Consider the following 114,406-nt stretch of genomic DNA (forward strand, 5'->3'; position numbering starts at 1 on the left):
CGCGGTCTCCATGACCTGGGACCCATCGGCCTCCCGCCCGCAACCATCATGCCACAAACACAACACACAGGGACCCAGTTTTCGGGATCGCGGCCTGACGCCGGCTGAGCTTTTTTCAAGCTTGCGTTCTTTCTTGTCGCAATCGGCTTTCAAGCGCTGGACAGGCGGAAATCTCATGCTATAACCCACCCGCTTTCCCGGGGTTGCCAAGCCCTTGCAAAGTGGGGAACCGGCTCAAACCGGGTTCCACAACAGGCCCAGATAGCTCAGCTGGTAGAGCAGCGGATTGAAAATCCGCGTGTCCGTGGTTCGAATCCGCGTCTGGGCACCATTTTCCTTTCCCATAGCTTCTCACAGTGTCCCACTGGTCAAATAAATCAATGAGTTAGCCAACTCTGGCTGCTCATGGCTACCCACCGCATACCGTTGCAACGCATCAGTTTGTGGGTAACGATCCCGGCATTACCCATAGCCCGGGAGGTCCGTTACCCATGTCGCTCTCCAACTTCGCCTGCAAGGCCGCCAAGCCTAAAGACAAGCCGTATCGCCTTGCTGACGGCGACGGGCTCTATCTCCTTGTCCAAAAAAGCGGCTCTAAGCTCTGGCAATTGCGGTATCGCTACCTGGAGAAGGAAAACATCCTCTCCTTTGGAAAATACCCGCTTGTGTCCCTTCTCGACGCGAGAGAGAAGCGGGACAACGCCAAGAGATTGCTAATCGGCGGCATCAATCCCTCCACCAAACGCAAAGAGGAGAAGATCGCAGCCATCACGGAAGCACGCACCACCTTCGGCCTGATCGCCGAGGAATACGTCAAGCGAATGGAGGAACGGGACGCCGCGGTGGCCACCGTCACCAAAACGAAGTGGCTCCTCGAAGACCTGGCCAGCCCGATCGCCAAGCGTCCTATCAAAGAGATCACTCCGGCCGAAATTCTACAACTCCTCCAGAAGATCGAAAAGAGTGGCCGACGAGAGACGGCGCGGCGTTTGCGCGGCGTGATCGGCAGCGTCTTCCGGCTGGCCATTGTCACCCTACGGGCCGAGACTAACCCAACCCTGCCCCTCCAGGGCGCTCTCCAGCCACCGAAAGTCATTGGTCGCGCCGCTATCGTCGATGAAAAGAAATTCGGCCAGCTCCTCGTGACGATCGATGAGTATGACGGCTGGCCGACCCTTAAAGCCGCTCTCCAGTTCCTCGCCCTCACCTGCGTCCGTCCCGGTGAAGTACGGGGAGCTACCCGCGACGAGTTCGACCGAAAGAAAGCCCTCTGGCGCATTCCGGCCGAGCGCATGAAGATGCGCGCTCCGCACGATGTCCCGCTATCCAAGCAGGCGCTCCGGGTCCTGGAAGAGGTCTGGCCGCTTTCCGAGCACGGCGGCTTGGTCTTCCCTTCGATCCGCTCAACCAAGCGACCGCTTTCCGAGAACGCCATGAATGCCGCGCTACGGCGCATGGGCTACGGCAAGGACGAAGTGACCGCCCACGGCTTCCGGGTGACCGCCAGCACCATCCTCAACGCCCGCCACCACGACCCAGACGTAATTGAGGCGGTGCTGGCGCATCAGGACAAGAACACCATCCAGCGAACCTACAACCGTGCCACCTATTGGGAGCAGCGGGTGAAGCTGATGCAGGAGTGGGGAGATTTGCTAGATGCACTGAAGGCGGGCCGTTAGTTTTACGGGCTATCCGCTTTTGAGATGATGGTTCGATCAACCAAGCCCAGGGAGACCTCCTCGCAGAATAACCTTGGCGCGCGGGCGCAAGTGACGTCGCTTCAATGTCCTTCCCGTCTCCCTCTACGATATCGTCATACCGCGCAGCCGGCCAGTGACCGCTGCGGTAATCGACCCGTGGATGAAGGCAGGAAAATCCTTCGGCAGAGATTTTTCGATCCGTGCAATCGCATCGCTTGCACTTGCGGCTATTTCTTCGATTGCATTAGGGACAAGTGCTTTCGGCAGGCCGGCTTCCGCACCGGTTTGAACGAAATGCCGCACGTGTATTTGGTCGATGCAATAGTGCCGGCTATTTCCGACCGACATCGCCAGCTTCATCTGTTTGCGCTGGATTTGGTGGGAGTCCAGGCTCGGTTGCGCTGTCAGCACGTCATAGAATGGCGTCAGTTGGTAAGTACCACCACGCCCTAGGTAGATGCTGAAATTCTTCGCATGTCCGTCAGTCGCGCCAATCAGCCAGAACAGTATCTGTGCCTTGATGAATGCAGTCTGGTCTTCTGCCGGCGTATCGCCGCCCTTCAGCAGATCGAGGATCGCGACCATGCCAGGGCCGCCCTCGCTTTGGTATTTCAGGGTCGGGGGTACGGAGAGTGCCTGACAGCAGTCCTCCTGCGGCAGTCTCAGCAATCTGCCGTCCGAGGTCCAGCGGCGATCGAAGCGCTCTATGACCAGCGCTTTCGTTTCGCCGAACGTCCCGATTTCGGCTTTATTGACCGGAAGGCCAAATGCTTCGATGAATTTCAGGCAGTAGAATTCGTTTTCGACGCTGTTCGACAGATCGATTCCATTGGGCAAGGTGCCGATCTGGGTTTTGAATAAATGTGTGGTTGCGGTCGTACCATGCGGCTTGAGCCATTTGCCATCGTACAAGAGTAGGGCGGTTTTCTCTTGAGCACCTGCAATCGATATCCGGAATTCATCGTCACGGCTCAAACCGAGCGGTGCTTGCGCGAGACCGCGCAGCAGTTTGTCGATGGCCTCGTCATCGACGACTTCACCCTTGATCGTGCCAGTTGCGTCTATTGCCTCGGCATCACCGGAGATAAATTGTAGCGCTCCCACGCAGTCATGCCCGATGGCCGCAAGCATGCTGTAAGCGTCGGTTCCCCGTGCGCCGACTTTCTCCGCTACGCGGCGACGTAGCGCATCGGAATCGGGCAGCAGGTTCTCGAATACGGCGACGACAGGTTCGCCTCGGAAGGCGCTTTCCCGCATGGGCAGGGACAGAGAAATAGGGAACGCATGCTCCCATTCGAGCCAGCTTTGATCGTACTCGAAGTCGATCGCGCCGCTTGTCTCTTTATTCAAATGGCCAACCAGGCGGTTGTTGAGATAAACGCGGAGCGGCCTATATATGCGGCGTCGGGCCATCAAAAAATGTCCTCGATGTCTGAGGCGCGGTTTTTCGATCGTGGGACGATCCTGAATTCCAAATCGAGGGCGGCGAGGACGGCGAGGATTGTCTCAAGTTTTGCCGCCGGATTGCCAGTCTCGATAAGGGAAATGGTTTCTTGCCGCAGTCCGGCTTTTATTCCGAGCTCCGTCTGATTTAGACCCTGCTTTTTGCGGGCGCGCTGTATGATGTTTCCGATCTGCTTCGGATTGCGTGCCAAATCTATCATTTAGATATTATGTCCTAACTCCGATAAAAATGCAATATCGGACTCAGCACATAACACAAAAATATGCGCTAACTTCAATAAAGTGGATGTATGTCATTTGGCGCATAAATTCACGCATCTCAGTTCGGGGTGAGTACGTCTTCACGGACCTTGGTAGTCGCACATACGAGCATCCAGACGACTCCGGGTCGGAGAGCTTCAAGACCCACCTTCATGAAGGGCGCATAGGCCTCACATTTCACTTTTAGCACCGACCAAGTAATCCGCGTAGGCGCCGAGCGATGGTGATCCTGAGCTCGATTGGCATGGGTTCAGGCAAAAAACTGCCTGCAAACGGCTGATGCCAGCCCAATACAGAGCTGGCATCAGTTTGTCCTCAACTAGACCGCGAAAACCTCGCAATCTTCGGTGCTGGCTAACCTATCACCGGCAGCGCGCCGTGTAGATGCGGCCGTGACGGTCGCGATACTGGCAGTAGCCGTTGCGCAGATTGCGCACCAGAAGGCCGCCGAGTGCACCGGCACCGGCGCCAATCAACGCGCCCCTGCCGCCGCCTGCAATACCACCGATGATGGCGCCGGCACCCGCGCCGATACCGACATCCCGTTCGGTCGAGGTACAGCCGCTCAGTGCAACGACAGCGGCCAGTGCAATGATCATTTTACGCATGGATCGAATTCCTCACTTGGTGATCACGAGTGATCAGGCAGCCCATTAGCATAAGAAATGGGACAACGCGTCAAGGGCCTCGAAAGTTGGATAAAATATTGTTGCCAGGTGTAACCGCTAGTGGGAAATCACGACGCTCGCAGCCGATGGTTCGAGAACTACGATCTACCGACAGGAAAATATAGGCGGAATTTGCGCCGCGCTGCCTGCGAACAACCGTAGATAACGCGACATCGCCGCTTGCGGCTTTGCGAATGAAGCGTCTATCATCTACTTGAAAAATCGCTGACTTCCGCCGTCAGGTATTGTCCAGCACCTTTATTTTCGTAGCGGCAGATAAAGCCATCTGCGTAGTTTTCAGGACGCATGAAGCAGCACACCGCCAATGGCCGATAAAACCCAATTCGGACTGACTGCAGTCGACACCGTTCCCCTGCACGAGAAGGTCTATCTGGAACTCGTGCGGGCGCTGATGTCGGGCCAGTTCGCACCCGGGCAGAAGCTGACGTCGCGCAAGGTCGCCAAGGAGCTCGGCACCAGCGACATGCCGGTGCGCAGTGCCTTCATGCGCCTGCAGGCGCTGCGGGCGCTGAGCCCGATGCCGAATGGCAGCATGGAAGTACCGATGATTTCGGCCGACAGGTTCTCGGAACTGACCGCCGTGCGGATGATCCTGGAAGGTTCGGCAACCGAGCTTGCCGCGCAGCGCATCAACGGAAACAACCTGCGCACGGTTCGCCGGCATTGCACCGAACTCACCGAGGCGGCGCGCAAGGGCGACATCGACGACTATCTGCGGAAGAACTACAATTTCAAGTTCTCCATCTACCGCCATTGCGGCAACGAGCAGATGATCTTCCTGATCGAAACCGTATGGATGCAGGTGGGTCCGTTTCTGCGGAACCTGACGACAGGTTTCGAGAACAATCTCGCGTCGATTCTCGACATCGACTACCACGAGGAAACAGTGGCTGCGATCGAGGAACATGATGGCGCGCGGGCGCGCGCTGCAATCACGCGCGACATAAATGATGGCGCGACGCATCTTCTGAAACACGTCAAATTCCCCGACGCACGCAGCTGAAGGCAACGGGAGACCCCGTCTCGTCAGATATCCAGCTCGACGGCGCCGACCGGGTTGGTGGAGCAGGCCAGGATGTAGCCTGACTGTTTTTCCTCGTCGGAAAGTGCAGCACGTTCGGGATCGGCGGCGTTTGGAGCAATGCGCCACTCGCCCGAAACGACCTTGCAGCGGCAGGTGCCACATATGCCTGCCTCGCAATCGGCAGGTAGTTCGACGCCAGCCTTGCGGGCGAGTTCGAGCACGGTGACAGCCCCCTCGCCTTCCACCGACTTGCCGCTTTTCAGGAAAGATACCTTGTAGGTGCCTATCTCGGCTTCCGGTGCAGCCGAGCGATCCGGGCCGAAGGTTTCCTCCAGAAACGGGTGTTTCGGGGCCGGTTGCCAGTCCTCGTAGATCTGCCGAGCTTTGCTGCGAAAGCCGTCGGGGCCGCAGCAGAAGACGAGGCGTTCGGCAAGATCGGGACAGGCGGCGCGCAGCACAGCTTCATCGAGCCGTCCGCTCAAGACATTAGGCCGGTCCTGGCTATCTTCTCCGAAGCGGGTGGACGCAAGCATCTCCTCCGCGGCGTTGGCGCCGGTGAGATTCCAGGACAGCCGCAGCCGCCCACCCATCTGCCGGCGCAGCAGCACCAGTTCGTGCAGAAAGGAGACGTCTTCCGCATTGCGAGCGCTGTGGTGGAGATGGATATCGAGCGGCAGGTTGGCATCGGCGATGAAGCGCAGCATCGACATCATCGGCGTAATGCCGCTGCCGGCCGACAGCAGTAGCAGGCGCTCGGCGGAACCGGCGGCGGCGAGATGGAAGCGGCCATTGGGACCGAGCGAACGAAGTGTGTCGCCCGGCTTCAGCGTGTCGTGCAGCCAGTTCGAAATGCGACCGCCTTCTACCCGCTTGACCGTCACCGAAATATGGTGCGGCCGCGACGGCGAGGACGAAATCGTATAGTTGCGCCGCACCGTCCGCCCGTCGATATCGAGCAGCAGCGTGATGAACTGGCCGGGCTTGTAGTCGATGGCCTCGCCCGGCTCCAGTTGGAAGCGGAAGGTGCGGAAGTCATGCGTTTCGTCGATGACGGCTACGCAGCGAAGCAGTCTTTCGCGCCCACGGGCATTCGAGGTGCCACCGGTCGCGCCGGCAGTCGACGGCAGCCGCGTGACGGGCGCCGCAGAACCCGGCAGGATGGTGATCGGGACTTTGCGAGCAAGCACTTCGACAGGGTCGCCGACGGTCAATCTTCCCATCGTCCGCGGAATCAGGAACTGGCCGAAATAGGCCTTGCCGTCCTCGCCGCGCCGCTGCTTGCCCAGCAGGGCAAGAGGCTCATGATCCGGCCGGCCCTCGCCCGTGCGCGGGTCTAGCGTGATCATGACGCAGCGGTCGCAAGCGCCTGCCACCTCGAATTCGATCTCGCCGATGCGCACCGACGCCCAGCCGTCTTCCGCGTAGGCATCCGGCCCGCTGACAACCAGATTGGGCCGGAAACGCTGCATTTCAGCCTCGGTTTCGAGGAAACCGTTCATGTCGGCAAGCGACGCCGCGTTGGTCAAGAGCAGCGGCGCGGTATCGGCAAAGCTGACGGTGCCGCCACCGCCCAACCCGAGGGGGCGATGTGTCTGGCCGCCCTTCACCACAAGGCGGCATGGCTTGCCAAGAAAGTCCGTCAGCCATCGCGAAACAGCGTCGCCGGCATCCAGCGCGATAACGCTGTCGCCCCAGATTGTCACCGTGTCGGCCCGGCCTAGAGAACCCCGCGCAAAGGCAAGCACCGGCATGCCGGGCGCGGTCAGCACCACTTCGTCGCCATCGAGATGCGTGTGCACCTGCATCAGCTTCGAAGTCTTGCGAGCGGTGATGCAGTTTCCCTCTTCGTCCACGACCATCATGCGTCGGTCGCCGACGAGCCCTTCCGGCTCAAGCCGCGCGGTTTCGACCGAAAGGCCGGCCCCGGACTTCAACGGATAGATATGCAGGCTTTCGACCCGAAAAGGCACAGCGGTCATTTCGATACGCTATGCCGCAAGCATCTGTTTCATGGCACGGCATACTTCCAGGAAGGCCGTATCGGAGCGCTTCGAAATGCCGGAATGCTGCATGAAATTGTGAATGAGACCGTCGAAGCAGCGGTATTTCACATCGTTGCCGGCAGCCTTCAACTGTTCGGCGAAAGCGCGACCCTGATCGCGCAGGATGTCGTTTTCGGCCCCGTAGAACAGGATCGGCGGCAGCCCGCTCAAATCCGCGGCCAGTACGGGAGAAACCCGAGGATCGGAATAGAGGGCGCGATCCGGCACATAGGCTCTTGCGAAATATTCGGTCTCGGCGAATTCCAGATAATGGCCGGTGGCGAAAGCCTCGTCCGAGGCCGATTTCGGCGCAAGGCCGAGATATGGCCGCGCATCGACCAGCGGGTAGAGAAGGCACGCACCCTTGAACAGTCCCCGATCCTGCAGCATGGCCGCGATCGACAGGTTGGCGCCGGCGCTGTCGCCCATCAGCACGAAACGATCAGCATCGGTGCCGAATGAGGCGGCGTTGCGCGTGATCCAGTCCACCGCGAGCAGCGTGTCTTCAAGGGCGGCGGGGAAAGGATGTTCCGGCGCAAGCCGGTATTCCAGAAAAGCCACCACCGCCCGGCATTCGAGCGCAATGCGGGCCGATTGCGGCGCATAGGTGTCGGCGTCGCCAAGCACGAAGCCGCCGCCATGCAGATAGAGGATCACCGGCGCGGGGCTGGCAAGGCCGGCAGGCGTGTATATGCGAAGGGACGCATCGGCATGGCCGCCCGGCAGCCGCATCGTGGTTTCGGACACGTCACCTTCGGGCGCACGGCTCATTTCGCGGTATTGCGCGCGATAGTCGCGGCGCGCGCTTTGCAGCGTGACCTTTTGCTGCGACGAAGCCTGCTCGGCCGCGAGCCGGTCGAGCATCGCCTTGATTTCCGGATCGAGCGCCATGCAACACCTCTTGTTTAGGACGCCGCCGCCCGGCGAACCGGGCGGCGCGTCGATATCACTTCAGGAGATCGGTCCAGATCCGGGTGTAGAGCGCCTGCACATCCGGCGCGCAGGCGAGGTTGAAATTGCCGTTCGCAGCAAATTCGGCCGGGATATTGACCTCGGGCGCATCCTTCATGTCTTCAGGCAGGAAGGCCTCCGAACCCTTGATGCCGTTGGCGTATCGGGCGAAGCTCGAAAGCATCGCGGCATTCTCCGGGTCCATCACGAAGTTCATGAACAGCTTGGCGTTTTCGGTGTTCTTGGCGTCCTTGATGATCATCAGATTGTCCATCCAGATCGGATAGCCTTCCTTCGGATAACCATAGACGATCTTGTCGTTCTTCAGCCGCGAGCGGAAGGAGGCGCCGTTCCAGTTTACACCGGCCGAAATATCACCCTTGATGTATTTCTCGATGTTGCCGAAATCCATCGACAGCCATTTCGGCTTGGCTGCCACCAGCATGTCACGCACCTTCTTCAGCACTTCCTTGTCGCCGGTGCAGGGCTCGCCTCCGACATAGGCGATGGCCAGATACATGACATCGGACATCTCGGGCACGACATTGACCTTGCCGACGAGTTCGGCGGGCGGGTCCATGAAGATCGCCGAGGTGTTCGGATCGCCGGAATAGACCGAGTTGTTGACAGTAACGCCGGTCGTGCCCCACTGCCACGGCACCGAGTAATGGCGGCCCGGATCGAACGGCACGTCGACCCAGCGGGGATCGACATTTTTGAAATTCTCCATCTGATCAGGACGGCTTTCGAGAACCAGGCCCTCGTCGATCCACACTTTCACCACCGAGGCGGAAGGGACAACCATGTCGAAGCCGTGGCCGCCCTGGCGGATCTTGGCGAGCGCGGTGTCGTTGGAATCGTAATCGGTTACGGTGACCTTGACCTTGTAGGCGTCCTCGAACTTCTTGATCATCTCCGGGCTGGTGTAGTTGCCCCAGTTGTAGATGTTCAGCTCGCCCTCGGCGCGGGCGAGGCCCGTCGTCGCCAGCCAAGCGAGGCCTACAGCCGTCGCCGTCGTCTTCCAGTTCATGTCATGCTCCCAGTTTGATTGCCCGATTGCGACCGCGCTTAGCCGCCGCTCAACCCCGGGCGGACGGCTTTTGCCTGAAACGCTGTTTTCCGGCAGCGTTCGCGCCAACCCTCCAACGCCGGCCGAACCGCACTATATTGCGATCTCATCGCTATACAATAGTGCGATCTGCGATCGCACTATTTTTCAACCGCCTCGACGCGATGAATGGCAGGAAACGACGCCTGAGAGCCGCCACCGACATGCCGGCTACGGCCAATTCGGCTCCGCAACAAATCAAGGATTTCAGCACGAAACGCCGAAGGAAGCTGCCGGCGTGTGCCGGCGACCTGCTTTATTTGCCGTGGCTTTTCGAAGCCAGCTTCGCTTTCGTCAGCACGCCGGCTTCCGGTGCGAGCGGCTTCCATTCCAGGGCAGCCGGAACGTAACGAAGGTCATCTTCCCATTGCTGGGAAAGAACACTGCCCTCGATGCCGGTCGGATTCTCATACTGGCCGGCATCCTCGTCGGCGGTGTCCGTCAATGGCCAGGTCGCGGTTGCCTTGCCTGCAACCATGATGCCGCCCATCCGCGCCGGTGCGAATTCGCACTCGTTCGGATCGACACACTCGTCCACGAGCGCCGCCAGCATCGAAACTGACGGTGCAACGAAGAGACCCACAACTTGTTTGTCCGCTGCGATGCGGACGAAATAAGCGTTCAACGAATTCCCCCGGAACGAACGTTCTGTTCCACATTAAGCCGAATACCATCTGTCGTGGCGCTGAGGCAGATGTAGTTGATCACCACTTCGTTACCTAGAGCAGCATCCGGTAACGGAAATGGGAGCAGCCTCTTTTTTGATCTCAACCATGGTCACTTGGAGCAACATAACTTTGGCTTTCTCGGCCAGCCGCGAAACATAAAAAGCCCGCCATTCCCTTGGGAACGGCGGGCCAATTTCGTTGCCTGAACCACCCTTCTACCGGGCGGGGCGGTATTCCGTCGGAGGACGATGGATGATCATGGTAAAGCTTGTCTTAAACCAGCACCCGAAGCGAAGTCAGGCAAGTCATCGTCCTGTTGATCGTTATCCTTATCTTCACTTTTTCTTCAGTCCACCCGTATGGGTGGTGCAATCGAAAGGAAAAAGAGCCATAGTGATGGATGACGATGGCAATGAGTGCCGGTTGTCAAATCGCTCAGATGTACGTGGGCCCGGTGACGGGCAGTTCATCCGGCCTGGGCTCTGGAACGTATTTCGTACAGAGCAGAGGTGTGCCGTGAACAGTTACGAGAGCCAATATTCAGGACGATACAAACATTGGACGCCGGAGGACATCGCCCAGTTGCGGCGCATGGCCAGAAGCCAGGCAAGCGTTACCGCAATCGCAAGGCGGTTCAACCGCTCCGTCGGGGCAGTACGCACGCGGGCATATGCAGAGGGCATAAGCCTGGCGCAGGGCAACAAGACGCCCCCGATCGCAAGGGCAACCTTCAAACCGGTCAGCAGACCTGAAAGCAGCCCGCTCGAAGCCGTCTAGTATGCATTCAGCCTACCGACGCGCCAAAGTCGCAAGCCGCTCGGTTTTGCCTGCTATTTCGGTTCGCCTGTGGCCGGGTCGATCTTTATTTCGACCTTGGCCTTGTCGGTCGTATAGTAGGTGATCTCGTAATAGCCTTCCTCGTCCCAGTCGATCTCCCCGACATAGCGGAACTGGTCCCTCTGTTCGATCTTGGCGATGATCTCCGACAGTTTCTTTCCGTTGTCGGGCGGCGTGGCAGGCGCGGCTGTCTGAGCCAGGGCCGGAGCGCTCATCAGGCCTCCTGCGAGCAATGCGGCAAGGAATAATTTGCGAGACATGATCTCTCCCTTTCTGGCTGATCGCGGAGGAAACGATAAAACGCGCGTTCCGTTCCCACGGTCCTGCTGATGCCTTGATTTAGGCTCGATCCTATGGTGCAGGAGTAACCATGAGGAAAATCTGTCTCCTGACACTCGCCGTTGTCGTTCTCGCTTCACCGGCCATGGCGCTCGACGGCGCCCTCAAGGCCGGTCTGCTGAAACTCGATCCCGAAACGCGACTCGAGCAGCGTTGCGATGCCGAGGCGCTGGACCGCATCGGGAAAGACGGCTCTCACTACAAGCCGGATCGTGTCGTCGCCTATGCTATGGCAACGCCGACAATGCTCACCGACGCCATCGAAAGCCCGGGGGCTGCGTTTCGCAGCAAGGGCGAATGGTACAAGCTGGCCTATGTCTGCAAGACCGCCCCGGATCACATGAAGGTGCTGTCGTTCGAATACCAGATCGGCGACGCAATCGCCGAGGCTGATTGGCAGAAGTACAATCTCTGGCAATAGCGCCCGCATCGCATCTCTATCGATCACGCAATACGGCGCAAAAAGCCCGCCATTCCCTTGGGAGCGGCGGGCCGTGGATCAGGTCAAACCTGAATCCGGGGATTAGTTGCAGGGCGCCTCGTAGGTACGCGCATTGCCATAGCGGTCGTAGAGCGGCCGGCCGCGGCGGTCATACTGCTGATAGACGCAGCGGCCGGGCGTTGTCGCCGCACCGAGTGCTGCACCTGCCACGCCGCCGATAAGTGCGCCGGCAACCGTGCTTCCGGTGTTGCCGCCGATAGCCTGACCGGCAAGTGCGCCGACACCGGCACCGATCGCGCCGCCGCCGAGTGCGCGTTGTTCCGGCGTATTGCACCCCGCCAGTGTCAACACTGTTACCGTCAAAACCGCTGCCAAAGACAAGCGTTTAATCATCGAACCTCTCCTGTTGCCGATGAGCCCTTCAGCGGCACAATTATCATAGGAATTTCAGAGCGTCACGGTGCCCACCAAAATGAGTCGGCGGCGCGGAATGCCCAATTAGAGGTATTGCCGATACTGACAAAACCGCTGCGATATTTATCAACCGGGTTGGCAATTATGCAAGAAAGTGTCGTATCGATTGAGTGAGGGCCCAGCTAGTCTACCAATTTGGTCATCCGGCAGACGTGCTGGAACAGGTGGTTGGGGTAGATTGTGGTTCAATTCGTCGGCACGAAAAACATCGCGGATCTGGTCGCTTCGGTCGGGCTGGAGACGCTTCTCCTGAAGCTGGTGAAATATCTGGAGCAGGACTTTTCGCGCTGGGAGGATTTCGACAAGACACCCCGTATCGCAGCCCACGCTCCCAATGGCGTGATCGAGCTGATGCCGGCCAGCGATCACGATCTCTACGCCTTCAAATTCGTCAACGGCCATCCGGAAAACCCGCTGCACGGACTTCAGACGGTGACCGCATTCGGCGTGCTCGCCAACATGCACACCGGCTATCCCGAGTTCCTGTCCGAGATGACGATTTCGACGGCGCTGCGCACGGCGGCAACGTCGGCCATGGCGGCCAAGTACCTAGCGCGCAAGGACGCGCGCACCATGGCTATGATCGGCCTTGGCGCACAGTCCGAATTCCAGGCAACGGCGTTCAAGACCGTCCTTGGCATCCGCCACCTGCAGGTCTTCGATATCGACCCGGAAGCAGCAGCGAAGTTCTCGCGCAACCTGGAAAATTCCGGCTTCGTCATCACCCATGCGCCGAGTGCCGAAGAAGCTGTTCTGGGTGCAGACATCATCACCACGGCCACGGCGGACAAGAAACTGGCGACGATCCTGTCCGACAACATGGTCGGCGCGGGCATGCACCTTAACGCGGTCGGCGGCGACTGCCCCGGTAAGACCGAGCTTCATCGCGACATCCTGCTGAGGTCCGACATATTTGTCGAATTCCCGCCGCAGACCCGTATCGAGGGCGAAATCCAGCAGCTCGACAAGGACTATCCAGTGACCGAGCTCTGGCAGGTCATAACCGGGCAGAAGACCGGACGGGCCTCGGACAAGCAGATCACGCTTTTCGATTCCGTCGGCTTCGCCATCGAGGATTTCTCGACGCTGCGGTTCCTGCGCGATCTGGTTCAGGGCACCGAGTTCTATAGCGAGATCGACCTCATCGCCGAGCCGAAGGATCCGCGCGATCTGTTCGGCCTGCTGATGAAGGGTACAGCACCCGCACGGGAAAGGCTGGCCGAAACAGCCTGACCATACGGTCGACACTTGACGCGGTTTTGCCGCATGGCGATGTTCTATGCCCTGACAGGCGGCGCGTGCCGTCTGTCCCGTCATAAGCATTTCACAGGGCTGTATGCTCGATCTCCTGTCGCCGGACACGCTTCATCATCTGATCCACACCTATGGACTCTGGGCGCTTTTCGCGGTCGTGATGTTCGAAAGCATGGGCGTGCCGATGCCCGGTGAAACGGCGCTCGTCTCGGCGGCGCTCTATGCCGGCGCGACCCATCGCATAGAACTTCTGCACGTTGTGAGCGTAGCCGCGGCAGCGGCCATCGTCGGCGACAATATCGGCTATCTCATCGGCCGCTCCGTCGGTCTGAAGCTGCTCACCAGGCATGGCGGCCGTATCGGGCTGGACGAAGGCCGGCTCAAGGTCGGCCAGTATCTGTTCCTGAAGCATGGCGGAAAGATCGTGTTCTTCGGCCGCTTCGTCGCTTTCCTGCGCGCCTTCGCAGCCGTTCTGGCGGGTGCCAACCGCATGACCTGGACGCACTTCCTCGTCATGAATGCGGCTGGCGGCATCTGTTGGGCGCTGCTCTTCGGCGGCGGCGCCTACTTCTTCGGCGAACGCATCAAGGCCGTCGCCGGGCCTGTCAGCCTCCTGCTCCTGCTTGTCGTGGCCGTTGGACTGGTCATCGGCATCCGGTTCTTCCGTCATCACGAGAGGGAACTGGAAGCACGCGCCCGGGCAGCCTTGCTGGATTAAAACCCTTGTTTTGCGCAATTCCGGACGGAAAACCGCTACACACTTTTCCTGGAATTGCGTTACGCCGGCTCCACCACCTTGGGCTTGGGCCGGCGCTTTGGTTTGCGCGTACCCGAACCGATGAACTTGCCGATACCGCCGGAAATCAGCGCGTTCACGTCGAGCAGCACCTGTGGAATGTTGAGCCCGCCGGGGCAGGCCAGATATTGCGGCGTCCAGACCGGTGAGAACTTCTGCTTGAAAGAGCGCAGGCCCTCGAAATTGTAGAAGTCGTCGCCGTGGCGGAACAGGAACGTTCCCATGCGGTTCCAGCGCGAGGCCAGAGCATGATCGGAAAGCCCAGACAGGGGTGCCGCGCCGAGATTGAACCAGCGATATCCTTCCGACTGCGCATAGAGCAGGATACGCACGAACAGCGCGTCCATGAGGATCTTCGAGACGCCAGGACGGTAGCGCATAAGGTCGACGGACATTTCGTTCATGCCGCCGCTGCGCCAGATATTGGCGAAGGCAACGATGTGGCCCTCGTGACGCATCACCGCGCAGTCGAAATGCGAGAGATAGTCCGGGTCGAAGTAGCCCAGCGAAAAGCTCTTCTCGCCGCCGCTCTTCTCGGCAAGCCAGATGTCTGAGACCTGCCGCAGTTCGTCCATGATGGCCGGCACACCCGCCCTTGGCACGATTTCGAAGACCAGCCCCTCCTTGGCAGCGCGGCGGTCGGCGTAGCGGAAATCCTGGTTCTTGCCGCCTTCCAGCGTGAAACGGGTGAGGTCGACACGCGCCACCTCGCCAAGCTTGAGAAGGGCATAGCCCATGTCGAGATAGAGCGGCAGGTTGTCGGGATGAACGCCATAGAACACGGCGCGGCCTGCCTCGCGATCGGCCATGTCGCGGAGTTGCCAGACCAGATCCTCGGCCTGTTCGGGGTCGCCCACCGGATCGCCCATGGCAACCAGCGAACGCCCTGCCCGCGCATACATCAGGAACGCCTTTCGGTCCGGCGACCACAGGAACTCCTTGTCGCCGAGCAGGGCGATGTTGGTCTGCGTGTCATGCGAAGTCGCGATCACCGCTTCGACCGCGTCCGACTCGGTGGCAGGCTGCCTTCTGGCACGAACCGGGGGCCGGTTGATCGCGACGGCGACGCCGAGCGCTGCGACCGCAATCAGAAGGCCGACCGTTGCGCGCAGGAAGCGCGGCGCTTCCCCACTCCACGCAAACTCCCAGAACAGTTCGTTCGAATATTCGACATGGCTGTAGGAAAAGAAGCCGAGCCAGGTGGTGGCGACAAGGGTCAGCACCACCAGCGCCAGCCAATGCCAGGAAATGCGGCCGAAGCGCTGCGGCGAGCGGCGGTAGAATGCCTGCCGCGACAGCAGAAGGAACAGCGCCGAGAAGGCCAGCGTCGTCGCCTCCTCCCAATCGAGGCCCTTGATCAGTGAAAACACGACGCCGGCAAGCAGCACCGCCACCGCCGCCGCCCAGGCCGAGAACAGCCGGCGCTGCAGGCCATGGGCGATGACCAGCAGCGCAAGGCCGGTAAGACTGCCGAGGAAGTGTGACGATTCCACCACCGTCAGCGGCAGCCATCCTTCCAGCATATCGAGCCGGTCCGGCACGCCGGGGGTGGCGCCGGAAAACAGCAGCACCACGCCCGAGATGAAGACGACTGCGGCTGCCACAGGCGGCACGATGGCCTTTATCGCCTTGGCCGATCCAACGAAGCGGGCGGCAAGCTTGCCGCGGATGATGCCGGCCTCGATTGCCGCAAGCACCACAACTGCAATGAAGAACGGCAGGAAATAATAGATAAGCCGGTAGGCAAGCAGAGAGGCCAGAATGTCCGCCCTGCCCTGCAGGCCAAGACCGGCGATAAGCGTCGCCTCGAACACGCCGATGCCGCCGGGAACGTGGCTGATCGAGCCGAGGATGACCGCGCTCATATAGACCGTCAGGAACAGCGCCGGCCCCGATTGCGCGTCAGCCGGCAGAAGCACGTAGAGCACGGCGGCAGACGCCATGAGATCGATGATGCCGACGAGCAGCTGCACCAGCACCATGCTGCGGCGCGGCAGGGGAAAGCGCCATTCGAAGAACCGGATCTCGCGCCCCTGCGGACCGGCAAGGAAATAAAGCCCGATCAACGCGCCGAGCAGTAGCACACCAACCACGCGATCTGCCGCCGGGTAGAGCATCTTCATGACCGGCACGCCGTCCGGGTCGATCACCAGTGCCAGCCCGACAAGTGCCGTGAAGGCCAGCCAAAGGCCCATCCACGTCAGCAGCACGACCTGGCTGATCTCGCCCGCATCGAGCCCGCTGCGCGAATAGGTGCGGAAGCGGACCGCGCCACCGGTGAAGAGATGGAAACCGAGGAAATTCGAGAAGGCGTAGCCGCTCATGCCGGAAAGTGCGGCGCTGTGCCATGGCACCTTGCCAGGCGCTACGATGCGGCAGGCGACGATGTCGTAGGTGGCGAGCGCGCAATAGCTGACTGCGGTTGCCAGAAGCGCCACCGCTATGCTGGTTCCCGGCATGGCGCTTATCGCCGCCTTGATGTCGTCCAGGCGCAGCCCGGCGGTCATCTGGTGGAAAAGCCACAATGCACCGACCGTCACCGCCACGGCGGCAATCGAGCCGAGATAGGCACTCAGCCGCCAACGCGGTCTGCGTTCTTCAATGACGCGCTGTTCCATCAGCTAACGCTGGCCTCCCGGCAGGGCTTTCCAAACAGGGTCATGTCAGTCTCCGAAATCGGCCAGTTGGGGCCGAGAATGGTAGTCGATTTTCGTATGACGGTGTCGAATTTCAGGCAGCACCCAAACAAAAACCGCCCGGACATTGCGTCCGGACGGTTTGTTGAGGCGAATAACGATCAGGCGTGATCGAAAGGCACGGCGATGAAGGTCTGCGTGTCGCCACGTTCGACGAGCAGCAGCACCGACTTCTTGCCGGCCTTGCCGGCTTCTGCGACGGCGCGGCTCGCCTCCCTGGCGTTTTTCACCGGCGTCTGGTTGACCGAGACGATCAGGTCGCCCTCGCGGATACCCTGCTCGGCACCAGCCTTGTCCGGGTTGACCCGCGCCACCAGTGCGCCCTGCTCGCCATTCGACAGGTTCAGAGCCTGCCGGGCCTGCGGCGTGATGTCGGTCAGAGCCAGTCCGAGCGACGGCACGGAATTGCGGCCGGACGACTGGTCCGGCGTGCTGTCGGCGGACGCCATCTTCTGCTCGTCGCCGTTCTGCCCGACGGTGATCGGCACATTGACGCTCGAGCCCTTGCGCCAGACCGTCAGGTCTTCCTTGGTGCCGGGCGAAACATCCGCCACGGCGCGGGAAAGATCCTTCGGGTCCTTGATGTCGCGGCCACTCAGCGCGGTGACGATGTCACCTGTCTTCAGGCCGGCGGCCGCAGCAGGCGAGTCGTCGCTGACATGCGCGATAAGCGCGCCGGTCGGGTGATCGAGGCCGATCGCATTGGCGACATCGGCAGTCACCGGCTGGATCTGCACGCCGATATAGCCGTGCTCGATCGAGCCGCTCTTGATCAGCTTGGCGACAACCGACTGGGCCTGATCGGACGGGATGGCAAAGCCAACGCCGACGCTGCCGCCATTGGGCGAATAGATGGCCGAGTTGATGCCGACGACCGAGCCATCCATGGCAACCAGCGGTCCGCCGGAATTGCCGTGGTTGATGGCGGCGTCGACCTGGATGAAGTCGTCATACGGCCCGCTGTGCAGGTCACGGCCACGCGCCGAAACGATGCCTGCGGTAACGGTGGTGCCGATGCCGAACGGGTTGCCGATGGCCAGCACCTGATCGCCGAGGGACAGCTTGTCGGAATCGCCCCACTTGACGGTCGGCAGCGGCTTGTCGGACTTGACCTTGACCACCGCCAGATCGCTCTTGGCGTCGCGGCCGACGAGGGTAGCCGGCAATTCGGTGCCGTCATCCAGCACGACCTTGATCTCGGTTGCGCCGTCGACGACGTGGTTGTTGGTTACGATGGTGCCGTCAGAGGCGATGATGAAGCCTGAACCCAGAGCTTCGGCCTCCTGGCCGCCGCTGTCGGGCCGGTGCGGCTTCATCTGGGGTTGCGGCATGCCCTGATCCCCGAAGAACTGGCGGAAATACTGATCAAAAGGCGAATTTCCGCTGAACGGCTGCTGCTGGCCGTCGCCGCTGTCATCGGAAGCGGAGGCGTCGACCTTCATCTTGGTCATGATGGTGACGACGGCCGGCTTGTCGGCATTGACGATGGGCGCGAACGAGCCCGACGGTGCCATGATGCCGGTGACCGGCGTCGGCTGGACGGCTTCGGCTGCCCCTGCCCGCAGGACAGGTGAAAGCACGAGGGGGGTGATGATCAATGCGGCGCCAAGCAGAGCGGCGACACGGTGTCTGCGAAGAATATTGGAGGACATTTTCGTGGTCCCTGCGAGAGTTGATCCAAGCGCCGTGGCGTATTCCATGCTGGAATCGTCTATTCGACGTATCGACGATCAGGCTGGCCGTTCTCGCCGATTTCGGCTGCCTATGCATTCGATACGGAAGACTTAGGGAGCAATCCCGCCACAATTTAGAGCTTTTGCGAACATTACGAAGATTTAATTCTTACGCATATTTTCTGTAACGCAATAAGAGATCGCCATCCCGTAAATACAACGCGACGTGATGCTCACAATCTGGAGATTTATTTTATTAACTTCTTGTAATTTTCAGAATTACGAAAATACTTCTCTATTGCATTTGATCACGGCGTCGTGTTCGTGGCCATGCCTGTGCGTCGCACAAATCCATCGATAATCTTGTCGGCGAGGCTCGCGTAATCTCCATCGAAATGATGCCCGCCCGTAGTCTTGATGACCTCGACCGGGCCGCCTTCCAACTTCGGGCACGCCGTATCGTCTTCATCTTCACCGTAGAAACACTGGACCAGCTTCGGATCGATCTTGCCGAGTTCCGGCAAGGTCGGGACGGAGTCGGAATCGGCAGTGCCAAGCCAGCCGGCGACCGAGACCTCAAACGAGGCGTCGGGCGAAAAGCCGAGCAATGAAATCTGGCTTACGCGCTGCCTGTCCGCCTCATCCAGCACGTTGAAGCTAGCGGGAAGGACATCGGCGCCGAAAGAATAGCCGATCAGCAGAACGTGCTTGACCTTCCACAGCGCGGTATATTTATCCATCATCTGCTTCAGGTCCGCCGCCACATCCTTGGCCGGGCGCTCGGACCAGAAGTACCGTAGCGAATCCACCCCGATGGTGGGGATGCCTTTTTCCTGAAGTATCCCACCGATGGACTTGTCGAGATCGCGCCAGCCGCCATCGCCGGAATAGACGATTGCCATGGTGTCATGGGTCGGCGTGGCCGGCAGTTCCACCAGCGGAATATCGCTGGTGTCGTCCTGCGACTGGAGCACGGCGGTCACCGAATTCTCAAGCGCTGTCTGGGCCGGCGCGGTCGCATCGTTGATCTTGATGTCGAAACCCTGACCGCGCAAATCCGCGATGTGCGCGCGGCCGTCAGCGTCGGCCTGGGGCGTGAAGGTTACATCGATCGGATTGGGCATCTCGCCCTTCTCCAGATCGTAGACCGTGCCTTGTGGCGTTTCCTTGCGGGCCGCACCGCTGCACAAGGTCTTGGCCAGCGGGATGCTGGCTGTCGGATCGACGGCTATCGTGTGCCCCACCGTGGCCGCAGGCGTCTGCGCCGCAATTGCCATGACAAGGCCACCGCCTTCGCCTGCACCGGCGAGGATGGGTGGGTTGTAGTTCGAGGAGCCGGCAGAGCGCTGCATCTGCTGGCTGAGGTTCTCAATATCCGAAACCAGATAGGCGCAATCGTCCGGCACCTTGGCTATCGATTGGAGATATTGCGGAAGATCGACCCCGACGACGATCGCGCCGTCGCCGGCCAATCGCGCTGAAAAATCTTCGTCGGCTGCGGACCAACCCTGCTTGTCGGAAAACAGGAAGACGGTGCTGCTCGGCGCTCCATCCGGCATCAGGATATGCGGCGACGGAATGAGCCCGCTGTCGAACTGGTCAGCAGGGGCGGACCCTGCGATAGCCACAAGGCAAAGAGAAATCAGAGAAAACCCGACAAGCCGCTTCACATCAAAATCCCAGGTGACGCGCCGTTCCCCACCTCCGAAACCACGTTTCGGAGGTACGACGCGGGCACCTTGATCCCCAAAAATGGCCGGGATTAAGGCAAGCCATTTTTCGAGGATTGAAGCGATACAGTTCCTTCGGTCAGACGCCGATCGGCATATGCTCGGCCGAACGGGTGACAGCGCGCGGAGCGGTGATTTCCTTCCACTTCGACAGCGCCTGGTTGACCGCCGGGAAGGCGCGGCGCTTGACGAATTTGCCGCGGCCCGGCTGCGGCTGGTCGTTCTGGCCGTGCGACCAGACGACATCGCCGCGCGACAGCGTGTAGCGCGGCAGGCCACGGACCTTGAAGCCTTCGAAGACGTTGTAATCGATGATCGACTTCTGGTTGGCGGCCGAGATGGTCTTGGACAGTTTCGGGTCCCAGACGACCAGATCGGCATCCGAACCCGGCAGGATCGCGCCCTTCTGCGGGTAGATGTTGAGGATCTGGGCGATGTTGGTCGAGGTGACGGCCACGAACTCGTTCATGGTCAGCCGGCCGGTCTCGACGCCCCGCGCCCACAGCACGGACATGCGATCTTCGAGCCCGCCTGTGCCGTTCGGGATTTTGCGGAAATCGTCGAGGCCGAGCGTCTTCTGTTCGCTGGTGAAGGCTGCGTGGTCCGTTGCCACCACCTGCAGCGAGCCGGCGGCAAGACCCGCCCACAAGCTGTCCTGGTTGAGCTTGTCGCGGAAGGGCGGTGACATCACGCGGCGGGCGGCGTGCATCCAGTCGGCATTCTGGTATTCGCGCTCGTCCAGCGTCAGATGCTGGATCAGCGGCTCGCCATAGACGCGCATGCCCTTCTGGCGGGCGCGGCGGATGGCCTCATGGCTCTGCTCGCAGGAGACATGCACGACGTAGAGCGGAACGCCGGCTGCGTCGGCAATCATGATGGCGCGGTTGGTCGCCTCGCCCTCGACCTCGGGCGGGCGCGAATAGGCATGGGCCTCGGGACCGGGCATGCCGCTGCCCATATATTTCTGCTGCAAGGCGGCGACGATATCGCCGTTTTCGGCATGGACCAGCGGCAGCGCGCCGAGGGCGGCGCAGCGCTGGAAGGAGGCGAACATCTCGTCGTCATTCACCATCAACGCGCCCTTGTAGGCCATGAAATGCTTGAAGGTGTTGATGCCGCGGTCCACCACCTTGGCCATGTCGGAGAAGTTCTGTTCCGACCAATTGGTCACGCACATGTGGTAGGAATAATCGGAGGATGCCTGGCGCTGGGCCTTGCTCTCCCACTCCTCCAACGCTTCCAGCATGCCGCCGGGTCCGGGGATGACGAAATCGACGACCATCGTCGTGCCGCCGGAAAGGGCTGCGAAGGTGCCGCTTTCCCAGGTTTCGGCAGCTGTCGTGCCCATGAAGGGCATTTCGAGATGGGTATGCGGGTCGATGCCGCCGGGCAGGATATAGGCCCCTTCGGCATCGATGACCGTGTCGCCGGAGAGATCCTTGCCGATCGCCGCGATGTGCTCGCCCTCGACCAGGATGTCGGCCTCATAGGTCCTGTCGGCAGCAATGATGGTGCCGCCCTTGATCACTTTCGACATTGGAATCTCCTTCATGCTTGCCTGCCGGCAGTCGCTGCGTGTTCCCCTGCGGACTGCTCGATCTTCTTGTTTGATCCACCACACTGGCCGCCCCGGCGCGCCTGGAACAGCGCCGTCGGCCAGAATTGATTGGGCCACCTTAATCGTTTTCGGGCGGCGGCAAAGCACCTTTCCACCAAACGATGCGTTTGGTGGATGGGACAGATGAATGGAGTGCGAATGGGCGGTTGATCAGAGGTCAGGCAGCTTTGCAATGTCAAAACAGCCCCTCACCCTTGCCTCTCCCCGTGAACAACGGGGAGAGGGAGGCATCGGCGTTGGAGCCTCGTCCTTCTAACCGATCCTCACGAAGAGAAGGAGGCTGGCCGCAACGCTGACGACCCCCTCTCCCCGTTCTTCACGGGGGTCCGAAGGACGGGCGAGACCCGTGGCTCGCCCCGGAATGGGTAAGGGTGAGGGGCTGTTTCCATCCAGACCTGAATGCCCTCAGTAAACTTCCTCATACGCCGCGCAGATTTCCTCCTGCGTCTTGCCTTTCAGGAAGCCGAGTTCGCCTTCCTTGTGCTTGACATAGACGTCGGCAAAGCCTTGCGGGAACCAGCCGGTGACGACCGGATTGGCCTTGAAGCGGCGCAGCGCTTCTTCCAGCGTCTGCGGCAGGCGGACATAGCCGCGCTCGTTGAGTGTCTTGGTGTCGAGCAGCGACAGATCCTCCTGCGTGGCTTCGGGAACCTCCAGCCCTTCCTCGATGCCCTGCACGCCGGCATGAACCAACGCTGCAAGCTGCAGATAGGGGCTCGCCGTCGCATCAGCGGCGCGGAACTCGAAGTTGAACTGTGCGGCCTTGGCGATGTCGCTGAGATCGGACACCGGGCAGATGCGCACGGAGGCCTCGCGATCGCGGAAGCCGAGATTGTTGAAGGCAGCGCTCCAGCGATGCGGTGTCAGCCGCAGGTAGGAAACCGCGCTCGGCGCAGTGATGGCGACGATGGAATCGAGATATTTCAGGATGCCGGCAACGAAATGGCCCGCCGTCTTGGACAGCTCATGCTTGCCGGCGGGATCGTAGGTCGCCGGCTTTCCATCCTCCGACAGGAAGCTCATATGGATATGGACGCCGTTGCCAATGCCTTTCGGGTCGCGGATCGGCGTGAAGGTGACTTCGTGGCCGAGACGGTCGGCGACCGTCTGCACCATTTCGCGCGTGATCAGCGAGTGGTCGGCGACCGTCACGCCGCGCTGCGGCCCCATCGTAACCTCGTATTGGGCAGCACCGAATTCCTTCATGAAGGTGTCGGGCTGCACACCTGCCTCGCGCATGGCACCGACCAGCAGCTCGGCGAAATCGCGCTCGGCGCGGAAGCCGGCCATCGAGAAGGCATCGCCCATGGGGCTATGGCTGTTCTTGAACTGGAACTCGTGTTCGAAGGCGCCGAAAAGCGTCAGGCCGGTCGCCTTTTTCAGTCGCTCAAGTGCGGCGATCAGGATCGAGCGCGTGCAATATTCCCACGGCCTACCGTCGGTATGGAGGATGTTGCCGATAGCGAAATGTTCTACCGGCTCGCCCTCGCCGAACTCGATGCGAACGCGCGCGTCAGCGTCGGGGATGAGCACCAGATCGCCGAGCGAGCCGAAGGGGCTTTCGGCGATCGCGTCGAAGCAGGTGATCTGGACATTGGTCGGCGTCCAGCCGATGCCGCGCGCCAGCCGCTTGTCGAATTGCGAGGCCGGAAACGCCTTGCCCCGCACCTTGCCCGCCAGATCGCTGCAACAGGCGACGATCATTTCTTCACGTTTCATCGAATTCCCCATTCCGTTGTTCCTGACCGGGAGCCGGCGGCGCCAGCCGCACCGCATCCCAGGCCTCGATACGTTCGCGCGTGGCGGTCCAGTCGGCTTCGGAGACCTTGACGATCAAGGCCTCGACGAAGGCGACAGCGCTGACAACCGTGTCCCAGGCCGTGCCGACGCCGATCGGCAAGCCGACCACATGCGTGCTGTCGCGGGCGATGGGCGACATCCATTTGTCGGTGATCAGCACGATCGACGGTTTGCGCTTCTCGCGGATGATTTCGGCGAGCCGGGCGATATCCGGCTGATAGCGCCGGAAGTCGAACAGGATGACGACATCCTGCTTGCGCATGCGCAAGATGTATTCGGGCCATTGTTCGGAGCTGGCCGGCAGATGGTGAACCCGTTCGCGGATCTGGCGCAGATGCATCGACAGGAAGGCGGCAATGCTGTCGCTGATGCGCCCGCCTAGCAGGAAGATGTTGCGCGAGGGATCGGCGACCAATCCGCAGATGGCATCGAACTGCTCGGCTGACACGCTTGCCGACATTTCCTGCATGAGATGCCCGACGCGATTGGCGTAATCGCCGAGGAAATCTCCGGCACGGGCCGGACTTTCGACCGTCTTGAGATCAAGCGGCGAGCGGCGGCTTTCCTTCAGCTCGCCGATGAGCTGGCGCTGGAATTCCTGATAGCCGCCATAGCCGACCTTGCTGACGAAACGCGTGATCGACGGCGCGCTGACGCCGGTGCGCTCGGCCAGTTCCTGGATCGTCTGCAAACCGGCGAAGGGATAATCCGCCAGGATGGCATTGGCGAGCTTGCGCTCGCTGGCGGTCAGCGTCGGCGCGGCCTGCATGATCGTGGTGCGGACTGTCATCTGTTTCGAAGGGTCCATAAGCCGCCGAAAGCGTTGTGAGGGTCATTATTCACAGTGAAAAAAATTAGTCAAACAAACAAATATGATTGACTATGACTGAAAAATTTCTTCCATTGCATCGATAGCGGGCTGCCCACGGCCCACAGAAATAGCCTGAGGCGATGTTGCAGAACGCACAGCAAGAAACAACGGTTTTGACCGGAAACGATCCGGGCCCGGTCGAGGCGATAAACCTCACTGGGACGTCGCCATTTCTTCTGACCTGCGAACATGCCGGCCGTGCCGTGCCGCAGCTGCTGGGCGATCTCGGCGTGGACGCTGCCGAGATGGATCGCCATATCGCCTATGATGTCGGCGCGGAAAATCTTTCGCGCGGCCTGTCCGCACTGCTCGATGCACCGCTGATCATGCAGCGCTACAGCCGGCTGGTGGTCGACTGCAACCGTCCTTTCGAGGCCAAGGACTGCTTTCCCGAAATCAGCGACGGGACGGTCGTGCCGGTCAACCGATCGCTTTCGGAAGGCGAGCGCCGCCAGCGCTTCGATGAGATTCATCAGCCTTTCCATCAGGTGGTTGGCACGTTTCTGGATCAGCGCAAGGCAGCCGGAAAGCCGGCGATCCTGATCTCGGTTCACAGCTTCACGCCGTGCCTGGCCGGCAAGGACCGACCCTGGCTGGTCGGGCTCCTGGCCAATCGCGACCGGCGTTTTGCCGACGCTTTCATGGCGGCCTTCGCAGGCGCGAATCCTGGCATAAGCATCGCCCATAACGAGCCCTATACGGTCGACGATCTGTCGGACTACACCGTCCCGGTTCATGGCGAGGCGCGGGGCATTCCCCACATTCTGCTGGAAATTCGAAACGATCAGATCGCCCAGCCTGACGGCCAGGTCAGGTGGGCAAGGCTTGTGGCGGACGCACTGACCGGTGCCGTCGCCCTCATGAATACGAAAGGCAACTAGATGGCCGCCGACTTCCCGAAAACCCGCGATCTTCCGCTCGAGCCGAACGCATCGGCAATCCTGTTCATCGACGTGCAGAACTTCTGCGTCCGGCGCGATGGCGGCGAGTTCAAGGATGTGCCGGACGCCGATATCACCGGCAAATACGCCTATTATTTCGACCGCATAAAGACGACCGCCGTGCCCAACATGCAGAAGCTGCAGGCGGCCTTTCGCGATGCCGGCATCGAGGTACTCTACACCACCATAGAAAGCCTGACCAAGGACGGCCGCGACCGCAGCCTCGACTACAAGATCACCGGTTTCAACGTGCCCAAGGGCTCCGATGACGGCAAGGTCATCGACGAGATCGCGCCGGGCGACGACGAGATCGTGTTGCCGAAAAGCTCGTCCAGCGTCTTCGTGTCGACCCATATCGACTATCTCCTGCGCAATCTCGGCGTGAAGCAGCTCGTCATGTGCGGGCTGCTGACCGACCAGTGCGTGGAGTCGGCGGTGCGCGACGCCTGCGACCTCGGCTACCTCGTGACGCTCGTTCCCGACGCCTGCGGCACCTACAGCCAGGAACGCCACGACAATTCGCTGCGGACGATCAAGGGCTATTGCCGGCAGATCGATACTGACGCGCTGATCGCCGAAATCTCGGCGCTGAAAAAGGCATAGAGAGCGATGCCCCAGGTGGTTCGCGGATTGAGGTTCGAGAGGAAATAAACTTTACTGATAGTGACTTCAGCATACAGGGCCGGAAAGACTGAAAAACAGCGGGAAAACCCGCACCGGTCCTTTGGAATAACCAAGCAAAAACAGGGGAATGCACCTATGAAAACGTCAAAAACCACTCTTTTGAGCACGGCCGCAGCACTGCTGCTGCTCGGCTCGGCGGCACACGCCGCAGACGACAAGATCATCATCGGCGGTGCCATGTCGCTGACCGGCGTGCAGGCGCCGCTCGACACGCCCGGCGTCAAGGGCGCGGAAGTCGCCGTCAAATATCTCAATGACAATGGCGGCGTGCTCGGCAAGCAGATCGAGTTCATCAACATCGACGGCAAGTCCGACCCGGTGACGGTCGGCAATGTCGCGGTCGAGCTGATCGACAAGGGCGCGCAACTGATCATGGCGCCGTGCGATTTCGACTTCGGCAGCCCGGCCGGCCGTGAAGCCCAGGAAGCCGGCGTCGTCGGCATTTCGACCTGCGCCTCCGACCCGCTCTATTCGTCTTGGTCGCTCGGCGACAAGCAGTTCACCCTGTCGATGTGGAACACGACGATGGGTGCGGTGGCAGCCGATTTCGCCGCCAAGGAGAAGGGCTGGAAGACGGCCTATGTCGTCACCGACCAGTTCATCGCTTACACCAAGTCGCTGTCGAAATATTTCGTCGAGCAGTTCAAGGCCGATGGCGGCGAAGTGATCCTCGAAGACACCTACACCAACGGCGACAACAATTTCTCCGCCCAGATCGCCCGCCTGCAGGCGCTCGGCAAGAAGCCGGACGTGATCTTCCTGTCCTCCTACGGCCAGGACATCGGCGCGATCATCCGCGCGCTGCGCGAGGTCGGCTATGACGCACCGGTACTCGGCGGCGACGCCTATGACGATCCGGCAATGCACGAAGCGCTCGGCGAGAAGTTCGGCAACAATGTCTACTTCGTGACCCACACCTGGATGGGCCCGGAAGCGCATCCCGACATGCCGAAATTCATCGACCTCTACACCAAGATGCATGGCGAGGCGCCCGACACCTCCTTCGTCTCGACCGGCTGGGACACGATCATGCTGATGGCGGACGCGATCAAGGCCGCCGGCAGCACGGACGGTGCAGCGGTTGCCAAGGCGCTCGAGGACGGCCAGTTCAAGCTGCTGACCGGCGATCTCGATTACGGCACCGCCGAGGAAGGCCATGTGCCGAACAAGGCTGCGGTCGTTCTGGAACTCAAGGGCGGCAAGCCGACCTTCGTCGGCTGGCGCAAGCCCGAGAGCATTCCCGCTCCCTGACATCTCAGGCACCGGGGCCTTGCGCCCCGGTCCCTCCCAATGGGGCAGTCCATGTCTGACAAATCGCTCAACGCGGCTGGCGTATCGGTCGAGTTTTCCGGCCTTCGCGCGCTCGACAATGTCTCGCTGACGCTGTCGCCGGCCGAGATCGTCGGCCTGATCGGCCCGAACGGCTCCGGCAAGACCACGCTGATCAACGCCATCACCGGACAGGTGCCGCTTGCCAGCGGTCGCGTGACCATAGGCGACGACCAGATATCGGGCCTGTCGCCGCGCAAGATCGCCCTGAAAGGCATCAACCGGTCATTCCAGATCGTGCGCCTGTTCAACAACATGACCGTTGTCGAAAATGTCGAAAGCTCGGCGCTCGCCCACGGTGTCAGCCTGCGCAAGGCGCGCGAAAAGGCCAATACGCTGCTTGCCGAGTTCTCGCTTTCACAAAAGGCCGAGGATCTCGCCGGCAATCTCAGCTATGGCGACAAGCGCCGCGTCGAGATCGCCCGCGCGCTGGCCGCCGACCCGGCCTTCCTGCTGCTGGACGAGCCGGCTGCCGGCATGAACGAGGCCGAATCCGAAACGCTCCTGCACATCCTGTCCGAACTGCCGCGAACACGCGGGCTCGGCCTGCTGATCATCGACCACGACATGGGCCTGATCATGCGGCTGTGCAACCGGCTGCATGTCCTGGCTTCGGGCCGCACCATCGCTGAAGGCAAAGCCGATGAAGTCCGCAAGAACCCGGCGGTGATCGAGGCCTATCTCGGCTCGGAGGCCGCCCATGCTTGAGGTCAACGATCTCGAAGTGCGCTACGGCGCGATCCGCGCCGTGCGCGGGGTCTCGCTGAAAGCCGACACCGGCGAACTCGTCGCCATTCTCGGCGCCAACGGTGCCGGCAAATCTTCAACGTTGATGTGCATCGCCGGCGCTCTGAAGGCAGCTGGCGGCTCGATCCGGCTCGACGGGCAGGACGTGACATCGGCCAATCCCGAAAAGATGGTGCGGGCGGGCGTCGCCACCGTGCCCGAGACCCGCGACGTGTTTCCCGACCTGACGGTCACCGAAAACCTGACGCTCGGCAGCTATACCCGCCGCAGTGACCGCGCCGGTGTCACTGAAGATCGCGAGCGCATGCTGGCGCTGTTCCCGCGCCTTGCCGAGCGCACCGCGCAGCCCGCCGGCACGCTTTCGGGCGGCGAACAGCAGATGCTGGTGATCGCCCGCGCAATGATGTCGCGGCCCAAGGTGCTGCTGCTCGACGAGCCGTCGCTCGGGCTTGCGCCTGTCATTGTCGACCAGATTTTCGAGATGATCCGCACGCTGAAGCAATCGGGCCTGACCATCGTGCTGGTGGAGCAGAATGCCCGCAAGGCGCTGTCGGTAGCCGACCGCGCCTATGTGATGCGGCTCGGCAAGATCGCCGCATCGGGAACCGCGGCGGAAATCGGCGCGGCGACCGATCTCAGCGCGCTTTACCTCGGAGGCTGAGGACATGACCTTCACCGTCCAATTCCTCATCGACGTGCTCAGCCTTGGCGGCGCCTACGCGCTGATGGCGCTCGGTCTCGTCATCGTCTACGGCATCCTCAAGCTGGTGAACTTCGCCTATGGCGAACTCATCATGGTTGCCGGCTATGCGATGTTCCTGATGGGCGGCTCCGGCCTGCCCTGGCTGGTCATGGCGGGGGTGGCCGTGATCATGGCTGTCATCGCCGGTATCGCCACGGATTACGTCGCCTTCCGCCCGGTCCGGGCAAAATCGGTGACGGCGGTCCTTATCACCTCCTTCGCCTTCTCGACGCTGTTGCAGAATGCGGCGCTGCTGTTCATTTCGCCGCGCCCGCGCCCGGTGCCGCTGCCCGACATCTTCTCTCAGACAGTGACGATCTTCGGTGCCATCACGCCGGTGCGAAACCTCATCACCATCGTTGCGGCAATCGTTCTGCTGGCGCTGTTTGCCTGGCTGATGCGCCGCACCGTGCTTGGCATCGCCATGCGCGCGGCGGCGACCAATTTCACCATGGCGCGGATGCTCGGCGTGCCGGCAAACCTGATCATAACCTCGGCCTTCGCCATCAGCGGTTTCCTGGCCGGCGTCGTCGGGCTGTTGTGGATCGGCCGCATTGGCACCGTGGTTCCGGGCATCGGGCTGGAGCCGTTGCTGGTCGCCTTCATTGCCACCGTCATCGGCGGCATGCGCTCGATGACGGGCGCGGTGATCGGCGGCTTCCTGCTTGCCCTCATCGACACGACGCTGAATTACACGCTGTCGCAGGAGCTGCTGAAGTTCCGCGACGCCTTCACCTTCAGCCTCGTCATCCTGATCCTGTTGTGGCGGCCGGATGGCCTCATCAAGGGCCCGGCCTCGGGCCAGCGGACGTGACATCATGAAGCGCCATCTTCTCACCGTAGCGATCCTCGGCGGCCTCATCGTCCTTTTGGTGCTGGTCAATCAATGGCTGGGCATCCGGCTTTATGACCGCATCGCCACCAATCTGTGCATCTCGCTGGTGCTGGTGCTGGGCTTGCAGGTATTCATGGGCAATTCCGGCATCCTGTCGTTTGCCCATATGGGTTTCATGGGCGTCGGCGCCTACACATCCGCCGTGCTGACCATACCGGCGCAGATGAAGGGCATGGCCCTGCCTGACCTCTATCCCTTCCTCCAGACCGTGCAGGTGTCGCCTTATCTCGCCATCGCCGCGGGCGGCATCGTCGCCGCACTTGTTGCCGCCGCCTTGTCCTATCCGCTGATGCGGCTGTCGGATGCTGCAGCCGTCATCACCTCATTTGCGCTGCTGGTCGTGCTCTATACGGTGATGACGCATTGGAGCCAGGTCACCAACGGGCCGCGCACACTGTTCGGTCTTCCCAAGGCGACAGACCTGCCGCTGGCTGCCGGCGTCGCGATACTCGCCTTGATCGCCGCACTCGTCTTCAAGGAATCGCGCACGGGCCGCCTCCTGCGGGCAAGCCGCGACGATGAGACGGCAGCCGCCGCCCTCGGCGCGCATATTCCAAACCTGCGCTGGCGCGCTTTCATTCTGGCAGCACTTTTTGCCGGCGTCGGCGGCGCGCTGTGGGGCCACTTCATCACCTCGTTTTCGCCAAAGGCCTTCTATCTGAAGGAGACGTTCCTGATCCTCAGTATGCTGGTGATCGGCGGGGCGAACACGGTCACCGGCGCGATCGTCGGCACCTTCATTGTCACCATCGCCTATGAAAGCCTGCGCGGCTTCGAGGGCGTGCTGAACGAAGCCAAGATCATGTCGAACCCGGTCATCGGCCTCACCGAAATCGTGCTGGCGCTGGCGATGATCGCGGTTCTGGCGCTGCGGCCCGGCGGCCTGTTCCCGACCCGCGAAATCGGGACGCTGTTCGGGCGCAAGAAGACCAGACAGGAGAATGCAGGATGAGCTGGAAAACCGCCTACCGTTCCTTCTACTACGCCAATGCCGAGGAGCCGGCGGATATCAAACTCGATCCGCAGACGACGGCACTGCTGGTGATCGACATCCAGAACACCTATCTCGAAGACAAGGACACGCCGGAGGAAACCGCGCGCTGGCAGCCCTTCTACAGCCGCATGCGCGAGACGGTCATTCCCAATACGGCGAAGCTGATCGCCGAATGCCGTGCGCGCGGCGTCGAGGTCATCTATGCCCGCATCGCCTGTCTGAAGAATGACGGCCGCGACCGCTCGCTCAGCCAGAAGAAGCCCGGCTTCAACTATCTGCTTCTGCCGAAGGATCGCGAAGACGGCCAGATCGTGCCGGAGCTTGCACCGCTCGCAGACGAAATCACCATCATCAAGACCACCGACAGCGCGCTGACCGGCACCAATCTGCGGCTTATCCTGCACAATATGGGCATCAAGGACGTCATTTGCGCCGGCATCTTCACCGACCAGTGCGTATCCTCGACCGTGCGCAGCCTTGCCGACGAAAGCTTCGGCGTGGTCGTCGTCGACGATTGCTCGGCGGCGGCGACGATGGAGTTGCACCGGCACGAGCTGGAGATCATCAACATGATTTATTGCCATGTCGTGCAGTTGGACGAGGTGGTGGGGTTCTTCAATTAACGCGGGCTTGGGAGGTACGGACATGACCACGCCAAGCCTTTACCAGCGCGACGCCGCCGCGATCTCAAAAATGTCTTTCCTGCGCTTCTTCCCGCAGGCAGTAGTCGGCGGTGATGGCGCCTACCTCATCGGCGACGACGGGCGACGCCTCCTCGACCTCTCCGCATCCTGGGGTGCCGCCGGCCTCGGCCATTCGCATCCTGCCGTTCGAGCCGCCGTCAACAAGGTGCTGGAAAGCCAGGCCGGAGCCAGCCTGTTGTCGACGGCTAACCTGCCCTCGGTCGAACTCGCCGAAAAACTCCTGTCGATCGTGCCGAAGCGCGCCGCCGGCCGCGTCTGGCTCGGCCATTCCGGCTCGGACGCCAACGAGACCGTTGCGCGCGCGGTGATCGCCGCGACCGGCAGGCCGCGCATTATCGCCTTCAACGGCGCCTATCATGGCGGCACGTCCGGCTCTATGGCGATTTCGGGCCATCCGGCACAGCAGGGTGTCGCCAAGGCCGCCGGCCTGACGCTGATCCCCTACCCCAACGCCTATCGCGATGGCGGCGAGGAACAGGCGCAAGCCACTGCAATCGACCATCTCGAAAAACTGTTTGCCGGACCGGTTCCGCCAAGCGAAGTCGCGGCACTGTTCATCGAGCCGATCCAGTCGGATGGCGGCATGGTGGTGCCGCCGCAGAACTATTTCAGAAAGGTCGAGGCGCTCTGCCGCCAGCACGGCATCCTGCTCGTCTGCGACGAAGTCAAGGTCGGGCTCGGGCGCAGCGGGCGCCTGCATTGTTTCGAGCATTTCGGCATCGAGCCGGACATTATCGTCTTCGGCAAGGGTCTCGGCGGCGGCCTGCCGATCTCGGCAGCGGTCGGCCCCACCGAGATCATGAACCACAGCGCTGCCTTCTCCTTCCAGACCGTGCACGGCAATCCCGTCTGCGCGGCAGCCGCACTCGCCGTGCTTGAAACCATCGAGCGCAACGATCTCGCAGCCAATGCCGCCGAGGTCGGACAGCACCTGACGGACGGACTGGAACGCCTGAAGCAGAAGCATAGAATGATCGGCGACATACGCGGGCGCGGGCTTGCCATCGGCGTCGAACTGGTCACCGACCGCATGAGCAAGACGCCGGCCAGGCACGAAACGGCGCTGACTGTCTACCGCGCCTTCGAACTTGGCCTGGTCCTCTACTATGTCGGCGTCAGCTCGAACATTCTGGAGTTCACGCCGCCGCTGACGCTGACCAAGGCGGAAGCCGACAGCGGCGTCGACATGCTCGACCGGGCGCTTTCCGACGTTGCCGAGGGCCGCGTCGACCCCGCCGTTCTTGCGGCTTTCGAGGGCTGGTAAGGGCCTTTTACACGGTCGGCAAAAGCCCCTGCGGATCGATATCCGGCTTCCGTCCGGCAACGATATCGGACAGGAATTTCCCGGACCCGCAGGCCAGCGTCCAGCCGAGATGGCCGTGGCCGGTGTCAAAGTAGAGATTGCCGTAGCGGGTTCTACCGACGACCGGCACCGAGTTCGGCATCATCGGGCGCAGGCCGGCCCAGCATTCGGCCTTGCTCTCATCGATCGCGCCGGGAAACAGCTCATGCGCGGTACGAAACATGCGTTCGAAATCGGCCGGCCTGTGGCTGCGGTCGAAGCCGGCGAACTCGGCTGTCGAGGCAAGCCGGATGCGATTGCCGAGCCGGGTAAAGACGACGTAGCGATCCTCATCGACGCTGCCCATGGTCGGCCCGTTGTCCGGGTCTTTCAGTTCCATGGTCGCCGTATAGCCCTTCACCGGGTAGATCGGCAGGTCGAGCCCGAGCGTGCGGGCGAAGACACCGCTTTCCGGCCCCATCGACAGAACCGCCGCATCGCAAGGGATCGGCCCGTTGGTGGTCGTCACGGCGCTGACACGATCGCCGGAAAACTCCAATCCTTCGACGCTGGTGTCATAGAGGAACTTCGCGCCGTGCCGCTCACTGGCATACTCGGCCAATCGCGTCGTGAACAGCCGCGAATCGCCGGTCTGGTCCATCGGCGAATAAATGCCACCGGCGATCCTGTCGCCCGAATTCGCCAGCCCCGGTTCGATCTCGAACAGCCGCTTGCGGTCTACGACTTCGACTTCCAGCCCACGCTCGGCGATATAGCTGAAGTGCTCCACACCCCCATCGAGGCTCTGCTGCGTGCGGTAGAAATAGACGATGCCCTTGCGGCGCTCGTCGAAATCGATGCCGGTTTCCGAGGTGATTTCGTTGATGCAATCGCGCGAATAAAGCGCCAGCCTGAGCTTCACATCGGTGTTGGCATTGGCCCGCGCCTGCGTGCACTGGCGAAGAAACCGCCAGGTCCAGGACAGAAAGGCTGGATCGAGGCTCGGGCGGATCTTTATGCCCAGCTCCGGCTTGTAGAGCGATTTCAAGAACGTTTTGAGCGCTCCGGGCGAGGCCCAGGCGTAGGCATCGCCGGGCGATACGAAGCCGGCATTGCTGTAGCTGGTGCCGTTGGCCGGAGCCGGATGGCGCTCGACAACGGTGACTTCATGGCCATCGCGGGCGAGATAATAGGCCGCTGCCGTGCCGACCACGCCCGCGCCAAGAACCACGATCTTCATGCCATTCCTCATCGCCCAAGACGGCTGCCGAATAGCGTTTATCGGAAATTTGGGCAAAAACCACGACGCACGTGATCCAGATCACGGTCTGTACCCAGATAAGAGGGCATATTGCACCAAAGACGGCGTGGCATTTTGCCCGCATCCATGGAATGGACTGAAAAGCGGGCTGTGATTATGATCCCCATCAAAAATCGGGATACAGAAATGAACTACCAGCGATTTTTCGAGGAAGCGATCGACCAGATCCACGCCGAACGACGCTATCGCGTCTTCGCCGATCTGGAGCGCATCGCCGGCTCGTTCCCCAAGGCCATCTGGCGGTCGAACGGTGAAGCCCAGGAAATCACCGTCTGGTGCTCCAACGATTATCTCGGCATGGGCCAGCACCCCGACGTCATCGGCGCCTTCCAGAATACCGCCGGCAAGATGGGCTCGGGCGCTGGCGGAACGCGCAACATTTCCGGCACCAACCATCCGCTTGTCGAGCTCGAGCTTGAGCTCGCCGATCTGCACGGCAAGGAAGCGGCCCTCGTCTTCACCTCGGGCTTCGTCTCCAACGAGGCTTCGATCTCGACCATTGCTCGGCTGCTACCCAACTGCCTGATCCTCTCGGACGAACTCAACCACGCTTCGATGATCGAAGGCGTGCGGCGCTCGGGCGCGGAAAAGAAGATTTTTCGGCACAACGATGTCGCGCATCTGGAAAGCCTGCTGCAGGCAGCCGGCCGCGAGCGCGCCAAGCTGATCGTGTTCGAGAGCGTCTATTCGATGGATGGCGATATCGCGCCGATCAAGGAGATCGCCGACCTCGCCGAGAAATACAACGCCATGACCTATATCGACGAGGTCCATGCCGTGGGTATGTATGGCCCGCGCGGCGGCGGCATCACCGAACGCGAAGGACTGGCCGACCGCATCGATATCATCGAAGGCACGCTCGCCAAGGCATTCGGTACGCTCGGCGGCTATATAACGGGCACGAAATCGGTGATCGACGCCGTGCGCTCGTTTGCGCCGGGCTTCATCTTCACCACCGCGCTGCCGCCGGCAATCGCCGCTGCCGCCACGACCTCGATCCGCCATCTGAAAACTTCGCAGGCCGAGCGCGACGCCCAGCAGCGCCAGGCTGCGCGCGCCAAGGAGGTTTTCGCCTCCGTCGGCCTGCCGGTGATGCCATCGGAAACGCACATCGTGCCGGTTCTGGTCGGCGATCCCGAGCTCTGCAAGATGGCCACCGACCGCCTGCTCGGCGTCCATGGCATCTACATCCAGCCGATCAACTATCCGACCGTGCCGCGCGGCACGGAGCGCCTTCGCATCACGCCGACGCCGTTCCATACGGACGCGCTGATCGACGTTCTCAAGGACGCGCTGGTCGAGACCTGGGATGCGCTCGGCATTCCCTACAACACCGAAGGCAAGCCGGCGGTGGCCAAATCCGACCGGATCATCCCGCTTCTGGTGCCGAAGTCCGGCGGCTGATGGATATCCGCCTTCATTGAAGGGTGGGACAAGCCCGACAGCCTATTTGATCTCGATCGACACCACGCCCTTGACGCTTCTCGCGCCGCGGGCATCATTCGGCACGACCAGCCGGAAGCCTTCATCCTGCAATGATTTGCCGTCGCGCTCGGTGGCGATGAGGATGGCGCGGTTGCCGAAGTCCGGCGCAATCTCGCCGATCGAGAAGGCGATTTTGTAACCATCGCTGGCCGTCACCAGAAATGTGTGCGCCAGGTCTTCGTGATGGTCGCCGGCAAGTTTGGCCAGTCCCTTCTCCTGAAGCACCGGCCACAGCAGAACACCCTTGTATCGTCCCGTCTCCATGCCTTTCTTGGTCATGAAGGAGACTTCCATTTCCGTGGTTGGAAACTTGGCGAGATCGGTCGCAGTCAGCGTGCTGGAGGCTATGCCAACGCCCGAAAGCGCGATGCCGGCCATATCCTTGGCCGAAGCCAAGGGAACGGCCAGCAGCGCGAATACAGCCAGAAGGATGCGGATGGTTCTCATCGGCTCAACTCCGTAATACTCAGCGAGATATTACGGAGCCTGCCGTGAAAGGCAATCCCGGTAGAAGGGTCCGCCGGGGATGCTGGATCAGACCAGATGCACCCAGCCGTGCTTGTCGTCGACGGTGCCGCGCTGGATGCCGACCAGTTCGCTGCGCAACCTGGCGGTCACTTCGCCGTCGCCGCTGTTGCCGATTGCGAACGCGCCGTCCTTGAAACGCACCGAGCCGATGCCGGCCACGACCGCGGCGGTGCCGCAGGCGAAAGCTTCGCGCAGCCTGCCGCTTTCGGCGTCCTTGCGCCACTGGTCGAAGGAATAGGGCTTTTCGTCGATGCGCAGGCCGGCTTCCTGCGCCAGCTTGAGGATCGAAGCGCGCGTGATGCCGGGCAGGATGGTGCCGCCAAGCGGCGGCGTGACCAGGCTGCCGTCGTCCATGACGAAGCAGACATTCATGCCGCCAAGTTCCTCGACCCAGCGATGCTCGGCAGCGTCGAGGAAGACGACCTGGTCGCAGCCGTGCTTCGTCGCCTCGGCCTGGGCGATCAGGCTGGCGGCATAGTTGCCGCCGCACTTGGCATCACCCGTGCCGCCGGGAGCCGCACGGGTGTAATCGTCCGAAACCCAGACGGTCACGGCCTTGTAGCCGCCCTTGAAATAAGCGCCGACCGGCGAAGCGATGACGCAGAAGATGTATTCCGATGCCGGGCGCACGCCGAGAAACGCCTCGCTGGCGAACATGAACGGCCGCAGATAGAGGCTGCCGTCGCCTTCCGGAATCCAGTCGGCGTCGGTGCGCACCAGCGTCTCGACGGCTTCGATGAACAGGTCTTCCGGCACAGTCGGCATCGCCATCCTGTCGGCCGACATTGCCATGCGGCGCGCATTCTCTTCCGGGCGGAACAGCGCGATGCCGTCCTTGGTCCGGTATGCCTTCATGCCTTCGAAGATTTCCTGCGCGTAGTGCAGCACGGCAGCAGCGGGATCGATGGAGAACGGCGCGCGCGCCTTGATCTCTGCGTCGTGCCAGCCGCGGTCGGCGCTCCAGATCATCGTTACCATATGGTCGGAGAAGACCTTGCCGAAGCCGGGATTTTGCATCAATGCCGCGCGCGCCTCGGGCGAGGTCGGCGAGCCATGTGGAATGTGTTTTATCTGCAGTTTGCCTGTCATCGAATTTACTTTCCCGGTGTCCCCGAAACTGGAGACTTCATATTCTGCTCAAGCGAGGAGATGCAACAGCGAAGCCATGAAAATTACGCGCTGCGTATCCAGCCTGCCAAGCGCGTTGCGGCTTCTTCCAATTGGTCCAGACGGCGGTGGAAGCACAGCCGGAAGAACGCCTCGCCACCGTTGCCGAAGGCCGTACCCGGCGCCAGCCCGACATTGGCCTTGTCGATGATCTCGAAAGCCGCACTGCGCGAGTCGCTTATGCCGCCGACCGAAAAGAACAGATAGAACGCGCCCTGTGGCGCGTTGATGCGCGCGCGGCCCGTATCGCCGAGAATGCCGCAGACGATATCGCGCGCCTGCCTAGCCCGTTCGATCTGCGATTTCAGGAATTCATCGCCATGCTCGAGTGCCGCGATCGCGCCGCGCTGCATGAATTGCGCAACGCCGGAGGTGGAATACTGGACCAGGTTCTCGAAGGTCTGCTGCAACGAGGGATGGATGCGCAGCCAACCGATGCGCCAGCCGGTCATCGCCCAGTTCTTGGAGAATGTGTTGACGAACAGGATACGGTCCTCGCCTTCCATGGAATCCATGAAGGAGGGCGCGCGGTCGCCGCCATAGTAGAATAAGGAATAGATTTCGTCGGCGATGATCCAGAGGCCATGCCTGCGGGCGAGATCGAGAATTGCTTTCAGCGTCTCGAGATCGGCAGTCCAGCCGGTCGGATTAGACGGGCTGTTGAGGAAGATCGCCTTCGTGCGCGGCGTAACCGCTGCCTCGACCTTGGCGACGTCGCACACCCAGCCATTGTCCGACTGGTCGAGGCGAACTGCCACCGGCTTTGCCCCGGCGATGCCGGCCGCACCCGGAAAATTCGGCCAGGCCGGCGTCAGGTAGATGACCTCGTCGCCGGCGCCGGCTGTTGCCTGCAGCGCAAGCTGGATCGCCTGCATGCCACCGCCGGTGACCATGAATTCCTCGTCAGCAAAATGCTTGCCGAAATGCCGCTCGTGATAGCGCGCCAGCGCCTGGCGCAGGTCCGGTATGCCCCGCTGCCATGTGTAAAAGGTTTCACCGGCGACAAGGCTGCGGGTCGCCGCGTCAGAAATGAAAGACGGCGTCGGCAGGTCGCCCTCGCCCGCCCATAGTGGAATGAGCCCCTCGCGCCCGCGACCATAATTGGCGACTTCGACGATGCCGCTTTCGGGCGCAAGCCGGGCTTCTGCGCGGAGGTTGTCTATCAGGGTCATGATGAATCCAGATGGAAGGTTTGGAGGATAGCTAGCGCGTTTTCAGGCCGTCGAAAACAGAAAACCCCGGCTATAGAAGCCAGGGTTTTCCGAAAGCGGTTGAAGTGGAGGGCTATCTCTTTGCCAGAAGATCACGAATTTCGGTCAGCAGCGCCACATCTGCGGGAGGAGCGGCAGGAGCCACCGGTTTCTCCGCAACGACCCTGCGGCGCATATTGTTCACCGCCTTGACCATCAGGAAGATTATGAAGGCAAGAATGATGAAGTTCAGCACGACGGTTACAAAGCTGCCATATGCCAGCACGGCGCCTTGTTCCCTGGCTGCTGCAAGTGCCGGCGCCGTAACCGCTGAAGACAAAGGTAAAAAGTAGTTGTTGAAATCGAGGCCGCCGAAAATCGCGCCGACGATCGGCATGATGACGTCGTTGACCAGCGAGTCGACGATCTTTCCGAAAGCCGCGCCGATGATGACGCCGACCGCCAAGTCCATCACATTGCCTTTGGAGATAAACTCCTGGAATTCCTTAAGCATCGAACCCTCTCCTTTGATGGCGGCCGGGCACTCTGATTGTCCGCCTCTTCGACTCCGGCCGGTGCGGCATCATAGCAAAAACCATAGATTGCAAAACGTTTAAAATTGCACCGACGCGCGATCCGCACCGCAAAATAGGCCGGGATCAAAAAGCCGGCTAGGAAGTTGTTGCACAACCAATTGTCTAGCGCTCTCGAATGGACAAGCTAGCGCGGCTGTGATTGCCTTCGGTCTAATGCCGAGATCGCTTGGCGTGGGAGGTTGGTTCAGGCGTGCAGGGCTGGGTCGTCGTCATCATCGCAGTTGCCTATGTGACGCTGCTTTTCGCGATTGCGAGCCTGGGCGACAGGCAGGCCGCGAAGCGCGAACCGGGACGCCCGCGCCCCTACATCTACGCGCTCAGCCTCGCCATCTATTGCACGTCGTGGACCTTCTTCGGCTCGGTCGGGCTCGCCTCCGAAAAGGGCATCGAATTCCTTGCCATCTATATCGGCCCGGTGTTGGTTTTCGTCTTCTGCTTTCCGCTGCTCAAACGTATCGTCAAGCTGGCGAAGGCCGAGAAGATCACTTCGATCGCCGATTTCCTCGGCGCCCGCTACGGCAAGAGTTTTGCCGTAGCCCTCATCGCGACGCTGATCGCCATCGTCGGCGCGATCCCTTACATCGCCCTTCAGCTAAAGGCGATCTCAGGGTCGGTCAGCCTGATGGTCGAGCATTACAATGGCTCGCCGCCCTCCTTCGACCCGTTCGTCAGCGATATCTCGCTGATCGTCGCCATGCTGCTGGCGCTGTTTGCCGTCCTGTTTGGTACACGACACGCCGACGCGACGGAGCATCAAGACGGGCTGATCCTGGCGGTGGCGGTGGAATCCGTGGTGAAGCTCGCCGCCTTCCTTGCCGTCGGCCTGTTCGTGACATTCACGCTCTTCGACGGCCCCGGCGCGATGTTCGAGAAGCTTTCCGCCAATGCCGAAGTACAGCAGGCGATGGGCTACACCACTTCGCTCGGCACCTGGCTGGTCTCGACGATCATCAGCGGCTTCGCCATCATCATGCTGCCCCGGCAGTTCTATGTGATGATCGTCGAAAACCGCGGCGAGGCCGAGTTGCGCACGGCAACCTGGGTGTTTCCGCTCTATCTGGTCCTGATCAACCTGTTCGTCCTGCCGATCGCACTTGCCGGTCTCGCCATGGTCGGCCCGCAGACGAGCAGCGATCTCTACGTGCTTTCCGTACCGCTGTTGAACGGGCAGGATCTGCTGGCGATGGCGGCCTTCATAGGCGGGCTGTCGGCGGCCACCGCCATGGTGATCGTGGCCAGCGTCGCGCTGTCGATCATGATTTCCAACGACCTTATCATTCCGCTGTTCGTGCGGCGCGTGCTCAAGACGGAGGCCAGCGAGAACGAGGACTGGTCGAGCCTCATCCTCAACATCCGGCGTGCGTCGATCTTCATCATCCTGTTTGCGGCGTTCCTCTATTACCGCGAGAGCACCAACAATGCGCGATTGGCGTCAATCGGGCTGATGTCGTTCGCCGCGATCGCGCAATTCGCGCCGGCCTTCTTCGGCGGGCTGATCTGGCGCGGCGCCAATGGCCGGGGGGCGGCACTCGGCATGGCTGCCGGCATCCTCGTATGGGCCTATACGCTGCTGTTTCCGTCTCTCGTGGCACCGGACACGCAGATCCTGACTGAAGGCCTGTTCGGCATCGAGGCGCTGCGGCCGCAGGCGCTGTTCGGCACGATTGCCGAGCCGCTGAACCATGGCGTGATGTGGAGCCTTGCGATCAACACGCTCTGCCTCATCCTCGGTTCCCTTTCGCGCGCCTCGGTGCCGCTGGAGCGCATACAGGCGGCGATCTTCGTGCCGCGCGACACGAGCCCGATGCCGAGCCTTCGGCGCTTCCGCACCGCCATCACCGTCAACGACCTGAAGGACACGATTTCGCGCTATCTCGGCGTCGAGCGCACCGAGCGCTCGTTCCAGACCTTCGAGCAGACCGACGGGATCAAGCTCAACGGCAACGAGCAGGCGAGCATGGAGGTGGTGCGCTTTTCCGAGCAGCTTCTGGCAAGTGCGGTCGGCTCGTCTTCCGCACGGCTGATCCTGTCGCTGCTGTTCAAGCGCAACGACAGTGCCTCGAAGGACGCCTTCCGCCTGCTGGACGACGCGACCGAAGCCCTGCAGCACAATCGCGACCTGCTCCAGATCGCGCTCGACCAGATGGAACAGGGCATAACCGTCTTCGACAAGGATTTCCGCCTGACCTGCTGGAACAGGCAGTATCGCGCGCTGTTCAACCTGCCCGACGACATGGGCCAGGTCGGCGTATCGCTCGACAAGATCCTGCGCTTTCTGGCCGCGCGCGGCGACATCCCCCACGAGGCGCGGCTTTCGACGCTCAACCGGCTGACCAATTTCGACAGCGCCTGGCAGATCGAACTGAAGACCAGCGGGCGCATCATCGAACTGCGCTCCAACCCCATGCCTGACGGCGGCATCGTCGCGACCTATGCCGATATCTCCGCCCGCGTCGCTGCCGACCTCGCGCTCAAACGAGCCAATGAATCGCTGGAACAGCGTGTGAAAAGCCGCACCGCCGAACTGACGCTGGTCAACGAAGAGCTCGCCCAGGCGCAGATGCTGGCCGAGGAAGCCAATCTCGGCAAGACGCGCTTCCTCGCGGCCGCCGGCCACGACATCCTCCAGCCGCTCAACGCCGCGCGGCTCTACTGCTCGTCGCTCATCGAGCGTGCCGGAAAAGGGACTGTCGGCGATGCGGCAACCAACATCGAATCCTCGCTGGAATCGGTCGAAACCATTCTGGGTGCCGTGCTCGACATCTCGCGGCTCGATGCGGGCGCGATGAAACCTGCCGAAACCGTCTTCCGGCTCGACGGGCTGCTGCGTCAGGTCGGCACCGATTTCCAGCCCATGGCAGCAGAGAAGAAGCTCGAACTCGTCATCGTTCCGTCGTCACTGACGGTCGAAACCGACCGCAACCTTTTGCGCCGCCTTGTCCAGAACCTTGTCTCCAATGCGATCAAATATACCCGCAGCGGCCGCGTCCTCGTCGGCGTCCGGCGGCGCGGCGAGCTGGCTGAGATCCAGGTCTTCGATACCGGCATCGGCATTCCGGTCGACAAACTCAACACCGTGTTCAGCGAGTTCACCCGCCTCGACGAAGGCGCGCGCGAAGCGCAGGGACTAGGCCTCGGCCTGTCGATCGTCGACCGCATCGCGCGGGTTCTGCGGCTGGAAATCCAGATCGATTCCGGCCGCGGCAAGGGCACACGTTTCTCCGTCATCCTGCCGGTGACCGATGCACAGGAAACCGTGACCGAAAGCGTCGCCAAGCCGCAGCCTGCCGCCAACGCCGCGCTGAACGGGCTTTCGGTGCTGTGCATAGACAATGATGCCCGCATCCTTGAGGGCATGCGCCTTCTGCTCGAAGGATGGGGCTGCGAGGTCAGCGCCTATTCGGGCTCAGCGGCTTTCGCGAAAAATCGCCCCGCGCGGCAGCCGGACATCATCCTCGCCGACTATCACCTCGACGGCGAAACCGGGCTCTACGTGATCGCGAAGCTGCGCGCAGTCTATGGCAACGGCACGCCGGCAGTTCTATTGACCGCCGATCGCTCGAACGAAGTCCGCACGGCAGCCGACCTGATGGACGTGCCGGTCATCAACAAGCCGGTGAAGCCGGCGGTGCTGCGCTCGATGATGACGCGGCTGAGACGCATGGCGCCCGCCGCCGAATAACTTATGCGCTTAGTTTGCCGAAAGCGGGTCGCTGCCGATCTTCGATAGCAGGATCACCGCCTGCGTGCGGCTGTCGACGCCGAGCTTCTGCAGCACCGCCGAGACATGCGCCTTGATGGTTGCCTCTGACACCGACAGCTCATAGGCGATCTGCTTGTTGAGCAGCCCCTCCGCCAGCATGCCGAGCACCCGCGTCTGCTGCGGCGTCAGCGATTGCAGGCGCTTGATGAGGTCGGAAATCTCCGGGTCGCGCTCGACGCCGAGATCGATGCCGACCGGCGCGCTGATATCGCCCGAAAGCACCGTCTGAACCGCCTTGCGGATATCGTCCATGCTCGCCGATTTCGAGATGAAGCCCGAAGCGCCGAGTTCCAGCGCGCGCCGGATGGTTTCAGGATCATCATGCGCCGAAACCACGACCATGGGCACGGCGGCGTGAATACCGCGCAGCGAGATCAACCCGGAAAGGCCGCTGGCACCCGGCATCGACAGGTCGAGCAGAAGGAGATCGATGTCCTCATTGGCGGCAACGATGGCCTTGGTCGCTTCGAAATCGCCGGCCTCGAGGATTGTGGCGACGTCGGCTACCCCCGACAGCGCCTGTTTGAGCGCGCCGCGAAACAGCGGATGATCGTCCGCGATGACGAACTTGTAGCCTGACGGCAAATGTCCCTCCCGAAATCTCGCTTATTGTTGTTGTAAGGCACGAGATCAAGCAACCCAATTATGCGGGGATGAACAGGCATTTCAAGCGGCAACCGCCTGTTTTGACGCTGGCGGCGCTCGCATTTCAAATTCCGCGTATGATATCGTCAGGCGGCATCAGGTCTTGTTGGGATCGGAGGGCTCGACGCCGGGCGTCTTGTTGTCCTGATCCAGATCCTTGGCGATGCCCATGAAACGCCGCATGAAGCGTTCCATGTAGCCCATGGTCTTTTCGAATTCCTCGTCCGTGGGCAGCACGGATTTCGGATTGATCAGCGGCGATTTTTCGATCGCGGCAACCCGCTCCTCCAGCGCCTTCAGCTCCGACTGCAAGCGATCGGCCTGATCCTGATAGGCCTTGCGCTCATCGGCGGCGAGCTTGCAGACCAGTTGTCCCGCGCGTTCCTCGCAGATCGACATCTCGCCGGTCTGCGTGTCCATGCGGACATAGCCGCTTTCGGATTTCTCCAGCCGGTAGCGTTCGGTATCGGCTGCGTGTGCCGCAACGCCGGTGAACGAGACGAAAACCGCCGAGGCGACGATGGCTTTAAGATTCATAATTTCCTCCATTCGCAAGCGGTCCAGATCGATCCCGGCAAACTACATTTCGTTTACGCCGGAAATGGGGAGTAAACGGCTTGCCCGTCTTTCCCGTTCCGCGCTTTCGGACTATAGGGCGCGCATGCAACAAACCATTTACAAGATATGTCCTGAAGCGCTGTGGCGCGAGGCCGAAAAAACAGGCGTCTTTACCGGCGCGCCGATCGATCTCGCCGACGGCTTCATCCATTTCTCGACCGCCGAGCAATCCGTGGAGACCGCAGCCAAGCATTTTTCGGGGCAAACCGACCTGCTGCTCATCGCCATCGACGACGCCAAGCTCGGCCCTGCGCTGAAATATGAAGTGTCGCGCGGCGGCGCATTGTTTCCGCATCTCTACGCTCCGCTCGACCTGGCAAGCGTGCTGTGGGTGAAACCGCTACCGCTCGGCGCCGACGGCGTCCACCAATTCCCGCCCTTGGGGTCCGCATGAGCCTTTTCGATACGCTTGGCCGCAATCTTCTCTTCACACTGGACCCTGAAACCGCGCACGGCCTTTCCATCAAGGCGCTGAAATGCGGGTTTCCGGTTCAGGGCCCGCCTGTCTTGGACAAGCGTCTTCACGTCAGCCTCTGCGGCATCGATTTTCCCAATCCGCTCGGCATGGCCGCCGGCTATGACAAGAATGCCGAGGTGCCGGATGCGCTTCTCGGTCTCGGCTTTGGCTTCGCCGAGGTCGGCACCGTCACGCCGCTGGCGCAGACCGGCAATCCCAAGCCGCGCATTTTCCGCCTGACCCGCGACGACGCGGTCATCAACCGGCTCGGCTTCAACAATGAAGGCCATGAAGCTTGCGAGCGCCGTCTCGTTGCGCGCGCCGGGCGGTCGGGCGTCGTCGGCGTCAATATCGGCGCCAACAAGGACAGCGCCGACCGCATCGCCGACTACGAGCTCGGCGTGAAGCGCTTTGCGCGCTATGCCTCCTATCTCACAGTGAACATCTCCTCGCCCAACACGCCCGGCCTGCGCAACATGCAGGCCCGCGAAAGCCTGGCCGAACTGCTCAGCCGCGTCGTCGCCGCGCGCGATGCGGTCACCCGGAACCAGCCTCGCAAGACACCGCTGTTCCTGAAAATCGCGCCGGACCTGCATGAGGCCGATCTGGAAGACATCGCCGCCGAAGTGACGGAAAAGGCAGTCGAAGGCATCATCGTTTCCAACACGACGATCACCCGCCCTCGCCTCGCCAGCAGCGCCCACACCGGCGAGACCGGCGGCCTTTCGGGAAAGCCGCTGTTCGAACGCTCGACGATCGTTCTGGCCAAGATGCGCAGGCTGCTCGGACCCCATGCGGCGATCATCGGCGTCGGCGGCGTCGATTCGACCGAGATCGCGCTGGAGAAAATCCGCGCCGGCGCCGATCTGGTGCAGCTTTATACCAGCATGATCTATGCCGGGCCGTCGCTGCCCGGAAAGATCGTCAGGGGTATGGCGCGCTTCGCAGCGTCCGAAGGCATCGCCAACTTCCGCGATCTTCGTGACACGCGGCTGGCGCAGTGGGCGGGCCGACCGCTCGACTGATCAGGCAATGGTTTTGCGCATGTCGTCGTCGCAAAACCGCTGCACAGTTTTGCGCGACATGCGTCAGACGAAAGTCGCGCGCACGCATCGCGGCATTGCCGCAAACAGGCTCAATCCGCGCGTGATGAGAAAGACGTGGAGCGCGGCCCACAAGCCGTGATTGCCGAAATAGTGGCCAAGCAGCAGGAGCGCTGCGATGAAGGCCGCAAAGGACAGCAGCATCATGTTGCGCATGTCGCGCGACCAGGTCGCGCCGATGAAGACGCCATCCATCTGGAATGCCAGAACGCCGCTCACCGCCGTCAGTGCCGCCCACGGCAGGTAGGCCGAAGCCTCTGCGCGCACGTCAGCCGCCGTGGTGACGACGGCAACCAGCTGGTCTCCGAACAGAAGCACGACGATGGTGACGGCGCCCGCCATGGCGAAGCCCCATATCAATGTCAGCCTGACAGCTCGCTGGAAAGCCGGCAGGTAGCGCGCGCCGACCGCCCGGCCCGCCAGTTGCTCGGCGGCGGTCGCGAAGCCGTCGAGAAAATAGCCCGCCACGAGGAAGAAGTGCATGAGCACTGCATTGGCGGCGAGTGTCAGCGTGCCGAGTTGCGCGCCCTGCCTCGTGAACAGCGTAAACGCGCCCATCAGCACGAAGGAACGGATCATGATGTCGCCGTTGAGCGCCAGCATGCGCCGCATGGCAATGCTGCTGAAGGTGCGCTGCCACGGCATGTCCGGCATCGGATGGAAGCGGCGGAGAATGACCGCCAGGCCAACCAGCGTTGCGACGACCTCGCCGCAGACCGTGCCCCAGGCAACGCCTTCGACGCCCCAGCCGAGATGAAGGCCGAACCAGATCGAAAGCACGATGTTCACACCGTTCAGCAGAAGCTGAAGCATCAGGCCACGGCTCGCCTCGCCGCGCCCGAGGAAGTAGCCAAGGATGGCATAGTTCAGCAGCGACGCCGGGGCCGACAGCAGGCGTATGCGTATGTAGGTGTCCATCGCCTGCGTGACGCGCGGCTCGGCTCCCATGAACCATTCACCTGCGGTAGCGATAAGCGGCGCAAGCAGGATCAGCACGAAGCCGGCAACCACGGCGATGGCCGCAGCCCGCCAGAAGACTGCCCGTTCTTCCAGCGAGTCATCGCGTCCGAAAGCCTGCGCGACCAGCCCGGTCGTGCCCGAGCGCAGGAAATTGAAGGTGGTGAACACGACATCGAAAATGATCGCGCCGGCAGCCAGCCCGCCGAGCAAGGCGGCATCGCCGAACTGGCCGACAACCGCCGTATCGACAAGACCCAGCAGCGGCGTGGTCAGATAGGCAAGCATCATCGGAATGGCGATCGTCAGCACAAGGCGGTTGTTGACGTCGAAAGCCCTGGGGCTGGCCGCCGATGAGGTCTGATCCATTCCGGGGTCTTTCGATGCTGGCCTGATGCTGGCGTTGAACGCGATCTGAACCATTCCGCATCATCGGCGCAAGCGGCTGATGTCAGGAGACTTTTGACGCAGGAGCGATATTACCGCTTCCCTTCCAACGGCCGACGCTGCAAGAAACGACGATGCCGCTCCAGATCGTCCACCATCCCGACTACGACGCCGGGTTCCCCTCGACCCATCGGTTTCCCATGAGCAAGTACCCGCTGCTCATGGAGGAGTTGATGAGGCGGGGTCTCGTGTCGGACGGCAATCTACATCTCACCGATCCCGCGCCTGCCGCGTGGCTCAAGCTGGCGCATGACGCAGCCTACGTGGATCAGGTAATCGCCTGCGCCGTACCCGCGCAGATCGAGCGCGATATCGGCTTTCCCATCGGCGAGCGCGTGTCGCGCCGCGCCCAGCTTGCGGCCGGCGGCACGGTTCTGGCGGCGCGGCTGGCGCTGGAGCATGGCATCGCCTGCAACACCGCCGGCGGCAGCCATCACGCGCGGCGCGCCCAGGGCGCCGGCTTCTGCACCTTCAACGACGTGGCGGTCGCGTCTCTGGTGCTCCTTTCGGAAGGTCTGGCCGCCAACATCCTCGTCGTCGATCTCGATGTGCATCAAGGCGACGGCACCGCCGACATTCTGCGGCCGGAGCCACGTGTCTTCACCTTTTCAATGCATGGTGAGCGCAACTATCCGAACGAGAAGATCGCCTCCGATCTGGATGTCGCGCTGCCGGACGGCACGGGCGACGCCGTCTATCTCGAAACGCTGTGCGACGTGCTGCCGACGCTTTCCGGGAAGGCGAACTGGGATCTCGTCTTCTACAATGCCGGTGTCGACCCGCATGCAGATGACCGCCTTGGGCGGCTTTCGCTGACCGATGCCGGCCTGCGCCAGCGCGACCTGACGGTGATCGAGCATTTTCGCGAACGCGGCATCCCGGTCTGCGGGGTTATCGGCGGCGGTTATTCCAAGGACGTGCCGGCTCTGGCTACCCGCCACGCCATACTGTTCGAAGTTGCCTCAGGCTTCGCCTGATATCACTTGCGGTAGCTGAACAGCCGCAACAGAAGAAAGGCTGGAATGACGATCGCCGCACCCAGGATGAAATAGCCGACAAAGCGGTCTATCGCCCTAAAACCCATGTTCCACAGCTGCAGGATGGAATCGCGTATCTGGTAGAACACGTCATAAGGCGACCAGCCGAAGAAGCTCATGACGATGCCGACCAGGAACGAAACCACGAGGAGCTTGAGAAAAACCCGCAGCGGGCTGTCTCCAAGAAAGCGCGTAAGTCCGGACACTGTGGTTCTCCTGCGATTCGCTTTCGCGTTGCCGTTCCGCCGAAATACGCACTTGTTGCGCGGCGTTCAAGGCGAATGCCTGGGAAGGCTCGTTTAGCGATTGCCGATTGGCGCTCCACCGTGATATCGAAACCATACGCGGGTATGATGTAATGGTAGCTTGTCAGCTTCCCAAGCTGAACGCGAGGGTTCGATTCCCTCTACCCGCTCCAGCTTTCCTTCACGGCACAGCCCCTCACGGCTTGATGAAATCGAACAGGATGGCGCGGGCCGCGGCCTCGTCATTGGCGTCGACAGCCACCTTGAGTTTCTGCAAGGCGGCAGGCACGTCGCGATCTTCCATGCTGGAGCGCTTGGCCCGCATGATTTTCGGATGAAGGGTCGGCAGGGCCGTCGCTTCATCGTAGAAGAGTTCCTCGAACATTTTTTCTCCGGGCCGCGCGCCCGTAATGACGATCTCGATGTCGCCTTCCGGGTGGTGCTGGTCCCGCACCGAAAAGCCGGCGAGCCTGATCATGTTCTCCGCCAGTTCCTGAATGCGCACCGGCGTTCCCATCTCGAGCAGGAACACGTCGCCGCCTTCCGACAGCGCCGCCGCCTGCACGATCAATTCGGCTGCCTCGTAGATGGACATGAAATAGCGCGTCATGCGCGTGTCGGTCACCGTGACCGGGCCGCCTGCCGCGATCTGTTCCTTGAAAACCGGCACCACCGAGCCGTTGGAACCAAGCACATTGCCGAAGCGCACCGCACAAAAGCGGGTGCCCTCGCCTCGCTCGTGAACGCCCAACGACTGTTCCCGCAGGATCAGTTCGGCCCAGCGCTTGGTCGCGCCCATGACATTGGTCGGGCGCACGGCCTTGTCGGTGGAAATCAGCACGAAATTCTTCACGCCATTGTCGACCGCACCCTGCGCCACGGTCATGGTGCCGAAAACATTGTTTCTGATGCCTTCGATCGCATTGGCCTCGACCAGCGGCACGTGCTTGTGCGCCGCTGCGTGGAAGATGACTTCGACATCGTTGTTCCTGATCGCGCGCCCGACGCTCACTCCGTCCGTAACGGAGGCAAGTACCGGCACGATCGGGCAGGAAGCCTTTCGGGTAAGTTCCTGATCGATGCGATAGAGTGCGAACTCGTTTGCTTCGTAGAGAACCAGCTTGGCAGGCGCCCAGCGCACGATCAGGCGGCAAAGTTCCGATCCTATCGATCCGCCCGCACCGGTAACGAGGATGTTTTTTCCCTCGATCATATTGCGAAGCAGGCCGGCATCGGCGGGCACCGATGAACGGCCCAGAAGCTCGTCGATATCGATCTCGCGGATCTGGTTGACCAGATACTTGCCCGCGACGAGATCGGTGATCGGCGGAAGGGTGCGGATGCGAAGTGGGTAGCGGCTGAGCTTCGCGACGATGGCCTGCCGCCGCGCCACGCTGATGGACGGCATGGACAGAACCACCTCCTTGATCCCGTAATTCTCGATCAGTGCCGGGATTTGAGACGGCGAGAAAACCCGGATGCCGGCGACGTCCCGCCCCCTCAGCGCAGCGTTGTCATCAAGAAATCCGCCGATCGTCAGGGTGCCCTGGCTGAGCAGGCTGGTGGCCAATTGAGAGCCTGCATTGCCGGCGCCATATATCAGCACCTGCCCATATTGCGGGGCATTCCCCGTCGGGGTCAAAAGCAGCCGCTTCGCCGCAAAACGGCTTCCGCCGATCGCAAAGGTGCCGAGTATCCAGTAAATCAGCGGCACCGAGCGCGGGACAGCATCGCTGCCGGCCATCTCGGTCAGAAACACGGCAAAGACCCAGGCCAGCGCCGCCAGCGACATCGCCTGCAGAACAGTCCATATCGCTCGCTCGGGCAGATAGCGAATGACTGCCCGGTAGAGCCCGATACGGATGAATATCGGCACGGCCAGAACCGGTGCCGCCAGCATGATCATCATCTGCTCGTTGGTCGGCACGAACAGGCGGTTGAGCCTCAGGGAATAGCTCGCCCAAAGCACGATCAGGAGCACGACGATATCGAAGGCGATCAGGATGCCGCGCTTGGCCCGGCGCGGCAGGCTGCTGATGGTCGTGCGCATTCTACTTACCATCTTCAGAACGCCCCGCTCCGGCAAAAACCGCCGAAATCACCAAAATCAGATAGGCGACCACCACCAGCAGCCAGGCCTCCTGTGGCCGGCTGTTTGCCGCGAAGGCCAGCGGCACCACAAACAGCAGATTCACGCCCGTGTAAATCAGCGTTGCCGAGCGATGCGATGCAAGCCGACGCGCCAGATGCTGATAGGCATGCTGACGATGGCCGGCCCACCAACGCTCCCGATTGAGGATACGCCTCAGAAGCGTGACCGTGGCATCGCAGACGAAAACCGCCGCAAGCACTGCCCATGCCTGATAGGAAAGCCAGCCCGCCGAGATCGACAGCAGGGCCAGCGCGAAAATCATGAAGGCGAGATAGTTGCTGCCGGCATCGCCCATGAAGATGCGGGCCGGTGGAAAGTTCATGCCCAGAAAGCCGGCTGTTGCAGCCGCCACCGCCAGAAACCACCACCACACCGGGCCGGCCGGAATGCCGGTCAAATGTGGCGAGCACAGAATGGCGGCAGCCAGCAGCATGACAATTCCCTGCAGGCCCGCCAATCCATCGATGCCGTCCATGAAATTGAAGAGGTTGATCCACCACAGGCCGACAAAGGCTATGACGGCCAACAGCGGCCAGCCTGAAATCGTCAACCCGAAGATTTCAATCGCCGGAAGCGCGGGCATCGCCCCAATCAGAATGCAGATCAGCAGCATCTGGATCGGAAACCGCAAGGCCGAACGCAGGCTGACAATGTCGTCGAGCAGGCCAAGCATGGCGAATGCCAGCGAAAGCAGCAGAATGATCCAGAGCGGAGAGCCGGATTGCCATGCCACCCAAACGCCGAAGATGGACGCGGTCAGGGCGATACCGACGCCACCTCCGGTCGGCGTGGGACGAACATGCGAGGATCGTTCGTTCGGCACCTGTACAAGGCGAAGTTGGACTGAGTGACGCCTCACGAAAGCCGTAGCAGCCCATGCCGCTACTCCGCAAAGCACGACGAAGAATATCAAATCATCTTGTCCCGGTTACCCTCGATTGCCGTCGTAATGCTGGCAGCGCTGGAAGTCCAGATTGTTTACCGACAAGGCACAGGAGAGATGATCGAACATCTTTGTTCGCAGATTCTTAAAGCCTTTGTTCCCGCCGATAGTATTCGACGGTCTGACGCAGTCCTTCGTCAACGCCGACAGGCGGCGTCCAGTCGAGCAGCCGTCGCGTCTCCTCCACATCCATGCGAAGCGAGCCGCACAGCCGGCGAGCTATTTCCCCCTTGCCGAGGAGACCCGCCAGAGCAGAAAGCAGGTCCGGCGGTACTGAGATCAGACGGCTTGACCGGCCCATGATTGCATAGAGACGACGCAGAAGGTCGGAAGTCGAAAGGTCTTCGCCGTCTCCAGCGAGGATCACCTTTCCGGCTGCATCCCTATGTTGCGCGCACAGCAGGACAAGGTCGACGAGGTTGGGCAGCGCCACCAGCGTGCGGCGGTTGTTCACCGCGCCAAGCGGCAAAGGCACGCCGCGATCGACCCATCGCATCATGCTCAGGAAATTCGCTTTCACGCCCGGGCCATAGACCAGCGGTGGGCGGATGATCACGACTTCCATTCCTCGTTGCGCACCCATCTCGACAAGCCCGGTTTCGGCCTCCAATTTGGAGATCGCATAGGGGTCGGAAGGGTGGGGCCTGTCGGATGCCCGGAAGGCCTGTCCGGGAGCGGTTTCTTCGCCATTGACCTTGATGGTGCTCAGGAAAACGAAGCGTTTGACGCCTGCCGCGGCGGCCTGCCGGGCCAGCGCCAGCGTGCCTTCGACATTGACGCGCCGGTACTCAGTGAGCGGATTGCCGGTGCGATCGTTCAAGATATGAACCCGTGCCGCCGCGTGGATGACGACGTCGAGACCCCGCAGGAAGGACGACCAGTCGGTCTGCCCGGAGAGATCGCCTGCCGTGACAGGACGGACTTGCGGCGGCAGGCCCGAGGGTACCGATCCACGGTACGCTGCCGTGCAGGAATGTCCGGTTTCGGCGATTTGGCTGACCAGCGCCCCGCCGACAAAGCCCGACGCGCCGGTCACGCCGACGTTCGGTCGCGGCGCTGGCGACGTTTCCTCAATCGATCCGGGCATCAAGTTGCGGCCTTGGTTTGCGATATGGATGCCGGTCTAGCGCAGGCTTGGGGCTCATGCTAGTGCAGCGAGCCATGAGCCATTTCGACCTATGCTGCGGAAAGCATTTGGATTCCTTCGGCACGCCATGCATGGGACACCCGCAAGAATGACCGCCAAGGCATGACGAAAGTCGTCGTCATCTGCAACGACCAGGAATACTTCCTGCGCCACCGGCTCGCTGTGGTCGAGAAGCTCGTGCGGACGGGCGCGGAAGTCACCGTCATCACCGGCGGCCAGGAAGAGCCCTTGCGCAAGCCGGAAGGCTGGACCTTCGTCCATATGCCGATCGAACGTTTCTCGTTTCGCCCGCTTGGCGACCTGGCAATCGTCGCGCGCTCTGCACGGCTGATTGCAGCCATACGCCCCGACGCCGTGCATCTGATAACGCTCAAGCCTGCCGTCTTTTCAGGGTTTGCCGCCATTCTGGCTCGCCTCGTCGGACGCGGCCCGCGCCGCATACTCGTCACCATTCCGGGCCTCGGACGGTTGATGTCGCCGGGTGCGACCGCGAGCGGCGCAGCGTCTGTGGCCCGCGCCGCCGTGCGCCGGGCAATACGTTTCCTGTCGGATCGGCAAGGCGTCTATTTCACCTTCGAGACCTCGCACGACCGCGACCTGTGGGTGTCGGACGGGCTGATCCGCAACGACAATTCCACCGTCATCAACGGCGCCGGCGTCAATCCGGACATATTTTATCCGGCCACCGGGAAAGCCGCCCCCGGCATCAAGGTGCTGTTTGCTTCGCGGCTTTTGAAGGCAAAAGGCCTCGACGCCTTCATCGATGCGGCCAAGCAATACGCGAACCGCCCGGATATCGAATTCATCGTCGCCGGCATGATCGAGCCCAACGATCCCGACGGCTATTCCCCGGAAGAACTGCGGAAGGAGCCGGCCATATCCTTCCTCGGCGAAGTGACGGACATGCCCGCATTGCTGCGCGACGTCGATCTCGTCTGCCTGCCGACACGCTATGGCGAAGGCATCCCGCGCATCCTCATCGAAGCCGCCGCCAGTGGCGTTGCCTGTCTGGCGACCGATCTCGAAGGTTGCAAGGAAATCGTCGAGGACGGCGTTTCGGGCACGCTTGTTCCGGCGTCGGAACCGGAAGCGCTTGCCAAGAACATCAGCAACGCCGTCGACGCCTATCTGCAAAATCCCGAACTGCTGCGCACGCAAGGTGCTGCCGGATATCAGCGCTTCCTGTCGGGTGGTTTCAGCGAGGAAGCGGTCGTAGGCCACTTCCTCGACTTGTTGACCGGGCCGGGGCCCGACCGCGTTTAGGTATTGCGCTTTTTCAGCATCTCTTCCCACTGGATCGCGTGGGAGACGATGGTTTCGAGATTGTCGTATTCCGGCTTCCACTGGAATTCCGATTTCGCCAGATCGGCATTGGCGACGATCGCAACCGCATCGCCCGGACGGCGTTCGCGGGTGCGCACTTCAAAGTCATGGCCGACGACGCGCTTGACCGCATCAATGACCTCGTGAACCGAATAACCTTGGCCGTAGCCGCAATTGGCGGTGATGCTTTTGCCGCCGTCGCGCAGGCGCTTGAGCGCCAGGTAATGCGCGTTCGCCAGATCGCTGACATGGATGTAATCGCGCACGCAGGTGCCGTCCGGCGTCGGATAGTCGGTGCCGTAGACTTCCATATAGTCGCGCTTGCCTGTCGCGGCTTCGGAAGCGACCTTGATCAGATGGGTAGCACCTTTGGTCGACTGGCCGGTGCGCATCTTGGGGTCAGCCCCGGATACGTTGAAATAGCGCAGGATCGTGTAGTCCAGATCGTGCGCTGCAGCGGCGTCGCGCAGCATCAGCTCCGTCATCAGCTTGGACGTGCCGTAAGGCGACTCAGGTGCAGCCGCCTCATTCTCGGCAACCGGAATTCGCTCCGGGCTGCCATAGACGGCGGCTGTCGACGAAAAGATGAAGTTCTTGACGCCCGAGCGCACGGCGCTCTCGATCAGGTCGCGCGACTTTGCCGTGTTGTTGAAATAATAGCCGAGCGGATCGGAAACCGATTCCGGCACGATGATCGAGCCGGCGAAATGGATGACGGCATCGACCTTCCTGCGCTTCATCGTCGCTTCGATCAGCGCCTGGTCGGCAATGTCGCCGACAACCAGCTCGGCTTCCGCAGGCACGGCCCAATCGAAGCCGGTGCTCAGGCGATCGACGACGACGACCTCTTCGCCCTGGTCCAGCAGTTTCCAGACCATGTGGCTGCCGATATAACCGGCCCCGCCCGTCACCATCACCGCCATGCAATATCCTTTCCATTGTCATCGACAGATTTGCCGATCTGCGTTTTAGCGATTTTTCCGGTTTTTGCCAGAACAGGCCCGTTCACACTCGCAGACAGCGCCGACACACTTTAGAGGTATGAATTATCCTAAAAGCCAAGTGCATCCGAACCGACCGCATTTCATGACCGGAAAAGCTGAAATATCGATGACATTGATCATCCCGGTGCATGACCGCCAGGACGCGCTCGACCGCGCGCTGCGAAGCGTGGCCGCACAAGACGTTTTGCCGGCCGAAGTCATCGTGGTCGATGACGCCTCCGAAACACCGATGCTCATACGGCCGGAATTCACGCGCCGATTGCGGCTGCGCCTCATTCGGCATGACAAGAACAAGGGTGCGGCGGGTGCGCGCAACACCGGCATGAGCGCCAGCACTACCGAATGGATAACCTTTCTCGACAGCGATGACGCCCTTCTGCCCGGCACGCTCGGCCGCCGCTGGGCGCTCGTGCAGGAAGACCAGCAACGGCAACCCAACGACAAAGTAATCTATGGCTGTGGCTGGATCGATTGCGATGAAGACGGCAAGTCGCTGGGCATAAGGCGGCCAAGACCATCGCATGACCCGCTGGATTTTGCCGCCGGCTGCTGGTTCTCGCCAGGCTCCTGCATCATCATGAACGGCAAGCGGGCCGTTGAAGCAGCCGGGGGACAGGACGAAACTTTGCGGCGGTTCGAGGACTGCGACTGGTTTCTGGCGCTCGCGCTGAAGGGGTTTTCCCTGCAGGTTCTTCCCGTTATCGGCGCGAATATCGAGCGCAAGCGCCAGCAAAATCCGCACGGCATAGAACAGGCAGCAGATACCCTCTGCCGCAAATGGGCCGAAAAAGGACTCGACAGGCCTTTGATGTCGCGCTTGCGAAGCTATATGAGCCTGGAAACTGCGGCGGCGCATTTTTTTGCCGGTTCGCGCGGCAAAGCCCTGCTTTGGCTCGCCCGCACACTGATTGAATGCCCGCGTTTTTCACTTCAACTTTCCCCGGGATGGGATAGGGAGAAAGTTTAAAGCCGGCGAGAGACGGAACAGGGTTTCCGATGCGACGGACACCCGACATGATAGGATTGACCATGACCGATCTTTACTCCCTGAAAAACAAGCGCGTCTTCGTCGCCGGCCATCGCGGCATGGTCGGATCGGCAATCGTGCGCAGGCTGAAGGACGAGGATTGCGAGATTCTCACGGCAAGCCGCTCGGAACTCGATCTTCGGGACCAGTCGGGCGTGCAGCGCTGGATCGCCGAACGCAAGCCCGATGCCGTTGTTCTGGCCGCTGCCAAGGTCGGCGGCATTCTCGCCAACGACACCTATCCCGCCGATTTCCTCTACGAAAACCTGGTCATCGAAACGAATGTCATCGAGGCCTCTTTCCGCAGCGAGGTCGGCAAACTGATCTTTCTCGGCTCCTCCTGCATCTACCCGAAATTCGCGCCGCAGCCGATCCCGGAAGACGCGCTGCTGACCGGCCCGCTCGAGCCCACCAACGAATGGTACGCCATCGCCAAGATCGCCGGACTCAAGCTGTGCCAGGCCTATCGCCGCCAGCATGGCGTCGATTACATCTCAGCGATGCCGACGAATCTTTACGGCCCCGGCGACAATTTCGACCTGGAAAAAAGCCACGTCATCCCGGCTCTGATGCGCAAGGCGCATGAAGCGAAGCTTGCTGGCGAAAAGCAGCTGACGATCTGGGGCTCCGGAACACCGAAGCGCGAATTCCTCCATGTCGACGACGCAGCCGATGCCATGGTCTCCCTGCTCAAATCCTATTCGGGCGACGGTCACGTGAATGTCGGCTCGGGCGAGGACATCGCCATTCTCGAGCTTGCCAAGCTGGTTGCTTCCGTCGTCGGCTTCGAAGGCGAAATCCGCAACGATCCGACCAAGCCGGATGGCACGCCGCGCAAGCTGATGGACGTTTCGCGCCTGTTCGAAACGGGCTGGCGGCCGAAATACGATCTCAAAACCGGCCTGGAAGACGCTTATGCGTGGTTCCGCGAGCATGTCGAGAAGGGCGAAGCGCGGCTCAACGTCGCCTGAGCCGCCGCTCGCCAGCGATATCAGCCCGCCCGGATCAGATCCGAAAGCTCTGACACCTTCTTTGCCAAAAGGGCGGTGTCAGCGCGGGTCTCGACATTGAGCCGCAGCAGCGGCTCGGTGTTGGACGCCCTCAGATTGAAGCGCCAGTCGTCAAATGCCATGCTCAGGCCGTCGATGGATTCGACCAGCGGGTTCTGAGGCAGGAAGCGCTCGGCGATCTTCTCCTGCGACAGTTTCGCGTCGGCCACGGTGAAGTTGATCTCGCCCGAACAGGGGAAGGCGGCGATGCGCTGCTCGACCAGTTCGGCAAGAGTGGCGCCGCTGGTCGACAGTTCGATGACGATCGCCAGCCAGGCCAGCATGCCGGAATCGCAATAGGCGAAATCGCGGAAATAGTGGTGCGCGCTCATCTCGCCGCCATAGACGGCGTTTTCCTGGCGCATCATGTGCTTGAAGAAAGCGTGGCCCGTCGGGCACGTCTTGGCGACGCCACCCGCCGCCGTCACCACATCGATGGTGTTCCATGTCAGGCGCGGATCATAAAGGATCGTCGAGCCGGGTGCCGAGCGCAGCATGGTCTGGGCGATCAGCCCGACCAGATAATAGCCCTCGATGAAGCGGCCGTTGTGATCGTAGAGGAAGCAGCGGTCGAAATCGCCGTCCCAGGCGATGCCGAGATCGGCACCGTGGTCGATGACCGCCTGGCTGGCGCGCGTGCGCTTTTCCGGCAGCAGCGGGTTTGGAATGCCGTTGGGCAGCGTCGGATCGGGCTCGTGGTCGATCTTGATGAACTCGAACGGCAGATGCTTTTCCAGGAGATCGATGATCGGACCGGCGCACCCGTTGCCGGCATGGCAGACGATCTTCATCGGCTTCAGCTTCACGCCTTTGACCTGCTGCAGCAGCCTCTGGATGTAGGGTTCGCGATTGAGCAGAGGCTTCAGCGCTCCACGAGAGCCGTAGTCCGAAACAGCGGGAATGGCCGTGTTCGACAGGACGAGCTTTTCGATGGCATTCAGCGCATTTTCCCGCGTTGCAGCGGTCGCGCCTTCCAGCACCATCTTGAAGCCGTTGTAGTTTTCCGGATTGTGGCTCGCCGTGACCATGATGCCGGCATCCGCGCCCGAATGCTCGGTGTGAAAATAAACCTCTTCCGTACCGCATTGCCCCACCGGCAGAACGTTCACGCCGCTATCGAGCAGGCCCTGGGCGAGTGCGGTGGCAAATGCCGGACTGTCCTGGCGCATGTCGTGGCCGACGACCACGGCGGACGGGCTGCGCAGGCTGGCGACTGCCTGCCCGAAACGATAGGCGAAGGGGGCGTTGATCTCATCGGGAATCTGTCCGCGAACGTCATAAGCCTTGAAAGGTGATTTCACGTCGTCTCCCCGACTATCAGCATATCGGCCAAATGCGGCCGGCCAGCCGTGTTAGAAAGGAAGCAGGCTTGATGCAACCGGTAATCATGGCTACTGGCTTTGTCGGCCGCATGACTTTGCATTACCTGGCCGACCAAAATGTGATCGCTGCCTTGCCCCCGGGCCTGCGGTCACGCCCTTTCACTTTCCGCCTGTTGTAGGCGGAACTCGGAACCCTCGATGGAGGCTTCGATCCTCAGCATTGTCATGCCTTGCCTGAATGGCATGCCGCACATTCGCGATGCGATCGAGTCGGTGACCTCGGCCATTCCCGTAGGAAATGTCGAGATCATCGTGGCCGACGGCGGCTCCACCGACGGAACCCTGGAATTTCTGCGCAATGCACCGGTCACCTTGATAGAGGGCCCGGACCGCTCGCTCTATGAGGGCCTGAACAAGGCGATCGCCAGCGCGCGGGGCGAATATCTCGTCTGGCTCAATTCCGACGATCTTCTTCTTGGCGGCATGGCCGAGCTTTGGCGCAAGACGCAGGAAAGCCTTGCCGACATCGGCACCGGAGAGGCCGAGATCGCGGTTGACGGCACATCGAACTGGAAGAGCGATCACCACAGCCATGAGATGAGCACGGAATCACTGCTGTTTGCCGTGCCGACCATCAACAGCCGGGTCATCCGCGCGGGACTTCTGCGCGAAGCCGGGCCGTTTCGCTGCGATATCGGCCTGGGCGCCGACCGCGACATGATGCTGAAGCTGTTTGGCCTGTCCCAGAAGCGGATATTCCTGAATTCGGCCGTCTATCGATACAATTCGCACAGCGGATCAAGAACGATGGGGGCGACATGGAAGTCCTATCAGGATGTCCACGACGCCAATCTGCAGATGGTGCGGGTGCTGCGCGAGGAGATGACCGGAAACGGTGACCGCGAGCTGATCGACGCGTTTGAACTGGTTTCCACGATTGCCCGCGCCCGCGCCGAATTCTTTAACGGTGCGCCTATGGCTTCACTAGGCGGCGTTCTCAAGGCTTTTCGACCCCCCCCCTCGCCTCGCACGTGGCTCAGAGGCAAATCTCTTTATCTCGACAATCGAGGGCACGGTTCGGGCTGGTGAAGCAGCCTGCCGGGAAACAGATTTGCCATCACCAATGCGTCCAGTGTAGTGAGCCCGCAAGACTTCTGCCGGCAAGGAGAAATAGCAGTTCATGTTTTTGCCAGTAATCATGGCCGGCGGCTCCGGCTCGAGACTTTGGCCACTGTCGCGTCACCTCTATCCCAAGCAGTTCCTTGCTCTTACCGGCGAACGGACGCTGCTGCAGGACACGGTGATCCGGCTTGAAGGCCTGGGCGCCGAGAGCCCGCTGCTCATATGCAACGAAGAACATCGCTTTCTCGCCGCCGACCAGATGCGCGTGATCGACAAGGAGCAGGCAACGATCCTGCTGGAGCCGGTGGGCCGAAACACCGCGCCTGCCATAGCGCTTGCCGCATTGCTTGCAACGCAGCAAGGACAGGACCCGCTTCTGCTGGTGCTCGCCGCCGACCACTTCATCCAGGATGTCGCACGCTTTCAGGAAGCCATCCGGGCGGCCGTGCCGCTGGCCGAACAAGGCAAGCTGGTGACTTTCGGTATCGTGCCCAGCCGTCCCGAAACCGGCTACGGCTACATCAAGCGCGGTGGCGAAATCGGCGCGGGCTTCGCCGTGAGCCGCTTCGAGGAGAAGCCCGACCGAGAAACCGCAGAGAGCTATCTGGCGACGGGCGAGTATTACTGGAACAGCGGCATCTTCATGTTCCGTGCCAGCCGGTATCTGGAGGAACTCAAGCGCCATAATCCGGAAATGGTCGCGGCCTGCGACCGCGCGATATCGAACACGCAGACGGACATGCACTTCGTGCGCGTCGATGCGGAAGCCTTCAAGGCATGCCCGGCCGATTCCGTCGACTATGCAGTCATGGAGAAGACCGAGGATGCGGTGGTGGTGCCGCTTGACGCGCGCTGGAGCGATATCGGCTCCTGGTCGGCCCTGTGGGAAGTGCAGGAGCAGAATGCGGACGGCAACGCGTTCCGCGGTGACGTCATCTCCATCGGCAGCAAGAACAACCTTGTCCACGCCGAGGGGCGCCTAGTTGCCGTGATCGGCGTCGAAGACCTTATCGTCGTCGAGACCAAGGACGCGGTGCTGATCGCCCACAAGGATCAGGTCCAGAAGGTCAAGGACGTGGTCGAGCAGATCAAGTCCGATGGCCGCCATGAACATCTCAACCATCGCCAGGTCTATCGGCCATGGGGCCACTACGATTCGATCGATTTCGGCGAGCGCGACCAGGTCAAGCGCATCACGGTGAAGCCCGGCGCCAAGCTCTCGGTCCAGATGCACCACCACCGCGCCGAACACTGGATCGTCGTGCGGGGAACGGCCAAGGTTCACAAGGGCAATGAGACGATCCTGCTCACCGAAAACCAGTCGACCTATATTCCTCTCGGCGAAATCCACGCTCTGGAAAATCCGGGCAAGATCGACCTCGAACTGATCGAGGTGCAGTCGGGCTCCTATCTGGGGGAAGACGACATCGTCCGCTTCGAGGACAGATACGGCCGATTGTAAGCATCTGGCTTGGCGAATGGGGGAAGAACATTTCGAGCGAAAGCATTGCTGTCGCTCGAAATTGAGGCTTCCCACTTCGTCCACAGCCGCATTTCACTCTGATTTTATTGACTAATTCCTTTTGTCGTCCAACTTCGGCAAAGCGGCAGGTTCCGGTGGCGGAACAAAAAACCGGCGGTCTTTTTCCCCGCCTTTCGCGCACGGCCGATACTTCGGGTCTCAACAATCGGGACCCGCCATCATGGAAAGCCTTAATCTCAATCTTCCGCTGCTTATGCCGTCGCAGGCGCAGAAGCATGTCACCCACAATGAAGCGCTGGTCGCGCTCGACGCCATCGTGCAGCTGGCGGTCGAGGACCGGAACCGCACTTCGCCTCCAGTCTCGCCCGCAGACGGCGCCCGCCACATCGTGGCATCCGGCGCTACGGGCGAGTGGGCCGGCCATGCCGGGGAGATCGCCTGCTTTCTTGACGGCGGCTGGCGGTTCTACGTTCCACGGGACGGCTGGCTCGCCTGGCTGGCCGACGAGGCGAAGCTGATGGTGCGGAAGGGCGGGGCCTGGCAAAGCGTCGTCGAGAACTTCTCCTCGCTCGGTGTCAACGCCACGGCCGACGCGACGAACCGGCTTACGATCGCCAGCGCCGCGTCGCTGTTCAGCCATGAAGGCGGCGACCACCAGCTCACGATCAACAAGGCCAATGCCACCGCACGTGCCACGCTGATGCTTCAGTCGGCCTTTTCCGGCCGCGCCGAAATCGGCCTGATCGGCGACAACGACCTCTTGTTCAAGGTGAGTGCCGACGGAAGCAACTTCGTGGAAGCCGTCCGGGTCAACAATGCGACAGGCGACACTTGCCTGCGCAGCTTGAACTCGGGCCCGCTGGGCGGATTGCGCAATGCCATAATCAACGGCCGCGGCACGATCAACCAGCGCGGTTTTACCGGCGGCGCGCTCACCGGCTATGGCTACGACCGCTGGAAGGCGGAAGGCACGGGCTGCTCGGTCACTGTTACGGCCGGGCGATTTTCACTTACCGGGGCCATCAGCCAGACCATCGAGAAATCCGGCCTGCCCGGCTCGGTCGTCACGGTTTCGGTCGATGCACCCAGCCGGAACATGACCGTGACGCTTGGCACGCAGACAGGCACCATTCCATCCGGAGCCGGCCGACGCCATATCACCCTCACGCTCGGCAGCGGAGAGGCCGACGACCTGAAGCTCACCCTTTCAACGAGTTTGGAAACCACATTCGCCGACGTGCAGGTCGAGCGCGGACCATGGCCTACGCCCTTCGAAACCCGCCCTGCGGCGCTGGAGGAGTTGCTGTGCAGGCGCTATTTCGAGGTCGCTCACCCGGTCTTCAGCGGGGCTGTGGTCAGCGGCAACAGCTTCCGGGCAATCGCGCCCTACACCGTTGCAAAGCGGGTGGTGCCGACGACGACGGTCCAGGAGGTCGAATTCTCTTCGAACGTACCCACGACGGTGTCCTCCTACTCCATCAGCGGCCTCAGCCGGGTCACCGGCGCGCATGTCTATTTCGTGTCAACGGCCACGAGTTCGGCAGCGGGCGTGCAATTGAAAGTGTTTGCCAGCGCCGAGTTCTGACCCAATCATCGGCTCACAAATTGCCCGCCCGCGCCTGAATTAACGCGGGTGGGACGACGGCCGCGGCCGGGCTACCACTATTTGGTAATGATGTCTTCAGGTGACAGTTGAAGTAATCTTTCTCTCAGGTACTTTCGATATGCGGCATCTTCTTTTGATTTCATACGGATCGTGTATTACTGCGACCAGCGGTAGAGTTCGGCGAGCGGATCGCCTTTTATGACAAGCATCGGGCATCGGGGAACTATGCGAAAAGTCGACGGCATGGAGGAAGCCAAGGGGACCTTTTGGAAGGCCACCTTGTCGCTCGCATTGTTCAGCTGCGTCATCAACCTGCTGATGCTGAGCGGCCCGCTCTTCATGCTGCAGATCTACGATCGCGTGCTTTCAAGCGGAAGCGTGCCTACGCTGGTCGCTCTCACCATCCTGATCTGTGCGCTGTTCGCCTTCATGGCGCTGATAGACGCAGTGCGGGCGCGCGTTTTCTCGCGTATAGGCGAGCGAATGGAAGAGGTGCTCCAGGCGCCCACCTTCCTCGCGGTCGTGCGCCGGACATGGCGCTCGCCAGACAAGGCCGGCGCTCAGCCGCTGCGCGACCTCGACACCGTGCGCAGCTACCTTTCCAGCGCGGGGCCGGCGGCCTTCTTCGATGTGCCGTGGGTTCCGGTGTACATCGCGGCCATCTATATTTTCCATCCGGTGATGGGCACTTTCGCGCTCGCCGCCGCCATCGTTCTCGTCATACTGGCGGTACTGACCGAACTCCTGACCAGCAAGCGGCAGATGTCTGCGGCAACGGCTTCCGAGGACGCTCATCGCTTTGCCGAGGAAGTACGCCGGCAATCCGAGATCGTCACGGTGCTGGGCATGAGCGGAGCACTGAATGACAGCTGGCTCGTGCAGAAGGCCAAGGCGATGGGGCTGCACAGCGCGACAAGCAACCGCGCCACGATGCTGTCGTCGCTGTCGAAATCGCTGCGCCTGCTGTTTCAGTCGGGAATCCTGGCGGTCGGCGCGTGGCTGGCAATCAAGCAACTGATCACGCCCGGCGCGATGGTTGCAGGCTCGATCATCATGTCGCGCGCGCTGGCGCCGATCGACCAGCTGATCGGCCAGTGGCGCATGATGATCGGCGCGCGGCGGTCCTGGGCGCGCCTCAAGGCACTGCTGACCGCAGACAAGCAGGCCGGCAATTCGCCGATGGCCCTGCCCAAGCCGGTGGGACGGCTCAGCGTTTCGGGACTTGCCTGCCTTGCTCCCGGAAAGCAGAAGCCGCTTGTTTCGCGCGTGCAGTTCTCGCTCGAGCCCGGTGCCGGCCTGGGCATTATCGGCCCATCCGGTTCGGGCAAGACGACGCTGACCAAGGCCCTGCTCGGCATCTGGCCGCATACCCAGGGCGACGTTCGGCTCGACGGCGCCAAGTTCGATCAGTGGGACCGCGACACGCTTGGCAGGCATATCGGATATCTTCCGCAGGACGCTGCCTTGCTGCCGGGAACGCTGGCGCAGAATATTTCACGTTTCGACCCCGATGCGACCCCGGACAAGATCATCGCTGCAGCCCAGCTCGCCGGCGTTCACGAACTGTCGCTCAGCTTCGAAAATGGCTACGATACCCAGCTCGGCATCGACGGCGTGCAACTGTCGGCCGGGCAGAGGCAGCGCGTGGCCCTGGCAAGGGCCGTCTATGGTGACCCCGCACTGATCATTCTCGACGAGCCGAATTCCAATCTGGATTCCATCGGCGATGCCGCACTCCACAACGCCATATTGTCGCTGCGCAAGAACGGCACCACCGTCATCGTCGTCGCTCACAGGCCGAGTGCCGTGAATGCGGTAGACCAGCTGCTTTTCATGGCTGACGGCGCGCAGGTCGAGTTCGGGCCCAAGGAAGAGGTTCTGAAGAAGGTGACCCGTGTGGCTACACCCCAACCTCAGCCTCAGCCTCAGCCGCAACCCCAACCTGCCGCGCAGAACATCTCCAAATTCAGCGTAGGTCCGGTGCGCGTATCATGAGCGTGACGCAAAAATCGCTGCGCATGACGCAGTTCTTCGGCATTCTCGTCGTCCTTCTCCTCGTCGGAGGCGTTGGCGGCTGGGCGGCGACCACCGATATCGCCGGCGCCGTCATTGCGCGCGGCAAGATGTCGGTTCTGAACAACGCCAAGAAAGTGCAGCATCTTGAAGGCGGCATCGTTGCAAAGCTTGCGGTTCGCAACGGCGACCACGTCAAAGCCGGCGATCTTCTCATCCGCCTGGACGACACCGAAACAAAGGCCAACCTCGCCATCATCGAGTCGCAAAGGGACGAGTTCCTGATCGAGCGTGCGCGCCTCGAAGCAGAGCGCGACATGCGACCGGCACTGGACCTGCCCGAGACCTTAGCAGGGGACCAGAACAGCGGTCGGCTGCAGACCATTCTTGAGGGGCAGCAGAAGCTTCTGACATCGAAGCTGGATGCGCTCGAGGGCAAGAAAAACCAGCTTGCCGAGCAGGTCGAGCAGATCGGCGGACAGATTTCCGGCCTCGAGTCCCAGTTCGCCGCCAAGCAGCGGCAGGTGGAAATTCTCGGCCGCGAACTGGAATCGCTGCAAACCCTGCGCGCCAAGGGTCTTGTCGAGCAAAGCCGTATCCTGGCGCTCGAGCGGCAGGGCGCGATGCTGGACGGCGACATGGGCCAGATACAGGCCGAAATCGGCCGCCTGCGCGGGACGATCAGCGAAACCAAGCTTCGCATCATCCAGGAAGACGAGGAGTGGCGCAGCGAGGCGCTGACCACGCTCGGCGAGGTGCGCGCCAAGCTGGCGACGCTGGAAGAGCAGCGCACGGCGGCGGTCGCCAAGCTCAGGCGGATCGACATTACGGCCCCGCTTTCAGGCTATGTACACGAGTCGAACGTCTACACCGTCGGCGGTGTGATCGGCTCAGGCGAGCCTTTGATGCTTATCATCCCGGAAAGCGACGCGCTTATCGTCCGGGCGCGGGTCGGGCAGCGCGACGTCGACAACATCCATATCGGCCAGGAGGTGCGGCTGCGCTTCACCTCGCTCAGCCAGCGCGTCACGCCGGAACTGATGGGCGACGTCACCACCATCGCACCCGACGTGACCACCGATCAGGCCACCGGCGAGGTCTATTACCCGATCGAGATCACGCTGATCGACGGCGAGGTCAAGAAACTCGAAGGCATTCAGCTGAAGCCCGGCATGCCGGTAGAGGCCTTCATCCAGACCGGAATGCGCACGGCCCTGTCCTACCTGACCAAGCCGTTCACCGAACAGCTGCAGCACGCGTTTCGCGAGTAATTCCTGACGGCGTGGCCGCGCGTTACGCGGCTACGGCTCTGCTGTCAGCCCTCGGTCCGAAAATGCTTCGAAAGCTTCAGGCCCTGCGCCTGATAATTGGAGCCGAGATCGGTGCCGTAAAGCGCCTGCGGCCGCGACAGCATGTGCTCGTAGACGAGGCGGCCGACGATCTGGCCATGTTCGAGAATGAACGGCACCTCATGGCTGCGCACTTCCAGCACGGCGCGGCTGCCGGTGCCACCGGCCTTCGAATGGCCGAAGCCGGGATCGAAGAAGCCGGCATAATGCACGCGGAATTCGCCGACCAGCGGATCGAAGGGCGTCATCTCGGCGGCATGGCCGGGCGGCACATGCACTGCCTCGCGGCTGACCAGGATGTAGAATTCGTCCGGATCAAGCACCAGTTCGCCCGGGCCGCGTTTGTATAGCGGTTCCCAGAAATCATGCACGTCCTGTGCAGCGCGCTTGTCGACATCGACAAGGCCGGTGTGATGCTTGCCGCGATAGCCGACCAGCCCATTCTTGTCGCCGTTGAGATCGATGGAAAGCGCGATACCGCCGCCCGAAATGTTCGGTGTGTCGGAAGCGACCAGCGTCTCGGTGCGGTGCAGCTCGTGCAGCTCGGCTTCGGAGAGCAGCGCCTTGCCAGTGCGGAAGCGTATCTGAGACAGGCGCGAGCCGGTGCGGGCGATGATCGGGAAGGTGCGCGGGCTGACTTCCAGATAGAGCGGCCCGGAATAACCGGCCGGTATCTTGTCGAATTCCTGGCCGTTGTCGGTCATGACGCGGGTGAAGATGTCGAGCCGGCCAGTCGAGCTTTTCGGGTTGGCCGAGGCCGAAATCTTTGCCGGCAAGGCGAGGCGCTCCAGCAGCGGCACGATGTAGACGCAGCCGGTCTCTAGAACAGCGCCCGCGGTCAGGTCGATCTCGTGCAGGCGCAGCCGGTCGAGCTTTTCACTTACCTTGTGGCCGGGACCGGGCAGGAAGCTGGCGCGCACACGCCATGCCTTTTCGCCGAGCCTGAGATCGAGGCTTGCCGGCTGGATCTGGTCGTTGTCGAGCGGACGCGCCGTAACCAGCGCTCCCGACTGGAAAAGCGCTGCGATGTCCCGATCCGGAAGAATACCCGACTGCCGCAAACTTCTACTCCTGCGATGAAGGGGCGAGGTTTAACGATGTCCGGCATTGACGCAAGAAGGCACGGGGTCTAAAGGACCGTTATCCCGTGGTGATTTGGCCGGTCGGCTTGCAGCCACGTTAAACAAGTCGCTAAAGGGCCGTCTGTGGACCGGCATGCGACTTTTCGCGGCCGGTTTTTTTGTGTTTGGATCAAGGCTATGACGAACAAGAAGCAGAATTGGAAGCCCGCAACGCAACTCGTCCATTCCGGCGTTCTGCGCTCCGGTTTCGGCGAAACGGCCGAGGCAATCTACCTGACGCAGGGCTATGTCTATGACACGGCGGAAGCCGCCGAGGCCCGTTTCAAGGGCGAAGAGCCCGGCTTCATCTATTCGCGATACGCCAATCCGACCGTCGACATGTTCGAAAAGCGCATGTGCGCGCTGGAAGGCGCCGAAGACGCCCGCGCACTGGCATCGGGCATGGCCGCGGTCACCGCCGCGATCCTGTGCAGCCTCAAGGCCGGCGACCATATCGTTGCCGCACGCGCTCTGTTCGGCTCCTGTCGCTGGGTGGTCGAGACGCTGGCGCCGCGATACGGCATCGAGGCAACGCTGGTCGACGGCACCCAGATCGAGAACTGGGAAAAGGCGGTGCAGCCCAACACCAAGCTGTTCTTCCTCGAAAGCCCGACCAACCCGACACTGGAAGTGGTCGACATCGCAGCGGTCGCAGCGCTCGCTAACTCGATCGGCGCCAAGCTGGTGGTCGACAATGTCTTTGCCACACCCCTGCTGCAGAAGCCGCTGGAACTCGGCGCGCATATCGTCGTCTACTCGGCCACCAAGCACATCGACGGCCAGGGCCGCTGTCTCGGCGGCGTCATCCTCTCCGACAAGGAGTGGATCGACGAGAATTTGCACGACTATTTCCGCCACACCGGCCCGAGCCTGTCGCCATTCAACGCCTGGACACTGCTGAAGGGCCTGGAAACGCTGCCGCTGCGCGTGCGCCAGCAGAGCGAGAATGCGGCAAAGGTCGCCGATTTCCTCGCCGGCCGGCCGGAAGTTTCCCGCGTCATCTATCCGGGCCGCGCCGACCACCCGCAGGCCGACATCGTCAAGAAGCAGATGAAGGGCGGCTCGACGCTGATCTGCTTCGACCTCAAGGGTGGCAAGAAATCGTCCTTCGCCTTCGAAAACGCACTGGACGTGGTGCTGATCTCCAACAATCTCGGCGATTCCAAGAGCCTGATCACCCATCCGGCCACCACCACGCACAAGAACCTGACCGACGAGGCCCGCACTGAGCTCGGCATCGCCGACGGCACGCTGCGCATTTCGCTGGGGCTGGAAGATGCGGATGATCTGCTGGAGGATATCGAGAAGGCGCTGAAGGCGGCGGGGTAAGGGCTAGCGAAACACCCGTCCCGCCAGCACGACGCGCGAGAGCGCGGTATAAAACGTCACCGCTGCAAACACATAGGCGATGACCGCAAACCACGCCGGGAACAGGCAGAAGGCGACGAAGACGGCCAGCGTCTCCGTCGCTTCCGCCAATCCGGTGGTGAAGAACAGCGACTTTTCTCCCCTCGCCTGCCCCTCCAATTTCCGTTTCTCGGCCATGATCGCATAGGCAAGGAAGCTGGAGCCGTTGACGTAGAAGGACTGCAGCAGCACTGCGCCTGCAACCGCGTTCGCCGCCGGATCGACCAGCACGAAGCCGAGCGGGATCGCACCGTAGAAGGCGAAATCCAGCACGATATCGAGATAGCCACCAAGGTCGGTCTTTCCGCGCACCCTCGCCACGGCTCCATCGAGACCGTCGCCAAGGCGGCTGGCAAGCAGAAGGACAAGGCCTGCCAAGAAATGGCCGTGGGCAATGGCCGCCGCCGCGGCAACGCCGACCGCGAAAGCAGAAATCGTCACCGCATTGGCCGACACGCCCGCCTGCGCCAGCCTGCCGCCAATGGCGTCAAGCGCGGGATCGATGCGCTTGCGCGCCCAGCCATCCAGCATATTGGAATCTCCGCCTCCGATTCACCCAATAGACGCGAAATCCCGCCTTGCGGAAATCACAATCACGCGGTTTATCGCTCAGGGTTGTTGACCTGCCGGCCATGTCGGCGGAGTCTTGTTCGAGTTGGAGTGCCAGACATATGTACAGCGCCATCACGCGCGACATCGAGGTGAGTGTCGAGCCTTTCTATCTTGAGGAACGCTCGGACCCTGCGCAGAGCCGCTTTGTCTGGGGCTACCGCGTAACCATCGCCAACCAGTCGGAGGAGTTCGTGCAGCTTCTGTCGCGCTACTGGCACATCACCGACGGGCTCGGGCGCGTGGAGGAAGTGCGCGGCGCCGGCGTCGTCGGCGAGCAGCCGGAATTGAACCCCGGCGACAGCTATCAATACATGTCCGGCTGCCCGCTCACGACGCCGTCCGGCATCATGGTAGGCCGCTACACCATGCGCAACGCGCGCGACGAAATGTTCGACGTGGATATCCCGGCGTTCTCGCTGGATCTGCCGGGGACGAAGCGGACGGTGAACTGAGGCATTTTCGGGCAGGTTTACGCTGCCCCTCATCCCCCTGCCGGGACCTTCTCCCCGTATAGGGACGGGGAGAAGGAGGAAGCTCCAACGCTGACGCCCCCCTCTCCCCGTCCCTATACGGGGAGAGGGTAAGGGTGAGGGCAGCGCCGACCTCAAGCCTCAGCCGAAAACTCCGCTGGCTCGAACTCATACGCCTTCGAGCAGAATTCGCAGTTCACGCGGATGACGCCGTCTTCGACGCTGTCGGTGATCTCCTCGGCGGAAAAGCCGTCGAGGATGCCGCGGATCTTTTCGCGTGAGCAGGAGCATTCGTCGCGTATTTCGATAGGCTCGAAGACGCGCACGCCGTGCTCGTTGAACAGGCGATAGAGCAGCCGCTCGGCCCCGATGGTCGGGTCGAGCAGTTCGGTGTGGTCGACGGTTGCGACCAGCGCCAGCAGCTCCTGCCACGCATTGTCGGTGACGTCCTGCGCATCTGCACCCGGGTCGCCATCGCCGCCGTGAAGATCGGGCATGCGCAGGCGCTCCGGCGCCTTGGGCAGGAATTGCGCCAAAAGCCCGCCGGCGCGCCAATGCTCGCGGCGGCCGCCTTCGGCCGGCAGCACCAGCTTGCCGACAGACAGTTTCACGTCGGTCGGGATCTGCTCCGACTGCCGGAAATAGATCTTCGCAGCCTCTTCCAGCGTCGTGCCGTCGAGCTGGACGATGCCCTGGTAGCGCTGCGTATGCGCGCCCTGGTCGATGGTCAGCGCCAGAACGCCGCTGCCCAGCAGCGTCTCGGGCTTGTCCTCGCCGGCATCGAGCAGCGCCTGGAGCCTCTCGGCATCGAAACGCGCATAGGCGCGCAGCGAATGCGGCGTGGTGAAGTCGGCGACAAGCATGTCCACAGGCCCGTCGGTGCGGGTCTGCAGGATGAACTTGCCTTCGAATTTCAGCGAAGTGCCAAGCAGGACGGTGACCACCACCGCCTCGGCCAGTAGCCGCGCGACAGGCTCGGGATAGTCGTGGCGCGCCAGTATCCGGTCGAGCAGCGGCCCGAGCTGGACCATGCGGCCGCGTACGTCGAGCGGGCCGACCTCGAAAGGTACGACATTGTCATCACCGGCAAAGCCGAATTCGCCAAGTTTGCGTTCCGTGTCAGCCACCAGACCAAATCCCTTTACAGTCTCCGGACAGGCAAGACTCATCGCCCGGAAACCGCTCGTTCAAACGACAGTTTAATGTGATCCGCCCCAGATAGGCATGCAAGCCTTCCGGATCAAGCTTTCACAGCTTCGCGGCCCAGAGACTGTTTGATAACCCGTCCTGCCGCGTCAGATGACCGGCAGGGTGGAGGTAGCAGGCGTTCTCTATGCGCCGAGGCACCAGGCGAGCACAGCCTTCTGCGCGTGCAGGCGGTTCTCAGCCTCGTCGAAGACAACCGAGTTCGGCCCGTCGATAACCTCGTCCGTCACTTCCTCGCCACGATGGGCCGGCAGGCAGTGCATGAACAGGGCGTCAGGCTTGGCGCGCTTCATCAGGGCTTCGTTGACCTGATAGGGCTGAAAGATGTTGTGGCCGCGGGCGCGATGCTCCTGGCCCATCGACACCCAGCAATCGGTGACGATCGCGTCGACGCCTTCCACCGCCTGCTCGGGGCTGCGGGTGAAGTTGACCGTGCCGCCATTGCCTGTGGCCCAGTCGATATATTTCTGCTCCGGCTCGCTGCCTTCCGGCACCGCGACATTGAGGTTGAAGCGGAAACGCGCCGAGGCTTCCAGCAGCGAATGCAGCACATTGTTGCCGTCGCCGACCCAGGCCACCGTCTTGCCGGCGACCGGGCCGCGATGTTCCTCGATGGTCATCACATCGGCCATCAGCTGGCACGGGTGGGTGTCGTCGGTCAGACCGTTGATGACCGGGATCGTTGCATTCTCGGTGAGTTCGAGAAGGCGCTCATGCGAGGTCGTGCGGATCATGATCGCGTCGACATAGCGCGACAGCACCTTGGCGGTGTCGGCGATGGTCTCCGAGCGGCCGAGCTGCATTTCGGTGCCGGTGAGCATGATCGTCTCGCCGCCGAGCTGGCGCATGCCGACATCGAAGGAGACGCGTGTGCGGGTCGACGGCTTGTCGAAGATCATCGCCAGAACCTTGCCTTCCAGCGGTCGCGAGCGCTCGCCGGCCTTCAGGCGTCCCTTGCGCGCGACGGCATCGTCGAGAATGCCGCGCAGCGTCGTGTCGGAAACGGCGGAAAGATCGGTGAAGTGGCGGATACCACTGGTCATAGCAAACCCCGGAGGTGTTGTTTCAGCTCATGCGGCGGCTTCGGACAAGCCCTTGGCGGCAGCGCGGATGCGCGACAGCGCTTCGCGGATCTCATCGTCCGTGACGGTCAACGGCGGCAGCAGGCGCACGACATTGTCGCCGGCCGGCACCGCCAGCATTTCTTCCTGTCGCAGCGCGCCGTTGACGGTGGTGTTGGGCACATTGCATTTCAGGCCGAGCATAAGCCCGGTGCCGCGCACGCTTTCGATGATTTCGGGAAACTCGTCGGAGATCGCGGCCAGCCCCTGCTTCATCAGCAGCGCCTTGCGCTTGACCTCGTCGAGGAAGCCTTCTTCCAGCACGACGTCGAGCACGGCATTGCCGACCGCCATGGCAAGCGGATTGCCGCCAAAGGTGGTGCCGTGGACGCCGGCGGTCATGCCGACAGCCGCCTCGTCCGTCGCAAGGCAGGCGCCGACCGGGAAGCCGCCGCCAATGCCTTTGGCGATCGCCATCAGGTCCGGCGTCACGCCGGTCCATTCATAGGCGAAGAGTTTTCCCGTGCGGCCGATGCCGCATTGCACTTCGTCGAAAATCAGCAGCAGGCCGTGCTGGTCGCAAAGCTCGCGCAGGCGCTTCAGGAACGCTGCCGGCACCTCGCGGATGCCGCCCTCGCCCTGGATAGGCTCGATCAGGATCGCTGCCGTCTCCGGCGTGATCGCCTTTTCGACTGCCGCGATATCGCCGAAGGGCACCTGGTCGAAACCGTCGACCTTGGGGCCAAAGCCTTCAAGATATTTTTCCTGCCCGCCGGCAGCGATGGTCGCCAGCGTGCGGCCGTGGAAAGCGCCCTCAAAGGTGATGGTGCGGAACTTTTCCGGGTGGCCGCTGACATATTGATAGCGCCGCGCCGTCTTGATGGCACATTCCAGCGCCTCCGCGCCCGAATTGGTGAAGAACACCTTGTCGGCGAAGGTGGCGGCGACCAACCTCTCGCCAAGGCGGCGCTGGCCCGGAATCTCATAGAGGTTAGACGTGTGCCAGAGCTTGCCGGCCTGCTCGGTGAGAGCCGCGACGAGCTGGGGATGGCCATGGCCGAGCGAATTCACAGCGATGCCGCCGGCGAAATCGAGAAAGCGTCGGCCGTCTTCCGCAACCAGCCAGGAGCCCTCGCCCCTGTCGAAAGCCAGGGGTGCACGTGCGAAAGTCTCGTAAAGCGCCGAACCGCTCATTATATGCGTCTCCGGGACCGGAAAATCAAAAAAGCCGCCTCAAGCGGCGGCCTTAACGGGCATATTGCGTTTCCGGTCACAAAGTCAACGAAAACGTCGCGCAGAAGCGCGCGGCAGACAACTTGGCCCAATAAGCCACCTTTGTTGCGGCAAGTTGTTGAAAACCCAAAAAACCGATTCGTGTGGCACCCCGGACTCTTGTCACCGAGTCAGCCGATAAGGTAGTTTGAAGTCTAGAAATAACCAGATTTGGTGCGGCAAACCCAATCACCCGAGTATATGTGGTGTCACCCCGAGCATTTGTCGGGACGGGAATGGATTCAGGGAAAGGTCGCACTCTCAAGCAGGAGCATGCTCTCATGAACTGGACTGACGAGCGAGTGGAAACCCTCCGCAAATTGTGGGCCGAAGGCCTCAGCGCCAGCCAGATCGCCGCCCAGCTCGGCGGCGTCAGCCGCAACGCCGTCATCGGCAAGGTCCATCGCCTGAAGCTTTCGAGCCGCGGCCGCTCGACGGCTGCACCAGCCCGCCAGAAAAAGACGGTGCAGGTATCGACCGGCGTCAAGACGGCGCCAAGGGCAACGACCACGACGCGCACCGTGACCACCTCGATCGGCGCCACCGCGCTGCAGGCGCAGTTCGACACCGAGCCGGTGGCCCGCCATTACCTGCGCCCCGTGGAAAACGTCGTCGTGCCGATTTCCCGGCATCTGCAGCTGGTCGAGCTCAACGAGCGCACCTGCAAATGGCCGAACGGCGATCCGCTGTCGGAAGAGTTCCACTTCTGCGGCAACGACGCCGCCGAAGCCGGCCCCTATTGCAAGTACCACTCGAAGATCGCCTTCCAGCCGGCAGCGGAGCGTCGGCGCAGCCGCTGATAGTGAATAGTGAATAGTGAATAGTGAATAGTGAATAGTGAATAGTGAATAGAAAGCAGCGCGGCAGTTCGAAGGCGCGCAAGTGCCTTCCCTATTCACTACTCTCTACTCACTATTCCCTCTCTTCTCACTATTCCCTTCCTCACAGCCAACCATTCTTGCGGAACCGCCAGTAGAGAAACGAGCAGATCGCTGCGATGGCGACGAGAACCGTGGGATAGCCATATTCCATCCTCAGCTCGGGCATATCGCTGAAATTCATGCCGTAGATGCCTGCGAAGGCCGTCGGCACCGCCAGAATGGCGGCCCATGAGGCGAGTTTCTTGGAAATCGCCGTTTCCTGGCTCTGGCCGACCAGAAGGCTAGCCTCGAAGGCGAACGCCAGCACCTCGCGCAGACTGTCGATCTTCTCCTGTACGGTGCGGATGTGGTCGGTCACGTCGCGGAACAGCGGGTGCATGGCCGCATGGATCTGCGGCAGGTCGGCACTGGTCAGCCGCCGGCAGACCTCGACCAGCGGCAGTGCTGCATTGCGCAGCCGCAGAAGGTCGCGGCGCAGCATGTACAGCCGTTCGATCTCGGCGGCGAGCATCGGCTTGAGCAGGACCTTGTCCTCGATCTCCTCGACCTCGTCCTCGATCTGCTCCAGCACCGGCATGTAGTTGTCGACGATGAAATCGAGGATGGCGTAGAGGACGAAATCCTCGCCCTTGGCCAGCGAATGCGGGCAGCTTTCCCAATGCTGGCGAACGGTGGCGTAGGAGGTCGACGGGCCGTGCCGGACGCTGACGATATAACCCTTGCCGACGAACAGATGCGTTTCGCCGAAGGTGACGCGGCGGTCGATCAGCTGCGCCGTGCGGGCAACGATGAACAGCGCATCACCATATTGCTCGATCTTCGGCCGCTGGTGCGGATGCTCGGCATCTTCGATCGCCAGCGCATGAAGATTGAACTGCGCCTGTACGCGCAGCAGAAGTTCGCGGCTGGGCTCGAGAAGGCCGATCCAGACGACATGGCCTTCTTTGGCTGCCCACTCACCGGCCTCCTCGACCGGAATGTCGGCGACGCGCTTGCCTGCGGCATAGACGCTCGAGGCAACGATACCAGCCTCCGCCGGGGCGGGCGCAAACTTGCGGACATGATCCATCACCACCTCCCGAAGGCATAACCTTCACTGCGTGATGAATGCGCAGGTCGGTCAGTCTAGCGCAATTTTGCGGAAAGTTCGAGGATGCGGACAGCCGCTATCTGGCAGTTGGCAGCTGTGAAACAGCCGCCGCTACTGCACAATCTCCGCCACCGGGCAGATGGGTGGTAATCAAACGATGAAAGAGGGTTGCCGCGCTCACTTCGCCACAACTTCCACCGGCATCACGACCTTGTCGGTCTTGTCTTCCTTGGGGCGGTCGATCGGCATCTGGTCGCCGGTGACGACATAGTAGATCGTCTCGGCGATGTTGGTGGCATGGTCGCCGATGCGCTCGATGTTCTTGGCGCAGAACAGGAGATGCGTGCAGGGCGTGATATTGCGCGGGTCTTCCATCATGTAGGTGAGGAGTTCGCGGAACAGCGACGTGTACATAGCGTCGATCTGGTTATCGCGGGCGCGCACGAATTCGATGCGCTCGACCGAGCGCGAGGCATAGACGTCCAGCACTTCCTTGAGCTGCGTCAGCGCCAGTTCGGCCAGCGCCTGCAGGCCGCGGAACAGGCTGACCGGCTGGCGGCCTTCCGAAACCGCCACCACGCGCTTGGCGACATTCTTGCCGAGATCGCCGACGCGCTCGAGGTCGGCCGAAATGCGGATCGCGCCGATGATTTCCCGCAAATCCCCGGCAACAGGCTGGCGCTTGGCGATGAGCACGATCGACTTGTCGTCAATCTCACGCTGGGCTTCGTCGAGGATGGTGTCATCGGCGATAACCTTCTTGGCCAGCGCCGCGTCCGCATTGACGAGTGCTGCGATCGCCTGATCGACAAGGCGCTCTGCCTGGCCACCCATCGCCGCAACCTTGCGGGTCAGGTATTTCAGCTCGTCGTCATAAGCACTGACAATGTGGTGCGACTGCATGAAGGTCCATCTCTCTTCGGAACCGCCAAATCACGATCCCTGAATCCATGCATATAGGCTAACGACATGACGGAAAAAAGAAAGCTTGGATTGGCGGCACGCTGACGCCACAATTCGGGCTGATAGCGCCTGCGCGAGGGGTCCGGAACCATCGTCTCCAACGAGCAGCGGCTATTTTGGCCGGCGCGCGAAGTGGTCCATGCATTCCCGTGACGTCCATCCTCCTGACTGCAAAAGGCCGCGCGGTGCTCCAAAGCACGATCACAAAGCTCCTTTCCTCCCGCAAGAACCACGCGCAAGTCCGCACGGCTCTGCACCTTCTCAGCGCGCGCGGCATAGCCGTCGTCGGTGTGGCCTGTGTCGTCGGAGCGCTAGCGGCGGTGACCGTCACGGCAATGAGCTGGATCGTTCAGGAGATGCACTGGCTGCTTTTCGGGCTGGAGCGCGGCGCGCGGCTTTCGGCCATGTTCTCGCTGTCCAGCTCTTCCCAGGCGCTGGTGCCGGTCATGGGCGGCGTGCTGCTCGGGTTGACCATCGCCTATCTCCGGCGCCGGCAATATCGCACGCCGATCGATCCGATCGAGGCCAATGCGCTCTATGGCGGAAGGCTGTCGGCGACGGACACCGCCATCGTCGCGGTGCAGACGATCATCTCGAGTGGCTTCGGCGCGTCGGTCGGGCTGGAGGCGGCCTATACCCAGAGCGGCTCGGGGCTGGCGTCCCGGCTGGCCAGCTTTCTGCAGCTGCGCCGCAATGACGTCAGAATACTGGTCGGATGCGGTGCTGGCGGCGCGATTGCGGCTGCCTTCGGCGCGCCGTTGACGGGTGCGTTCTACGGTTTCGAGCTCATCATCGGCGTCTACTCCGTCGCCAATGTCGCACCGGTGATGGCAGCGGCCGTCACCGCCTCGCTGACGGCGAGCTATCTTGGCGGCGCGCAATTTCCCATCGAAGTCGGCCCGGTGCCGGCGATGACAGCCCTGCAATATCTGCCCTATCTGCTCCTCGGCTTCCTGGCGGGTGCGGCGTCGATCGCCATCATGCAGCTGGTGACGGTCGTGGAGAAAGGTTTTTCACGGCTTTCCATCGACGCCGCGCTGCGACCGGCGATCGGCGGGTGCCTGATCGGCGCGCTGGCCTTGATCACGCCTCAGGTGCTTTCGAGCGGCCATGGCGCGCTGCATCGCGAACTGGCGATGAATTACGGCCTCTATGTCGTCGCCGAGCTTTTCGTCCTCAAGCTGATCGCTTCCGCCGTATCGCTGGGTTCGGGATTTCGCGGCGGCCTGTTTTTCGCCTCACTGTTTCTGGGCGCCCTGCTCGGCAAGATCTTTGCCGAGGCGATGATCTTCCTTTTGCCGCAGACCGGGGTCGACCCGATGATCGCGGCCGTTGTCGGCATGACCTCGCTCGCCGTCGGCGTCGTCGGAGCGCCGCTGACCATGACATTCCTGGCGCTGGAATCCAGCGGCAACCTCGCCCTCACTGGCGTCGTTCTGGCGGCGTCGATCGTGTCGGCGGTGCTGGTGCGCGAAACCTTCGGCTACTCCTTCTCGACCTGGCGGTTCCATCTGCGCGGCGAAACGATCCGAAGCGCCCATGACGTGAGCTGGACACGCAACCTGACCGTCGAGCGCATGATGCGCGAGGACGTTCGCACCCTGCCCGACACGACGACGATCGAAGAGTTCCGCAGGCAAGTCCCGCTGGGTGCCGCGCAGCGTGTGATCGTCACCGACGCAGAGAAGAAATACGCCGGAATGCTGCTTGTCGCCGAGGTCTACGCCCTTGATGCGGGCAACGAGGCCGAGGGTGCGTCCATCCGCACGTTGGCGAAATATCAGGACACGCTTCTGGTGCCGTCCATGAACGTCAAGGCAGCCGCCGACATCTTTGCCCGCTCGGGCAGCGAGGAATTGCCCGTCGTCGACAATTTCTCGAACCGCCGGGTGGTCGGGCTTTTGACCGAAGCCCACCTGCTGCGCCGCTATGCCGAGGAACTGGACAAGGCGCGCAAGGATCTTTCAGGCGAAAGCTGAGCAGCCTTTGGCAAAGCTCGCCCGCCCTAACTTTCAAACCGGACAAAAATTGACAACATCCGAAACAAAAAACTTTGCGTGACAGCGCCGCAATAGTTCTAAATTACCGATTTACATCGTTAGATTCATAGATATAGCTATAGTTACTCATGTTGCGGACAGGCAAACGCACCGAGGAACGGCAATGCTGAATGCACACAGCGAATTGCTCGATTTCATCGAGCGGGCGGAGAGACATCCAAACCTGTCCCTCCTCGTCAACGATTTCTCACAAGTCATCGATCGGCAAGGCTTCAACGCGTTCATCATGACCGGCCTGCCTTCGGCCGGCATCGACGTGGAACCGATGGTCATCGCAAACCATTGGCCGGAAGCCTGGTCCGATCGTTACCGCGAGCAGGTGTATTTTCCCGACGATCCGGTCTCGAAATGGTCGATTACCAAAGACCGGCCTTTTCATTGGCGGGAAGCCTGGGACGCATTTCCCGTCACCAAGCGCGTCCAGCAGCTGAACGGCGAGGCCGCTGCTTTTGGCCTGGTCGACGGCATTGCTTTCCCCTTGCGGACTGCCAGAAGGTGGCAGGCGGTTGTCTCGCTTGCCAGTCACCGCCGGATGGACATCGACAAGAAAGACGAAGGCCTGCTCTATTGCGCCGCCGTCTATTTCCAGATGGCCGCGAATGACCTGGCGTCGAAGAAAGCTCCTCCGCCTCCATCCCTGAGCGACAGGGAGCAGGAAATCCTGAAATGGGCGGCTGCCGGCAAGACCGCCTGGGAGATATCGACCATCCTCAATATTTCCGAGGCGACGACGCGCACCCACCAGCGGCATATCAACGCGAAGCTGGATACCGCCAATACAACCCAGGCGGTTATGGAAGCAATCAGGCAACATATTATTCACGTGTAAATTGCCGGTCAATCATCGATTCCGATGATAGCTGACAGGCCCGTTACGGTTCATCCTTCTGCGAGAGAATCAACCGCAGGGGGTAGTAGCCGTGCAGATCCACGTCGTAAACGCCGCAAACCGCCACCTCTATGTCGCCGAGCTCGAAGACTTCTTTCGCGCGCGCCACGCCATCTATGTCGAAGAAAAGCAATGGCGCGACGACGACGGCAGCGGCATGGAAATCGACCAGTTCGACACCGACGAGGCCACCTACATGATCGGGATCGTTGACGATCAGGTCATGACCGGGACCCGGCTTCTGCCGACCACCGAACCGCATATGCTTAGCGAAGTGTTTCCGCACAGCTGCAATTTCACCGGCGTCCCCAGGCAACCGGACGTCGCCGAATGGACGCGCGGCTTCATCGTCCCTTCCTTCCGCGAAAAAGGCCACGGCCCGATCAAGGGCCAGTTCTGCGGAACGGTCATGGAATACTGCCTGAACGAAGGCATCAGCCGCATCGGCGGTATTCAGGACCTGTATTGGCTGCCGCTGTGGAAGCGGTTCGGCTGGACGGTGAGACAGATCGGAAATCCTATTCTGATCGACGACCGCTGGTGTGTCGCCGCCTATTTCGACGTCACGCCGGAAGCGCGCGACCGCGCGCTCGCCAGGGGCAATCTCGACCATTCCATTCTGGTGCATCGCGGCCCCTACGAGCCGTTCATGCAGCAGTATCGCACCAGCCGTACAGGAGGCGCTCGTGCAGCTTAAAATGGGACAACACGAACACGGGGGGCACCCGGTGCGGCATCGGAACGGATCTCGGGCAGCACTCGCCAACACCAGCCATAACGACGATCTGGTGGTGCCCGAAATCCCTCGCAAGGAATATTTCGCTCAGTTCATGAGCGAACTACGAAAGGAGATGCAAGCAGCCCGCGCAGAGGAGGCGCGGCTGCTTCAGGCGGACAAGGCGCATATTTCCGGGGGCGGCAGCCTCCGGAAAACGCCGAGCGGTACAGACTACATCCTGTGGGGCAGGATCGGCACAGGCGGTGTGCCCGATCTGCTCAACCGGATCGACGACGATATAGAGAGGTGCTGCGAGCCGGTCGTCATTACCGGCACGGCCTTCTCCACGAGGTACCGGTTCAGCCGCTGGCTTTTGCGCAATGGCCACATCGCGCGAGCCGATCTCGGCGAAGATGGCCTGGTGGTCGCGAGATCGGCTTAGAGCATCGGACCGAAAAGTGGTTACCGGTTTTCGGAATATTCCGATGCTTGTTCTAAGTCCTAGATCGTCCTTTGTGCGTCCGAATGGACGCACGGCGATCTAGAGGAAGGAAATAGATCGCGTCTTGCGCGCCACTGGACGCGCGGAGCGATAGACAGGTTCGGCCTCCCCGGACATACCGCTCGTCCGGCGGCGGATATCATTCCGCCGCCGGAAAATGGACGGTGAAGGCCGCACCCTCGCCCAGCTTCGAGCGGATCGACAGGCGGGCGTTGTGACGGGTCAATATATGCTTGACGATGGAAAGGCCGAGGCCCGTGCCTTTCTGCGAACGGCTGGTTTCCACGTCCACCCGGTAAAAGCGCTCGGTCACGCGCGGAATGTGCTCTTCGGGAATGCCGGGACCGAAATCCTGGATCGTGACCGTGGTTTCATGCTCGGCATTCGTGTCCGGACCGCCGATAGAGACGACGACGCGGCCGCCCGACGCGCCATATTTGCAGGCGTTTTCCAGCAGGTTCTCGAAGACCTGGAACAGTTCGTCGCGGTCGCCCAGCGCCTCGAAGGTGCCGGCGGGGAAGTCGCGCTCGACGACGACGCCGGACTCCTTCGCCAACGGGCTGAGGGAATCGATGACGCTTTCCACCACGCCGCGCAGGTCGACTTTCACGCCGGGCCGCAGATGCGACTTCATCTCCAGCCGCGACAGCGACAGCAGGTCGTCGATCAGCCGTGCCATGCGCGCGGTCTGGTTCTGCATGATCTGCAGGAAATGATCACGCGCCTTGGCGTCGTCGCGCGCCGGGCCGCGCAGCGTCTCCACGAAACCAGAAATCGAGGCCAGCGGCGTGCGCAGCTCGTGGCTGGCATTGGCGATGAAATCGGCGCGCATGCGATCGATGCGGCGCGTCTCGCTCTGGTCCTTGAACACCATGACATAGAGGCCGGTGCCTCTTCCGACGGCGGAGGCGGTGACGCGAAAGACGCGCTCGATCGGCACCCGCTCGATGAAGTCGATCTGCCGCGACGCGGCATGGCCGAACAGCACCGCCTGTATCATCTCCTGCATTTCCGGCGCGCGGAATTTCAGCAGCAACAGGATGCCCGGGCGCAGCGCCCCGAAAGCATTGACGGCCGCATCATTGGCATGGACGACCGCGCCCGCACCGTCGAAGACGATCAGCGGGTCGGTGACGGCGGCGGCGAGGTTTTCGCCCGAGAGGCCACGCGTGCCGCCATTGGCGGTTTCTTCGGCCTCGGCCGTGAGAAGACCCGCCGTGCGGCTGGGCGCTAGACCCGCCACGACGATCAGCGCGCCCACCACTGCGGCGACCGTCCGCGTGTCGCCTCCGGCCCATATGTGGACGGCAAGCACGGCTGCGACGGCTGCGGCCAGCATCCAGCGGTTCTGGCGAAACCGGTTTGCAACCAGCCGCATTGCGCGGCGTATCCATTGTTCGCGGCCTTGATCGCTCATGCGAAAATCCCGTGATGCCTTGTACTTGGGTGTAAAACTTCACGCTGGACCAGTATGGCCGCACCCAATAGCATGAAAGGGAAACCAAGAAAGGTTTGTCGAAATGAAAAACGCCGACGACGCGCCGGAGACCGCAGCAGCGAAGGAGACCGCGGGTCTCACACCGTTGAAACTAAAGGTCGGCGGCAAGGAGCGTCTCTTCGACATCAACAATCCCGAATTGCCCGACTGGATCGACAAGAAGGCCTTGCGTTCGGGCGGCTATCCCTATGACGACAAGATGCCCTCCAAGGACTATGAAGAGACGCTGGAGCGGCTGCAGATCGAACTCGTCAAGCTTCAGGCCTGGATGCAGGCGACAGGCCACAGGGTGCTGACCCTTTTCGAGGGGCGTGACGCCGCCGGCAAGGGCGGGACGATCAATGCGGTGCGGGAATATATGAACCCGCGTACGGCCCGCAACGTGGCGTTGACCAAGCCGACCGAAACCGAGCGCGGCCAATGGTATTATCAGCGCTACATTTCGCATTTTCCGACGGCGGGCGAGTTCGTCACCTTCGACCGATCCTGGTACAACCGCGCCGGCGTCGAACCGGTGATGGGTTTTTGCACGCCCGAACAGCACGAGCATTTCCTGGAGGAAACGCCGCGTTTCGAAAAGCAGATCGTGCGTGAAGGCATCCATTTCTTCAAGTTCTGGCTGGATACCAGCCAGGAGATCCAGCTCAAGCGCTTTCACGACCGCCGCCACAGCCCGCTGACGAACTGGAAGTTCTCGCCGATGGATGTCGCCGGCATCAGCAAATGGGACGCCTATACCGAAATGCGCGACCTGATGGTCAAGCGGACCCACACTTCCGAGACGCCATGGACGATCGTTAAGGCCAACGACAAGCGGCGGCTGCGTATCGCGGTGATCCGGCACATTCTCCTTGCCCTGCCCTATACGGGACGCGATCTCGACGCCATCGGCAAGCCTGACAAGAAGATCATCGGCGAAGGGCCGAAGTTCCTGAAGTGAAAGCTCGGCAACTCATCGGCAACGCCGGGTTAGAGACTGTTTGATAACTCGCCCTGCCGAGGCATATGGCGTGGTTTTCGAGAACCGGAGCGGAGCGTACATTTAGGTACGTGAGCACCGGAAGCGCAGAAAACTGCGTCAGATGACCGGCAGGGTAGAGTTAGCAAGCGGTCTCGCTTCCCGGTGCGGCGTCTTGTGCCAGTGATGCGGCCGCTTCCACAGTTCGTAGACGGAGCACCATGCCGCCAGCGACAGCATCAGCCAGTAGACCGGCGTCATCAGGCAGACCTTCCAGAACCCCCGGCTCTCGCGCTCGTTGAGTGTCATTCGGCCAAGCACCATGAAGGATGCGTAGCCAAGCACCACGGTGATGGAGTCGAACGCCAGCAGGCCCCATTGCCAAAGGCTCAGCGGAATGCCGCCGCTGACCTGAACGGTCAGCACCAGCGCCGACAGGATCAGGAACGGGTGCATCAGCGCCGACATGACCATGCCGGCGAACAGGATCTGCGCCATGCAGAACGAAGCGAAAGGCACTTCGCGGGCGAGCCTGACGGGATTGCGCATATGGACGAACCAGGTCTGAATCCAGCCCTTGAACCAGCGTTTGCGCTGGGCGAGCCAGGTGTCGAAATCTTCCGGCCCGTCCTCGCGCGTCGGGCATGACAGAGTGTCGGCCCGGTAGCCGAAACGCGCCAGCCGCAGGCCAAGATCGGCATCCTCGGTGACGTTGTAGGGGTCCCAGCCACCGACTTCTTCCAGAGCCGACCGGCGAAAATGATTGGACGTGCCGCCGAGCGGCAGAACGAGCCTGTGCGCGGCCAGCCATGGCAGGAGCCGCCGAAAAAGACCGGCATATTCGAAGCCGAACATGTTCGAGATGAGGCTTGCCCGGCGGTTCGAAATCTCGAGCGGCGCCTGAAGGCAAGCGAGTTCCGCGTCTGCTGCCGCGAACCTCTGCCAGGCCTCCATCAGCTGCATCGGGTGCGGCCTGTCTTCGGCATCGTAGAGCACCACGAACTCCCCGCTCGTCAGCGGCAAAGCATAGGCAAGCGCCTTCGGCTTGGTGCGCGGCAATGACGCCGGCACCGACACCACTTCGACATAGCTGCGCAGCGGGTGAGCCCGGATCGCCTGGATCGTCGCCTTGTCGTCCTCCTCGCAGACCAGCTTGATCTCCAGCTTGCTGCGCGGCCATTGCAGCTTGCTCAGCGCGACCAGAAGCTGCGGCACGACCTCCGCTTCACCGTGGAGCGCGACGAGCACCGAATAGACCGGCATCTTGGGAGACAGCGCAACTGACGGTTTCTGCGGCGGTCGCTTCTCGAACCAGAAGGCAGCGGCAATGCGCAGCGCCACGCAAGCCAGGAAAAACACCGAGAACAGGACATGCAGCAGGACGAAAAAAGCCGTCGATCTCAAAAGCAGTGCAGTCGGCACGGCGACCGCGAAGGCACCCAGAAAGAAAGCCTGCCAGGCGCTCAGCACACTGCGCGCGGAGCAATCGGGTCGCTGATCGGAGAGACCGGTCAGGGCGCGTTCGGTCAGTATCTTGCGCGATCGCCGCAACACAGCCTGCCGCAGAACCGCAGGCGCCACGATCCTTGCGCGCCGGGAAAGCTCGCTGCCCTGAAGGTGCCGCAGGCGTTTCCAGCCGGCCAGATCCGGCGCGATGAGAAGGACGATGCGGCCGAAACCGTCCTCGATCCGCGCCGCGCCCTTTGCCGGTGCCTGTCGCAGCATCGTCACCGCCTGCTCTTCCCCCAGCATCAGGCTCTGCGGATTGATCCTGGTCTCGAACTTCATGCCAAGCTCGTCAGCAATGGCGCGATAGAAGGCGACTTCCGTGACAAGGCCGGACACGAGAATCTCGGCCTGGAAGGTCGTGCCATTGACGCCGGCGCGCGAGGCGATGACAACGCTGTCGTCGAAGGAAATGCCCAGCCGATCGAGCACCGGCCGCCATTCCGCCACTTCCGGCAGCACGAGAGCCGCGAAAAGACTTATGCTGCCGCTCGCAGCTCCAATGTGGAATTCGTCGTCAGGCTGTTCGGCCTCATGAAAAGGAAATCCGCTGGGACGCTCCGATTCTAGCGCAGCCATCGAACACCGGTCCGGATCTGCAGATCGCCCGCGCCGAATTCACAACGCGCGCGCAAATCCGGCGGCCCGCCCAATGCAGGCGAGCCATGCCTCCTGCCGCAGTAACCCCGCGTCGGCACAAAATACGCCATCGCAACACCCCCATGTTGCAATCCCCGCGTGCATTAATGCACATCCCGACGCCTCCCGCCATGGCAAAAAAGCAAATGCTAATTTATTAGCCAGCCAAATGAGATGACCCCTTTCCACAATGTTTTTGCCTGCCGGCCAAGGGAAGGGTAAATGTCTACGCACTTGTTCGCATTACTAGGCGTTTCATGAAACCACGTTCGATCCTGATGGCCGTTTGTTGCGCGCTGATAGCGCTGAGCGCACCGGCGCGGGCAGCCGGACCCGATGTTCCGGTTTTCTGGGACACCAAGGAGCGCTTGCCCAAGCCGGACCTTTCGACGCTTGAGAGGCTTCGCTTCCTGACCACCACCGATTTTCCGCCGTTCAACTTCCTCGATGGAAACGGCCGGCTTTCGGGCTTTCATGTCGACCTTGCCCGCGCCATCTGCGCCGAACTCGATATCGCGGCGAAGTGCCAGATCCAGGCCCTGCCCTGGGGCGAACTCGACGCGGCGCTGCAGAAGGGCGACGGCGAGGCGATCGTCGCCGGCGTTGCCGTGACGCAGGAAAACCGCGCGAAATATGCGTTCTCGCGGCCTTACCTGCAATTTCCGGCACGTTTCATCATGCCGAGATCATCCGCCGTCGCCGAGCCGATCTACGCCAAGCTGGAAGGCAAGCGCATCGGCGTTCTCGCCGGCTCTGCGCATGAACGCCTGCTGCGCAGCTATTTCCCCGACGTGAAGGCGGTGACCTATGCCAAGCAGGAATGGCTGTTCGACGATCTCAAGGCCAACAAGCTCGACGGCGCTTTCGGCGACGGCATGCGCTTCGGCTTCTGGCTGGGCGGATCGGAAGCCGCTGGCTGCTGCCGCTTCGCCGGCGGTCCCTATCTTGCCCCGGAATATCTCGGCACCGGCCTCTCAATCGCCACCAAGGCAGACAATCCGCAACTGGCGGACGCCCTGAACTATGCGCTGCATGAAATATCGGTGAAGGGCATCTTCGCCGAGTTGTATCTCCGCTATTTTCCGGTCAGCTTTTACTGAAGCGTCCTGATGCCAGTCCATCCACGCGATAGCGCGCTCGGCGGCAGCTGGCGGGTTCCGATAGCTCTAAACCGAAGCCAACCCTATGTTCGGCATGAGCAACTGGGATCGGCGAGGCACTTCTTAGCCTTGTTGGCCAATCGTTCGCTCTCCTCAACCAACGGAGCGTATTGCGCGAGAAATTGGTCCATCTCGGCAACATACGCGGAGTTCACTTTCTTCGCCTGAAGCTCCTCTTGCCTGTTCTTCCGGGCAAGGTCGATTTTCCATTTATTTTCGCGCACATAACCAGTCTCCCTGGCTACAACCTCTTTCAGAAGCCCTGCCGGCATACATGATTTGCTAACGGAAGAGTTTGAATTGTTTTTGTCTTCGTACTCAGTGCACTTCTTGACCTTGATATTCTTCTTGGAAATCGGCTTTGTGCTGAATAGGCTTTCCGGTTCAGCATTCGAATTTCGAAGAATTGTCGTGTTCGGCGTTGAATCCAAATAGTACTCAACCTTCGAGCATGCGTTTGCGCTGCTGTGAACGGTAATCTCAGCAGAATAACTTGGCTTTGAACCGCCAGAGCTTTCAATACTTATTGAACCCGTGCACGAGCCGACAGGCTTGTCGAAATTGCATTGTGCCGCTGCTATCACCTCGGATGGCAGGGAGGCTGCAAGAACAACGCCGAGAAAACCGATCGAAACCACTGCTTCTACCGTGAAGTGTCGTCGCGACATCAAAGCCCCCGCTCGCCAGCGCAGATGCGCCTGAATTGTCGTGGAACCTTGTGCACAGAATTGCGGCGGCCGAACCACCCAATTGGAGGGTGAGGTGCGGCAGCAGATTCGTTATCGTCACGGCACAACGGGCATCCCAAGCAACGCGCCAGGTGGGACCCTATATTTGTGAGGGGATGTTTCTTGCGACTGCTTCTTTCTGCCGTCTATTCGGCTTTCATGGTTCTTGCATCCTGGTCGGTTGCCGCGGCTGCCGATTGTGATTTCAACAAGCGGGTGGGCAGCTGCAAAGCACAGATCGAGATCAGGAGTTCGACAGGCTCGAAGGGCAGCTACTCCGCTGAAATCATCGTTCGCAGTTCTGCTCCGACCTGCTCCAAGGTCGACTACTATCTGGACAACACGCCCCAGCGCGCCATCCTGAAAGGAGGCAATGCAGAACCCGAAAGCGTCTTCGGCACGCGTCCAATCTCAAGAAAGAATTTCAAGGTCGAAAAATGCGCTGCGTTTGAAGATCGCCAGAATGCCGCGCAGGGCGGCCAACAACAAGGACGTGAGGGTTCGAAGTCCTTTGCAGGAACCTGGCACGGTAAGGTCGGCTGGATGATGCTCTCCGCCCCGATGACGCTGAACCTCAGGATCAACGGGAACTCGGTCTCGGGAAACTCTTCGTCACCCAACGGCCAATCCTACGAGATCCAGAACGGCCGGGTTTCGGGAAACACCGTCTCCTACACCTACCAGCAGCCCTCCGGTGACGGCGAGGCCAGCGTCCGAATTACGATGAAGTCTGCAAACAGCATATCGTATTCCGCCTCGGCAAGCGGCGTAACCATGTCGGGGACTTTGCAACGCCGGTAAACAACTCATGAGGCATCGCGCCCTGACCTGAACGGCAACGCCAGCAGCCAGCCAAGCCGCGACGGCTTTTCGTCGCGCCACTGCTCGAGGCCGATCGCCATGCCGTCGTGGCCGCGCTTCGGCTGGCCGACATAGGTTTTGAACAACCGGTCCCAGAACGAGAAGTTGAAGCCATAATTGGAGTCGGTCTCGGGCCGGTCCGTCGAATGATGGACGCGGTGCATGTCCGGCGTGACGATCACCTTGCGCAGCCAGCGATCGACCGAAGGTGAAATCCGAACGTTCGAGTGGCTGAACATCGCCGAGCCGTTGAGCACGATCTCGAACACCAGCACCGACAGCACCGGCGCGCCGAGCGCTATCACCACACCGGCCTTCCAGATCATGGAAAGCAATATCTCCAGGGGGTGAAAGCGCAGGCCGGTGGTGACGTCAAAGCCCGTATCGGCATGGTGGACGCGGTGGATACGCCACAGGATCGGCAGCTTGTGGCTGGCGACATGCTCCAGCCAGACCGCGAAATCGAGCGCGACGAAGGCGACGATGCCGCCGAGCACCCCGTCGAGGCCGGCAGCGCGCAAAAGCCCCCAGCCTTTCGCCTCGGCAAAGGCTGCCGCACCGACGGCTGCAGCCGGAAAGATCACACGCAGCATCAACGACGAGATCACCACCAGCGAAAGGTTGGCGAACCAGCGGCGCGATTTCAGAGCGCCGGCCATTTCCTGCCGTTCCAGGCGCGGCGACCACAGTTCGAACAGCGCCATGGCCAGGAAGATCGCCAGGAAGGCGACAGTGCGGACGAACGCCTCGGAAGCAGCGATATCGCCCATCACCTGCTGCCGGTCACGTCAGCATGCGGTGGCGTGCCTTGGTCGCCCATTCGATCGCCGAGATCATCTTTTCCTCGATGCTGAGATGACGCCGCAGAAGCTGCAGCACGCGCACCTCCTCCAGCCGCATTTCGAGATCGACGGCAGCGACTTCGAGCGCGGCCGCATAAGCGGTGTCGTGGAGGCGCTGCGGAATGGCCTTGGCGGCGGCCGAAAGAACGCCGTCCAGGCCTTCCTGCTCGTGCAGCAGCTTCTGGCAATCCTGCGAGATGCGGACGAGCTTCTGGTCGTTGAAGCCTTCGAACACCGGCCAGGAGCGAACCACGTCGCCGATGCGCGCAAGTTCGAGATCGGTCATGTCGCGATCGGAGGCGGAGGTGACGACCATCAGGTAGATCAGGGCTTCATGGGCGGTTGGGCCGGGCATTTGCTGTCCTTGGGCTTGCGATGGGCTTCGAAGTTAGGAAGGCGCCGGCTCGACCGCAAGGAAAAACGCCCGCAATCGTTGACGCTTCCTGCCGCGCGCCTTAGAGCAGGCATCGCCGGACTGTGCCGGCAAATTATGCAGGAATGGCGACATGACGGGATCAAACATCATCGATCTCAACCCCGAACTTCTGGCGGCCGCGACAGAAAGCAAAGCCTGGCCGTTCGAGGAGGCGCGCAAAATCGTCGCGCGCTACAAAGGTCGCGAATTCCCCGAAACAATCCTGTTCGAGACAGGCTACGGCCCGTCTGGCCTGCCGCATATCGGCACTTTCGGCGAGGTGGCGCGCACAACGATGGTGCGCCACGCCTTCCGCGTGCTGACGCAGGACAAGGTCAAGACCAGGCTGCTGTGCTTCTCCGACGACATGGATGGCATGCGCAAGATCCCCGAGAACGTGCCGGACCGCGCCGCGCTTGAGCCGTATCTGCACATGCCGCTGACCGCCGTGCCGAACCCGTTCGGCGGCGACTATGCCAGCTTCGGCGACCACAACAATGCGATGCTGCGCCGCTTCCTCGACACCTTCGGCTTCGACTACGAATTCGCCAGCGCCACCGAATATTACAAGGCCGGCCGTTTCGACGCGATGCTGCTGCGCGCGGCTGAACGCTATGACGACATCATGAAGGTGATGCTGCCGACGCTGGGCGAAGAGCGCCAGGCGACCTACAGCCCCTTCCTGCCGATCTCGCCCAAGAGCGGCCGCGTGCTCTACGTGCCGATGAAGAACGTCGACGCCAACGCCGGCACCATCACCTTCGATGACGAGGACGGCCAGGAAACCACCCTGCCGGTAACCGGCGGCCGCGTGAAGCTTCAGTGGAAGCCCGATTTCGGCATGCGCTGGGCCGCCCTCAATGTCGATTTCGAGATGTTCGGCAAGGACCACCAGACCAATCAGACCATCTACGACCGCATCTGCGTCATCCTTGGCGGCCGCGCGCCGGAGCATTTCGTCTACGAATTATTCCTCGACGAGAACGGCCAGAAGATCTCGAAGTCGAAGGGCAACGGCCTGACCATCGACGAATGGCTGACCTATGCGCCGACGGAAAGCCTTGGCCTCTACATGTTCCAGCGCCCGCGGCAGGCCAAGAAGCTTTATTTCGACGTCATTCCCAAGGCGGTGGACGAGTATTACGCCTTCCTCTCCGCCTATCCGAAGCAGGAGTGGAAGGAGCGGCTGGGCAACCCGGTCTGGCACATGCATGACGGCAACCCGCCAGCGATCGACATGCCGGTGACGTTTGCGCTGCTGCTCAATCTGGTGAGTGCATCCAACGCCGACAGCAAGGACGTGCTGTGGGGCTTCATCTCGCGCCACGCGAAGGATGTCACGCCGAAGTCGCATCCCGAGCTCGACCGGCTCGCGGCCTATGCGGTGCGCTATTTCGACGATTTCGTGAAGCCGACGAAATCCTTCCGGAGCCCGGACGAGGTGGAACACGCAGCCCTTCAGGCGCTGTCGGACGCGCTCGGCCAGTTGCCGGCCGATGCAAGCAGCGAAGCGATCCAGAACGAATCGCTCAATGTCGCCCGCAAGATCGAGCGCTATCAGGATCATTCCAAGCAGAGCCCGGAAGGCGGACCTGGCGTTTCGGTCGCCTTCTTCCAGATGATCTATCAGGTACTGATCGGTCAGGAGCGCGGCCCGCGCTTCGGTTCGTTCGCGGCACTCTACGGCATTGCCGAGACGCGCGCGCTCATTGCAAAGGCGCTTGCTGGCCAGTTGGCGGCGTAGGAGCCGGCGGGAAAGGCCCCGGCGCAACCGGGACTGTTTGCGCCGGCTGCTCTGCCGGCGAACCCAGCAATTCGTCCGGCGGCGGTAGAGGCGCCGGCAAGGCGCTTGTAGTCGCGGGCGAAAGCGTCACGCTGACGCGGGCGGGCGGCGGGCCGAATATGCCCTTCTTGTCCGACTGGGCCTTTTCCCCGGCCTCGGCATAAGGGCCACCGGTGGCGGCGCGCGCCCAGCCATTGGCCACCAGCCACGTTCCGACATCCTCCTTGCCGACACGGCAATCGGCGGAAATGACGGTGCGGTCCGGCTCGGGCGGAACGATGCAGGTGACGGCGCGGCCGCGCAGCCAGGAACGGAACGCCGTGCGAGCCCGCGCGCCGCAGGGCCACGACGTGCCTTCGAAACTGCAATCGTCACTCGCCGCCACCGGATCAACGCCAGCGATGGCGATCGAATAGCCCTTGGCCTCGATCTGCCCGGCCGAACTCGCCACCGGCTGGTAGAGCGGCGTGCCTTTCCAGTCTTCGGGCGCAACCAGCTTCGGCGGCTTCGGCGGCAGCGCGAGACCGAGCTGGCTCAGCGGCTCGCGCGGCGCGATGCGTTCCAGCTCGCCTGATTTATTCGACGGCGCGGCATTGTTTTCCGGCGCAGGTGTTGGGGATTCCGGAGCGGCCGGCAAGATGCTGTCATCGGCGGGTGCTGTCTGCTGTAGATCGTCGTTCGGGGAAGCATCGTCATCCATCGGCGGAATATCGGTCTCGTCCGGGACCTCAATACTCGACGGGTCAAAGCTCGCTTCGTTCGAGGTGATCGCGTGCCCGCCAGCAATGATGCCGTAGCTCAGGGCGAAAAGTGCCGCGACCGTCAGCGCGAATATGCCGGGACGCATCAACCCGGCGCCCTACTGGCTTGCCCAGACGATGCGGGCGAGCCAGTCGACATCGCCCATCGCTATGTTGCGGACCGGGTGTTCGGGATTGATAGACAGAAGCTCGATCTCCTGCGCGCTCCTGCGCACCAGAACCTTGGCCATGACCTCGCCGGACTGCGTCTTGACGACGACGCGGTCGCCCTTGCGCACCGTCGCGCCCGGCTCGACGATCAGCACGTCGCCATTGCGGTAGAGCGGCAGCATGGAATCGCCCTGCACCTGAAGCGCATAGGAATTTTCGGTCGACTGCGCCGGCAGTTCGATGAGATCCCAGCCCTGCCCGGCCGGAAAGCCGGCATCGTCGAAAAAGCCACCGGCACCGGCCTGCGCGAAGCCAAGCAGCGGCACCGAGGATTTCTGCACCGGCAGCGGCCGGTCATCCTTGGATCGTCCCTCGACCAGCCCGAGAAACTCATCCAGCGATGAATTGGTCGCCTCGATGATCTTTGCCAGCGACTCGGTCGAAGGCCAGCGCGGACGACCGTCAGCAGACGCGCGTTTCGACTTGTTGAAGGCGGTGGAATCGAGCCCCGCCCGCTTCGCCAGACCGGAAGCCGAGAGCGAGTATCGTTCGGCCAGCGCATCGATGGCAGCCCAGACCCGGTCGTGCGAAAGCATCGTCATGGTCCCGAAACAGGAAAAAATACCTCTATGTTCTAGCGCGGGTGCGAGAGGTTGTCCAGAAGCGACGATAATTATCAACCGCCGCCTCACCCCTTCTTCGCCAGCGAGCGCAGGCCGTCGTGGGATTGCATGAAGATGCGCTCGGCGTCGTTTGGCGGACGGGCCTTCGCCTCGCTGCCGAGTGCTGCAATCACCTCGTCGATTTCAAGGAAGCGGCGGTTGCGTGCGTCGTAGACGCCGGCGGTCGTCAGCACCAGCGCTGCGGTCACGCCATTATCGAGGATGAATTCGTGGCGACCGATGACCTGGGTACCCTCCCAGGTCTCGACGGTCGAAACGACATCGAACTGCCGCCACAGCCTGATCTCACGCACGAAAACCGATTGGAGCCCGCCCATCATCGGCGCCCAGCCATTCTTGCGCGCCAGCCCGATCAGGCCTGCGCGCAGAAAGATGTCGATGCGGCCAAGATCGGCCAGCATCATGTAGCGAGCATTGTTCAGGTGCATGTTGGTGTCGATGTCAGTCGGCAGGCAGCGGAAGCTCAGCCTGCTTTCGTCACCCATGCGGTAGATGCCGCGGCGACGCGCCGTCACCGCGGTTTTTATAAGCCGTGCCCAGACATACATGCTTTTCGCAGAAAGCGACCGTCAGGCCGCCTTCTTCGCCTCCGCCTTGGCATAAGGATCGAAGCGCTCGTAGAAGGTTTCGCCCTTCTCGGCCATGTCGTGGAGAAGCTTGGGCGCCTTGAATTCGGCGCCGTATTTCTTCTGCAGCGACTTGGCGAGCTTGACAAATTTCTGCGCGCCAATGCCGTCAATGTAGGACAGCGTGCCACCGGTGTAAGGCGCGAAGCCGAAGGCGAGGATCGAGCCGACATCGGCTTCGCGCGGGTCGGTGACGATACCCTCTTCCATGACGCGCGCCGCCTCCAGCGCAATCACCACGAGGAAGCGCTGCTTCAGCTCCTCGAAGTCGATCTTGTCGGGGTTGCGCTGCTTGTAGAGGTCCTTCAGGCCCGGCCACAGCTTCTTCTTGGCGGGCTTTGCCGGATAATCGTAAAAGCCCTTGCCGTTCTTGCGGCCGAAGCGGCCATGGTCGTCGACCATGGTGTTGATGAGCTTCATCTGCTCGGGGTCGACGGCCTTCTCGCCGAGATCGCGAATGGTCTGCTTCATGATCTTCTGGGCAAGGTCGACAGCCGTCTCGTCGGTCAGCGCCAGCGGCCCGACCGGCATGCCGGCAGCGCGCGCGGCATTTTCGATCATCGGCGCCGGCACGCCCTCGATCAGCATCTTGAAGGCTTCCGACATGTAGCGCAGCACGCAGCGATTGACGTAGAAGCCGCGCGTGTCGTTGACGACGATCGGTGTCTTCTTGATGGCGCGGACATAGTCGATCGCGACCGCAAGCGCCTTGTCGCCGGTCTTCTTGCCCAGGATGATCTCGACCAGTAGCATCTTGTCGACCGGCGAGAAGAAATGGACGCCGATGAAATTCTTCGGCCGCTTCGAATTCTGCGCCAGCGACGTTATCGGAATGGTCGAGGTGTTGGAAGCGAACACCGCCGCGGGCTTCAGCACGGCCTCTGCCTTTTCGGTCGCGCCCTTCTTGACCTCGGAATCCTCGAACACCGCCTCGACCACCAGATCGCAGCCGTCGAGATCGGCATAGTCAGCCGTCGGCGTGATCAGCGACAGAAGCTTGTCCTTGTCTTCGGCTTTCGCGCGGCTTTTCTTGACCTGATCGGAAATCAGGCTTTCCGAATGCGCCTTGCCCTTGGCGGCGGATTCCATGTCGCGGTCGAGCAGCACCACCGGAATGCCGGCCTTGGCCGTGACATAGGCGATGCCAGCGCCCATGAAGCCGGCGCCAAGCACGCCGATCTTCTTGAACTTGGTCGGTGCGACGCCTTCGGGGCGGCGTGCGCCCTTGTTGAGTTCCTGCAGCGACACGAACAGCGAGCGGATCATCATCGCCGCTTCCGTCGTCTGCATGATTTCGGTGAAATAACGCTGCTCGATCCTGAGGCCGGTGTCGAACGGCATCAGCAGGCCTTCATAGACGCATTTCAGGATCGCGCTGGCCGCCGGATAGTTGCCGTAGGTTTCGCGACGCAGGATGGCGATTGCCGGTGGCCAGAGGTTGGCGCCGGCAGCCGAATAGACCGGGCCGCCCGGCAGCTTGAAGCCCTTTTCGTCCCAGGGCTGGACCGGCTTCAGCCCATTCTTGATCATCGCCTTGGCGGTTTCGATCAGCATTGCCGGCTCGGCGATCTCGTGGATCAGGCCCATGCCCTTTGCCTTCTGCGGCGAAAGGTTCTGGCCCGAAGTCAGCATCTGGAGTGCCGACTGCGGGTCGGCCAGACGCGGCACGCGCTGGGTGCCACCCGCGCCGGGGAAGATGCCGACCTTCACCTCGGGCAGCGCCATCTTCACCTTGTCGGAATTGGCCGCGACGCGACCATGGCAGGACAGCGACATTTCGAAAGCGCCACCCATGCAGGTGCCGTTGATGGCCGAGACCCAGGGCTTGCCGGAAGTCTCCAACTTGCGGAAGAGCTGGCTCATGCGGCCGGCATTGTCGAACAGAAGCTTGACCGCCTTGTCGTGGTCCTTGGCCTCTTCGTCGTGAAACAGCGTCAGCATGCGCTTCAGCATGGTCAGGTCGGCGCCGCCCGAGAAACTATCCTTGCCGGAGGTGATGACCGCGCCCTTGATCGCGGCGTCGCCTGCGACCTGATCGATGATCTTGTCGAGTTCGTTCATCACCTCCTCGGTGAAGACGTTCATCGATTTTTCCGGCATGTCCCAGGTGACGAGTGCGATGCCGTCAGCGTCGGTTTCGACCGTGAAATTTGTGTAGCTCATGTTGTTCCTCCCGGTCAGACGCGTTCGATAATCGTGGCGGTGCCCATGCCGGCGCCGATGCACAGCGTCACCAGCGCGGTGTTGAGATCACGCCGCTCCAGCTCGTCGAGCACGGTGCCGAAGATCATCGCGCCGGTGGCCCCCAGCGGATGGCCCATGGCGATCGCGCCGCCATTGACGTTGATCCTGTCATGCGGAATGTCGAAGGCCTGCATGTAGCGCAGCACCACCGAGGCGAAGGCCTCGTTGAGTTCGAACAGGTCGATGTCCGAGATCTTCATCTTGGCGCGCTTCAGCAGCTTTTCCGTCACATCGACCGGGCCGGTCAGCATCAGCACCGGCTCCGAGCCGATGTTGGAGAAGGCGCGAATGCGGGCGCGCGGCTTCAGCCCCATCGACTTGCCGGCCTTCTTGGAACCGAGCAGGACGGCGGCAGCGCCATCGACGATGCCGGACGAATTGCCGGCGTGGTGGACGTGGTTGACCTCCTCCACTTCCGGATGCTTCTGCACCGCGACAGCGTCGAAGCCGCCCATTTCGCCGGGCATGACGAAGGACGGGTTGAGCGAAGCCAGCGACTGCATGTCGGTCGACGGGCGCATATGCTCGTCATGGTCGAGGATGGTCAGGCCGTTCTGGTCCTTCACCGGAACAACCGACTTCCTGAACCAGCCCTTTTCCCAGGCGTGTGCTGCGCGCTTCTGGCTCTCGACCGCATAGGCATCGACGTCGTCGCGCGAAAAGCCATATTTCGTGGCAATCAGATCGGCTGAAATGCCTTGCGGCACGAACCAGCCGGGAAAACCGACCGACGGGTCCATGAACCAGGCACCGCCCGACATGCCCATGCCGACACGCGACATCGATTCCACGCCACCGGCAATGACGATATCGTCCGCGCCCTGCGCGATCTTGGCCGCGCCGAAATTGATGGCATCGAGGCCAGAGGCGCAGAAACGCGAAATCTGCATGCCGGGTGCCTTGGTGTCGTAGCCGGCCTCGAAGGCGGCAGCGCGCGGAATGACCGAGCCCGCCTCGCCGACAGGATCGACGCAGCCAAAGATGATGTCGTCGACCGTGCCGGTGTCGAGATCGTTGCGGTCGCGCAGGGCTTCAAGCACCTTGGCGCCGAGCCTTACCGCCGGCACCTCATGCAGCGAGCCATCCTTCTTGCCGCGTCCGCGCGGTGTGCGCACGGCGTCATAGACATAAGCGTCAGCCATTTTCTTGCTCCTTAATTGGGCTTTTTCATCTTGGCGACGGCGAGTTCCGCGATCTCCGCGTCAACTTCGCTATCATCCTTCCAGGCGATTTGGTTGGACGTCCAGAACAACCGGGCATTCAGCTCCTGAACATCTTCAGTCTGCGATGCTTCCTTGACGAACCTGTCGATCACGGCACTGTCCCCACCGTCACGATCCACGAAATTTTGCCGGAACACGTTTCCAAGCTTCTCGGCACCAATTCTGGATAGTCCGTTCAAAATGTCCTTCTTGGTCAACGGATGGAGTGGCAGTTGCGTTTCCTGAAAATTAGCGGCTCCGCCCTCGATCAACTCCAGAAGAACGAAATCGTTGTAGTAAATCGCCAGTACGTCCGCAGGAAATTCCTCAAATTCGTAACCCGACTGTTGAAGGGTATTGATACCAAGGATCAACTCTTCCGCTGCAGATCGATAGTCTGTTTCGTAGACCGTCTTCGGCATCGGAAATTTTTCCATCGCAGAAACCTCAGAAGGCAATACGGCAAGGCCAATCACAATCGACAGCGCCGCAAGAATTTTCACTCACAGGCTCCGCGCGATCAACAGTTTCATGATCTCGTTGGTGCCGCCATAGATGCGCTGTACGCGGGCGTCGCGGTACATGCGCGCGATCGGATATTCGTTCATGTAGCCATAGCCGCCATGCAGTTGCAGGCATTCGTCGACGACCTTGCCCTGCAGGTCCGACAGCCAGTATTTCGCCATGGATGCCGTTACCGGATCGAGCCCGCCATTAATGTGACGCTCGACGCAATTGTTGTAGAAGACGCGGCCGATGGTGACTTCGGTCTTCAGCTCGGCAAGCTTGAACTGCGTGTTCTGGAAGTCGAGGATCGTCTTGCCGAACGCCTTGCGCTCCTTGACGTAGTCGATGGTCAGCGCCAGCGCCCGTTCGGCCATGGCGATCGCGGTCGTGCCGATCTGCAGGCGTTCCTGCGGCAGTTGCTGCATGAGTTGGACAAAGCCCTGCCCTTCCTCATGACCCAACAGGTTCGCGGTCGGCACGCGGACATCGTTGAAGAACAGCTCCGAGGTGTCGTTCGATTTCAGGCCGATCTTGTCGAGGTTGCGGCCGCGCTCGAAACCTTCGACCTCGTCCGTCTCGACCACGATCAGCGACGTACCCTTGGCGCCCTTGGCCGGGTCGGTCTTGGTGACGACGATAATCAGATTGGCAAGCTGGCCGTTGGTTATGAAGGTTTTTGAGCCATTGATGCGGTACTGGTTGCCATCCTTCTCGGCGCGCGTCTTGACGCCCTGCAGGTCGGAACCCGCACCCGGCTCGGTCATGGCGATGGCGCCGATCAGCTCGCCGCTTGCCATCCTCGGCAGCCATTTTTTCTTCTGCTCTTCCGAGCCGTAGTGGAGGATGTAAGGCGCGACGATGGAATTGTGGAGCGCGATGCCGAAGCCGTCAACGCCGACATGGCTGATCGCTTCGATGATGGCGCTCTCATGGGCAAACGTGCCGCCCGAGCCGCCATATGCCTCCGGCATCGAAGCACAGAGTAGGCCGTTCTCGCCGGCCTTCTGCCAGCTTTCGCGGTCGAAGATCTCGGCCTTCTCGAACTCGTCGTAGCGCGGCGCGATCTCGGCCTCGAGAAACTTCGACGCCATGTCGTAGAGCATGGCCACGTCTTCGCCGGCCCATTCGGGCTTCGGCAGACCAAGCACTTCTGCGGGATTTGTTGTCATCAAACAGGACCTCCCATCCCGATCATATAATGAAGACGTTCAAACTTGAACAGAGATGCGCTGGAATTGAAGGTTAGAACGCTTCCGCGTCCAGCGCCATCATCGTGTCGGCGCCGCTGGAGATGCGGGCGAGATGTGCGGCCGTCTCCGGCATCACCCGCTCCATGAAATAGCGGCCGGTGACCAGCTTGTTTTCGTAGAAGGCGGCTGAGCCGTTGCCGAGCTTACCCTGCGCCGTCTTGGCCATGCGCGCCCACATATAGCCGAGCGCGACGAGGCCGAAGAGGTGCAGATAGTCGGTCGAGGCGGCCCCGGCATTGTCGGGCTTGGCCATCGCGTTCTGCATCAGCCACATGGTGGCGGCCTGGAGGTCGTTGAGGCCCTTCTTCAGCGCCTTGGTGTAGGGCGCCAGCTTCTCGTCGGAACGGTTTTCCTCGCAGAATTCACCGACTTCCTTGAAGAAGGCCTGCACGGCGCGGCCGCCATTCATGGCGAGCTTGCGGCCGACGAGGTCGAGCGCCTGGATGCCGTTGGCACCCTCATAGATCATGGCGATGCGGGCATCGCGCACGAACTGGCTCATGCCGTGTTCTTCGATGTAGCCATGGCCGCCGAAAACCTGCTGCGCCATGACGGCGTGGTCGAAACCCTTGTCGGTCAGCACGCCCTTCACGATCGGCGTCATCAGGCCCATATGGTCGTCCGCCGTCTGGCGCTCGCCATCGTCGCCCGAGCCATGCGCAACATCCGACTTAAGCGCCGTCCACAAAACCAGCGCGCGGCCGGCCTCGTTGAAGGACTTCATGGTCATCAGGTTGCGGCGGATGTCCGGGTGGACGATGATCGGATCGGCCTTCTTGTCCGGGGCTTTCGGACCCGACAGCGAGCGGCCCTGGATGCGCTCCTTGGCGTAGGCCACCGCGTTCTGATAGGCGACTTCCGACATTGCCAGCCCCTGCAGGCCGACGCCGAGGCGGGCTTCGTTCATCATCGTGAACATGGCCTTGAGGCCGCCATTCTCAGCGCCCAGCAGCTTGCCGGTCGCCTCGTCGTAATTCATGACGCAGGTGGAATTGCCATGGATGCCCATCTTCTCTTCGATGGAACCGCAGGAAACGCCGTTGCGCTCACCGGGATTGCCGTCGGCGTCGAGATGGAATTTCGGCACGATGAACAGCGAAATGCCCTTCACGCCTTCTGGCGCGCCCTCGATACGCGCCAGCACCAGATGGACAATGTTGTCGGCCATGTCGTGCTCGCCGGCCGAGATGAAGATCTTCTGGCCGGAAATCTTGTAGGTGCCGTCGCCATTCGGCACGGCCTTGGTGCGCAGCAGGCCGAGATCGGTGCCGCAATGCGGCTCGGTCAGGTTCATGGTGCCGGTCCAGCTGCCCTCGACCAGCTTGGGCAGCCAGGTGTTCTTCTGTTCGTCGGTGCCGTGGACGAGGATGGCCGCAATCGCGCCCTGGGTCAGGCCGGGATACATCATCAGCGCCATATTGGCCGAGATCATGTATTCCGCGACCGCCGTGTGCAGCGAGTAAGGCAGGCCCTGGCCGCCATATTCGGCTGGCACGGCAAGACCCATCCAGCCGCCTTCGCGATACTGGTCGTAGGCTTGCCTGAAGCCCGTGGGCGTCGTCACCGAGCCGTCGTCATGGCGCACGCAGCCTTCGAGGTCGCCGGTGCGGTTGGTCGGCTGGAGCACGTTTTCGGAAAGCTTCGCGCCCTCGGCCAGGATGGCTTCCAGCACATCGGGCGTTGCGTCGGAAAATCCGGGAAGATTGCTGTAGCGCTCATAGCCGAGCACCTCATTCAGCACGAAAAGCGTATCCTCGACCGGGGCCCGGTATGTCGGCATTTTGAATCCTCCGCCACAACACTATGCGGCTCCCGACGCCCGTGATTCAAGCGTCGAGTCCGCTTTCCAGATCGCCATAGCAATAATTGACGTTTGCGTAAACGTCAATTTTTTCATGGTTGTGAATTTTCTGAAGGAGGACGACGGCAAGAGACCGCAAAGCTAGCCGCAAGTCCACGTCGGCAATATGAAAAAAGCCACACAATGTCGTCGGACATTGTGTGGCTTTATTTTTCGAAATGCCCGAGACCGAAGCGGCCTTTGGGCATCAGCACCGGGTCAGCCGTTGGCTGCAACCGGCAGCGGACGGTCGGCAAGCATGCCGCGCACCGCCGACATGGCGTTGCTGAGTTCGCCGATCGCGTCCTCGATCGCCTCGCGCTGCTTGTGCAGGCGCGAAAGCTGCTTTTCAGACTTGTCGAGAGCGAGCTTGAGCTGCTTGGCGTTGGTGCCCTTGGGATCGTAGAGATCCATCATCTGCTTGACGTCGCGCAGCGAGAAGCCAACCTTCCTGCCGAGCAGGATCAGCTTCAGCCTTGCCTCTTCACGATGGGTGTAAAGACGCGTGCTGCCTTCCCGCTTCGGATTCAGCAGGCCCTTGTCTTCATAGAAACGAAGCGTGCGCAGGGTCACGCCGTATTTCTTGGCTATTTCGCCGATGCGGGAAAGATCGTTCTCCGCCGCATCGGTAACAGTTTCGGTCATGGCCGCAGTGTTGCCGGCCTGCATAAGCTTCATCGTCATGTTCTTTTGCTTCCCCGTTGGCCACCGCGGTTTGACCGGCGGGGCCTGAACGAAAGCAATCGGGGCTGTGCTTCCGTTCGTGGTTTCAACGAATACTGCGCAAGGGTGCTCAAGCACCGCTTACGTTTACGTAAATGCTATACTCAGAGTGCCGTTACGTTGCAAGCGCCAACTGAATGAAACTGTTTTGCGACTTTTCGTTGCATTCTTTGCCGCGCGGTAAGGTTGGTTAACAACTTGTTTACCACGTTGGGGGAAATGTGCGCATGTCGGTCCGCCGTGGATGATCATTATTCCGATTTGTTCACGTTTGAGAGGACGCGCCCCGCGGATGCGGGCGCATCCGCGCCGATGGGGAAGTTGAAGAACCTGGCCGAAAGCCAGCAAGGGGCGAATGGGCGTTTTGATGAACAGCAAGCGGTCCTATCTCGACACACTCAATACCGGCAGGCTGCGCAAGCCTCACACCACGCTTGAGGAGCTGAACCGCTCGCTTGAGAATCTCGAGCAGCGCCTCAGCCGGCCGCAGGATGCCGGACCCGACTTCTCACGCGAGCGCGACGACATGCGCCGCCAGCAGCGCTTCGCCGACCTGCCCTACGGCCAGAACCGCGTGGAAGACAACCGTTATGCCGCCCCGCAGCCGGCACCGCGCGCGTCCGCCTACGACCAGCCCTACCAGACGATCGCCCGCGACCTCGACCGCGTGCGCGCGCAGGAAGACGGCGTCGCAGCCTTCGGCAAGATCGCAGCGGAACTGCAGGCGCTGCGCGAGGACCTGCGCCAGCAGGTGACGTCCGGTATGCGCCGCGAATTCGAGGCGGTGCGCGAGGACATCCGGCGCGCCTATGCTTCGGGTGCGGCCAAGGGCGGGGGCGACGAACTCGGCGTCGAATTCGAGCGCCTGTCGAGCGCCATCCACTCGCTTTCCGAACGCAGCGACGACAAGAGCATCAACATGCTCCGGCTGGAACTGGAGCAGGTCAAAGGCTCGCTCGACCTGCTGGCGCGCGAAGAAACGGTGCGCTCGGTCGATCGCCGCTGGGACGATTTCAACAAGCGCTGGACGGATTTCGAGGATCGCATATCGACCGGATCGCACGACCCGGCGATTTCCGCACTGACCTCGCGGCTCGAGCAGATCAACGACGCCGTCAACAACCTGCCCGAATCTCTGTCGCTGCGCTCGCTGGAGGAAAAGGTGCGCACGCTGGCCGGCGCGGTCGACCATTTCGCCCGCCAGCAGGAAAATACCGACGCCAACACATTCGGCCAGATCGAGGTGCGGCTGGACGAGATCTCGCGCGCCATCGTCGCCTCCACTGCCGCAGCCACGCTGCCCAATTTCGACCCGGCACCCTTCGAACGCATCGAAGCGCGGATTTCAGCACTGGCCCGCCAGATCGAGGAAGTCGCCGGCGACCAGCCGACCGGCAATGAGGTCATGGAGCGCCTCGGCCTGCTTTCCAGCCGTGTCGACCAGATCACGCAGCAGATCCACCTGCCGGAAGCCGCGGTCGAGCGTCTCGGCAAGCAGATCGCCATCATCGCCGACAAGATCGACCGCGCACCGGCTGCACCGGATGCGGACTATATTTTCCAGGGCATCGAGCAGCGCTTCTATCACCTGTCCGATATGATCGAACGCCGCCAGGGCGACGCTGCCGAACAGAGCAACACGCTGTTCCGCGATCTCGAGCGCCGGCTCGATGAAGTCGCCGACCGCCTCGACCAGCGCGCGCATGCGCCGGCGCTGGACAATAGCGGCATCATGGACGCCATCGACGCGCGCTTCGCCACGCTTGCCGAACGTCTTGAAGCCCGCCAGCCCGAACCGGCCGACAACGCCGCCATCCGCAAGCTCGAAGCACGGCTCGAAAGCATTTCAAGCCGACTCGATTCGTCTGCCAGCCAGTTCGCCAATATCGATCCGGACCTGATCCGCAATCTCGAAGCGCAGGTTTCCGGCCTGTCGCAGCACCTCGCCCGCCCGTCGAGCCCGCTGCCGGAATTCGAGGATATCGGCCCGCGCCTCAACGACATCGAAAAGTCGATCGCCGGCAGCCATGACAGCATCCTCGAGGCCGCGCGGCAGGCCGCCGAAAGCGCTGTACGCTCGCTGTCGGGTTCGCAGACGCATACAGTGGCGGTCACCGGCCTCGCCGACGACCTGAAGGCGCTGGAAGCGCTGACGCGCCGCTCCGACGAGCGCAACACCAAGACCTTCGAGGCAATCCACGACACGCTGCTCAAGATCGTCGACCGGCTTGGCTCGCTGGAACAGGACGAGCGCCCGGCCAGCAAGGTCGAGCCCGAGCCCCTGAACACGCTGCGCAAGATGACGCTGCAGGACACGCCGTCGCTCGATTTCGACGACGGCTTGCCGCTGGTCGAGGGCGAAGATCGCCCCTCGCCTTCACGCGTCGCCAGCTCGCTCACGCCGGCTCAGGCAGCTGCTGCGGCAGCAAGTGCTGCGCTGGATTCGGACACGATCGCCGACGACGAGCCGGAGGCCGGTTCGCGCTCGATGTTCGGCGGGCTTGGCCGCGTCTTCAAGGGCCGCAAGGGGCAGGCGGCGAAAGCCGCGATCCCGGAGCCAGTGGACGCCGTCGCCAAGGACGAAGCACCGAGCCTCGACCTGGACGAGCCGCTCGATCCCAAATTCGCCAATCGGCCGCTCGAACCCGGTTCCGGCGCGCCCGACCTCAACGCCATCATGCGCCGTGTTCGCGACGAGCGCGGCCAGCCGGCAAAGCCTGTCGAAACCGAAGCCGCCAAGGCCGACTTCATCGCCGCCGCGCGCCGCGCCGCCCAGGCAGCGGCTGCGGAAGCCGAAGCGCTGAAGCGCGATTCCAGCCTCAAGGGCCCGGTAAAGGCGCTGCGCATCGGCGATCTCCTGAAGGCACGCCGCAAACCGATCCTGATGGCCGCCGCCGCGATCATGATGGCACTGGCCGGCCTGCAGCTCGGCAAGGCCTTCATGGCCGGCGATGCGGAAGTGGCCGAAGTTGTCACGCCGGCAATCGAGCAGCCAGCGGAACAACCCGCTCAGACGGCCATGGCCGAAGTACCGCAGGCGCCCGCCCCCGTCCAGATGGACAGCCTTGCCGACGCCCGCAGCGAAGCCCCGGTCGCACGCACCGTCGACCTGCCGCAGGACAGCCTCGCCGCCGATCCTGAAACAACGCCGGAAGAGGCGACCGCTGCCGTCACCGAGCCTCCCCCGGCACCCGAAACGACGGCATCGACGTCTCCGATCGAGCAGTCGGTCGATAATCCGGCGGCAGTCATAAACACCCCTGTCGAGCCCATGTTTGCCAACCCGGTAATGGCTTCCGCCAGCCCGGCAGCAACGCCTGCGGCTATCGAACAATCTACCACCGCTGCCGTCAGTGTGCCGACGGAAGCCGGCCCGGTGGCGCTGCGCGAGGCAGCCGGTTCCGGCGATGCCAAGGCGCTGTTCGAAGTCGGCTCGCGCTATGCGGACGGCCGCGGCGTCAAGGCTGACATGAAGACTGCCGCCAAATGGTACGAGCAATCGGCCGAGGCAGGATTTGCACCGGCGCAATACCGCATCGGCAATTTCTACGAAAAGGGCCTCGGCGTCGAACGCGACGTGAACAAGGCCAAGACCTGGTATCAGCTGGCCGCCAGCCAGGGCAATGCCAGCGCCATGCACAATCTGGCCGTTCTGTTCGCCATGGGCGCCGACGGCACCGCCGACAATGAATCGGCTGCGCGCTGGTTCATCCAGGCCGCCGAACTCGGCGTCAAGGACAGCCAGTTCAACCTCGGCATCCTCGCTGCCAAGGGCGTCGGCATGCCGCAGAACCTCGAAGAGTCCTACAAATGGTTCGCCCTCGTCGCCAAGACCGGCGACAAGGACGCCACCGCCAAGCGCGACGAGATCGGTCACGCACTGCGTCCCGAACAGCTCGAACGCGCCCGCGCCGCAACCGAACTGTGGAAGGCAAAGCCGCTCGACACGGCATCGAACTCGGTCGACATCCCCGAAGCCTGGCAGGAAAGCCAGGGCACGACCGCCAGCGTCGACATGAAAAAGGCCGTCCGCAACATCCAGGCCATCCTCAACAAGAACGGCTACGACGCCGGCGGCGCCGACGGCGTGATGGGCCTGAAGACCAAGAACGCCATCGCCGCCTTCCAGAAGGCCAACGGCATGGATGCAAACGGCGAGATCGACGAAAAGGTCGTGCGGGCACTGCTGGCGCTCAACAAATAATGGCAGTCGCCTACTTCGTCACGCACCCCGAGGTCGTCATCGATCCCGAGGTGCCCGTGCCGCAGTGGGGCTTGTCCAGCCGGGGTCACGAACGCCTCCAGGCCTTTTGCGCGCGCCCATTCCTGAATTCGGTGACCGACGTCTTCGTCAGCGACGAGCGCAAGGCGCTGGACTGTGCGGAGACGCTCAAATCTCTGCGCAACCTCGAATTCCGCATAAACCCTCGCCTCGGCGAAAACGACCGCACGTCCACCGGCTATGTAGCGCCGCCGCGTTTTTGGGAGATCGTCGCGGAATTCTTCGCGCATCCCGATGCAAGCGTGCTGGGTTGGGAAACCGCAGCCGACGCACAGCGCCGCGTCAAAGCGGCAGTGACCGAATGCATCCGCGATAGAGAGGGCAAGGGAGATGTGGTCATATTCTCTCACGGTGGGGTCGGAACGCTGTTGCTGTGCGATCTCTTAGGCGAGCCGATTTCGCAAAATAGAGGCCAGCCGATCAGCGGAGGCGGCTGCTATTTTGCCTTTGATGCCGATACGCTATCCGTCATTCATGCCTGGCAGGATATCGTTCCGGACCGATCCTGAAATTTGCTCTGAACAGCGTGGGGTTTCGATGGTCAAGTTCGACTGGCACAGCAACCCGATCACCCGCGATACGCCCGTGACGGCAAGCTACAAGAGCACACAGAATGTCCGACGGTTCATGACCGCGCAATGCGGCAAGGACTTCAAGTTCGACGTTAGCTTCATGCAGTGGATCAGGGACGGGACCGGCAAAACCATGGGCGATGTCGCGGACGAATGGATACGGCGCAAGGCCGGCAAATAGCTTTTCAAGGCACGATTTGCCGTTCGTCCCCCCCCTTGTGCGACGTTCCACGTTGACGAAAGCTTCGCCAAGGCATAATGAGACAGACCTGTCTCACCCTATCGGATCTGTCTCATGTCCTCGACCTACGGCAATAGCGAAAAGCGCCAGCATATCGTCGAAACGGCTTATGCGCTGTTCAAGCGCGAAGGCTTTCACGCCACCGGGATAGACCGGATCATCGCCGAGGCGGGCGTGGCGAAAATGACGATGTACCGCCATTTTCCAAGCAAGGACGGCCTTACTGTCGAGGTGCTCGCCTGGCGGGCACGGCGCTTCGACGATCAGCTCGATCGGCTCGCCGAGCTTGACGCCACGCCTGAACAGAAGATCATGACAGTCTTCGACTGGTACGGGTACTGGTTCCAAAGCCCGGATTTCCATGGCTGCCTGTTCGCGCATGCGCTCGCGGAATTTGGCGATCCCGCCCATCCGGTTTTCAAGGCCGTGGCCGACCAGAAGAACGGCCTGAAAACGCGCATGCGCCGGATTCTGGAAGAGGCTTTGCCTGAAGATCAGGCAGAGAGCAGTGCATCGGCGCTTTTGATGCTGCTCGAGGGCGCGACCCTTCTGGGTCAAATGGGTCAAGCAGAGACCGCCATCCGGGATGCGAGAAACGCCGCTCTCGGCCTTCTTGCCAAGCTGCCACAATGAGCACAGCAGTCGTCGGTCTGGCGCTCTTTGCCGCGATCCTGCACGCAACATGGAACGCCTTTCTGCGGACGGGTGCCGACAGGCTCTGGACCGTCACGGTCATGAGCCTTGCCGGCACGATCGTCGCGCTTCCATTCGTCTTCATCTATCCCCTGCCAGCAAGTTCGGCCTGGCTTTATATTGCTCTGTCGGCGTGTCTTCAGGTCGGCTACAGCATCTTTCTGGTTGCCGCTTACAGAAATGGCGAACTGGGACAGGTCTATCCCATCGTTCGCGGCACCGTGCCGCTGCTGGTGACTGTCGGTGGATTCCTGCTCGCCGGCGATCGCCTCGACACCTACCAGACGGCCGGCGTCGTCCTCGTGGCAGCCGGCATCATGAGCCTTTCATTGGGGAAAGGCAGGGCGGCAACCTCGTCGATCCTCTTTGCCCTGGCAACGGGCGCGATCATCGCGGCTTACGCGACGGTCGATGCAATCGGCGTGCGGCAATCAGGCCATACCGGCGCTTACACTGCATGGGTGGTGGTTATCTATGGCGCGCTGCTGCCGATGATTTTCGTTCTGGTGCGCGGCAAGCTCGTTATCGACATACGTTCGCCCGAAACCTTGAAAGCGCTCGGCGGCGGCCTGGTTGCGCTCATAGCCTATGGCGTCGTCATAGCGGCATTCGCCCTTGGACCAGCCGGCCCCATTACCGCCTTGCGGGAAACCAGCGTCGTGTTCGCGACCCTGATCGGGTGGCTTTTTCTCGGCGAGACATTGACGCCCCGTCGCGTCCTCGCTTGCACCGTGGTGGTGCTGGGAGCCATCTGCCTCGGTTTTTGATTACGGCGCCGGAGACCCGGACATTTGCGACGAACCCGGTCGCAAAGGTCCGCCTTTGCTTGCTATAGTCCAAGCGGCAAACATCGAAGGCGCGAAAAAGAATGCCAGCCGCCCAATTCAGGATGCTCCGTTGCAGAACCGCCGGCGTGGAAGCGGTTGAGGCCGCTACACGCCACGCCTTTACGCGACACTGGCATGAGCAATATGGCGTCGGCGTCATCCATCAGGGCGCGCAGAAGTCGCTGAGCGGGCGTGGCATGGTGGAGTCCGGGCGCGGCGACACCATCACCGTCAACCCCGGCGAGGTCCATGACGGCATGCCGCTCAGTGATGCCGGGCGGTCGTGGCGGATGCTCTATTTCGATCCGGCGGTCATCCAGAACGCATTCTGCGACATGAGTGAAGGCGCGTCGAAAGACTGCGAATTCGTATGGCCGACGAAGACCGACGCCGAAGTAGCCAGCCTGTTCAACCGCCTCTACACCGCAATCACCGAGGACGCCCCCGACCTGCTGCGCGAGGAACTGCTGCTGCGCCTGCTGGCCGGCGTGCTGCGCGAGAGGGACGAGCCGGCAACCCTGCACGCCGCGCCCATGGCAATCATGCGCGCAAGGCAGTTGATCGACGACGAGCCTGTCGCGGCAGTCACGCTTGCCGACCTTGCGCGCACCAGCGGCATGAGCCGGTTCCAGTTGCTGCGCGGCTTTGCCCGCGCGACCGGCTTCACGCCGCACGCCTATCTCATGCAGCGGCGAACCGACCTCGCCCGCCGGCTGATCGCGCAAGGGACGCCACTGGCCGAGGCCGCAGCCGGCAGCGGCTTTGCCGACCAGAGCCACATGACGCGAACTTTCACGCGCAAATACGGTATATCGCCCGGAGCCTACGCAGCCGCTGTCGCCTGACCCGCCTGCAATTTCGTTCAAGACGACAGGCCCCGACCCGGCTCAAATCGGTTTTCTCACTGGAGAACCGACATGAGCATCGAATTCCTGATCACGTCCTTCATCATCGTGGTGTCGCCCGGCACCGGCGTCGTCTACACGCTGGCGACCGGCCTTTCGCAGGGAGCGCGCGCCAGTGTCGCCGCCGCCTTCGGCTGCACCGTCGGCATCGTCCCGCATATGGCGGCCGCAATCATGGGGCTGGCGGCGATCCTGCACACCAGCGCGCTTGCCTTCCACATCTTCAAATATCCCGGCGTCGCCTATCTGCTCTACATGGCCTGGAACGCGCTGCGCGAGAACGGCTCGCTGAAGGTCGACGAGGAGATCACGGAACGCTCGGCTGCCCGGGTCGCCCTCACCGGCGTCCTCGTCAACATCCTCAATCCAAAGCTGTCGATCTTCTTCCTCGCCTTCCTGCCGCAATTCGTCAGCACCGGCGAGACGCATCCGCTGTCGCGCATGCTGCTTTTGAGCGCCGTGTTCATGGCGATGACCTTCGTCGTCTTCATCGGCTACGGGCTGTTTGCGGCATCCGTGCGCGACAAGGTCATCTCGCGCCCGCGCGTGCTGACCTGGATGCGCCGTACATTCGCCGGCGCCTTCGTGCTGCTCGGTGTGAGGCTGGCGCTGGCCGATCGGTGAGGGGCGATGGACTGTCAAGGCTCAAATGAAAGATGTCGATCCTTCAGGACACCGCTGCTATGGCAGATAGTTGGCCGACCGGAGGGGTGTACAGCGGGCCAGCACGAAACAAGCTTCGAGGGCTGCAATGAAGCCAGGAAGACACGAAATGAAAGCCGCAAAGGAGAGACTTATGGGTGAAGGGACAAAAGCCAAATCCCCTGTCAACTTTGAATTTGTCGAGGGACATGGAATCCACCCCTTTTACCTCGACATGGCGCTCGATCAATTGGTTGAAGCCGCGATAGGATGGAAAGTGGCGCTTAGCGAGCGCGATGCCTCACTGGACACACTTGAAATTCGATTTGAAATCGACGGGAAATATATAGATGTCGGCGTGATAAACACGCTCTTTTCCGTGCCAGGCTCGAAAAAGCCATTTCAAGGTATATCACATTTCAACTTATGACGCTTTTCTGCAAGACGGGAGGAAAATTTCAAATTTGCCGGAAGGTATTATCTCAACTATACTTAAAACAACCGATGAGTTTCCTGAAAATGATAATTCAGAAGAAGAATCTTACACAGAAGTAAGAATGTACAGGAGTCGAAACAAGGAGGTATCTGTCCTTTTCAATGAAGGAATGAAGCCCCTTGTGTCTGTCTCCAGAGTGCCCATCCTTGGGTAGTCCGACTGCTTGAGACTGACTGCCTCGAACTCCCGTGGGCATCGTGTGATGACCTGCGTTGGACCGCCGTCGAGGCGACTGACCGGTCCCGTTACTATCGCCAAGGCAGTATCAACGCGATGCGATCACCGGCAGACACACAAACGTATTTTCAAATACGACCGCTAATGGCGGTCGCCGTTAACCCGCTGACATGCTTTTTGTTTTAGACTGCCCCTGATGTTTGACTTCGCCGCAATGTCGGCGCAAGAGCAATGTAACGACCGAGGGCAAGGGACAGTCTTGGCCGGCAGGCACATAGCGTAGAGTTTGACGGGTGGGCATCTATCTCCCGATCGCAGAATTATCGGCCAACATCCTCGTGCTGCTCGCAATGGGCGCCGCGGTCGGGTTTCTGTCGGGCATGTTCGGCGTCGGCGGCGGCTTCCTCATCACGCCGCTCTTGATCTTCTACAACATCCCCCCGGCCATTGCGGTTGCCACCGGCGCGAACCAGGTCATTGCCTCGTCATTCTCCGGCGCGCTTGCCCATTTCAAGCGCGGCACGCTCGATTTTAAGCTCGGAACGATGCTTCTTCTGGGCGGCATCGTCGGCTCGACGCTCGGCATCTATGTCTTTGCGCTGCTGCGCGCCATCGGCCAGCTCGACCTGTTCATTTCGCTGCTCTACGTCATCCTGCTCGGCACCGTCGGTGCGCTGATGATGGTGGAAAGCGTCAACGCCATCCGCAAGACCAAGGATGGCGCAGCACCGGCGCTTAAGAAATCCGGCCAGCACAACTGGATTCACCGCCTGCCGCTGAAGATGCGGTTCCGCGCCTCGAAGCTGTTCGTCAGCGTCATTCCCGTGCTCGGGCTTGGCGCCGGCATTGGCTTCCTGTCATCGATCATGGGCGTCGGCGGCGGCTTCATCATGGTTCCGGCGCTGATCTATCTCTTGAAAGTGCCAACCAATGTCGTCATCGGCACCTCGCTGTTCCAGATCATCTTCGTCTCCGCCTATACGACCATCGTGCACTCCACCACCAACCAGACAGTCGATATCGTGCTGGCCTTCGTGCTGATGGTGGGCGGCGTCGCCGGCGCGCAATATGGCGCCAAGGCCGGGCAGAAGCTGCGCGGCGAACAGCTTCGCGCACTGCTTGCGCTGCTGGTGCTGGCGGTGGCGCTGCGCCTTGCCTTCGACCTGTTCGTGCGGCCGAACACGCTTTACTCCCTCACCGGCATCGACGGGGGCCACCTGTGAGGCTGGCGGCGATCTTTGCTGCCGCGCTCGTCGCGGCCTTGCCGGCATTCGGGGCAGCACTTGCGCAAGCTCAGCTACCCAATCCCGAAAACATCCAGATCGGCCTGTCGACCGACCGCGTCGCCATCACCGCCGACTTCAGCGGCGCGGACCTGACGATCTTCGGCGCGGTCGAGAACGCCGATCCGCTGATCAACCGGCAGGGCCGATACGACGTCATCGTCGTGCTGGAGGGACCGGCAAAGCCCGTCGTCGTGCGGCGCAAGGAACGCGTGCTTGGCATGTGGATCAACCTGGATTCGGAGACATTCGAAAACGTCCCCTCCTCCTACTCCGTCGCCACGACGCGGGCGTTCCGCGACATAGCCGAGCCGAAGAATTACAAGCAGCTCGCACTGGGTGCGGACAACCTTTATATCCAGCCGGCAGACACGACCGACGACCCGGTGACGATCGCCGAGTTCACGGCGGCGCTGCGCGAGCGCAAGAAAGCGACCGGCCTCTACAGCGAGCGCATCGGCGGCGTGCAGTTCCTGTCCGCCAACCTGTTCCGCGCTGCCCTTTCGCTTGCGCCCAACGTGCCCGTCGGCACGCACCGCGCGCGCGCCTTCCTGTTCCGCAACGGCGTCTTCGTCAAGGAGACCTCGGCCCAGCTCGCCATCTACAAATCCGGCTTCGAGCAGACCATCTACCGCTTCGCCAACAACCACGCCTTCTGGTTCGGCGTCTTCGCCGTCGGGCTGGCGATGCTGACCGGCTGGCTCGGGCGGATCATTTTCCGCCGGGATTGAGGTGGGGCTGATAGCGGGATAGGCTGCGTTCCTTCGCGCCCCCCTCTGGCCTGCCGGCCATCTCCCCCACAGGTGGGGAGATCAGCCTTCATGCCCGCTTTCGCCAATCTTCAGCGTTGCAGAATGGTCGGCCCGAGCGAAACTGCTGATCTCCCCACCTGTGGGGGAGATGGCCGGCAGGCCAGAGGGGGGCAACGTCGAGCGCAAACCTCTGCGGTCAGCAAAATTCCAACAACCCCTACCCCGGCCTTAACATCGACCCCGCAATCGGAAATATCCGGTGTGTCCCGAGCATATAGGCAATCAGGCTTTCCATGCGGAACAGGCCGGCATAGGCGCGGTCGAGCACGTTGAGCGATCCCGTATAGGCGCCAAACGCCGGCATGATGATGCGTGCGCCGTCGCTGGCGAAACAGCGCCGCCGCACCGAGCGGCCTCGCTGGACGATGCGCGCGCAGGGGTGCAGGTGGCCTGCGATCTCGCCGACGACCGGCGTGGCTGAAGGCTCATGCCGGAACATCAGGCCGCCAACGGCGATCTCCTGCACCGTCTCGCCGGGCAGGTCGGCGGGCGCCTGCGGGTCGTGGTTGCCGGCGACCCAGAACCAGTCGCGCCCGGCCATCATCGCTTCCAGCCGCTGGCGGAAGATATCCGGCAGGCGCGCGGCGCCCGCCCCGTCATGAAAACTGTCGCCAAGGCTGATGACGCGCCGCGGCGAATAATCCTCGATGACATGGGCAAGCCGCGCCAGGGTAGCCGCCGTATCGTAGGGCGGCAGCAGCGCGCCGCGCCGGACCGCGTAGGAAGACCCCTTCTCCAGATGCAGGTCGGAGACGACCAGCATCTCCATCTCCGGCATGAACAGCACGCCGCGCTGGTCGCAGATCACCCGCTCGCCGGCGATGGTGATCGCCTCGTTTTTCGGTGTCATCGCGCGCAGTGCAAGCGTCATTGCGGGCCCATTGCCTCTTCGATCAGGTCTGCCGCTTCCATCAGGAGCGTTTCGTTGGCGCCGCCATTCACAGGCTCCTTGCCGATTTCCAGCATCACCGGCACGGCCAGCGGCGAGATGTGGTCGAGGCTTTTATGCACGATTCGGCCGCGTATGCGCGAGAGCATCTCGGCCAGTCTCCTGACATCGAGCAGGCCAGAAGCGGCGTCGATGCGCGTTGCCTGCAGCAATATATGGTCCGGCTCGTGGCTGCGCAGCACGTCGTAGATCAGGTCGGCAGACACCGTCACCTGCCGCCCGCTTTTCTCCTGCCCGGGAAAGCGCTTTTCGATCAGCCCGGCAATCACCGCGCAATTGCGGAACATGCGCTTCAGCATCCAGCTGTCGTTCAGCCAGGCGTCGAGATCGTCGCCCAGCATGTCCTCGTCGAACAGTTCACCGAGCGACGGCTTTTTCATGCGGAACATGTGGCCCATATCGTCCAGCGCCCACACCGCCAGCGAATAATCCGTCGCAACGAAGCCAAGCGGCCGCGCGCCCATCCGCTCCAGCCGCCGCGTCAAAAGCATGCCGAGCGTCTGGTGGGCGAGCCGGCCCTCGAAGGGATAGGCGACCATGTAATGCCGGTTGCCGCGCGGAAATGTTTCGACCAGCATCTCGTCGCGGCGCGGCAGCACCGACTTTTCCTTTTGCAGCCGCAGCCAGTCGGCCACCTGCTCGGGCAGCCGCTTCCAGCGCTCCGGATCGGCCAGCATCGCCCGCACCTCACCCGCGAGATAGGTCGACAGCGGAAACTTGCCGCCGGCATAGGACGGCACGATGATGTTGGCGCCGCTGCCGTTGGAGACGAAACACTCGTTCTCGCGGATGCCCTCGAAGCGCAGAATCTTGCCGGCGAAGAGAAAATTATCGCCCGGCCGCAGCGTCTCGGCGAAATATTCCTCGACCTTGCCGAGCACCGGCCCGCCGCGACCGGCCACACCCCTGCCCTGGCGGGTGTAGCGCACATTCAGCTCCGGCATCTCGACGATGGTGCCGATGTTCAGCCGGTATTGCTGGGCAATCCGCGGATGGCTGACACGCCACGTGCCGTCCTTGGTCAGCTTTATGCGGGCGTAGCGCTCGTAGCTCTTCAGCGCATAGCCGCCGGTGGCGACGAAATCGATGACACGATCGAAAGTGTGACGGTCGAGGTTCACATAGGGTGCTGCGCTCCGCACCTCCTCAAACAGCACATCGGCATGAAAGGGTGCCGCACAGGCGCTGCCCAGCACATGCTGCGCCAGCACGTCGATCGCGCCTTCGATCAGCGGCGGCGTATCCTGCGCGCCGAGGTAATTCGCCTCGAGCGCTGCCCGGCATTCCAGCACCTCGAAGCGGTTGGCCGGGATCAGAATGGCCTGGCTCGGCTCGTCCATGCGGTGGTTGGAGCGACCGATGCGCTGCGCCAGCCGGCTCGCCCCCTTGGGCGCGCCGACATGCACGACCAGATCGACATCGCCCCAGTCGATGCCGAGATCGAGCGTCGATGTCGCCACGATGGCGCGCAGCGAATTCGTCTCCATTGCTTTTTCGACGCGGCGGCGCTGGCCGACATCGAGCGAGCCGTGATGCAGCGCGATCGGCAGATTGTCCTCATTGCCGCGCCACAGTTCCTGAAACAGGAATTCGGCCTGGCTGCGCGTGTTGACGAAAAGCAGCGTCGTCCGGTGCCGCCGGATCGCGTCGTAGATTTCCGGAATGGCATAGCGCGCCGAATGGCCGGACCACGGCACGCGCTCTTCCGATTCCAGGATCGAGATTTCCGGCTTGGCCCCGCCCGGCACGGTGATCAGATCGGCCATGTCGCCTTGCGGGTTCTGGCTCACCAGCCAGCGCCGCAATTCGTCAGGCTCCGACACCGTCGCCGAAAGGCCGATCGCCTGCACGCCGGGCACGATCGAGCGCAGCCGCGCTAGCCCGAGCGCCAGCAGATGCCCGCGCTTGGAGGTCACCAGCGAATGCAGCTCGTCCAGCACGACATAGCGCAGATCCTCGAAGAAGCGTTTTGCATCGGAAGCCGCGATCAGCAGCGCCAACTGCTCCGGCGTGGTCATCAGTATGTCGGGCGGCACCAGCTTCTG

Annotated in this window: 101 protein-coding genes, 2 tRNA genes and 1 riboswitch (1 of these 104 cut by a window edge); of the genes, 51 read left to right on the forward strand and 52 right to left on the reverse strand. The window is 61.8% G+C overall.

Going from position 1 to position 114,406, the window contains the following annotated elements; translation table 11 throughout:
• The first annotated feature begins 255 nt into the window (after positions 1-255).
• Positions 256-331 (forward strand) — tRNA-Phe (locus WBQ96_RS21770).
• A 160-nt stretch (positions 332-491) separates the two neighbouring features.
• Entirely contained in the window at positions 492-1,679 is a 1,188-nt protein-coding gene (locus tag WBQ96_RS21775; protein WP_336554444.1) for a tyrosine-type recombinase/integrase, read from the forward strand.
• A gap of 123 nt (positions 1,680-1,802) precedes the next feature.
• Here WBQ96_RS21775 and WBQ96_RS21780 read toward each other — a convergent pair whose 3' ends face one another.
• The 3 genes from WBQ96_RS21780 to WBQ96_RS21790 form a co-directional block, all read right to left on the reverse strand.
• Positions 1,803-3,113 carry a type II toxin-antitoxin system HipA family toxin gene (locus WBQ96_RS21780; RefSeq protein WP_336554442.1) on the reverse strand — a complete coding sequence of 437 codons (1,311 nt, stop codon included), beginning with the start codon at positions 3,111-3,113 and terminating at the stop codon, positions 1,803-1,805.
• Positions 3,113-3,364 (reverse strand): helix-turn-helix domain-containing protein, encoded by a 252-nt coding sequence (locus tag WBQ96_RS21785; protein WP_336554440.1) that lies wholly within the window; start codon positions 3,362-3,364, stop codon positions 3,113-3,115. Before WBQ96_RS21785 ends, WBQ96_RS21780 begins: the two co-directional genes overlap by 1 nt.
• A gap of 423 nt (positions 3,365-3,787) precedes the next feature.
• On the reverse strand, positions 3,788-4,033 hold the full coding sequence (locus WBQ96_RS21790) for a YMGG-like glycine zipper-containing protein (RefSeq protein WP_091914192.1): 246 nt from the start codon (positions 4,031-4,033) through the stop codon (positions 3,788-3,790).
• Between the two features lie 385 nt (positions 4,034-4,418).
• Between WBQ96_RS21790 and WBQ96_RS21795 the strand changes: the two genes are divergently transcribed.
• Positions 4,419-5,117, forward strand: a complete 699-nt coding sequence (locus WBQ96_RS21795; protein WP_336554435.1) for a GntR family transcriptional regulator — start codon at positions 4,419-4,421, stop codon at positions 5,115-5,117.
• Positions 5,118-5,140: 23 nt separating this feature from the next.
• Here the strand turns inward: WBQ96_RS21795 and WBQ96_RS21800 are convergent, their stop codons facing one another.
• From WBQ96_RS21800 to WBQ96_RS21815, 4 genes are all read right to left on the reverse strand, one after another.
• A complete protein-coding gene (locus WBQ96_RS21800; RefSeq protein WP_336554433.1) occupies positions 5,141-7,117 on the reverse strand; it encodes an MOSC N-terminal beta barrel domain-containing protein in 1,977 nt (658 codons plus the stop codon).
• A 9-nt stretch (positions 7,118-7,126) separates the two neighbouring features.
• Entirely contained in the window at positions 7,127-8,071 is a 945-nt protein-coding gene (locus WBQ96_RS21805; RefSeq protein WP_336554432.1) for an alpha/beta hydrolase, read from the reverse strand.
• 55 nt (positions 8,072-8,126) lie between these two features.
• A complete protein-coding gene (locus WBQ96_RS21810; RefSeq protein ID WP_336554430.1) occupies positions 8,127-9,161 on the reverse strand; it encodes an extracellular solute-binding protein in 1,035 nt (344 codons plus the stop codon).
• A 334-nt stretch (positions 9,162-9,495) separates the two neighbouring features.
• Positions 9,496-9,864 (reverse strand): hypothetical protein, encoded by a 369-nt coding sequence (locus WBQ96_RS21815; RefSeq protein WP_165114723.1) that lies wholly within the window; start codon positions 9,862-9,864, stop codon positions 9,496-9,498.
• 295 nt (positions 9,865-10,159) lie between these two features.
• On the opposite strand from WBQ96_RS21815, the gene WBQ96_RS21820 reads away from it, so the two are divergent.
• Positions 10,160-10,684 (forward strand): hypothetical protein, encoded by a 525-nt coding sequence (locus tag WBQ96_RS21820; protein ID WP_336554427.1) that lies wholly within the window; start codon positions 10,160-10,162, stop codon positions 10,682-10,684.
• Between the two features lie 53 nt (positions 10,685-10,737).
• Here the strand turns inward: WBQ96_RS21820 and WBQ96_RS21825 are convergent, their stop codons facing one another.
• The gene (locus tag WBQ96_RS21825; protein WP_336554426.1) at positions 10,738-11,004 is read right to left on the reverse strand and encodes a PepSY domain-containing protein; all 267 of its coding nucleotides are present in this window, start codon (positions 11,002-11,004) and stop codon (positions 10,738-10,740) included.
• 110 nt (positions 11,005-11,114) lie between these two features.
• On the opposite strand from WBQ96_RS21825, the gene WBQ96_RS21830 reads away from it, so the two are divergent.
• On the forward strand, positions 11,115-11,504 hold the full coding sequence (locus WBQ96_RS21830; protein ID WP_091914175.1) for a DUF930 domain-containing protein: 390 nt from the start codon (positions 11,115-11,117) through the stop codon (positions 11,502-11,504).
• Positions 11,505-11,606: 102 nt separating this feature from the next.
• Here WBQ96_RS21830 and WBQ96_RS21835 read toward each other — a convergent pair whose 3' ends face one another.
• Positions 11,607-11,918, reverse strand: a complete 312-nt coding sequence (locus WBQ96_RS21835; protein ID WP_165114717.1) for a hypothetical protein — start codon at positions 11,916-11,918, stop codon at positions 11,607-11,609.
• A gap of 261 nt (positions 11,919-12,179) precedes the next feature.
• On the opposite strand from WBQ96_RS21835, the gene WBQ96_RS21840 reads away from it, so the two are divergent.
• On the forward strand, positions 12,180-13,232 hold the full coding sequence (locus WBQ96_RS21840) for an ornithine cyclodeaminase (RefSeq protein ID WP_336554423.1): 1,053 nt from the start codon (positions 12,180-12,182) through the stop codon (positions 13,230-13,232).
• Between the two features lie 103 nt (positions 13,233-13,335).
• The gene (locus WBQ96_RS21845; protein ID WP_336554421.1) at positions 13,336-13,971 is read left to right on the forward strand and encodes a DedA family protein; all 636 of its coding nucleotides are present in this window, start codon (positions 13,336-13,338) and stop codon (positions 13,969-13,971) included.
• Positions 13,972-14,030: 59 nt separating this feature from the next.
• Here WBQ96_RS21845 and mprF read toward each other — a convergent pair whose 3' ends face one another.
• The 6 genes from mprF to WBQ96_RS21875 all read right to left on the reverse strand — a co-directional run bounded on the left by mprF (position 14,031) and on the right by WBQ96_RS21875 (position 24,356).
• A complete protein-coding gene (gene mprF / locus WBQ96_RS21850) occupies positions 14,031-16,667 on the reverse strand; it encodes a bifunctional lysylphosphatidylglycerol flippase/synthetase MprF (protein ID WP_336554419.1) in 2,637 nt (878 codons plus the stop codon).
• Positions 16,668-16,846: 179 nt separating this feature from the next.
• Positions 16,847-18,397: a DegQ family serine endoprotease gene (locus tag WBQ96_RS21855; RefSeq protein ID WP_336554417.1), complete on the reverse strand. Its 1,551-nt coding sequence runs from the start codon at positions 18,395-18,397 to the stop codon at positions 16,847-16,849.
• A gap of 329 nt (positions 18,398-18,726) precedes the next feature.
• Positions 18,727-20,088 carry a virulence factor family protein gene (locus tag WBQ96_RS21860; protein ID WP_336554414.1) on the reverse strand — a complete coding sequence of 454 codons (1,362 nt, stop codon included), beginning with the start codon at positions 20,086-20,088 and terminating at the stop codon, positions 18,727-18,729.
• A gap of 139 nt (positions 20,089-20,227) precedes the next feature.
• A complete protein-coding gene (hydA, locus tag WBQ96_RS21865; protein WP_336554412.1) occupies positions 20,228-21,685 on the reverse strand; it encodes a dihydropyrimidinase in 1,458 nt (485 codons plus the stop codon).
• A 486-nt stretch (positions 21,686-22,171) separates the two neighbouring features.
• Positions 22,172-23,485, reverse strand: a complete 1,314-nt coding sequence (locus WBQ96_RS21870) for a glutamine synthetase family protein (protein ID WP_336554410.1) — start codon at positions 23,483-23,485, stop codon at positions 22,172-22,174.
• Positions 23,475-24,356 (reverse strand): MurR/RpiR family transcriptional regulator, encoded by an 882-nt coding sequence (locus WBQ96_RS21875; RefSeq protein WP_336554408.1) that lies wholly within the window; start codon positions 24,354-24,356, stop codon positions 23,475-23,477. The genes WBQ96_RS21870 and WBQ96_RS21875 overlap by 11 nt, the downstream gene beginning before the upstream one ends.
• 194 nt (positions 24,357-24,550) lie before the next feature.
• On the opposite strand from WBQ96_RS21875, the gene WBQ96_RS21880 reads away from it, so the two are divergent.
• From WBQ96_RS21880 to WBQ96_RS21920, 9 genes are all read left to right on the forward strand, one after another.
• Entirely contained in the window at positions 24,551-25,318 is a 768-nt protein-coding gene (locus WBQ96_RS21880; RefSeq protein WP_336554407.1) for an N-formylglutamate amidohydrolase, read from the forward strand.
• The gene (locus tag WBQ96_RS21885) at positions 25,319-25,981 is read left to right on the forward strand and encodes an isochorismatase family cysteine hydrolase (protein ID WP_336554405.1); all 663 of its coding nucleotides are present in this window, start codon (positions 25,319-25,321) and stop codon (positions 25,979-25,981) included. It begins immediately after the preceding gene.
• 156 nt (positions 25,982-26,137) lie between these two features.
• Positions 26,138-27,313 (forward strand): ABC transporter substrate-binding protein, encoded by a 1,176-nt coding sequence (locus tag WBQ96_RS21890; RefSeq protein WP_336554402.1) that lies wholly within the window; start codon positions 26,138-26,140, stop codon positions 27,311-27,313.
• Positions 27,314-27,364: 51 nt separating this feature from the next.
• The gene (locus WBQ96_RS21895; RefSeq protein WP_336554399.1) at positions 27,365-28,099 is read left to right on the forward strand and encodes an ABC transporter ATP-binding protein; all 735 of its coding nucleotides are present in this window, start codon (positions 27,365-27,367) and stop codon (positions 28,097-28,099) included.
• A complete protein-coding gene (locus WBQ96_RS21900; RefSeq protein WP_336554397.1) occupies positions 28,092-28,799 on the forward strand; it encodes an ABC transporter ATP-binding protein in 708 nt (235 codons plus the stop codon). Before WBQ96_RS21895 ends, WBQ96_RS21900 begins: the two co-directional genes overlap by 8 nt.
• A gap of 4 nt (positions 28,800-28,803) precedes the next feature.
• The gene (locus tag WBQ96_RS21905; RefSeq protein ID WP_165114693.1) at positions 28,804-29,694 is read left to right on the forward strand and encodes a branched-chain amino acid ABC transporter permease; all 891 of its coding nucleotides are present in this window, start codon (positions 28,804-28,806) and stop codon (positions 29,692-29,694) included.
• Between the two features lie 4 nt (positions 29,695-29,698).
• Positions 29,699-30,727: a branched-chain amino acid ABC transporter permease gene (locus WBQ96_RS21910; RefSeq protein WP_336554395.1), complete on the forward strand. Its 1,029-nt coding sequence runs from the start codon at positions 29,699-29,701 to the stop codon at positions 30,725-30,727.
• Complete coding sequence (locus WBQ96_RS21915; RefSeq protein ID WP_336554394.1) at positions 30,724-31,392, forward strand: cysteine hydrolase family protein; 669 nt, start codon at positions 30,724-30,726, stop codon at positions 31,390-31,392. The genes WBQ96_RS21910 and WBQ96_RS21915 overlap by 4 nt, the downstream gene beginning before the upstream one ends.
• Before the next feature lie 22 nt (positions 31,393-31,414).
• Positions 31,415-32,737 (forward strand): aspartate aminotransferase family protein, encoded by a 1,323-nt coding sequence (locus WBQ96_RS21920; RefSeq protein ID WP_336554392.1) that lies wholly within the window; start codon positions 31,415-31,417, stop codon positions 32,735-32,737.
• Between the two features lie 7 nt (positions 32,738-32,744).
• Here WBQ96_RS21920 and WBQ96_RS21925 read toward each other — a convergent pair whose 3' ends face one another.
• Positions 32,745-33,995 (reverse strand): D-amino acid dehydrogenase, encoded by a 1,251-nt coding sequence (locus tag WBQ96_RS21925; RefSeq protein ID WP_336554390.1) that lies wholly within the window; start codon positions 33,993-33,995, stop codon positions 32,745-32,747.
• Between the two features lie 207 nt (positions 33,996-34,202).
• On the opposite strand from WBQ96_RS21925, the gene hemA reads away from it, so the two are divergent.
• Positions 34,203-35,480: a 5-aminolevulinate synthase gene (gene hemA, locus WBQ96_RS21930; protein ID WP_091914565.1), complete on the forward strand. Its 1,278-nt coding sequence runs from the start codon at positions 34,203-34,205 to the stop codon at positions 35,478-35,480.
• Between the two features lie 42 nt (positions 35,481-35,522).
• Here hemA and WBQ96_RS21935 read toward each other — a convergent pair whose 3' ends face one another.
• From WBQ96_RS21935 to mscL, 4 genes are all read right to left on the reverse strand, one after another.
• Positions 35,523-36,008 carry a molybdopterin-dependent oxidoreductase gene (locus WBQ96_RS21935; protein WP_336554386.1) on the reverse strand — a complete coding sequence of 162 codons (486 nt, stop codon included), beginning with the start codon at positions 36,006-36,008 and terminating at the stop codon, positions 35,523-35,525.
• An 87-nt stretch (positions 36,009-36,095) separates the two neighbouring features.
• Positions 36,096-37,178 carry a branched-chain amino acid aminotransferase gene (locus tag WBQ96_RS21940; RefSeq protein ID WP_336554384.1) on the reverse strand — a complete coding sequence of 361 codons (1,083 nt, stop codon included), beginning with the start codon at positions 37,176-37,178 and terminating at the stop codon, positions 36,096-36,098.
• 83 nt (positions 37,179-37,261) lie between these two features.
• Positions 37,262-38,428: a pyridoxal phosphate-dependent aminotransferase gene (locus tag WBQ96_RS21945; RefSeq protein WP_336554382.1), complete on the reverse strand. Its 1,167-nt coding sequence runs from the start codon at positions 38,426-38,428 to the stop codon at positions 37,262-37,264.
• Between the two features lie 112 nt (positions 38,429-38,540).
• The gene (gene mscL / locus WBQ96_RS21950; protein WP_336554380.1) at positions 38,541-38,960 is read right to left on the reverse strand and encodes a large conductance mechanosensitive channel protein MscL; all 420 of its coding nucleotides are present in this window, start codon (positions 38,958-38,960) and stop codon (positions 38,541-38,543) included.
• Positions 38,961-39,232: 272 nt separating this feature from the next.
• On the opposite strand from mscL, the gene WBQ96_RS21955 reads away from it, so the two are divergent.
• Entirely contained in the window at positions 39,233-42,724 is a 3,492-nt protein-coding gene (locus WBQ96_RS21955; RefSeq protein ID WP_336554452.1) for a hybrid sensor histidine kinase/response regulator, read from the forward strand.
• Between the two features lie 9 nt (positions 42,725-42,733).
• Here the strand turns inward: WBQ96_RS21955 and WBQ96_RS21960 are convergent, their stop codons facing one another.
• Together WBQ96_RS21960 and WBQ96_RS21965 are read right to left on the reverse strand one after the other, a co-directional pair.
• Positions 42,734-43,390 (reverse strand): response regulator transcription factor, encoded by a 657-nt coding sequence (locus WBQ96_RS21960; protein ID WP_091914124.1) that lies wholly within the window; start codon positions 43,388-43,390, stop codon positions 42,734-42,736.
• 156 nt (positions 43,391-43,546) lie between these two features.
• A complete protein-coding gene (locus WBQ96_RS21965) occupies positions 43,547-43,987 on the reverse strand; it encodes a hypothetical protein (RefSeq protein WP_336554377.1) in 441 nt (146 codons plus the stop codon).
• 124 nt (positions 43,988-44,111) lie between these two features.
• Here WBQ96_RS21965 and WBQ96_RS21970 point away from each other — a divergent pair, with 124 nt between their 5' ends.
• Both WBQ96_RS21970 and WBQ96_RS21975 read left to right on the forward strand, forming a co-directional pair.
• A complete protein-coding gene (locus tag WBQ96_RS21970; protein ID WP_336554375.1) occupies positions 44,112-44,462 on the forward strand; it encodes a DUF952 domain-containing protein in 351 nt (116 codons plus the stop codon).
• Positions 44,459-45,550: a quinone-dependent dihydroorotate dehydrogenase gene (locus WBQ96_RS21975; RefSeq protein WP_336554373.1), complete on the forward strand. Its 1,092-nt coding sequence runs from the start codon at positions 44,459-44,461 to the stop codon at positions 45,548-45,550. Before WBQ96_RS21970 ends, WBQ96_RS21975 begins: the two co-directional genes overlap by 4 nt.
• 63 nt (positions 45,551-45,613) lie before the next feature.
• Here the strand turns inward: WBQ96_RS21975 and WBQ96_RS21980 are convergent, their stop codons facing one another.
• On the reverse strand, positions 45,614-46,954 hold the full coding sequence (locus WBQ96_RS21980) for an MATE family efflux transporter (protein WP_336554371.1): 1,341 nt from the start codon (positions 46,952-46,954) through the stop codon (positions 45,614-45,616).
• 152 nt (positions 46,955-47,106) lie between these two features.
• Here WBQ96_RS21980 and WBQ96_RS21985 point away from each other — a divergent pair, with 152 nt between their 5' ends.
• Positions 47,107-48,009 carry a histone deacetylase family protein gene (locus WBQ96_RS21985; RefSeq protein WP_336554369.1) on the forward strand — a complete coding sequence of 301 codons (903 nt, stop codon included), beginning with the start codon at positions 47,107-47,109 and terminating at the stop codon, positions 48,007-48,009.
• Between the two features lie 2 nt (positions 48,010-48,011).
• On the opposite strand, the gene WBQ96_RS21990 is transcribed toward WBQ96_RS21985, so the two are convergent.
• Positions 48,012-48,275: a DUF6460 domain-containing protein gene (locus tag WBQ96_RS21990; RefSeq protein ID WP_165114663.1), complete on the reverse strand. Its 264-nt coding sequence runs from the start codon at positions 48,273-48,275 to the stop codon at positions 48,012-48,014.
• Between the two features lie 138 nt (positions 48,276-48,413).
• Between WBQ96_RS21990 and WBQ96_RS21995 the strand changes: the two genes are divergently transcribed.
• Positions 48,414-48,487: transfer RNA gene (locus tag WBQ96_RS21995), tRNA-Gly, on the forward strand.
• Between the two features lie 23 nt (positions 48,488-48,510).
• On the opposite strand, the gene WBQ96_RS22000 is transcribed toward WBQ96_RS21995, so the two are convergent.
• The 3 genes from WBQ96_RS22000 to WBQ96_RS22010 form a co-directional block, all read right to left on the reverse strand.
• Positions 48,511-50,364, reverse strand: coding sequence for a polysaccharide biosynthesis protein (locus WBQ96_RS22000; protein ID WP_246245637.1), 1,854 nt, complete (start codon positions 50,362-50,364; stop codon positions 48,511-48,513).
• A gap of 1 nt (position 50,365) precedes the next feature.
• Positions 50,366-51,289 (reverse strand): MraY family glycosyltransferase, encoded by a 924-nt coding sequence (locus WBQ96_RS22005; protein ID WP_205826527.1) that lies wholly within the window; start codon positions 51,287-51,289, stop codon positions 50,366-50,368.
• A 205-nt stretch (positions 51,290-51,494) separates the two neighbouring features.
• Entirely contained in the window at positions 51,495-52,496 is a 1,002-nt protein-coding gene (locus WBQ96_RS22010) for an NAD-dependent epimerase/dehydratase family protein (protein ID WP_165114655.1), read from the reverse strand.
• A gap of 162 nt (positions 52,497-52,658) precedes the next feature.
• On the opposite strand from WBQ96_RS22010, the gene WBQ96_RS22015 reads away from it, so the two are divergent.
• Entirely contained in the window at positions 52,659-53,819 is a 1,161-nt protein-coding gene (locus WBQ96_RS22015) for a glycosyltransferase family 4 protein (RefSeq protein ID WP_336554364.1), read from the forward strand.
• Here the strand turns inward: WBQ96_RS22015 and galE are convergent.
• Positions 53,816-54,802 carry a UDP-glucose 4-epimerase GalE gene (gene galE, locus WBQ96_RS22020; RefSeq protein WP_336554362.1) on the reverse strand — a complete coding sequence of 329 codons (987 nt, stop codon included), beginning with the start codon at positions 54,800-54,802 and terminating at the stop codon, positions 53,816-53,818. The genes WBQ96_RS22015 and galE overlap by 4 nt on opposite strands.
• 187 nt (positions 54,803-54,989) lie before the next feature.
• Between galE and WBQ96_RS22025 the strand changes: the two genes are divergently transcribed.
• Positions 54,990-55,850: a glycosyltransferase family 2 protein gene (locus WBQ96_RS22025; RefSeq protein ID WP_336554361.1), complete on the forward strand. Its 861-nt coding sequence runs from the start codon at positions 54,990-54,992 to the stop codon at positions 55,848-55,850.
• A gap of 47 nt (positions 55,851-55,897) precedes the next feature.
• Positions 55,898-56,881: a GDP-L-fucose synthase gene (gene fcl, locus WBQ96_RS22030; RefSeq protein WP_337035925.1), complete on the forward strand. Its 984-nt coding sequence runs from the start codon at positions 55,898-55,900 to the stop codon at positions 56,879-56,881.
• 20 nt (positions 56,882-56,901) lie between these two features.
• On the opposite strand, the gene WBQ96_RS22035 is transcribed toward fcl, so the two are convergent.
• Complete coding sequence (locus WBQ96_RS22035; protein ID WP_336554356.1) at positions 56,902-58,260, reverse strand: phosphomannomutase; 1,359 nt, start codon at positions 58,258-58,260, stop codon at positions 56,902-56,904.
• 219 nt (positions 58,261-58,479) lie between these two features.
• Here WBQ96_RS22035 and WBQ96_RS22040 point away from each other — a divergent pair, with 219 nt between their 5' ends.
• From WBQ96_RS22040 to WBQ96_RS22060, 5 genes are all read left to right on the forward strand, one after another.
• The gene (locus tag WBQ96_RS22040; protein ID WP_336554354.1) at positions 58,480-59,370 is read left to right on the forward strand and encodes a glycosyltransferase; all 891 of its coding nucleotides are present in this window, start codon (positions 58,480-58,482) and stop codon (positions 59,368-59,370) included.
• Positions 59,371-59,461: 91 nt separating this feature from the next.
• Positions 59,462-60,865 carry a mannose-1-phosphate guanylyltransferase/mannose-6-phosphate isomerase gene (locus WBQ96_RS22045; protein ID WP_336554352.1) on the forward strand — a complete coding sequence of 468 codons (1,404 nt, stop codon included), beginning with the start codon at positions 59,462-59,464 and terminating at the stop codon, positions 60,863-60,865.
• Positions 60,866-61,106: 241 nt separating this feature from the next.
• Complete coding sequence (locus WBQ96_RS22050; RefSeq protein ID WP_336554350.1) at positions 61,107-62,471, forward strand: DUF2793 domain-containing protein; 1,365 nt, start codon at positions 61,107-61,109, stop codon at positions 62,469-62,471.
• 246 nt (positions 62,472-62,717) lie between these two features.
• Positions 62,718-64,487, forward strand: coding sequence for a type I secretion system permease/ATPase (locus tag WBQ96_RS22055; protein WP_336554348.1), 1,770 nt, complete (start codon positions 62,718-62,720; stop codon positions 64,485-64,487).
• Complete coding sequence (locus WBQ96_RS22060; RefSeq protein WP_336554346.1) at positions 64,484-65,776, forward strand: HlyD family type I secretion periplasmic adaptor subunit; 1,293 nt, start codon at positions 64,484-64,486, stop codon at positions 65,774-65,776. Before WBQ96_RS22055 ends, WBQ96_RS22060 begins: the two co-directional genes overlap by 4 nt.
• 44 nt (positions 65,777-65,820) lie before the next feature.
• Here the strand turns inward: WBQ96_RS22060 and WBQ96_RS22065 are convergent, their stop codons facing one another.
• The gene (locus WBQ96_RS22065) at positions 65,821-66,915 is read right to left on the reverse strand and encodes a 2'-deoxycytidine 5'-triphosphate deaminase (RefSeq protein ID WP_336554344.1); all 1,095 of its coding nucleotides are present in this window, start codon (positions 66,913-66,915) and stop codon (positions 65,821-65,823) included.
• 76 nt (positions 66,916-66,991) lie between these two features.
• Positions 66,992-67,069: riboswitch (SAM riboswitch) on the forward strand.
• Between the two features lie 44 nt (positions 67,070-67,113).
• On the opposite strand from WBQ96_RS22065, the gene WBQ96_RS22070 reads away from it, so the two are divergent.
• Positions 67,114-68,304: an O-succinylhomoserine sulfhydrylase gene (locus WBQ96_RS22070; RefSeq protein ID WP_336554342.1), complete on the forward strand. Its 1,191-nt coding sequence runs from the start codon at positions 67,114-67,116 to the stop codon at positions 68,302-68,304.
• Between the two features lie 3 nt (positions 68,305-68,307).
• Here WBQ96_RS22070 and WBQ96_RS22075 read toward each other — a convergent pair whose 3' ends face one another.
• Positions 68,308-68,913 carry a CDP-alcohol phosphatidyltransferase family protein gene (locus WBQ96_RS22075; protein ID WP_336554340.1) on the reverse strand — a complete coding sequence of 202 codons (606 nt, stop codon included), beginning with the start codon at positions 68,911-68,913 and terminating at the stop codon, positions 68,308-68,310.
• A gap of 140 nt (positions 68,914-69,053) precedes the next feature.
• Between WBQ96_RS22075 and apaG the strand changes: the two genes are divergently transcribed.
• Positions 69,054-69,446 (forward strand): Co2+/Mg2+ efflux protein ApaG, encoded by a 393-nt coding sequence (gene apaG / locus WBQ96_RS22080; protein WP_336554338.1) that lies wholly within the window; start codon positions 69,054-69,056, stop codon positions 69,444-69,446.
• 152 nt (positions 69,447-69,598) lie between these two features.
• On the opposite strand, the gene WBQ96_RS22085 is transcribed toward apaG, so the two are convergent.
• The 3 genes from WBQ96_RS22085 to WBQ96_RS22095 all read right to left on the reverse strand — a co-directional run bounded on the left by WBQ96_RS22085 (position 69,599) and on the right by WBQ96_RS22095 (position 72,925).
• Positions 69,599-70,633: an Hsp33 family molecular chaperone gene (locus tag WBQ96_RS22085; protein ID WP_336554337.1), complete on the reverse strand. Its 1,035-nt coding sequence runs from the start codon at positions 70,631-70,633 to the stop codon at positions 69,599-69,601.
• 162 nt (positions 70,634-70,795) lie between these two features.
• Entirely contained in the window at positions 70,796-71,713 is a 918-nt protein-coding gene (gene argF / locus WBQ96_RS22090; RefSeq protein ID WP_165114609.1) for an ornithine carbamoyltransferase, read from the reverse strand.
• A gap of 27 nt (positions 71,714-71,740) precedes the next feature.
• Positions 71,741-72,925 carry an aspartate aminotransferase family protein gene (locus WBQ96_RS22095; protein ID WP_336554336.1) on the reverse strand — a complete coding sequence of 395 codons (1,185 nt, stop codon included), beginning with the start codon at positions 72,923-72,925 and terminating at the stop codon, positions 71,741-71,743.
• 359 nt (positions 72,926-73,284) lie between these two features.
• Between WBQ96_RS22095 and WBQ96_RS22100 the strand changes: the two genes are divergently transcribed.
• On the forward strand, positions 73,285-73,803 hold the full coding sequence (locus WBQ96_RS22100) for a GcrA family cell cycle regulator (RefSeq protein ID WP_336554335.1): 519 nt from the start codon (positions 73,285-73,287) through the stop codon (positions 73,801-73,803).
• A gap of 142 nt (positions 73,804-73,945) precedes the next feature.
• Here WBQ96_RS22100 and WBQ96_RS22105 read toward each other — a convergent pair whose 3' ends face one another.
• Together WBQ96_RS22105 and phoU are read right to left on the reverse strand one after the other, a co-directional pair.
• Positions 73,946-74,953 (reverse strand): magnesium and cobalt transport protein CorA, encoded by a 1,008-nt coding sequence (locus tag WBQ96_RS22105; protein ID WP_336554334.1) that lies wholly within the window; start codon positions 74,951-74,953, stop codon positions 73,946-73,948.
• A gap of 198 nt (positions 74,954-75,151) precedes the next feature.
• Positions 75,152-75,877, reverse strand: coding sequence for a phosphate signaling complex protein PhoU (gene phoU, locus WBQ96_RS22110; protein ID WP_336554332.1), 726 nt, complete (start codon positions 75,875-75,877; stop codon positions 75,152-75,154).
• Positions 75,878-76,095: 218 nt separating this feature from the next.
• On the opposite strand from phoU, the gene WBQ96_RS22115 reads away from it, so the two are divergent.
• The 4 genes from WBQ96_RS22115 to WBQ96_RS22130 all read left to right on the forward strand — a co-directional run bounded on the left by WBQ96_RS22115 (position 76,096) and on the right by WBQ96_RS22130 (position 80,046).
• Positions 76,096-77,916 carry a chloride channel protein gene (locus WBQ96_RS22115; RefSeq protein WP_442920882.1) on the forward strand — a complete coding sequence of 607 codons (1,821 nt, stop codon included), beginning with the start codon at positions 76,096-76,098 and terminating at the stop codon, positions 77,914-77,916.
• Between the two features lie 205 nt (positions 77,917-78,121).
• Entirely contained in the window at positions 78,122-78,826 is a 705-nt protein-coding gene (locus WBQ96_RS22120) for a helix-turn-helix transcriptional regulator (protein WP_337035926.1), read from the forward strand.
• Between the two features lie 91 nt (positions 78,827-78,917).
• Positions 78,918-79,583, forward strand: a complete 666-nt coding sequence (locus WBQ96_RS22125; RefSeq protein WP_165114588.1) for an acyl-homoserine-lactone synthase — start codon at positions 78,918-78,920, stop codon at positions 79,581-79,583.
• On the forward strand, positions 79,573-80,046 hold the full coding sequence (locus WBQ96_RS22130) for a hypothetical protein (RefSeq protein WP_336554327.1): 474 nt from the start codon (positions 79,573-79,575) through the stop codon (positions 80,044-80,046). The genes WBQ96_RS22125 and WBQ96_RS22130 overlap by 11 nt, the downstream gene beginning before the upstream one ends.
• A 199-nt stretch (positions 80,047-80,245) precedes the next feature.
• Here WBQ96_RS22130 and WBQ96_RS22135 read toward each other — a convergent pair whose 3' ends face one another.
• Positions 80,246-81,523: an ATP-binding protein gene (locus WBQ96_RS22135; RefSeq protein WP_336554325.1), complete on the reverse strand. Its 1,278-nt coding sequence runs from the start codon at positions 81,521-81,523 to the stop codon at positions 80,246-80,248.
• Positions 81,524-81,626: 103 nt separating this feature from the next.
• Here WBQ96_RS22135 and ppk2 point away from each other — a divergent pair, with 103 nt between their 5' ends.
• The gene (ppk2, locus tag WBQ96_RS22140) at positions 81,627-82,544 is read left to right on the forward strand and encodes a polyphosphate kinase 2 (RefSeq protein WP_336554323.1); all 918 of its coding nucleotides are present in this window, start codon (positions 81,627-81,629) and stop codon (positions 82,542-82,544) included.
• A 138-nt stretch (positions 82,545-82,682) separates the two neighbouring features.
• On the opposite strand, the gene WBQ96_RS22145 is transcribed toward ppk2, so the two are convergent.
• Positions 82,683-84,647: a glycosyltransferase family 2 protein gene (locus WBQ96_RS22145; protein ID WP_336554321.1), complete on the reverse strand. Its 1,965-nt coding sequence runs from the start codon at positions 84,645-84,647 to the stop codon at positions 82,683-82,685.
• 317 nt (positions 84,648-84,964) lie between these two features.
• On the opposite strand from WBQ96_RS22145, the gene WBQ96_RS22150 reads away from it, so the two are divergent.
• Entirely contained in the window at positions 84,965-85,807 is an 843-nt protein-coding gene (locus WBQ96_RS22150; RefSeq protein ID WP_165114548.1) for a transporter substrate-binding domain-containing protein, read from the forward strand.
• Between the two features lie 83 nt (positions 85,808-85,890).
• Here the strand turns inward: WBQ96_RS22150 and WBQ96_RS22155 are convergent, their stop codons facing one another.
• A complete protein-coding gene (locus tag WBQ96_RS22155) occupies positions 85,891-86,535 on the reverse strand; it encodes a hypothetical protein (protein ID WP_336554318.1) in 645 nt (214 codons plus the stop codon).
• Between the two features lie 219 nt (positions 86,536-86,754).
• Here WBQ96_RS22155 and WBQ96_RS22160 point away from each other — a divergent pair, with 219 nt between their 5' ends.
• Positions 86,755-87,396, forward strand: coding sequence for a hypothetical protein (locus WBQ96_RS22160; RefSeq protein WP_337035928.1), 642 nt, complete (start codon positions 86,755-86,757; stop codon positions 87,394-87,396).
• A 5-nt stretch (positions 87,397-87,401) separates the two neighbouring features.
• Here WBQ96_RS22160 and WBQ96_RS22165 read toward each other — a convergent pair whose 3' ends face one another.
• Positions 87,402-88,226, reverse strand: a complete 825-nt coding sequence (locus WBQ96_RS22165; RefSeq protein WP_336554313.1) for a sterol desaturase family protein — start codon at positions 88,224-88,226, stop codon at positions 87,402-87,404.
• Between the two features lie 13 nt (positions 88,227-88,239).
• Positions 88,240-88,653 (reverse strand): tellurite resistance TerB family protein, encoded by a 414-nt coding sequence (locus WBQ96_RS22170; protein ID WP_165114536.1) that lies wholly within the window; start codon positions 88,651-88,653, stop codon positions 88,240-88,242.
• Between the two features lie 151 nt (positions 88,654-88,804).
• Between WBQ96_RS22170 and WBQ96_RS22175 the strand changes: the two genes are divergently transcribed.
• Complete coding sequence (locus WBQ96_RS22175; protein WP_336554311.1) at positions 88,805-90,457, forward strand: lysine--tRNA ligase; 1,653 nt, start codon at positions 88,805-88,807, stop codon at positions 90,455-90,457.
• Here the strand turns inward: WBQ96_RS22175 and WBQ96_RS22180 are convergent.
• The 9 genes from WBQ96_RS22180 to WBQ96_RS22220 all read right to left on the reverse strand — a co-directional run bounded on the left by WBQ96_RS22180 (position 90,420) and on the right by WBQ96_RS22220 (position 100,443).
• A complete protein-coding gene (locus WBQ96_RS22180) occupies positions 90,420-91,343 on the reverse strand; it encodes a thermonuclease family protein (protein ID WP_336554309.1) in 924 nt (307 codons plus the stop codon). The genes WBQ96_RS22175 and WBQ96_RS22180 overlap by 38 nt on opposite strands.
• Before the next feature lie 12 nt (positions 91,344-91,355).
• On the reverse strand, positions 91,356-92,003 hold the full coding sequence (locus WBQ96_RS22185) for a S24 family peptidase (protein ID WP_091917937.1): 648 nt from the start codon (positions 92,001-92,003) through the stop codon (positions 91,356-91,358).
• A gap of 92 nt (positions 92,004-92,095) precedes the next feature.
• A complete protein-coding gene (locus WBQ96_RS22190; protein WP_336554305.1) occupies positions 92,096-92,638 on the reverse strand; it encodes a thioesterase family protein in 543 nt (180 codons plus the stop codon).
• A gap of 21 nt (positions 92,639-92,659) precedes the next feature.
• On the reverse strand, positions 92,660-94,879 hold the full coding sequence (locus tag WBQ96_RS22195; RefSeq protein WP_336554303.1) for a 3-hydroxyacyl-CoA dehydrogenase NAD-binding domain-containing protein: 2,220 nt from the start codon (positions 94,877-94,879) through the stop codon (positions 92,660-92,662).
• Between the two features lie 14 nt (positions 94,880-94,893).
• Positions 94,894-96,102, reverse strand: coding sequence for an acetyl-CoA C-acetyltransferase (locus WBQ96_RS22200; protein ID WP_336554301.1), 1,209 nt, complete (start codon positions 96,100-96,102; stop codon positions 94,894-94,896).
• Positions 96,103-96,113: 11 nt separating this feature from the next.
• Positions 96,114-96,665, reverse strand: a complete 552-nt coding sequence (locus WBQ96_RS22205; RefSeq protein WP_336554299.1) for a hypothetical protein — start codon at positions 96,663-96,665, stop codon at positions 96,114-96,116.
• Positions 96,666-97,838: an acyl-CoA dehydrogenase family protein gene (locus tag WBQ96_RS22210; RefSeq protein ID WP_336554297.1), complete on the reverse strand. Its 1,173-nt coding sequence runs from the start codon at positions 97,836-97,838 to the stop codon at positions 96,666-96,668. It abuts the gene before it with no gap.
• A 73-nt stretch (positions 97,839-97,911) separates the two neighbouring features.
• The gene (locus WBQ96_RS22215; protein ID WP_336554295.1) at positions 97,912-99,699 is read right to left on the reverse strand and encodes an acyl-CoA dehydrogenase; all 1,788 of its coding nucleotides are present in this window, start codon (positions 99,697-99,699) and stop codon (positions 97,912-97,914) included.
• Positions 99,700-99,978: 279 nt separating this feature from the next.
• Positions 99,979-100,443, reverse strand: coding sequence for a MerR family transcriptional regulator (locus tag WBQ96_RS22220; RefSeq protein ID WP_165114515.1), 465 nt, complete (start codon positions 100,441-100,443; stop codon positions 99,979-99,981).
• A gap of 406 nt (positions 100,444-100,849) precedes the next feature.
• Here WBQ96_RS22220 and WBQ96_RS22225 point away from each other — a divergent pair, with 406 nt between their 5' ends.
• The 10 genes from WBQ96_RS22225 (at position 100,850) to WBQ96_RS22270 (ending at position 111,331) form a co-directional block, all read left to right on the forward strand.
• Positions 100,850-104,686, forward strand: a complete 3,837-nt coding sequence (locus WBQ96_RS22225) for a peptidoglycan-binding protein (protein ID WP_336554292.1) — start codon at positions 100,850-100,852, stop codon at positions 104,684-104,686.
• Positions 104,686-105,273 (forward strand): histidine phosphatase family protein, encoded by a 588-nt coding sequence (locus tag WBQ96_RS22230; RefSeq protein ID WP_336554290.1) that lies wholly within the window; start codon positions 104,686-104,688, stop codon positions 105,271-105,273. The genes WBQ96_RS22225 and WBQ96_RS22230 overlap by 1 nt, the downstream gene beginning before the upstream one ends.
• 28 nt (positions 105,274-105,301) lie before the next feature.
• Complete coding sequence (locus tag WBQ96_RS22235) at positions 105,302-105,517, forward strand: DUF6434 domain-containing protein (RefSeq protein ID WP_336554289.1); 216 nt, start codon at positions 105,302-105,304, stop codon at positions 105,515-105,517.
• A 114-nt stretch (positions 105,518-105,631) separates the two neighbouring features.
• Complete coding sequence (locus tag WBQ96_RS22240; RefSeq protein WP_336554287.1) at positions 105,632-106,210, forward strand: TetR/AcrR family transcriptional regulator; 579 nt, start codon at positions 105,632-105,634, stop codon at positions 106,208-106,210.
• Positions 106,207-107,037, forward strand: a complete 831-nt coding sequence (locus WBQ96_RS22245; RefSeq protein ID WP_336554285.1) for a DMT family transporter — start codon at positions 106,207-106,209, stop codon at positions 107,035-107,037. The genes WBQ96_RS22240 and WBQ96_RS22245 overlap by 4 nt, the downstream gene beginning before the upstream one ends.
• Positions 107,038-107,138: 101 nt before the next feature.
• Positions 107,139-107,942 (forward strand): AraC family transcriptional regulator, encoded by an 804-nt coding sequence (locus tag WBQ96_RS22250; protein ID WP_336554283.1) that lies wholly within the window; start codon positions 107,139-107,141, stop codon positions 107,940-107,942.
• A 72-nt stretch (positions 107,943-108,014) separates the two neighbouring features.
• Positions 108,015-108,626 (forward strand): LysE family translocator, encoded by a 612-nt coding sequence (locus WBQ96_RS22255; RefSeq protein WP_336554280.1) that lies wholly within the window; start codon positions 108,015-108,017, stop codon positions 108,624-108,626.
• Positions 108,627-108,774: 148 nt separating this feature from the next.
• A complete protein-coding gene (locus WBQ96_RS22260; protein ID WP_336554279.1) occupies positions 108,775-109,074 on the forward strand; it encodes a hypothetical protein in 300 nt (99 codons plus the stop codon).
• A 536-nt stretch (positions 109,075-109,610) separates the two neighbouring features.
• On the forward strand, positions 109,611-110,540 hold the full coding sequence (locus WBQ96_RS22265; RefSeq protein WP_336554278.1) for a sulfite exporter TauE/SafE family protein: 930 nt from the start codon (positions 109,611-109,613) through the stop codon (positions 110,538-110,540).
• Positions 110,537-111,331 carry a TIGR02186 family protein gene (locus WBQ96_RS22270; RefSeq protein WP_336554276.1) on the forward strand — a complete coding sequence of 265 codons (795 nt, stop codon included), beginning with the start codon at positions 110,537-110,539 and terminating at the stop codon, positions 111,329-111,331. Before WBQ96_RS22265 ends, WBQ96_RS22270 begins: the two co-directional genes overlap by 4 nt.
• 238 nt (positions 111,332-111,569) lie before the next feature.
• Here the strand turns inward: WBQ96_RS22270 and pdeM are convergent, their stop codons facing one another.
• Together pdeM and WBQ96_RS22280 are read right to left on the reverse strand one after the other, a co-directional pair.
• Positions 111,570-112,283, reverse strand: coding sequence for a ligase-associated DNA damage response endonuclease PdeM (gene pdeM / locus WBQ96_RS22275; RefSeq protein WP_442920880.1), 714 nt, complete (start codon positions 112,281-112,283; stop codon positions 111,570-111,572).
• A protein-coding gene (locus tag WBQ96_RS22280; RefSeq protein ID WP_336554274.1) for a ligase-associated DNA damage response DEXH box helicase crosses the window boundary here: on the reverse strand, positions 112,280-114,406 show its 3' portion. The gene runs 393 nt beyond the window's last position; 2,127 of the gene's 2,520 nt are visible here — the last part of the coding sequence; its start codon lies beyond the right edge, outside the window — the gene reads right to left on this strand; it ends in the stop codon at positions 112,280-112,282. Before WBQ96_RS22280 ends, pdeM begins: the two co-directional genes overlap by 4 nt.

This window comes from Mesorhizobium sp. CCNWLY176, from assembly GCF_037153935.1.
Taxonomy (GTDB): domain Bacteria; phylum Pseudomonadota; class Alphaproteobacteria; order Rhizobiales; family Rhizobiaceae; genus Mesorhizobium_M; species Mesorhizobium_M zhangyense.

What these genes read in the sequence shown, in the direction of transcription:
- WBQ96_RS21775 (WP_336554444.1), top strand. Translation starts at nt 492, where the DNA reads ATGTCGCTCTCCAACTTCGCCTGCAAGGCCGCCAAGCCTAAAGACAAG.
- WBQ96_RS21780 (WP_336554442.1), bottom strand. Translation starts at nt 3,113, where the DNA reads ATGGCCCGACGCCGCATATATAGGCCGCTCCGCGTTTATCTCAACAAC.
- WBQ96_RS21785 (WP_336554440.1), bottom strand. Translation starts at nt 3,364, where the DNA reads ATGATAGATTTGGCACGCAATCCGAAGCAGATCGGAAACATCATACAG.
- WBQ96_RS21790 (WP_091914192.1), bottom strand. Translation starts at nt 4,033, where the DNA reads ATGCGTAAAATGATCATTGCACTGGCCGCTGTCGTTGCACTGAGCGGC.
- WBQ96_RS21795 (WP_336554435.1), top strand. Translation starts at nt 4,419, where the DNA reads ATGGCCGATAAAACCCAATTCGGACTGACTGCAGTCGACACCGTTCCC.
- WBQ96_RS21800 (WP_336554433.1), bottom strand. Translation starts at nt 7,117, where the DNA reads ATGACCGCTGTGCCTTTTCGGGTCGAAAGCCTGCATATCTATCCGTTG.
- WBQ96_RS21805 (WP_336554432.1), bottom strand. Translation starts at nt 8,071, where the DNA reads ATGGCGCTCGATCCGGAAATCAAGGCGATGCTCGACCGGCTCGCGGCC.
- WBQ96_RS21810 (WP_336554430.1), bottom strand. Translation starts at nt 9,161, where the DNA reads ATGAACTGGAAGACGACGGCGACGGCTGTAGGCCTCGCTTGGCTGGCG.
- WBQ96_RS21820 (WP_336554427.1), top strand. Translation starts at nt 10,160, where the DNA reads ATGATCATGGTAAAGCTTGTCTTAAACCAGCACCCGAAGCGAAGTCAG.
- WBQ96_RS21825 (WP_336554426.1), bottom strand. Translation starts at nt 11,004, where the DNA reads ATGTCTCGCAAATTATTCCTTGCCGCATTGCTCGCAGGAGGCCTGATG.
- WBQ96_RS21830 (WP_091914175.1), top strand. Translation starts at nt 11,115, where the DNA reads ATGAGGAAAATCTGTCTCCTGACACTCGCCGTTGTCGTTCTCGCTTCA.
- WBQ96_RS21835 (WP_165114717.1), bottom strand. Translation starts at nt 11,918, where the DNA reads ATGATTAAACGCTTGTCTTTGGCAGCGGTTTTGACGGTAACAGTGTTG.
- WBQ96_RS21845 (WP_336554421.1), top strand. Translation starts at nt 13,336, where the DNA reads ATGCTCGATCTCCTGTCGCCGGACACGCTTCATCATCTGATCCACACC.
- mprF (WP_336554419.1), bottom strand. Translation starts at nt 16,667, where the DNA reads ATGGAACAGCGCGTCATTGAAGAACGCAGACCGCGTTGGCGGCTGAGT.
- WBQ96_RS21855 (WP_336554417.1), bottom strand. Translation starts at nt 18,397, where the DNA reads ATGTCCTCCAATATTCTTCGCAGACACCGTGTCGCCGCTCTGCTTGGC.
- hydA (WP_336554412.1), bottom strand. Translation starts at nt 21,685, where the DNA reads ATGTCGAAAGTGATCAAGGGCGGCACCATCATTGCTGCCGACAGGACC.
- WBQ96_RS21870 (WP_336554410.1), bottom strand. Translation starts at nt 23,485, where the DNA reads ATGAAACGTGAAGAAATGATCGTCGCCTGTTGCAGCGATCTGGCGGGC.
- WBQ96_RS21875 (WP_336554408.1), bottom strand. Translation starts at nt 24,356, where the DNA reads ATGACAGTCCGCACCACGATCATGCAGGCCGCGCCGACGCTGACCGCC.
- WBQ96_RS21885 (WP_336554405.1), top strand. Translation starts at nt 25,319, where the DNA reads ATGGCCGCCGACTTCCCGAAAACCCGCGATCTTCCGCTCGAGCCGAAC.
- WBQ96_RS21890 (WP_336554402.1), top strand. Translation starts at nt 26,138, where the DNA reads ATGAAAACGTCAAAAACCACTCTTTTGAGCACGGCCGCAGCACTGCTG.
- WBQ96_RS21895 (WP_336554399.1), top strand. Translation starts at nt 27,365, where the DNA reads ATGTCTGACAAATCGCTCAACGCGGCTGGCGTATCGGTCGAGTTTTCC.
- WBQ96_RS21900 (WP_336554397.1), top strand. Translation starts at nt 28,092, where the DNA reads ATGCTTGAGGTCAACGATCTCGAAGTGCGCTACGGCGCGATCCGCGCC.
- WBQ96_RS21905 (WP_165114693.1), top strand. Translation starts at nt 28,804, where the DNA reads ATGACCTTCACCGTCCAATTCCTCATCGACGTGCTCAGCCTTGGCGGC.
- WBQ96_RS21910 (WP_336554395.1), top strand. Translation starts at nt 29,699, where the DNA reads ATGAAGCGCCATCTTCTCACCGTAGCGATCCTCGGCGGCCTCATCGTC.
- WBQ96_RS21915 (WP_336554394.1), top strand. Translation starts at nt 30,724, where the DNA reads ATGAGCTGGAAAACCGCCTACCGTTCCTTCTACTACGCCAATGCCGAG.
- WBQ96_RS21920 (WP_336554392.1), top strand. Translation starts at nt 31,415, where the DNA reads ATGACCACGCCAAGCCTTTACCAGCGCGACGCCGCCGCGATCTCAAAA.
- WBQ96_RS21925 (WP_336554390.1), bottom strand. Translation starts at nt 33,995, where the DNA reads ATGAAGATCGTGGTTCTTGGCGCGGGCGTGGTCGGCACGGCAGCGGCC.
- hemA (WP_091914565.1), top strand. Translation starts at nt 34,203, where the DNA reads ATGAACTACCAGCGATTTTTCGAGGAAGCGATCGACCAGATCCACGCC.
- WBQ96_RS21935 (WP_336554386.1), bottom strand. Translation starts at nt 36,008, where the DNA reads ATGAGAACCATCCGCATCCTTCTGGCTGTATTCGCGCTGCTGGCCGTT.
- WBQ96_RS21940 (WP_336554384.1), bottom strand. Translation starts at nt 37,178, where the DNA reads ATGACAGGCAAACTGCAGATAAAACACATTCCACATGGCTCGCCGACC.
- WBQ96_RS21945 (WP_336554382.1), bottom strand. Translation starts at nt 38,428, where the DNA reads ATGACCCTGATAGACAACCTCCGCGCAGAAGCCCGGCTTGCGCCCGAA.
- mscL (WP_336554380.1), bottom strand. Translation starts at nt 38,960, where the DNA reads ATGCTTAAGGAATTCCAGGAGTTTATCTCCAAAGGCAATGTGATGGAC.
- WBQ96_RS21965 (WP_336554377.1), bottom strand. Translation starts at nt 43,987, where the DNA reads ATGAATCTTAAAGCCATCGTCGCCTCGGCGGTTTTCGTCTCGTTCACC.
- WBQ96_RS21970 (WP_336554375.1), top strand. Translation starts at nt 44,112, where the DNA reads ATGCAACAAACCATTTACAAGATATGTCCTGAAGCGCTGTGGCGCGAG.
- WBQ96_RS21975 (WP_336554373.1), top strand. Translation starts at nt 44,459, where the DNA reads ATGAGCCTTTTCGATACGCTTGGCCGCAATCTTCTCTTCACACTGGAC.
- WBQ96_RS21980 (WP_336554371.1), bottom strand. Translation starts at nt 46,954, where the DNA reads ATGGATCAGACCTCATCGGCGGCCAGCCCCAGGGCTTTCGACGTCAAC.
- WBQ96_RS21985 (WP_336554369.1), top strand. Translation starts at nt 47,107, where the DNA reads ATGCCGCTCCAGATCGTCCACCATCCCGACTACGACGCCGGGTTCCCC.
- WBQ96_RS22000 (WP_246245637.1), bottom strand. Translation starts at nt 50,364, where the DNA reads ATGCGCACGACCATCAGCAGCCTGCCGCGCCGGGCCAAGCGCGGCATC.
- WBQ96_RS22010 (WP_165114655.1), bottom strand. Translation starts at nt 52,496, where the DNA reads ATGCCCGGATCGATTGAGGAAACGTCGCCAGCGCCGCGACCGAACGTC.
- WBQ96_RS22015 (WP_336554364.1), top strand. Translation starts at nt 52,659, where the DNA reads ATGACGAAAGTCGTCGTCATCTGCAACGACCAGGAATACTTCCTGCGC.
- galE (WP_336554362.1), bottom strand. Translation starts at nt 54,802, where the DNA reads ATGGCGGTGATGGTGACGGGCGGGGCCGGTTATATCGGCAGCCACATG.
- WBQ96_RS22025 (WP_336554361.1), top strand. Translation starts at nt 54,990, where the DNA reads ATGACATTGATCATCCCGGTGCATGACCGCCAGGACGCGCTCGACCGC.
- fcl (WP_337035925.1), top strand. Translation starts at nt 55,898, where the DNA reads ATGATAGGATTGACCATGACCGATCTTTACTCCCTGAAAAACAAGCGC.
- WBQ96_RS22040 (WP_336554354.1), top strand. Translation starts at nt 58,480, where the DNA reads ATGGAGGCTTCGATCCTCAGCATTGTCATGCCTTGCCTGAATGGCATG.
- WBQ96_RS22045 (WP_336554352.1), top strand. Translation starts at nt 59,462, where the DNA reads ATGTTTTTGCCAGTAATCATGGCCGGCGGCTCCGGCTCGAGACTTTGG.
- WBQ96_RS22050 (WP_336554350.1), top strand. Translation starts at nt 61,107, where the DNA reads ATGGAAAGCCTTAATCTCAATCTTCCGCTGCTTATGCCGTCGCAGGCG.
- WBQ96_RS22055 (WP_336554348.1), top strand. Translation starts at nt 62,718, where the DNA reads ATGCGAAAAGTCGACGGCATGGAGGAAGCCAAGGGGACCTTTTGGAAG.
- WBQ96_RS22060 (WP_336554346.1), top strand. Translation starts at nt 64,484, where the DNA reads ATGAGCGTGACGCAAAAATCGCTGCGCATGACGCAGTTCTTCGGCATT.
- WBQ96_RS22070 (WP_336554342.1), top strand. Translation starts at nt 67,114, where the DNA reads ATGACGAACAAGAAGCAGAATTGGAAGCCCGCAACGCAACTCGTCCAT.
- WBQ96_RS22075 (WP_336554340.1), bottom strand. Translation starts at nt 68,913, where the DNA reads ATGCTGGATGGCTGGGCGCGCAAGCGCATCGATCCCGCGCTTGACGCC.
- apaG (WP_336554338.1), top strand. Translation starts at nt 69,054, where the DNA reads ATGTACAGCGCCATCACGCGCGACATCGAGGTGAGTGTCGAGCCTTTC.
- WBQ96_RS22085 (WP_336554337.1), bottom strand. Translation starts at nt 70,633, where the DNA reads ATGAGTCTTGCCTGTCCGGAGACTGTAAAGGGATTTGGTCTGGTGGCT.
- argF (WP_165114609.1), bottom strand. Translation starts at nt 71,713, where the DNA reads ATGACCAGTGGTATCCGCCACTTCACCGATCTTTCCGCCGTTTCCGAC.
- WBQ96_RS22095 (WP_336554336.1), bottom strand. Translation starts at nt 72,925, where the DNA reads ATGAGCGGTTCGGCGCTTTACGAGACTTTCGCACGTGCACCCCTGGCT.
- WBQ96_RS22100 (WP_336554335.1), top strand. Translation starts at nt 73,285, where the DNA reads ATGAACTGGACTGACGAGCGAGTGGAAACCCTCCGCAAATTGTGGGCC.
- WBQ96_RS22105 (WP_336554334.1), bottom strand. Translation starts at nt 74,953, where the DNA reads ATGGATCATGTCCGCAAGTTTGCGCCCGCCCCGGCGGAGGCTGGTATC.
- phoU (WP_336554332.1), bottom strand. Translation starts at nt 75,877, where the DNA reads ATGCAGTCGCACCACATTGTCAGTGCTTATGACGACGAGCTGAAATAC.
- WBQ96_RS22135 (WP_336554325.1), bottom strand. Translation starts at nt 81,523, where the DNA reads ATGAGCGATCAAGGCCGCGAACAATGGATACGCCGCGCAATGCGGCTG.
- ppk2 (WP_336554323.1), top strand. Translation starts at nt 81,627, where the DNA reads ATGAAAAACGCCGACGACGCGCCGGAGACCGCAGCAGCGAAGGAGACC.
- WBQ96_RS22145 (WP_336554321.1), bottom strand. Translation starts at nt 84,647, where the DNA reads ATGGCTGCGCTAGAATCGGAGCGTCCCAGCGGATTTCCTTTTCATGAG.
- WBQ96_RS22150 (WP_165114548.1), top strand. Translation starts at nt 84,965, where the DNA reads ATGAAACCACGTTCGATCCTGATGGCCGTTTGTTGCGCGCTGATAGCG.
- WBQ96_RS22155 (WP_336554318.1), bottom strand. Translation starts at nt 86,535, where the DNA reads ATGTCGCGACGACACTTCACGGTAGAAGCAGTGGTTTCGATCGGTTTT.
- WBQ96_RS22160 (WP_337035928.1), top strand. Translation starts at nt 86,755, where the DNA reads ATGGTTCTTGCATCCTGGTCGGTTGCCGCGGCTGCCGATTGTGATTTC.
- WBQ96_RS22165 (WP_336554313.1), bottom strand. Translation starts at nt 88,226, where the DNA reads ATGGGCGATATCGCTGCTTCCGAGGCGTTCGTCCGCACTGTCGCCTTC.
- WBQ96_RS22170 (WP_165114536.1), bottom strand. Translation starts at nt 88,653, where the DNA reads ATGCCCGGCCCAACCGCCCATGAAGCCCTGATCTACCTGATGGTCGTC.
- WBQ96_RS22175 (WP_336554311.1), top strand. Translation starts at nt 88,805, where the DNA reads ATGACGGGATCAAACATCATCGATCTCAACCCCGAACTTCTGGCGGCC.
- WBQ96_RS22180 (WP_336554309.1), bottom strand. Translation starts at nt 91,343, where the DNA reads ATGCGTCCCGGCATATTCGCGCTGACGGTCGCGGCACTTTTCGCCCTG.
- WBQ96_RS22185 (WP_091917937.1), bottom strand. Translation starts at nt 92,003, where the DNA reads ATGCTTTCGCACGACCGGGTCTGGGCTGCCATCGATGCGCTGGCCGAA.
- WBQ96_RS22190 (WP_336554305.1), bottom strand. Translation starts at nt 92,638, where the DNA reads ATGTATGTCTGGGCACGGCTTATAAAAACCGCGGTGACGGCGCGTCGC.
- WBQ96_RS22195 (WP_336554303.1), bottom strand. Translation starts at nt 94,879, where the DNA reads ATGAGCTACACAAATTTCACGGTCGAAACCGACGCTGACGGCATCGCA.
- WBQ96_RS22200 (WP_336554301.1), bottom strand. Translation starts at nt 96,102, where the DNA reads ATGGCTGACGCTTATGTCTATGACGCCGTGCGCACACCGCGCGGACGC.
- WBQ96_RS22210 (WP_336554297.1), bottom strand. Translation starts at nt 97,838, where the DNA reads ATGACAACAAATCCCGCAGAAGTGCTTGGTCTGCCGAAGCCCGAATGG.
- WBQ96_RS22215 (WP_336554295.1), bottom strand. Translation starts at nt 99,699, where the DNA reads ATGCCGACATACCGGGCCCCGGTCGAGGATACGCTTTTCGTGCTGAAT.
- WBQ96_RS22220 (WP_165114515.1), bottom strand. Translation starts at nt 100,443, where the DNA reads ATGACGATGAAGCTTATGCAGGCCGGCAACACTGCGGCCATGACCGAA.
- WBQ96_RS22225 (WP_336554292.1), top strand. Translation starts at nt 100,850, where the DNA reads ATGAACAGCAAGCGGTCCTATCTCGACACACTCAATACCGGCAGGCTG.
- WBQ96_RS22230 (WP_336554290.1), top strand. Translation starts at nt 104,686, where the DNA reads ATGGCAGTCGCCTACTTCGTCACGCACCCCGAGGTCGTCATCGATCCC.
- WBQ96_RS22235 (WP_336554289.1), top strand. Translation starts at nt 105,302, where the DNA reads ATGGTCAAGTTCGACTGGCACAGCAACCCGATCACCCGCGATACGCCC.
- WBQ96_RS22240 (WP_336554287.1), top strand. Translation starts at nt 105,632, where the DNA reads ATGTCCTCGACCTACGGCAATAGCGAAAAGCGCCAGCATATCGTCGAA.
- WBQ96_RS22245 (WP_336554285.1), top strand. Translation starts at nt 106,207, where the DNA reads ATGAGCACAGCAGTCGTCGGTCTGGCGCTCTTTGCCGCGATCCTGCAC.
- WBQ96_RS22250 (WP_336554283.1), top strand. Translation starts at nt 107,139, where the DNA reads ATGCCAGCCGCCCAATTCAGGATGCTCCGTTGCAGAACCGCCGGCGTG.
- WBQ96_RS22255 (WP_336554280.1), top strand. Translation starts at nt 108,015, where the DNA reads ATGAGCATCGAATTCCTGATCACGTCCTTCATCATCGTGGTGTCGCCC.
- WBQ96_RS22260 (WP_336554279.1), top strand. Translation starts at nt 108,775, where the DNA reads ATGAAAGCCGCAAAGGAGAGACTTATGGGTGAAGGGACAAAAGCCAAA.
- pdeM (WP_442920880.1), bottom strand. Translation starts at nt 112,283, where the DNA reads ATGACGCTTGCACTGCGCGCGATGACACCGAAAAACGAGGCGATCACC.